Here is a 115343-nt window from a genome sequence, read left to right on the forward strand (position 1 = left end):
TATCATCATTCGAGCAGGCATGCATCAGGACCAAAGTTGTTAGCAGCAGTGAGTTGCGCATTGCTAGAGCACCTAACATTTGTATCGTGCGCACGCACGATTACCCAATTTTGCTGCACGCTAATTCACTACAGCTGTTTATTCCCGGCTTGCGCTAGTTCCTTTCTGACACCACAAAAATTTCTCAGCCTCAGCATTCGCAGTTCTGATTCACCGTGCGCACACATTACCTAGTTATCTGTGCTAGAACACTATTGCTGATAGTTGTTCCAATAACACTGAGGTTCCTATGCCAAGCCCGTTCATTGAAGAGATTCGTCGCGATATGCGTTTGCGCGGCTACGCGATTAAAACAGAAAAGACCTATTTACACTGGATTCGTCGCTACATTTACTTTACAGATCGACGCCATCCCGCAGAAACTGGCGCTAATGAGGTCAGAGAATTCCTGACTCACCTGGCTGCTGACAAAAAAGTTGCTATCAATACCCAGAAAATTGCCTTGAATGCGTTGGTATTTCTTTATACGAAATTTCTGAATATCGATCTTGGCGACCTCAACTTTACACTCGCAACCAAGCAGCGTCACCTTCCATCCGTATTGTCCCCAATTGAAGTCCAACGCGTGCTCTCACACTTGGAGGGGCGCAATAAACTTATCATTCAGCTCCTGTATGGCAGCGGGCTGCGCGTCAACGAGGCGCTCCGACTGCGTGTCAACGACATTGACTTCGAGTTGATGACCATAACAGTTCATGACGGCAAGGGGCGTAAGGATAGAACAACATTACTCAGCACCAGTCTCATAACGCCACTAAAAGCTCACATTGACCAGGCTTTGCTTACACTCAAGATCGACAACGAGAAAGGTCTTGGTCCGTCGCTGCCTACCGCGCTGGCTAAAAAATATCCGAATGCTTACCGAACCGCTGGGTGGGCCTATCTGTTTCCGGCCTCAGGCTACAGCGCCAACCCTTACGACGGTACACTGTGCCGCCACCACCTGCACGACTCCGTTGTCCGCAAATTCCTGGCCATCGCCGTACGACAGGCCGGCATGACACGCAAGAAGATCAGCTCCCATACCTTTCGCCATTCTTTTGCAACCCACCTCTTGCAGAATGGCGCTGACATCCGGACGGTCCAGGAGCTGCTGGGACACAACGACATCAGCACCACGCAGATCTATACACACATCCTGGGCAGTCATTACGCGGGAACCGCCAGTCCACTGGATCGGCTTGGGTCCCGGTAACCCGCTCAACTCACACCAAACTTCTCAAACACCTCTTTCTGCGTCAGCTTCGGCGTGTCATTGGCGAAGTCATAGTACGCGGGTTTCTTATCGATGAAGATCTGCTCTTTCATGCTGAAACCGCCGGTGTCTTTGAACAGGCCGGCCGGGATAGCGTAGTTGTTGTGTTCCTTCATGCGGTAGTAGAGATGGGTGCCGCAGGATTTGCAAAAAGCGCGCTCGGCCCACTCGGAGGAGCTGTAAGCACTGACATTGTCGGCACCGCTGACCTCTGGTTTGCCGGTTGGCATCAGCGCCAACAGCGGGCCGCCGCCCCATTGCCGGCACATGCCGCAGTGACAGGCTTCAATGTGCCCTTCAGTAGGCACGGTCAGGGTGACTGCACCGCACAGGCAGCTTCCGGAAACGGTTTTTGAGGTCATAGTTGATACTCCGCACAGGGTATTAATTAAGAGGTTTCTGCGAATCCAGGCACGCTACCGCCCTGCGGGTGTACCGCATACTTGGGCCCGTGCGTGATGACGGACAATATCAGCTCGGCATCTACGCGGCGTAACTACGCCCGATTTCAGCAATCTGCACGGAATAGGAGCTGTACCAGCGTTCGCGGCCCAGCTGCTGGGCGGTGCGATGTTCGGGGTGGGCCTTCCAGGCCAGAATATGCTCTTCGGAAGGCCAGTAGGAGAGTGCGATTTCGGTATCGCCTTCATTGACCGCGGTGAATTCCAGACACCCAAATTCGGTCAGGGCAAGTTCGCGCAGACGTGCTGCCGTGGCTGAGTACAGCTCGTCGGCCTGTTTGACCGTGGCGCGAAATATGACAACAAACACAACCCATTCTCCCTGTTTTCGCCAGACCGTGAAGCCGGGCGTGATTGTGTTTCCTGTTTAATAGAATCCCTGTGACTTTGCAATAACCCAAAGGGCTGATACGTGACGAATGAGCGCCATTTCACGTTTATTGCCGGGTTAATCAAAATGTCGAAGACCACACACCTTGGTGTGGCCTCCAAACTGGGGCTGATTTGCGTTTACAGCTCGCTCGCCGCCTGCAGCACGTAGTCAAAGTCTGGTCGGTCGCGGTAGTCCGCCTCCGCGAACTTGGCCAGCACAGTGCCGTCCGGGCTAAGCACAAAAATGCCAGGATATGGGATACCGTAAGCACGACTGCCGGGCTCGTATTCGGTATTCAGGATGCCGAGTGCGCTGACGTGGGTGGCATCTTCATCGCGCAGCAGCGGGAAGTCGGTTTCGTAGTCGATTTCGGCGCCCTGCAGCGTCTCAAGTGAATCGTAGGTCATTGTCGCCACATTGAATCCCAGGGCTTCAAACTCGTCGGCCACATCCACCAGCTGCTGCAGCTGGGCGATACAGTAGGGGCACCAGTCGAAGGAACGGCTGAGCACCAGCACCAGGCCTTTCTCGCCACTCAGCTCAGCCAGCGTCTGAACGTCGCCATTCTGATCTGGCGCACTGATCGACGGGATCTCGCTGCCCACCGGAAAGTCCGGCGCCCAGACAAAGTCCTGTGCCATGGCGGATATGGAGAAAAGTGCGAGTAGGGCAAGGGTCAGTGAGTGATACAGCCGTTTCATGTCGCCTCCAGAGGGCAGAGTTATTGTTAAGTGTTATGTCTGGACGGCCATCGGCTGGCCAGCCTGTAAACTAAGACCTGATTGAGCTCGATTTATTGCTTGCGATCCGAAGGATGATTGACGCCATCCATGGTGGGCACCTCACCCAGATCTTTGGGATTCACACCCTCCAGGCAGCCGACATTGAATCCATACTCATTGGGGTCGGAGCGGCGCTGGTGATGTGTATAAATGCCGCACCGGGAGCAGAAGTAGTGGCGCGCAACCTGGGTGTTGAACTGATACAGGCTCAGCGCGTCTTCACCTTTGACGATGCGGATGGCCGGCAGGCTGGTGGTGCCCATGATCGCACCGCGGCGGCGACAGAATGAACAGTCGCAGCGGCGCGGAGAAACGACGCCGTCGGGCAGGTGCAGCTCTATCTGCACGGCGCCACAATGGCAATTAAGCGTGTGATATTCCTGAATCGGGGTCGGCCCAATCTGCTTGATACTCATCGGTATCGGCTCCTTCCTTAAGGGCCTCCGCCTGGCTGTCGTAGCTGCGGATGACCTGTTCTGCGGCATCGATGTCATCGTCCTGCACATAGACCTCGGCAAAACCCTGAACGGCCAGGTCGCCCACAGCACCCTGCAGGTAGTGACCACCCACATGGGGCTCAATACCGTGCGAACGCAGCAGGCCGGCAACTATGTGGGCTTCCATGATGTCAGCGGCGTGGTAGATGATCTTCATGGCCCTAGTATCGCAGAATGACCAGCCCGGCTGCCACCACCAATAGCAGCGCGGCCAGGCGGTTCAGCCACGCGGACCAGAAGGCAAATCGTGGATCGCCTGCCAGCAGTTGCCCTGCCCTGGCCACCAGTGCCGCATAGACGAGTTTGACGCCACCAACACAGATGATGGTAATCAACATGATGAGCAGCACATCCCAGAACGTGATAGCGGCAACATCCACAAAGGCAGGGAAAAAACCAAGGTAAAACAGCACGGCTTTCTGATCGCCCAGCGTCAGCAGCAGTCCACTGACAAAGCTGCCACGCAGTGAACCGGACAACTTTACAGGATGAGAAGGTATTGAGGATTCAGGGGAAGGAGTGGTGGCCATATGCGAGTCAGCAGCGCTGCGCCACAGCCCGAGGGCCATCCATAGCAGATAGGCGGCTGCCAGAAATTTAAGCCAGCTGGCCCAGCCATTGGCAGCATTGAGCAACAGGGTGACACCAAACAGGGCAATCAGGATGAACAGCAAATCGCCGGCAACCACGCCAGCACTTACGGCGGCGCCGTGACGAAAGCCACCGGCCAGCGCTCTGGAGGTTACGGCGAGCACGCTGATGCTTGGCAGGGCTGCCAGCACCAGCATCGCGCTTATCAGGGCCAGCGCCCCGGCAAGGTCCAGCGTCAACACATCAGGCCCCGGAAAAAATGCTCAGGGGCCCAGTCTAGCAGACTGCGATGAGTTATTTACTGCCTCGGGCAGGCGAGCGTCGCTTGCCCTTGTCTTTGTCGACACGCTTTTTGGGCGCGCCACGCTTTTTCTCTTTGGGCTTGTCAGCGTTGAACTTGTCGCCGCCAAACTTGCTGCCCTTGCTTTCGGATTTGAACTTGTCGCCCTTGAAGCCGCCCGTTTTGAAGCGATCGCCACGCGGTTTGTCCGAATCCGGTTTGTCCGCTGAGCGGTCGAAGCGTGGACGGTCAGTGCCCGGCTTGCTGTCGGCGAAGCGGTCCTGGCGCGCCGCACGAGGCGGACGCGTGGGTTCTGTGAATGCTTCACGACGGGGGCCTGCCGAACGTGGCTTGCGGGCACCCTCAGGACGCGAGCGACGACCACGATCAGGCGCCGGGCCAGATGCCACACGCTCCAGATTCAGAGCCTGGTTGCACACGCGGGTGCGCTGCAGGGTCTGGAATACTTCATCAGGCATGCCAGTCGGCAGATCGATGGTGGTGTGATCATCAAATATCTGGATGCGTCCGATATAACGACCTTCGATGCCGCCTTCGTTAGCGATGGCACCAACAATCTCGCGCGGCGTGACACCATGGTCGTGCCCCACTGCCAGACGGAAGTGTTCCATGGGCACATCATCACCATCACTGAAGTCACGCTGCTCGCGGCGCTTGCGTGGCGCACGTTCACCAGCGTCGTCGCCTTCCAGCAGGCTGCCAATGTACTCATCACCTGTCGGGACTTTGCTGCGTGGCTTGCGGGCAGGCCGCTCGCCAGCGAAATCGTCACCAGCAGATTGTGTGCCTCTTGACGCTTTTTCTTTGAAACCCTTGCTCGTGCCGTAGCTGGTTTCTTTAACTTCTTTAAAAGATGGCTCCAGCGGTCGGTCTTTCTGCAGCAGGAAGGCCATCGCGGCTGCGGCATCTTCCAGCGAACACTCATGTTCCTGACAAAGATCGGCGATCAGACTGCGGAAGAAATCCAGGTTGTCCTGTGCCAGTGCATCAGCAATGGTCTGCTTGAACTGCTGGCTGCGCTTCAGGATCAGATCGCCTCTTGTCGGCAGCTCCATCCGCGTGATCTTTTTACGCGTGGTGCGCTCGATTGACTGCAGCATACGCTGTTCGCGTGGTGCTACAAACAGAACCGCCTTGCCGCTGCGGCCGGCGCGACCGGTACGACCAATACGGTGGACGTAGGCTTCGTTGTCGTAGGGAATATCGTAGTTCATCACGTGGCTGATGCGCTCCACATCCAGGCCGCGTGCTGCCACGTCGGTGGCTACCACGATATCCAACTGGCCGTTCTTTAACTGCTCAACGGTGCGCGTGCGCAGCTGCTGGTTCATGTCGCCGTTCAGGGCCGCGGCAGAGAAGCCACGTGCGTTGAGTTTCTCGGCCAGCTCCACGGTGCTGTTTTTGGTACGTACGAATACGATCATGCCGTCGAAGTCTTCGACTTCCAGCATACGGGTCAATGCGTCCAGCTTGTTGGTGCCCTGCACCAGCCAGTAGTACTGATCGATATCAGAGTTGGTGCTGGTTGCGCTTTTGATGCGCACTTCCTGCGGGTCGTGCAGGTATTTTTCGGCCACGTTACGGATGGGCGGCGGCATGGTCGCGGAGAACAGCGCTACCTGGCGGGTGGACGGTGTCTGCTGAAGGATGGTCTCGACATCGTCGATGAACCCCATACGCAACATTTCGTCAGCTTCATCAAGCACCAGCGTGTTGATTTTTTTCAGATCCAGTGAGCGTCGGTTCAGGTGATCGAGCAGACGGCCGGGGGTTGCTACCACCACGTGCACACCACGACGCAGAGCCTGCAATTGTCGGCTCATGTCCTGGCCACCATAAACTGGCAGCACATGAAAGCCTTTCAGGCCTTCGGCGTAAGTCTGGAACGCTTCGGCCACCTGGATGGCCAGCTCACGCGTTGGACACAGCACCAGTGCCTGGGTTGACGGATTAGTTACGTCAATCTTGGCCAGAATCGGCAGTGCAAATGCGGCTGTTTTGCCGGTGCCGGTCTGGGCCATGCCCACAATATCCTTTCCTTCGAGCAAGGCAGGAATTGTAGCCTGTTGAATAGGCGAGGGTTTTTCATACCCGACGCGCTCCAGTGTTTTTAACAGGAATGCGGGCAGATTGAGCTCGGCAAAGCCGAGATCGGGCGCGGTGGTGCTGGACATAATAGGTGCCTGCTGGCGTGACGTGCGGTAAACGAGGATATTCTACAAAAAGGGCGCGCAGTGTACAGCAATAAGTAAGCAGGCGAAAGCGATTTCCTAAAAGGGGGCGGAGGGATTTAGGTCGCTAAATCCCTCCGTCCCCTTTAACGGGCCTTATCTCTCGTTCAGATAGTCCACCGCTTTGTCCGGAAAATCGGTGAACAGCCCGTCAACATTGGCCTCGAACAGGAATATCTCCAGCAGGTGTTCAAAATTGTCGGCGTAACCGGGCACCTGACCGTCATCAGCCCGGAAGGTATAGGGGTGTACTTTGAGCCCAGCCTGATGGGCATCACGTACCAGCGAGCTGATCTGAAGATTGTTGGGCGTCGACTCATAGCTGATGATCATGCCTTTTTCCGGGCCGATGCCATCAGCGTACTGCGCCAGCTCACGCATGCCGCCGGGTGCCAGCATCCAGGCATAGGCCTCATCATCGCCCATCAGCTGCACCAGCTTCAGTTCGATATCCAATGCCGGCAGCACTTCTTCTTTAACACGCTTGAGTTCATCAAACTCGAAGGTCTGCACGTATACATTACTGTCCTTGCTGGTGTAACCAAAGCGCTTCAGCTCGCTGAGCACGGCCATGCCAATATCCTTGCCGTGTTCATGGTGAAAGGCAGGTGACTTCAGCTCGGGGTAGATACCGACATCGCGGCCAGTTGAGCGGTTCAGCCCCTGAATCATCTGCAGCTGTTCGGCAAAGGTGTGGATGGTGAAGGTGGACTGCCACAGCGGGAAGCGCTGCGGGTAGATCATCTCTTCTTCGCCGGCATCATTCAGGCGGTAACCCTCGGTGACACGCAGCTGACGCAGCTCTTCCAGCGTGAAATCAATAACATAGTGACGTCCATCGTCGCGGGCGCGGCCCGGAAACTGATGCCGCACATCGGTGTTACGGTCCAGCGTCAGGTCGTGCCAGACGATCAATTGATCGTCGCGCGTCATGACCACATCCTGTTCCTGGAAGTCGGCGCCCATGGCGTAGGCCATGGCAGCCGCCGGCAGGGTATGCTCGGGCAGGTAGCCACTGGCCCCGCGGTGCGCCACAACGACCTTGTCGGCAGCATCGCTTTGCGCCATGGCCGGTGCTAACGGCAGCACATTGCCAGTAATGACAGACATGAGCACAACCCCTTGCAACAATCGTGACATCGACCGAGTGACCATCAGTGTATCCTTTTTTCTATCTGAAAGTGGACTTTACGGAGCTGGCAGTCTACGACATTTTTTTGATGATTGGGTGACAGCGGCCGGCAGACGACCTGCCGCTGTCAGCCTCAGATGAGGCGGGCCTCTAGATCATCAACCATTACCCAGGCGATAACGCAGCTTCACCACCCAGGTGTCGGTAATGCGCTCGCTCCAGGAGTCGAACAGCAGGTCCTGGAATTCGGAACCCAGATCGCTAGGCAGGTTGCTGCCGCGCGTGTACACAATAAACAGGTCCGATAGCGGTGCAATCTCCCAACGATAACGCGCCTGGAAACTCATGCGGCTGACCGTAAAGTCATCGGGAGTCGCATCCGGCTTGGGCGTGCGGATCAGGTGCCGGACATCGGTCTGATCGATGCGATAGAACTTGTCTTCCTTGGCCTTGATACCGGTCCACTGCACCGCCAGGCGAAACTGCTGCTTGGAGTTGATGAAGTAGTTGGCGTTCCACTGTGGCGCCCACTCGGTGGCCCGGAAAGCCGTCAGCCGCGGACCACCCTGATGCACAAGCCAGGACTCACGATCGCGGTACTCCAGTTCCAGCTCGGTATTAAAGCGGTCATTGGGCTGCCATTGCACACCCACTTCGTAGCTCAGGTTACTGCGCTGCAGATCTTCCTGAGCATTGCCAAATCGTGCGCTGTAGCTTAACGGACGTGAGCGGTCGCTGCTCCACTCAAGATCGTAGGCCAGCCGGTGCGGGATCTTGAAGGTGCCGTTGCCACGGCTCAGACGATCGTCCACACGTGGCGGGAAATAGCGGAAGTTCATGTTCAGACTGGTATTGTCCAGAAAGGTCATGTTCTGGCCGAAGAACAGCCCAAGCCGCACTGGCCGGTCGTCGGTGTTCCACTGGTTAACGATCATCATGTAACGCGAGCGCGAACGAAGATTCTCAAGGCCCGACTCCGTGATGTTAAAACGGTAATCGAGCATCACATGGTCATTACGCTGCAAATAACCCACATCATTGATGTTGAGTGTGTCATCAAAGTAATTGCCAGTGAACGAGTGCTGAATACCCCGCGAGGGGCGGTAGTTAAGATCGAACAGCGCACCTGAACCTGTGGTGCCATTCACATCACTGTGCAGCACCTGGCCATCAAACACCCAGCGCGTGTCGGCGGAGAACCAGGAGACGTCGACGCCGTTTACAGTGGCGTCATGGTCCGGATGGCTCAATCGCGTGCCAATCCAGCCAAAGCCGCGACGACCACCGCCGCTGGTGTCCTCGTAGAGCAGACGACCGACAGCAAAGTCGCGACCGGTGGACTCCAGATTGACCTGATTGCCTGCGGCATCGCGGCCGCGCAGCGTCATATCGTCTTCGGCGGCCAGCAGGGTGCCATAACGCCAGTTACCCTGCGAGCCCGTCACTTTGGCAGCACCCAGCAGCTCGGTTGGTGCATTGCGCTCGGTCGGGCTCACTGAAACTCCGGCGGGGGTATCGATCCAGGGTGCCGCACCTATGCGGCGGGTATTCAGCACGGTGATCGGACCGAAGGGGCCACCACTGGCGCGCGGGCCTGCACGAAAAATATCCTGACCCTCGAGGAAAAATGTCCGCTTCTCCGAGAAAAATGTCTCGAATGCGCTTAAATTCACAACAATATCGTCTGACTCAACGGTACCGAAGTCTGGATTCAGCGTTGCCGATACCTGAGTATTGGAGGTCGGTCGCCAGTAAATATCGGCGCCCACACGCGTCTCGGACTCGTCGGTAATATTGTTGTAGGTCGCGGAAGCATAGGGGTAAAAGGTGAACTGCGTGCTGGGATCAATACCGGCCACCGAGAACTTCTGGAATGCCGACAGGTATTCCGGATTGGTCTGCGGCAGCGCCGGCCAGGACCAGGTTTCGTTCAGGTGGGTCACCATGCGCTCGGTGTAGATGCCAATCTCGCGCACCTCACCGGTCTGCGGCAACTGCATCATGCCCCAGGGAATGAATATCTCGGTGGACCAGCCATTCTCCAGCTCTTGAGTCACAGCATTCCAGGGACCATCCCAGTCACGGCTGATCTGCTTCTCGGGCAGAATCGTGCCATCAGAGAAAGTGCCACCCAGGTTTATGCGCAGGAAATAGCCGTACAGGCCCTGACCTGAGGTGTCGATGGAAATCACATAACCATCACGCTGCACGCCTTCGTCCCGCGAACTCATGCGCGCTACCAGGGTGTCTGGATCCTGATAGTTCATGGCGCCGACGTAAATACCGCGGTCGTTGTAGAAGATCCGTGTTTCGGTGCGCATCGACGCGGGCGCCAGCGTATCCGGGTTGATCACGCGCATGCCATCGTAGGCAGGGAGCGTATTCCAGACAGCTTCATCCAGGGCGCCATCCAGCTCGATATTGGCGGTATCGCTGTCGACCTGGGTCAATGGCAATACACCTTCTGCCGTCGGATTCTGGGCGTAGGAGTGGGTGGAATAAGCCGCTGCGCAGATCGTCAGCACGGTGATGCTGGCAAATGTGGCAGGCAGGCGCAAAGAAGTGATGGATATGGGTGATATCACTGCGGGTTCCCCGATTATTTTCATTATGGTTTTTGAAAGCAGGGCGAGTATATCAGCAAGTTTTGACGAGGCTGACCGCCTGATTATCAATTAATGCCCGCGGTTTCACTTTGTTACAGATGCGCCCCGGATTGCCACAAAGTCCAGCAAATTATGCCGGGCATTTGTTGTCACAATTGTTGAACCCGCTAAAACCCAAGGTAGTAGAGGTCCTGAAATGCGATTATTTAAACGTCAGATCAATCCGATTTTTGTGGAGGAAGAAGATTACAACTGGGGCAACAAACGCGGGGGCGCCGGCAAGTGGCTGTTATTGTTGCTGACTGTGGGTATCGCGGTGGGCGTGTTATACGTGCAGGTAGGACAGATTTGACAACAGCCAGCCACTGACACCGACCGAAGTCGATGTCAGTGGCTGATTAGCTGTTTTATCAGATCAGGAGTCGGATTTCGGCGCGGCAGCGTTAACTGCCAGAGATGCGTCGAATGCCGGCTTGGCTGGCTCCGAGCCCGCAGACTCGGATACTGGTCGGAACACTTCGCTGTAGAGGAAGAAATCGGTCAATACGGCGCGCAGATGGATTGACGCGTTCAGATTATCGATCAGCTCTGAACTCATCTTTGGCTGCGCCAGCACAAAGCTCAGAGCCGCGCTTGCCTTGCGGATATCATCCGCAATCACCTGCTCGTACTCATGCTGTGAACTGCCGTCGTTGATTGCCGCCGCAACATTCTGCATGGCCTTCAACATGTCTTTCAATGTTGGCCGTGCGTGGGGCGGCGGATAACTGTCTTCATCATGTGGCGGTCTTCCCTGCGCGGCGTAGGCCAGCAGGAACTCGTAGCCGCTCTCAACGACTTCTATTTCTTTCTCAAGATCTTTCACGTCTATCACTCAGCCTCTGGCTTCCACTTGCTTGCGTCATGGTTCTGCTTCATTTCGTCCTCAGAGATCCAGCCCTTCACCATGGAGCGGGTGTAGAAGATCTTCTCAGGACGCAGTGCGAAGTAGATATGGATGGCGGTAAAGGCAACCAGGGCCAGCGTCGCCAGGCCGTGCAGCAGGAACATCAGACCCAGCTGGGCTTCATCCTGCACCGAGGGACGTGCCCAGAACGGTGAGTTGATGTTGGTGAACAGAATCACACCCGTTACGATGACCAGCAGTACCAGCACTGTCATGGCCCAGTGCATGCCCTTCTGCTCGAAGGAGTACTTGCCCGGCTTGCGGCTTTCATCAAATGGTTCGGCAAAATCGGACGGCGTCAGCAGCATGGACTTGAAGTCCTGCCAGAAGGTGGCGCGGATAATGTGGAAGATGACCACAAATGTCAGTATCAGGCCGGCAATCCAGTGAATGTTCAGCCAGGCGAAGCGCACGCCGAGAATTGGCATGACACCGGTGGCGATCAGAACCAGCACTGATGCGGCCATAATCCAGTGAAAGGCGCGATCGATGGCATCGTGACGGCGTACTTTGGGGCCTTCGGCTGAGGGCTTGGCTTTACGCTTGGCCAGTGCCGCCATAACGATGGCGTGACCAGCCAACAGCAGCAGGGCCGCGACTGCGACAACCCACAACAGATCCCAGGCTACACCCAGAATGACCTCGTCACCCCAAACGTCCCGCTTGTTTCTTATAATTTCCACGTGATATCCCCTCAGCTGTTAACTTGTGCTTATTGTTGATGTGGGCAGATTCTCTTTATTTCCTGTCACGTTGATTGTCGGAAAACAGAGGCGCTATATAGAAGGCGAAGAGTAATCCAGCTGCCCCGTTTTATCAAGACAAAACCTGCGACACTACGTCACCCTGACACCCACAAACCCAAGCACGGTGCGGCCCGCTAACTTGACATATTCTGTTTGAGTGGTATTGTGTCCAGCCCCCGTAAAACAGCGTAACGTGTTTTAGGACCGTCTGGAACTTGCCGGACACGCAGTCCGGGGTGCAGGCAATACACCGAGCCGTGCAAATCAATAATGTCTAATTCACGCATCTCCCTGTCAGCAGTGCTACATGATGCAGCGTATGTGGGGGAGGGTTCAACGGTGGCCGGAAGAGAAACACTAAAAACGAATTAAAGAGACGTAGCGAACACTATGACTGATCAAGCCCAATACCCCCACATGTTTGGCTTTCCGGAGAAGACCGGACTGTATGACCCGGCCAACGAGAAAGATTCCTGCGGCGTAGGCTTTGTTGCAGACATCAAAGGTCGCCCAAGTCACCAGATCATGCTGGACGCCTACCACCTCAACTCCCGCATGGATCACCGAGGTGGTTGCGGCTTTGAAGCCAACACCGGCGACGGCGCCGGCATCCTGATGGCGCTGCCACACACATTCTTTGCCGAAGTTGCTCAGAACGAGCTCAACGTTACTCTGCCAGAAGCAGGCAAGTACGCCACCGGCAATATTTTCCTGCCCCAGAACGAGAAAGAGCGTGAGTTCTGCCGGGAGACGATCAACAAGATCATCGCCGAAGAAGGCCAGACGCTGCTGGGATGGCGCGAAGTGCCCACCGATGCTGAAGGTGCCGATGTCGGCCCGGCCGCCCGTATGGCGCAGCCCTACATCGCTCAGCTGTTCATTGGCGCTGCAGATGGTCTCGATAAAGAGGCGTTTGAGCGCAAGCTGTACATCATCCGTAAGCGCTTTACGCACAAGCTGCGCGGCGACGCGTCGCTGAGCCAGGCAAAAATGCTGTATGCCTGCAGCCTGTCGACCAAAGTTATTGTATATAAAGGTATGTTGACGCCCGGTCAGCTGTTCCCGTTCTACAAGGATCTGACCAACCCCGGCTTTGAAACACACCTGGCCATGGTGCATTCACGTTTCAGCACCAACACCTTCCCGTCCTGGGACCGTGCCCAGCCGAATCGCTTCATGAGCCACAACGGTGAAATCAACACCCTGCGCGGCAACGTCAATCAGATGGTGGCACGTGAAGGCACGCTGCACACTGACTTGTTTGGCGACAAGCTGAAAGATCTGTTCCCCATCATCGACTCTGATGTCTCTGACTCCGGCTCCTTTGACTCGGTACTTGAGTTCATGCTGCTGTCCGGCCGTTCGCTGCAGGAAGCGGTGATGATGATGATTCCGGAAGCCTGGCAATCGGACGTCAACATGTCGCAGGACAAAAAGGACTTCTACGAATTCCACAGCGCACTGATGGAGCCGTGGGACGGTCCAGCTTCTATTGTATTCTCCGACGGTCACTACATTGGCGCCGTACTGGATCGTAACGGTCTGCGCCCCAGCCGTTACTACGTGACCCACGACGACAAGGTCATCATGGCCTCTGAAGTAGGCGTGGTACAGGTCGATCCGGCCAACGTTAAGGAAAAAGGCCGTCTGCAGCCAGGCCGTATGTTCCTGCTGGACTTTGAACAGGGCCGTCTGATTCCGGACGAAGAGCTCAAGCACAGTATTGCTGCCAAACGCCCCTATGGCGAATGGCTTGCCAATCAGAAGATCACGCTGGACATGCTGGCCGACGGCAATGAGGCGCACTCGCTGGATTCAGATAACGTGCTGCCGCGCATGCAGGCCTTCGGTTACACCACCGAAACCATGCAGTTCATGCTGCTGCCAATGATCACCGAAGCCCGTGACCCGCTGGGTTCCATGGGCAACGACTCGGCGCTGGCCTGTCTGTCTGACAAGCCACGCATGATATACGACTACTTTAAACAACTGTTTGCACAGGTCACCAACCCGGCGATCGACTCGATCCGCGAAGAAGTGGTGATGTCCCTGGAATGCTTTATCGGTCCGGAAGGCAACCTGCTGGAAACCACCGAGCAGCACGCCCACCGCCTGAGCCTGCAGCACCCGATTCTGTCAAACAAACAGTTGCAGACCATCCGCCGCATGGACCATAACGGTCTGCGCAGCAAAGTGGTTGATATCACATACGACATCAATGCCGAAAATGGATATCAGGCCGGTCTGGATCGCGTCTGCCAGGAAGCCAGTCAGGCCATCGCCGATGGTTTTGCCTTTGTTATCCTGTCTGACCGCAAGATCGGCAAAAACCGCGCTGCGATCAGCGCCCTGGTGGCCACCGGTGCTGTGCATCACCACCTGATTCGCACCCACGAGCGCACCAAGATCGGCCTGATCGTCGAGACTGGCGAAGCGCGTGAAGTCCATCACCACTGTCTGCTGGTGGGTTATGGCGCTGACGCCATCAACCCCTACATGGCCTTTGAGGCGATCTGGCAGGCACAGCTGGACGGCCTGCTGGGTAAAGATTATCCCAACGAAAGCGACGTGGTTTACGCCTACAAAAAAGCAGTTGCCAAAGGCATGTTGAAAGTCATGGCCAAGATGGGCATCTCCACACTGCAGTCATACCGTGGCGCCCAGATCTTCGAAGCTGTAGGTCTGGCGTCTGACGTGATTGATCGCTGCTTTGTGGGTACCGCCAGCCGTGTGCAGGGCGTGAACTTTGACACCCTGGTAGAAGAGACCGAGCGTCGTCATCGCCTGGGTTACCCGGAAAAAGACGAGAACCGTATTCCGGTCCTCAACAACCCGGGCGACTTCCACTGGCGCAGCGGCGGCGAGAGCCATATGTGGGATCCGAGTGCCATCTTCAATCTGCAGAATGCGGCGCGCACCAACAGCCCGGACGCCTACAAGGTATTTGCCAAGTACACCAATGAGCAAACCACGCGCGCCTGTACACTGCGTGGTCTGCTGAAGTTCCGTGCCGATCAGAAAGCCATTCCGCTGAATGAAGTGGAACCGGCCAAGGAGATCGTCAAGCGCTTTGCCACTGGTGCGATGAGCTTTGGCTCCATCTCACAGGAAAGTCACGAGTCACTGGCAGTCGCCATGAACCGACTGGGCGGCAAGTCCAATACCGGTGAAGGCGGTGAAGATCCGATCCGTTTCAGCCCGATGGCCAACGGTGACTCCAAGCGCTCGGCGATCAAGCAGGTCGCATCCGGCCGCTTTGGCGTGACCATCTGGTATCTGAGCAACTCCGACGAGATTCAGATCAAGATTTCCCAGGGCGCCAAGCCCGGTGAGGGCGGCGAGCTGCCCGGCGGCAAAGTGGATGAACAGATCGCCCGTATTCGTCACTCGACGCCGGGTGTAGGGCTGATTTCTCCGCCCCCGCATCACGACATTTACTCCATTGAGGACATGGCTCAGCTGATCCATGACCTTAAAAACGCTAACCGCCAGGCCCGTATCAGCGTCAAGCTGGTATCGGAAATCGGCGTCGGCACCATTGCTGCTGGTGTTACCAAGGCCAAGACTGACCACCTGGTCATCGCCGGCCATGATGGCGGCACCGGTGCCTCACCGCTGACCTCCATCAAGCATGCGGGTCTGCCCTGGGAGCTCGGTCTGGCAGAAACACACCAGACACTGGTTATGAACAATCTGCGTTCACGCGTTGCGCTGCAGACCGACGGCCAGCTGAAGACCGGCCGTGACGTCGCCATCGCTGCGCTGCTGGGTGCCGAAGAGTACGGTTTTGCAACCGCGCCGCTGGTCACGCTGGGCTGTATCATGATGCGTAAGTGTCACCTGAACACCTGCCCGGTGGGCATCGCGACTCAGGATCCTGAGCTGCGCAAGAAGTTCAAAGGCAAGCCTGAGCATGTAGTTAACTACCTGTTCATGGTGGCTGAAGAAATGCGCGAGATCATGGCCAGCCTGGGTATTCGCACCGTCAACGAAATGATCGGTCGCGTCGACCTGCTGGAAAGCGATGTGGCTGTAGACCACTGGAAAGCTCGCGGCCTGGATCTGAGCAACATCCTGACGCCCGCCAAGGCAGTGTTCCCGAATACTGGTACTTTCTGTTCCATGGAGCAGGATCACGGCCTGGACAAGGCACTGGATAACCAGCTGATCGAACTGGCCGCACCTGCGCTGGAGAAAGGCGAGAAGGTCAACATTGAGCTGCCGGTCATCAACATCAATCGTGTGGTTGGCACCATGCTGTCCAACGAAGTGGCCAAGCGTTTCGGCGAAGAGCAGCTGCCGGAAGACACCATCAACATCAAACTGAATGGTTCTGCCGGTCAGAGCCTGGGCGCCTGGCTGGCCAAAGGCATCACCATTACGGTTGAAGGTGACGCCAACGACTTCGTCGGCAAGGGCCTGTCGGGTGGCAAGATCGTGATCTATCCACCCAAAGAGAGCACTTTCAAGCCGGAAGAGAACATTATTGCCGGTAACGTCAATCTGTATGGCGCCACCGGCGGTGAAGCCTACTTCCGCGGCATCGTGGCCGAGCGTTTTGCGGTGCGTAACTCTGGCGCCAGCGCCGTCGTCGAAGGTATCGGCGATCATGGCTGTGAATACATGACCGGTGGTCGTGTGGTCATTCTTGGCAAAACCGGCCGTAACTTTGGCGCCGGCATGAGTGGCGGTATCGCCTATGTCTGGGATCAGGACAAAGACTTTGAGCGTCAGTGCAACATGGAGTCGTTTGAACTGGAACCAGTCCAGGACGCCACCGACATTGAAGAATTAAAAACACTGATCAGCAATCACCTGCGTTACACCGGCTCGACGGTGGCGCAGCAGATTCTGGATAACTGGGACGCATCGCTGCAGCACTTTGTGAAAGTGATGCCGACCGACTATAAGCGTGTGCTGGCGGAAATGGCTGCCAAGTCACAGACCCAGGCAGTGGCTGTCTGATACGTACAAAATTGCAAAGATAAGGTTTTAACATGGGTAAACCAACCGGTTTTAAAGAGTTCGAGCGCAGCACGGTTCCCTACCGTGCGCCGGCAGAGCGACTGCTGGACTACAAGGAAATTTACACCGACCCGGCGGAAGAGCACCTGCAAACGCAGGGCGCACGCTGCATGGACTGTGGTGTTCCATTCTGTCAGTCTGACAACGGCTGCCCGGTATACAACCTGATCCCCGAGTGGAACGATCTGGTCTACAAGGGTCAGTGGCGCGATGCGCTGGATCGGCTGCACAAGACCAACAACTTCCCGGAGTTCACTGGACGAGTATGTCCAGCGCCGTGCGAAGGTTCCTGTGTACTGGGTATCAACAACCCGCCGGTCACCATCAAGAACATTGAAAACGCCATCATCGACAAAGGCTTTGAAAACGGCTGGGTACGGGCGAATCCACCTAAATTCCGCACCGGCAAAAAAGTCGCCGTGGTCGGCAGTGGTCCCGCCGGACTGGCTGCTGCAGCGCAGCTGAACCAGCACGGTCACGAAGTGACTGTCTATGAGCGTGAAGACCGCATCGGCGGCCTGCTCATGTACGGCATCCCCAACATGAAGCTGGAAAAAGATGTTGTTGATCGTCGCGTCAACCTGCTGAAGGAAGAAGGCATCAAGTTTGTCACCGGCGTAAATGTTGGCGGCAAGGGCGTTAATGGTCTGGACGTCAGTGAACTGCTGGATAAAGTCGACGCCCTGTTGCTGGCTACTGGCGCAACTACTGCACGTGACCTGAAGATCCCGGGCCGTGAAGGTGATGGCGTGCATTTTGCGATGGAGTTCCTGACTGCCAACACGCGCAGCCTGCTCGACTCTGAGCTGAAAGACGGCAACTACATCAGCGCCAAAGGTAAGAACGTGATCGTCATCGGTGGCGGTGACACCGGTACCGACTGTATCGCAACATCTCTGCGTCACGGCTGCAAGTCGCTGGTCAATTTCGAGATCATGCCCAAGCCGCCGCGTGAGCGTCCGTCGGATAACCCCTGGCCGCTGTGGCCAAAGATCTATCGCGTTGACTACGGTCATGAAGAGGCCGCCGAGCGCGATGGCAACGACCCACGTGTTTACTCCATCAGCGGCAAAGAGTTTGTCCGTGATGAAAACGGCAAGCTGCTGGGCATCAACACTGTCGAAGTGGACTCCAGCTTCAAGGAAGTGCCGGGCACAACCAAGTTCTGGGAAGCCGATCTGATTCTGCTGTCCATGGGTTTCCTGGGGCCAGAGCACTACATCAGCGAGCCGCTGGGACTGGAACTGGATCAGCGCTCCAACTACAAGGCTGAATACAAGAGCTTCCGCACCAGCCACCCCAAGGTGTTTGCTGCTGGTGATTGCCGCCGTGGCCAGTCCCTGGTGGTGCGCGCCATCGACGAAGGTCGTCTGGTAGCAGAAGTCATCGATCAGCAGCTCACAGCCAGCCAGCAGGAAGCCAAAGCCAGCTGAGTTGTCTGACTGAAGACGCCTTATCCGGCAGCTGCGGCTGCCTCAGCAAAGGCTGTCATCCTCGCGGATGATGGCCTTTTTTGTGAGTGACATTTTTGCCACAAGCGTGTGCTAAACTCGACGAATGAGCACACCGGTTCTGACGCTTGAAAACGTCACTAAACGCTATGGCGACTTTACCGCAGTCGACCAGATAAACCTGAGCATACCGCAGGGCTCTGTCTATGGTTTTCTGGGACCCAATGGGGCCGGCAAAACCACCACTATCCGCATGATTCTCGACATCATCCGTCCGGATACTGGCCATATCGATGTGCTGGGCCACCGTTCGGCCATGGATGTGCGTCACCGCATCGGTTATCTGCCCGAAGAAAAGGGCCTGTACAAAAAAATGAAGGTCTGGGCCATCATCAGCTACTTTGCCACGCTGAAGGGTATGTCGCGCAGTGCTGCCCGCCACAAGGCATTTGAGTTGCTGGAGCGCTACGGTCTGAAGGACTTTGCCGAATCCAGCATCGAGTCATTGTCCAAGGGTATGGGCCAGAAGGTGCAGGTATTGGCCTCCATTGCCCACGAACCCGAGCTGGTCATTCTGGATGAGCCATTCTCCGGACTGGACCCGGTCAATCAGGAAGTGCTGGAGCAGCTGATCAAGGACCTGTCGGCTAATGGTCAGACCGTGATTTTCTCCACGCACATCATGCAGCATGCCGAACGTCTGTGTCAGCGCCTGCTGCTGATTACTCAGGGCCGCAAGGTGTTTGATGGCACCGTCAGTGAGGCACACGCCATCATTCCGCGCCGCGTTGTACTGGAAACGCGAGGTGATATCCATTCGGTACGCCAGCTGGACGGCGTATTGTCGGTTCAGGAGCAGCCTCCAGAGGACGGCAGCACCAGAGCCAACGGGATTCGGCAATGGGAGCTGTACGTAAAAGAACAGGCCGACCCGCAACAGATACTGCAGCACTGCTTTGAGAACGGAGTCTCACTCAGTCGCTTCGATTTCACTCAGGCCAGTCTGCATGATGTATTTGTGCATCTGGTTGGCAAGGAAGCCCGGGAGCATAATTTTAGATGAGAGTGACGCTGCTGATCGCCTGGCGCGAGTTCATGGAAAACGTCAAAACCAAGGGCTTCTGGATTGGCGTCCTTCTGGTGCCAATTGTCTTTTTTCTGATCTTCCATATCTCAAGCCGCCTGGCCACCGCCACACCGACGCGCTATTTCATGCTGATTGACCAGTCTGGTGAGTACGGCGGCGCGGTCGCCACGGCCATCAGCCGCGAACACCAGCGCCAGGTCATGCAGGAGTTCATGCGCTATCTGCAGGCAAACCGCGTTGATATGGGCGGCGCACCGCCGCCACAGGCGCCAGCAAACCAGCTCGATCAGCTGCTGGATGATTTTGGCAATGACGAAGTGTCTGCGCTTGATGACTGGCTGAGCAACGGCGGCCTGGACATGGCGCTGCAGATGGCCCGGCCCTACCTGCGCGAAGATGCACCGCCCTTCACGCCGCCACGACGACAGTTCATTGCCATTGATCCCCCAGCCGATCTGGACACCAGTGCGCCACCGCAGACCATTGTGGAATACATGCGCCCCTATCTGAATGGCGAGCGACGCCTGCAGCACGACGGGACCGCCGTACCCCTGTTTGCCCTGATTCTGGTACCTGCCAATGTGGCCGGTGATGTGGTGCGACCTGACTCGCTGGAGCGCCTGATGTTGTCTGACGGTACGCCCAGTGGCGTTCAGTACTGGGCTGCCAACCTGACTGATACCCGCTTGCCGAATGCCATTCAGGCCAGTCTCAACAACACCATCCGCCAGCAGGAGTTTACCGCACAGGGCATAGACATTCAGGCCGTGCGCGACATTCAGAGGACCCGGCTGCCATTGAGCCGTCTGGATCCCGGCAAACAGCTGGGTGAGGCCGAGGTCAGCATGGCTGACACTTTCCGGCAGTGGGCGCCGATGGGTTTTGTGTATCTGATATTCATCTCCCTGATGCAGAGCGTGCAGTACCTGCTCAGCAATACCATTGAAGAAAAATCCAATCGCATTATCGAAGTGCTGTTGGCCTCGGTGACACCTGGCGAGTTGATGATGGGCAAACTGCTCGGCATTGGCGCCACTGGCATTACGACCATCCTGGCCTGGATTACTTCGTTTTTTGTGTTTTTGCAGCTGTACCAGACGGTTGAAACGGCCGCCATTGTGCAGATTCTTGACGTGCTGCTCAGCTCTGACCTGATCCCCTACTTTGTGTTCTATTATCTGTGTTGTTACGCGCTGTATGCGGGCATCTTCCTCGCCATAGGCAGTCTCTGTAATACGCTGAAGGAGGCCCAGAGCCTGATCATGCCGCTGATCATGATTCTGATCGTGCCGGTGCTGACGATGAGCTTTGTCGCTCAGGACCCCAACGGCACCATGGCCCGCGTCATGTCCTGGATTCCGCTGTTCACGCCATTTACGATGATGAACCGTGCCGCCGCTCAGCCACCCATGGTGGATGTGGTGGGAACAACCATTGTGCTGGTACTGACCACGATTGCTGTGTTGTGGCTGTCCGGTCGTATCTTCCGGCAGGGCATTCTGCGTACTGGACAACCGCCGCGTATCGTTGAAGTGTGGCGCATGTTGCGACGACGCCGTGTATAAAAGGCCTACAGGCCAAGTGAGGACTCACCATTATGCGTGAAACCATGGAGAACCGCGGTTTTCTGGTGGTGCTGGCGGGCATCTCAGCGGCGTTTCTGTTGATCTTGCTGCCGTTCTGGAGCGCCATCTTCTGGGCCTGTGTCATGAGTCTGCTGTTTAATCCGCTGCAGCGTCGCATGGTCCGCATCTTTAAGGGACGGGAGTCACTGGCAGCCCTGGTTACGCTGCTGCTGGGCATGGTGCTGGTCGTCATCCCGGTAATCGCCATTGTGTTTGCCTTCATCAATGAGGGCGCCCAGCTATACGAGTCTATCGAGAGCCGGGAAATCAATCCGTCGGAATTCATTAACCAGATCGGCACCGCCGTGCCCATCCTGCCCGAACTATTACAACGTCTGGGCATCGACACCTCCAACCTGCGCAGCTATCTGTCCGAATCGGCCGTGGGTCTGAGTCGCATCATTTCTCAGGAAGCGCTGGTGGTGGGTCGCAACACGGTTGCCTTCACACTCAATCTTGCCCTGATGCTGTATCTCACCTTCTTCCTGCTTCGCGATGGCGAGACCATCGTCAACTGGATGCGCAAAGCCCTGCCTCTTAACGAAGATCGACGGCAGGTCTTGTTCAGCAAGTTTGCGGAAGTTTCCCGCGCCACCGTTAAGGGCAATCTGGTGGTCGCCATCGTGCAGGGTGGCCTGGGCGGTTTTATATTCTGGATGCTGGACCTGCAGGCGCCGGTGCTGTGGGCGGTGGTCATGGCCTTCCTGTCACTGGTGCCCGCAGTGGGTGCCTCGCTGGTGTGGATACCGGTGGCGATATACATGTACGCCACCGGCGACTGGATGAAGGCCTCGATACTGGTTGCCTACGGCGCCGTTGTCATCGGGCTGGCAGACAATGTGCTGCGCCCCATACTGGTTGGTCGCGATACCAAGTTGCCCGACTATATGGTGCTGTTTTCCACACTGGGTGGCATCGCACTGCTGGGCATTAACGGCTTTGTCATCGGCCCGCTGATTGCGGCGCTGTTTCTGAGCTTCTGGAGCATTTTCAGCAAGGAATTTAACGGCTGAATGCACTTGCCGCCCTGCTGCGCTAGAATAGCCGCTTGATTGACTTACAACCCCGGGGAACAGCCGCTTTGAACCAACGCCAGATCAGTTTTATTGGCGCCGGCAACATGGCAAACAGCCTGATTCGAGGTCTGCTTGCCAAAGATGTGCCCGCGCAGAATATCGCCGCTACCGACATCGACAGTGACAAGCTGGCCCAACTCGCCAGCGAGTGCGGCATTCGCACCGGTGATACTTCCTCTGTCGCCTCCGAAGCCGATGTCATTGTGCTGGCCGTCAAACCACAGGTGATGGCCAGTGTCTGCGCAGCGCTGCGTCCGCTGATTGGTAAAAAAGACTGCCTGATTATTTCCATTGCTGCCGGCATTCCGGTCAGCTCGCTCGCCAGTTGGCTGGGTGACGACAGGGCCATTGTCCGCTGCATGCCCAATACACCTTCGCTGGTGGGCGAGGGCGCCACAGGCCTGTTTGCCAATGCCCGCTGCAGCGAACAGCACCAGCAACTGGCTGGCGACATCATGGCGGCCGTTGGTATTGCCTGCTGGCTGGATCAGGAACAGGACATCGACGCTGTCACGGCGCTGTCCGGCAGCGGCCCGGCCTACTTCTTTCTGATGATGGAAGCCATGGAAAAAGCCGGTACGGCCATGGGCCTGACTGCCGAAACGGCACGGCAGCTCGCCATTCAGACCGCCCTGGGTGCTGGTAAACTGGCTGCAAACAGCGATGTCCCGCCGGATGAACTGCGCCGGCGCGTGACCTCGCCAGGTGGAACAACCGAACAGGCTGTGCTGTCATTCCAGCGCGACGGCTTTGAATCCATCGTTGAAACCGCCATGAAAGCCGCGCAACAACGCGCTGCCGAACTGGCCAAATAAGTTCAAATTCAACAGACACGAAATAGCGGGACAGGATAAACATGAACACTATCGGCGACATCGGAACCTTGCTTGTCAGTACGCTGGGCTCACTTTATCTGATGGCTATCCTGCTGCGATTCCTGCTGCAATTGTCGCGCGCTGACTTTTATAACCCGATTACACAAATGATCGTGCGCTTCACCGATCCGGGCGTGCAGATTTTCCGCCGTATCATCCCGGGTATCCGCGGCATTGATCTGTCATCGCTGGTGCTGGCCATCGTGTTTCAGTGCGCAGCCATGTACGCACTGATCTTTCTGGCCGGGCTGCAGTTCCCGAATTTTGGCCTGATTCTGACCTGGGGTCTGGCGGGAATACTCAGCTTCATTCTGAATATCTATTTCTGGGGCATGCTGATATCCATCATCGCCAGCTTCATCGCGCCCTTCAGCGGACACCCGGCACTGGTGCTGGTCCGACAGCTGACTGAACCGGTCATGGCACCGTTCCGGCGCCTGCTGCCGTCCATGGGTGGCCTGGATCTGTCACCCATCTTTGTGTTCCTGGCCATCCAGATCATCCGCATTGTGCTGATCATTCCGGTCCAGGCCAATCCACGCTTCGTGCTCGGACTCTAAACACAATGCCCGACGTGTTACCCGAAAATTCTGTGGGTCTGGTGACGCCACAGCTTTATCATTTTGATGAACCGTTGCCGCTGCGCAGCGGCAAAGAGTTGAAGGCCTACGACCTGATGGTCGAAACCTATGGCGAACTCAATGCCGAGCGCAGCAATGCCATTCTGATCTGCCACGCCCTGAGCGGCGACCATCATGCGGCCGGTTATCACAGTATGGATGACCGCAAACCAGGCTGGTGGGATGTAGCGATCGGACCTGGCAAACCCATCGACACCAATCACTTTTTTGTGGTGTGCCTGAACAATCTGGGTGGCTGCGCCGGCAGCACGGGGCCGGCCTCCATGAATCCGGATACCGGTACCTGGTACGGCCCCGATTTCCCGGTAGTCACTGTGCGCGACTGGGTTAACAGTCAGGCACGCCTGGCCGACCGTCTGGGCATCGACAAATGGGCTGCAGTCATTGGAGGCAGCCTGGGTGGTATGCAGGTAATGCGCTGGTCCATCAGTTATCCCGAACGCGTCCGTCACGCCATCATGATGGCTGTGGCACCAAAACTGTCGGCACAGAACATCGCGTTTAATGAAGTCGCTCGGCAGTCGATCACCGCCGACCCTGATTTCCATGCCGGGCGCTATCGTGAACACAACACGCTGCCCAAGCGTGGTGTGATGCTGGCACGCATGGTCGGTCACATTACCTATCTGTCGGACAGTGCCATGCGGGAAAAATTCGGCAAGGCGTCCGAGCAGCTGAAACAGGCGTCGCTGAACCTGGGCCGTGATCTGCGTGCGGGCAAGCTGAGCTTTGGCTTTGATGTCGATTTCCAGGTGGAAAGTTACCTGCACTACCAGGGCGAACGCTTTTCTGAGACATTTGACGCCAATACCTATCTGCTGATGACCAAGGCACTCGACTATTTTGACCCCAGCGTCGACTACGACGGCGATCTGAGCAAGGCATTCGCCAACAGCGATTGTCGCTTTATGCTGGTGTCGTTCAGCACTGACTGGCGCTTTCCACCGGAACGTACCCGGGAGATTGTCACCGCATTGCTGAAGGCCGGCAAACAGGTCAGCTACCTGGATATCGAAGCCGATCAGGGTCATGACGCATTTTTATTGCCAGTGCCACGCTACATGCAGGCACTGACCACCTATCTTGATCGCGTCAAGCTGGAGATCAGTTCTCATGCGGCCTGATCTCGACATTATTCAAAAGTGGATTGAACCTGGCAGCCGGGTGCTGGACCTGGGTTGCGGCGACGGCGCCCTGCTGGCCTACCTGCGTGATAGAAAGCAGATCCACGGCATCGGCCTGGAGATCGACAACCAGAAGATCAACGGCTGTCTGGACAAGGGAATCAGTGTCATTCAGCAGGACCTGAACAAGGGACTGCAGAATTTTGAGTCGCAAAGCTTTGATACTGTGCTACTGACCCAGACACTGCAGGCCGTGCATTTCCCCGACAAACTGGTCGACGAGATGCTGCGCATCGGCAAGAACTGCATTGTCACCTTCCCCAATTTTGGCAACTGGAAGAGCCGCGCCTACCTGGCGTTCAAGGGGCGCATGCCGGTTTCTGACTTTATGCCTTATGAGTGGTTCGACACACCCAACATCCATTTTTGTACGGTAAAGGATTTTGACGAATTCTGCCGCAGCCGCGATATCGATGTGATCACCCGAACAGTGGTGGACATCAAACATCGTGACAGCTGGATTATTCGCGCCTTTCCCAACCTGCTCAGCGAAATTGCCATCTATCATTTCAGTCGCAAACCTGCCAAGTCCGAGGCTGCCTGACAATGAGCACCACAACATCCACAGCAACGTTTCTTAACAACCAGAAGATCGTGCTGGCCAGCAGCAACGCCGGCAAACTGGCCGAGCTTCAGGCACTGCTGAGTCCGCTGGGTGCCACCCTGATCAGCCAGGGTGACATGTCTGTGGATGATGCAGAAGAAACAGGTCTCACTTTTATAGAGAACGCCATTCTAAAAGCACGTCATGCCAGCGCCAAAACTGGCCTGCCAGCACTGGCAGACGACTCCGGTCTGGCCGTGGACGCACTGGGCGGCGCGCCTGGTATTTACTCCGCACGTTATGCTGCCGGTGATGTCGGGCCCAGCTGGGGCACCATGGAGCGTTCGGCACGCGATGCCGCCAACAACTACAAGCTGTTGACCGAATTGCGGGATGTGGCTGAGGCCGAACGTACCGCCGCATTTCACTGCGTACTGGTTTTTGTGCGCCATGCTGAAGATCCTGTACCGGTGGTCTGCCACGGCCAGTGGCACGGTCGCATTCTTCATGAGCAGGCAGGCGAGGGTGGTTTTGGTTACGACCCGCTGTTTTACGTCCCCGCCACTGACTGCAGTTCCGCAGAGCTGCCCGCAGGTCGCAAAAACCAGATCAGCCACCGCGCCCTTGCCATGCAGCTGCTGTTGCAGCAATTGACCGGGACACCGCCCGCCGCGTTAGCCTGATGCTGACCCTGCCGCCTCTCAGTCTTTACATTCACGTACCCTGGTGTGTGCGTAAGTGCCCCTACTGTGACTTCAATTCACACGAGAATGAGTCTGACGAGCTGCCGGAAGACGACTACATCACGGCACTGCTGGATGACCTTAAGCACGATCTGAAGTATGTTCAGCGCCGAGAGATTCAGAGCATTTTTATTGGCGGCGGTACGCCCAGTCTGCTGTCGGCCAAAGCCTACGAAAGGCTGTTCGAGGGATTGCAGCAGCATCTGACCTTTGCCAGCGACATTGAAATCACGCTGGAGGCCAATCCTGGGACAGCAGAACGCGAGAAATTTGCAGATTATTTCCTGGCTGGCATCAATCGTCTGTCGCTTGGGGTGCAGAGTTTTTCGCCCGAGCAGCTGCAGAATCTCGGCCGAATCCACGACAGCCACGATGCCGAACGTGCCATCGAGTATGCGCGCAATGCCGGATTCAAACGGCTGAATATCGACATAATGTACGGCCTGCAGCAACAGGCTCCGGAACAGGCACTGGCCGATCTGGAGCGGGCGATTGGCTTTGATCCGGAACACATTTCCTGGTACCAGCTGACCATCGAGCCGAATACCGCATTCTACAAGCAGCCACCGCCGCTGCCGGCAGAGGACACGCTGATCGACATGCAGGATGCCGGCCTGGCGCTATTGGAAGGCGCTGGCTACCAGCGCTATGAAATATCAGCCTTTGCAAAGCAGGGCGAACAGGCACGTCACAATATCAATTACTGGCAGTTCGGTGACTACCTGGGTATTGGCGCTGGCGCTCACGCTAAGCTGAGCCAGCCGCACCGGCAGCGCGTATTGCGGCTGCGCAAACGCAAGCAGCCGGGGCATTACCTGGCAGCGGCCAAACACAGCCTGGTGCAGGAAAGTACGAATCTGGCCAACCGATATCCCTACCTGGCCGATGCCTCGCCGATTGAAGCGGAAGAGTTGCCTCTGGAGTATTTGCTGAATGCCCTGAGGCTGCGCGAGGGGTTCACAAAAACCCAGTTTGAGCAGCGCACCGGGCTGCCCTACACAGTAATAGCCGATAAGGTATCAGTGCTGCAAAAGCAGGGCTTGATGGACACCACAGACGAGCAGGTCACGACCACGATCAGAGGCTACCACTTCCTTAACAGTGTGCTGGGTTATTTTGTTTGATGCCTGTCGACCGTCGACCCGTAGCACGGGCTCTGAAGCCAGCGTCTGAGCTGCTCGCGCTGGCGAACACAAGCTTCTGACCCTATTTATCCCTCACTGAACGGACGGATTGTCTGTAGAATTATCGAGGCTATTGGCGATGCGTCTCTACAGTTTCCCGGCTAAACCATCTGGCACTCTCTTTTAATATAATTATCAATAGTTTATATTTTCTCAAATGACCAGAAAAAGGCTGCCCCCTATCATCCACTGCAACTGGTTAAAATCAGCTAAACCATTCTATTTATTGGTTTTTATTCTGCTATTGGCGTCCCCGGCGCAATCACAGGAATCGCCTGCGTCAATTGTCTTCTATTACGGACCGGTAGACTCTGTGCGTGAGCTGCTGAGTTTTGACCGGGTCGTGGTCACACCAACACAAATCTCTGACCGGCAGATTGCCCAGTTGCACAAGGCCAATATCAAGGTTTATGGCTACCTAAGCGTTGGCGAGTGGGACAACAGTCTTGGTCAGGTTCCGGGCGGCAGCAACGTAATGACACAGAATACAGCCTGGAACGCTTCGGTCATGGATTTGCGGGACAATGGCTGGCGCGACTACCTGCTGTCGGAGGCCGAGGCGCTGGGCAACCGCGGTTTTGACGGCCTCTTCCTGGACACACTTGACAGCTACATGCTTGCTCCCTTGTCCGCCGATGAACTGGATGCGCAGCAAGTTGCACTGATTGATATGCTGGACGAACTTTCTCGAAATGCCAGCGATGACTCGGAGGTCGAGCTGATCCTCAACCGGGGCTTTGAACTGATCAGCCGGTTGTCATTTCAGCCAGCAGCAGTGGTTGCCGAAAGCATGATCAATGGCTACGACGCAGCCTTTGACTCCTATTCTGTAAGAACTGCCGCTGATACACAGTGGGTCACCGACCGCTTGCGGGAAGTGCAGCAGGCTGGTATCGAAGCGATTGTAATCGACTACCTGCCATCTGATCGTCAGCAGGAAAGGATTGCCGCTGCACGTCGGCTGGTCGAACTGGGTTTCACGCCCTACCTGTCCAACGGGCTTCTCACCGATGTCGGTGTCTCGACCGTGTATCCAGTACCACGGCGAATACTGGCTTTTTACAACGGCAATCAGTTCTTGAAAAAGCTGTCGCCATGCCACCGCTTTCTCTCCGTGCTGATCGAATATGCGGGTTATGTACCGGAGTGCTTCGACGTCAATGCCATCGACAGCCTGCATTTTGATCCTGCCAAGTACGCCGGGGTCGTGTATTGGCTGGCACAAAGCAATTACACAAGCAGCGCCCTGGCCAGATTCATTGAGCAGGTGCTGCAAAACCAGAGTGTACAATCGCTATTTATTGGTGAATTGCCGGAAAGCAGAACGCTGCTGGAAAGCTTGCATCTGCAAGCCGCAGGAAACTTCCAGGGCAATCTGTCAACCAACGTCAATCAGTTACGTTACCGGATGCCGACATCAACACTCAATGTCACGCCTCGTTATATTCTTGCTCCCGGCGTGGACAGTACTGATGTATCGGTAAAGGTCGAGATTACCGATGCCCAGGGTGCCAAAGGCATTGGTCTGATGGAAACCTCATGGGGTGGTATTGTCACGCAGTCACTGACTGTGCAGGAAATGATGGGTGATCGTATACGTTGGAGCCTTGATCCCTTTGAAAACATACTCTCATTGTTGCGGCTGCCTTCCATTCCGGTGCCTGACGTTACAACGGAATCAGGGCAGCGGATCCTGACCGCGCATATTGACGGTGATGGCTTCCCTTCAATTACCTATACGGGCAACCGAGGATTCGCCGCAGAAGAAATTCGTCGGCAAATACTGGAAAGGTACCCTTTACCCCATACGGTCTCGGTCATCGAGGCAGAGGTTGCCCCGCACGGGATCTACCCTCAATTCTCCGCAGAGCTGGAGAACATTGCCCGGGGTATATTCAGCCTGGATCATGTTGAAATTGCTTCTCACACCTTCAGCCATCCATTCTTTTGGGACGAGAGAATAGCCAGCGGTGAGCGTGTCTACGGTGATTCGCTGGAGATCCCTGGTTATGAACTGGATTATGACCGCGAGGTATTTGGCAGCGTTGAATATATAGAACGTGAACTGATCCCTGCCGGCAGCGACAAAAAAGTTGAAGTGTTTTTGTGGTCAGGCAGCGCCAATCCGACACCGGATGTCATACAAAAAACTCACGAGCTGGGCATCTATAACGTCAATGGTGGCAACACCTATGTCGTCAACAGCAACTTTTCCATTGCACAGATTTACCCGCACCTGAACTGGTATCCAAACGCAGTGCAGGTATACGCCCCCCTGATGAATGAAAATCTGTACACCGATCTATGGACGGACAATTACAACGGTTATTCTCGCGCTGTGGAGAGCTTTCAGCTGCTGGGCGAGCCCCGCAGGCTTAAACCCATCAGCATCTACTACCACATGTACTCAGGTATTTATCCTGCATCAATTCGCGCGCTTCAACAGGTCTATGACTGGGCTATCAGCCAGCCCGTGACGCCAATGTATCTGAGCGAATTTGCCGCGAGAGCCAGTTCGCTGTACGAGACAGGGTTGGCAAGAAGCATTCTCAACGATTCGGACGCACCCGTCTGGCTGGTAGCCAGCACCGGCGTTCGCAGCCTGCGGATCGACGCTGGAGCTGTGCCTGATGCCGATAGTGTTGGACTGACCGGATTGAACAAGGGGCCAGATGGCACCTATATTTCACTGGCACAGCCCAGAGCGACACTGAGCCTTGCGGGTGACGAGCGACTTTCGCCTTTCGGTGGTGATCCTTACTTACAGACTGCCAACGGACAGATTGAGCAGTGGCAATGGCAAGGCCAGGAGCTTCTCATTGAAGTGGAAAGCCACGTACCGCTTGAGATGACCATTGCACAGGCAACGAACTGTCAGCTTAAGCAATCTGACACTCAGATCGACGCACAACAATCAGGCGCAACCCTGAACCTGGCGAGCTCTTCGCCTGGTCGATTCAGGCTTAGCCTGCTGTGCATATGATCAGGATCTGGCGATGAGCACGAATGGCAAAAAACCTCAGCTCAAGCACCGGTCACTAAGTGGCCGCGAGGTTTTTCTTAATCGACGTGCGATCATTGCCCTGACAGCGTCAACAGTGACACTGTTGACTTTGCTTCAGCCCAACCGTGAACTCCTGTTAAACATGCTGGATGACGCCAACGACCCGACCGTTGCACTGGCGTTTCTCAATGTATTGCGCGAGGATGATGAACCGACCGCGCAACTTCAGTATCTGATTGCCAAACAGCGCGTTCAGCTAAACGAGTTTGAAGAGGCGATAGCGCTGATAGAGCCTGCTGAACGCTTTGGGCAAACGCCGTTCCAGGAAGAAATTTATGACCTGTTTACTCGTAGCCTCTGGCAGCTGGCAACGCTGAGGCAGGACGAAACCGCCGCCGCAGCGACTGCCCGGCTGCATGAGTTTCTGTCTGAAAACATGGGAAGCTTCAGTGAGGATCAACTAAACCAGTTCTCCCTCTATGCCATTCAGACTGGCTCTCCCGCGTTGTCATACGAACTGCAGACACTGAGACCAGACGCAAGCCAAAGTGAATTGTTGACGCTCGCGCAACAGGCCGGACTCACCGACCAGGCCTACCAGCATGCACTTCAACTCTATAGGGACGACCCGATATTCGCGAACTTACAGCGTGTCCTCGGGTTCGTTCAACAACTGGCAGACTGGCAGACCGGTATCGAACTGGCACAGCAGCACGCCACCGGGACTTGCGACAACAACTGCCTGCAGGCGCTGATCACTTTCCTGTTGTCCGCCAACAGCGCCAACAGTGCTGTGGGGCTGGCCTATGCCAAGGCGGAACAAAGCAGCTCTCCAGACGACTGGTTACAGGCCACTCAGCTGGCGCTGGCCGTTGGTGATCTTGAAACTGCCGCTGCCTGGCTGGAGCGCGTGGTGGCGGAGAATGCGGCACTTCGCAGTGCGCATCAGCGACAACTGGTTGACCTCTATGTTGGTCTGCAGCGGTTTGACGAGGCCCTGGCTTTGATGCAGGAGTTCATCAACCCAGATGATTCTCCAGAGCTGATCCGGTACGTCATCCGCGTGGCGTATGCAGCGATCAATATCGAAGTGCTTGAGTCCTACCTTTACGGTCTCGCAGCACAGGGGCGCCGCGTCGCTGGTTGAGATCCGGGAATGGATTGCCGTCGCTGACAGAATAGACGGCGCAGATTACGTGGCTGAAGCGCTAAATTCCATACTCACTGGTGAAACAGCCAGCGGCCAGTTGAGCGAGGCCGAGCTTCGCTTGATCGAAGTGGAACTCGGTCGCTTCTACAATTTTGTGGGAGACCAGGAAGGCACCGTTGCTCTGTGGCGGTCTCGACACCCGGGAAATATCCCCAATGTCGAGGAACCCTATGCTTACGAAAACCTGAATCAGTTTATTCAGGCATTTGTGGATCTTAATGAGCCAGAAGAGGCTTTGGCAACTGCCGTCAACTTTCTTGATCTCACCAAACTGAACCTTGATCAGCTGGACAATATCAGGAGCCTGGCTTATTTCGTTGGCGAGCGCGATATATTGCGCAATATTCAGGAGATAATGCTGGCGCAGGAAGCCAATACCATCGACCCGTTCCTGCTGATCGCCACACACGAAGTGTCAGACGACTCAGAGCGTCAGCGGCTGTGGGAATACTACCGACTATTCAGACAGAATCAGTCTGGAACCGCCAACCAGCTGCCTGATTCCGCCCGCATCATACTCGACTCGATGCTGCAGGGTGCGATACTGGATCAGAACAGCGCTGATGTAGCGCGAATAAAAGAACAACTGAACAATTATCGCGATCACCAGTCTGTCGAGATGCAGGAACTCAGGCTGCGAATTGCGACCTACGAAGCAGATAACGAAACGGCCAGACAGTTGCTGCAGCAGCTGATTGCATTGCGCCCTGCCGTTCAGCGCTACAAGGAAGAGTCTGTCTGGATTGCGATAGCTCTTGACGATACGCGCTGGCTGGAGGAACTTTACCGACAATTATTCGCCAGTGCGCTCAACAACGCTGAGCTGATCCAGTTGATGGCTTACGCGGCCCAGAATCTGGACAACACCCTGCATGCACAGTTCTGGTATCAACAACTTTATGAGCAGGATCTGGCTGCCCCCTCTGACATACTTGCTTACGCCATCATGTTGCAGGAGCACGGTAATGACGCCCTGGCACAGGCACTGCGCTGGCAGGTGATCAGCACAATGGCAGATGAATTGCGAGAAGAGCTGAATGGCGAAATCAGTTATCGCTCGCTGTTATCCATTTTTGTAGGACCTGCACATTCGAACGCGCAGCTGACGCAGGCTCTGGCGGAAGGCGTAGAAGCTGAAGAGATCAACAGCATTCTGTTTACACAGTCACAGAACGGACTGCAACGTATTGCCTATTGGCAGGCCATCGGCATGCTGGAGGAAGAACAGCTGAGTGAAACTGTGCAACTGGCACTTGCTCTGGCACGGCGGGACGAGAATGCCATCCGCAATCTTGCCATTCAGGGTCAGAACCTGACGGGCCTGGAACGGGCCTCCTCGCTGGCACAGATCGATGAGCGAAGGCTGGCCTGGCAGTACGGCGAAGAAGCGCTTAATCCAAGCCTGACCAACAACGAACTGTCACCCATGCAAAGACTGCTGGCAAACGAACACTGGCATCGCAGTCACGGCTGGTCTTACGCCTTCGCCGGGACGCCCAGCTATGGTCTGGGTGGTTCAGAGCTGGAGTATTACCGGCCGGTTCGCAACGGCCAGATGCATGTGACCCTGGCAGACGCACAAGCTGATCAGCCGTCGTTTTATAACGAAGACTACTCCTCGCAGTCATTGAATATTGGCTGGCAGACACCTGAAGAACATTATCAGTTGGGCGTCCAGCATCGTTATGGCCAAAGCCACGCAAACCTGCAGATTGATACCCAGTGGCAGCTAGGTCCGTGGTTAACACCTTCGGCCTCTCTGTTCTGGAATACTCCGGCGACTCAGAGTGAAAATCTTGCACTGGCCGGGCGACAATCCGGGGTTCAGCTTGGCACGGCCTTGCAGCTCACCAGTCGAACAAGCATCAGCGCCAATATCCAGGCTCGTGAGTTTGAAACTGACTTCTCTGAACATATTGGCGACAGCAGACAGATTTCCTTGCGTGTCAGTGACATCTGGCAGCGAGTCCCGGTATGGCAGATATACATGCAGTACGACCTGCAGGAGAACGATATAGCTGACGGCGAACTGACACGCCTGATGTCGCGTACCAATACATCAACAACGGTGACTCCGGGCGCGTTTCTGACAGATAAGTACCACCGATTTGCGATTGGGCAAAGCGTCTCTCACGGCAACATTGGGCGGCAGGGGCCTGACGTGAAAGGCGCCAGATACCTTTTTGATACCAGTCTGGGCTACAACTTCGAGTTGGAAGAGGTCGACTTCAACATCAGTTTTGGCCTGGGAGTAAGAGTATTCGGTGGCGATGAGTTGTCTGTCACCGGCAGCTGGCAGAATGCCGACATCAATGGTCAAACCAGTACACAAATTAACGTTAAATACTTTATGGACTTTTAAACAGGCTGGCTTGGTCAGGCCAGAAAACGCTGTGGAGAGCAACTATGACAAGCAAACTGAATGCAATGATGGTACCCAGGACAGTTCTTCGTCTTATGTCGGGACTTTTAATGGTCGGACTTGCCGCGTGTGGCACAACGGTCAGCGAGGACTCCCCTGAGCTTGACCCGTCGAGAACGCTGTATGTCATGCCGTTCTCGAACCAGTCCAATATGCCGATGGCGCAGTCACAGGTCGAGGAACTGGTGGCGTCCGTACTGTCGTCACAGGGGCTGACTGTGCGCGTGTATCCCAAGTCCCGCATCAGCGATGTACGGGCAAGTCTGGAACCAGAACTTCGCCAGGAAGAAGCCAGGGCGTGGCTGGCACAGCAGTCATCGGGCTACATTGTGCAGGGGGCCGTTCATGAGTGGCAGTACAAGTTCGGCATTGACGGGGAGCCAGCCGTCGGACTGACACTGGTGATTAGTGAACTGAACCAGAATGAACTATGGCGCGGGTCGGCTTCACGCAGTGGCTGGGGACGTGAATCGATCACACGGATCGGCATTAAAGCCATTGAGGATATCACGGAAGAAATAAACTGGCGGTAACGCCAGCCCCATTACTCTGGACCAGGCTTCAAATGATGCCCATATGAAACTTAAGACAATTGTTACAAAAATCGTTATCGGTACGCGAAACGAGGTGATTCGCTGGGTTGAGCTCGTTGTCATCTCAGCAATTTCGGTGCTGATCTGGCGATATCAGAACACCATAAGCTACGACGCGGCGACAGACTACTTTTTCTGGCCAGCCTTGGGGCCGGTGCTGGTTTCTCTGCGCTACGGTTTCGGCAAGGGATTGATCAGCCTGCTTCTGACGGTTGCTCTGGTTGAAGGGCTCAATACGATGACTGGTGAGTCAATACCGCTGAGCATTTCAGTTATCCTGGGCACGGCGCTACTAACCATGATTACCGGGGAGTTCCGTGACAGCTGGCACCTTGTTAATCAGCGCCTGACCTTGAACCAGGAGTTTTCCAATAGCCGACTGGAGATGTTCACTCAGGGTTATCACCTGTTGAAAGTGTCACACGACCAGCTTGAGCAACGGCTTGCCGGACAACAGATGAGTCTGCGAACAGCTGTTCAGGAGATTAAACAGTTTACCTCTGCTGATGGCAAGTTGACGCCTGCTGTAGCGGACCGGACCCTGGATGTACTGGACAAGGTCATCTCCATCTACGAGGCGGGCTTCTATGAAGTCATTGATGGCGAGATTTCCACTCGCCCTCTGGCCCAGCTCGGCACAGTTGAAGAACTGGTGATGGATGACCTCATGGTGCGTGATGCAATGGAGCAACGTATAACGGTTGGCGCACGTGACCTGTCTGAATCAGGGGACCAAACCAATCTCAGAGGTGTCAGCAAACTGCAGTATCAGCTCGTGGTGCCTCTGGTCGACGTGATGGGCAACATCAAAGCGATCATTGTCGCCTCGCAGGTTCGCTTTATTCAATTGACCCAGGGCAACATCGCTCTGGTTCACCTGCTGGCAAGCTTTATTGCCAACCTGATCTCCACGGATGTGCATACACCGAAGCTACAACCTGAGCAGCGTAAACTTTTTCTACATTATCTTTCCAACCAGGATAACTACTATACCCACTATCAGGTGGACAGTTCGCTCGTCGTTTTTACTGACCAGAGCAAAGACCAGAGCGTTGATATCGAGCAAATTACTGACTTTCGTCGGGGCGCAGATATCTACTGGGTAACGCGCGACAAAAACAGGAATCAGGCTGTATTTGTGTTGATGCCAATTACGAACCTGATTGAAGCTGAACGTTATGTGACCCGTATCAGAAAAATCCTCATGAGCAGACCAGGCGTTACAGAAAACAATTTCGAAATTATTGGCCCGTTGTACGTAAACAGACAGGCGGAGCAGGTTCAGGACCTGCTCATCAGATTTGGAGCGTTCAGTGACGATCTTGCTGATTCTGATTACACTGATCACTGAGACCCTCAGTATTTATGGTCAGGCGACGGGTCTCTGGACCAGCTGGGTCTGGTTCTGGCTGTTTCACGGTGTTGCTGCAGCCGCGTATACACTCGCCTGTTTCAGACTGCTACCGGAGGAGTACAAGCGACCGACATTGCAGTCTGTTCTGTTTATTTCCGTGATCTCGCTGGCAATGCCGGTCGCCGGCATGATTGGCCTGACAATGCTTTACGTTGTGCTCGCCAACTGGCCAAGAAAACCGACGAACATCCTGTGGCGCCGGGCGGATCACATCGAGTTGCCATCCGAGGCGCAGACAATCACAACCTCCATGTTTGGTGTGGCAGGCCTGAAAGACATTCTGCTTTATCACCCCGACCCGGAGCGCCGGCTGGCAGCCGTCAAGGCCTGTCGATACATTCCAAACCGTGAAGCCCTTCCGCTATTTCGGCTGGCAGTTACCGACAAGGAGGACGACATTCGATTGCTGGCGTTTTCCTTTATCGACAGAATGGAGAACACCCTTACCCAAAAAATTAATACCCTGAAAGTAAAACTGGAAAAGTCGGAGACGGCGTCGACACTGGTACAACTCGGCGAATTGTACTGGGAGTTTTACTACCTCGGGCTGAGCGATGGAGCAATCACCAGAAACTACCTTGAATCTGCCCATATTTATTTTGACAAAGCCGCCGCTCTGGACCCGCGAGGTCAGATATACATCAAACTGGGACGCGTTCACCTGGCACTGGGGAATCTGGATGAGGCGGAAATGTGTTTTGAGAATGCGATAGCCGCGGGCTCGGATCGCGATTCGATTGCCCTGTACCGTGCCGAAATCGCCTTCAAGCGACGCGAGTACGGCAAGATAGACGATCTGTTATGCAAGTGCAGCGGCGGCCCCGATGGTGAGCACAGCGAAGAACTACAGGAGTACTGGTGTGTCTCAGCAAAGTGATGTCTGCCTGATGCTGGAAGGCACCTATCCCTACGTACGCGGCGGTGTGTCGAGCTGGGTACACCAGCTTATTCAGGGCATGCCGCATCTCAGCTTCTATCTGGTATTTATTGGCGGCACGCGGGAGTCATTTGGCGAGGCGCACTACGAGCTTCCTGCAAATGTCGTTGGTATAGAAACCCACTACATCATGGAGCCGGAAGCCTCTGTTGAGCCGCGTGCACGCAAAGTAAGCGAGAAGTTCATGCAGCAGTGGTACAGTGTGCTGGGACATTTTTTTGATTCCGGCGAAGCATTGTCACGGGACGATCTGGATTTTATGCTGGGCCAGCTAGCCAAAGATAAGGGGTTCAGCCGCAAGGATTTTCTCTTTAGTGAACAATCCTGGCAGGTGCTGCTTCTGCTTTACGATGAGTACGCCACCAACCAGTCTTTCATTGATTTCTTCTGGACTTTTCGAAACATATACAGCCCTCTGTTCAGGCTTGTCGAGATTGCCCGGGAGATCCCGCCAACACGGGTGATACACAGTATCTCAACGGGCTTCGCCGGTTTCCTGGGTTCTCTGACAAAACATCATCAGAAGATTCCCTATCTGTTAAGCGAGCATGGCATCTACACAAAGGAGCGAAAAATCGATCTGAGCCAGGCGGAATGGATCAAGGAACGACACAATGTGCTGGATAACAGCATGCATCGCTCCAATGAACAGACCCGTCTGATGTGGATCAAGTTCTTTGAGCAGCTTGGGCGAACCAGTTACGCATTTGCCGACAAGATCACCGCGCTTTACGAAGGCAACAGGCTCAGGCAGGTTGCGGACGGTGCGCCAGCGGAACGGACGCAGGTGATAGTAAATGGCATCAAACTCAGCCGCTTTGAAAAGGCCTATCAGGCAAGACCTGCGACGCCTCCGAAAATCGCTGCACTGGTGGGACGCGTGGTACCGATTAAGGACATCAAGACCTTCATTCGTGCCATTGCTGTGACATGCAGCTCGGATCCAGACATCCAGGGCTGGATTGCCGGACCGACGGAAGAAGACGAAGACTATTTCCACGAATGCGAGATGCTGGTGACCAGTCTCAATATGGAGAGCAACATCCACTTCCTCGGTATGAAGAATGTGGCAGAGTTATTTCCTCAGATTGGGGTTTGTGTACTGTCGTCAATCAGTGAGGCTCAACCATTGGTTCTGCTTGAAGCCATGGCATGCGGTATTCCGTGCATTGCAACCAATGTTGGCGCCAGTGCAGAGATCATTCACGGCATGACCGAAGAAGACCGCCAGATCGGCTCATGCGGCTGGATTACCAATATTGCATCACCTGACCGGATCGCCGATGCCATCAAACAATGTTTTCACCCCAATACAAAATGGGCGGAACTGGGTGACAATGGACGCAACCGGGTCATCAAGTATTATCAGGAAGAGATGATGTTTGATCGCTTCAGACAGCGCTATGAGGAGTTGATCTGATGGCAGGGATAGGATTTGAGTTACGGAAAATTCTGAAGAAGAACACGCTGTTTTCCTATCTGGAAGCCTACGGCCTGGCGGCCATTATCGGCTCCGGGCCATGGGCATTGTCCATCCTTGCCCTGCTGTTGATTGGCATCATCAGTATCGGACGCATTTTCCCTACGGATCTGATTATTCAGTTTCTTGTCATGGTGACCTATCTGATGTCGGCCTCGCTGATTCTCAGCGGGTTCTTCCAGTTGATGCTGACACGTTTTATTTCCGACCTTATCTTCCAGCAGGCGTCTGAGGACATCGTCCCGAATCTTGTTGGCTGTATGCTGGTGATCTCCTCCATCTCGTATGCATTCGGGCTGGGCGTCAGTTATGTGACCGATCTGCCGAACAGTATTGAGATCACTATGATAAGTGGCCTCGTCATTCTGAATAATCTGTGGATCATTATTGTTTTTCTCAGTGGCATGAAGGCCTATTACAAAATCCTCCTGACGCTGGCTGCCGGCTACGCCATCATGGTGGGCGCATCTTTGTTAATGCCGACGAATGGTCTTCTGGGACTGCTGCAGATATTTGTGGGATCGCAGGCACTGATCACCTTTCTGTTGTTGATATTCGTGTTCCGGGAGTTCAGGTTCCGACGCCTGGTCAGGTTCGACTTTTTGGATCACAAGAGAGCTTTCTATTCGCTGGCGTTTTGTGGACTCTTTTATAACCTGGGTGTGTGGGTCGACAAGTTTGTGTTCTGGTTTCACCCAGACGTTTCGTTTAATGTGATTTCCATATTCCGAGCCTCCTACATTTACGACCTGCCAATTTTTATCGCCTATCTGGCCATCATTCCAGGCATGGCGGTGTTTCTGCTGCATATGGAAACGGATTTTGCCGAGTCGAACGGCAAGTTCTACGATGCCGTCCGGACGGGTGCATCGCTGGACGAGATTTTTATGTACAAAGACAAAATGGTGATGGATGCCAGGAACAGTCTTTATCAGATTTTCAAGGTACAGGGCATCACGCTCGCTCTGCTGCTGCTTTGGAGCGATCAGATACTTGCCTTCCTGGGTATCGACCAGGCCTATCTGCATCTGCTATACGTGGATCTGGTGGGGGTCTCGCTGCAGGTTTTGCTGATGGCACTGCTCAATGTGTTGTTCTATCTCGACAAGCGCTACATTTCATTGTTTCTGATTTCGCTAATGATGGTTTTGAACTTTGGTCTCAGCTGGTTATCAATACAATTGGGGCCGCAGTTCTATGGCTACGGGTTTGCCATCGCAATGCTGGTCTCGACGCTGGTTGGCATTGCCTTCCTGAATCGAAAGTTCGCGAAACTGGAATACGAAACATTCATGCTACAGCGCTCATAACGGAGGCACTATGATTTTGGTTACAGGCGGCGCCGGCTACATTGGATCACACACCGTTGTTGAGCTGCTGAACGCGGGCGAATCACTGCTTGTGTATGACAATCTTTCGAACAGTTCTGAAGAAAGCCTGAAGCGCGTGGCAAAAATCACCGGCAAGGAAGTGCCGTTTGTAAAAGGCGACATTCTAGATGAGGCAGCGCTTTCTGCTGTCTTTGATAAGTATGACATTACCGCTGTTATTCACTTCGCTGGGCTGAAGGCGGTCGCTGAAAGTGTCAGTTATCCGCTTCGCTACTATGAGAACAACGTATACGGTTCGCAGGTTCTGGTAAGGGTAATGGCTGCTCATGATGTCAAAAAGCTGATCTTCTCATCTTCCGCAACCGTTTATGGCGATCCTGCCGAAACCCCGATTCGCGAGGACTTCCCTACTGGCGCAACAACCAATGCCTACGGCACCAGCAAATACATGGTTGAGCGCATTCTGTCAGATGTCTGTCGGGCTGATCCATCATGGTCTATCACCTCGCTGCGGTACTTTAACCCGGTAGGCGCGCATGCCTCTGGCCTGATCGGAGAAAACCCGACCACGGTGCCTGCCAATCTGCTGCCCTACATCACGCAGGTTGCGGTCGGCCGTCTCAAAGAATTGAAAGTTTTTGGCGATGACTATCCGACACACGATGGCACTGGGGTCCGCGACTACATTCATGTGGTAGACCTGGCTCTTGGGCACCTTGCCGCACTAAAGAAGATGGAGAGCGCATCTGGTTATCAAGTTTTTAACCTGGGCACCGGTGAAAAGTATTCTGTGCTGGACATGATCAAGGCATTCGAAAAAGCCTCAGGCATAAGCATTCCCTATCGGATCGAGGCAAGAAGGCCGGGTGACATTGCAGAATGTTATGCGGACCCATCCTTTGCCGCTGAAGGCCTGGGATGGCGGGCCAAACTTGGTATCGAAGACATGATGAGGGATGCGTGGCGCTGGCAAAGCACCAACCCACAGGGTTTTTGATCAGTCTGGCACAATCGCCGGGCTTATTTGGCAGTAACTGATAGTCGGCAGGCCAGGCGGCTGTGACAACAACAAAAAAGAGCTGCCGCCCGGCTCAAGGCGACAGCTCTTTTTTCAGGGCCAGTCTTTCTTACTGCTCAACCGGGTCAATCGGCGCTACGATATCAGAATCAGACCCTTCTACCGTTTCCGCTTCTTCGTTCTCTTCCTCTTCGCGCGAAGCTTCCAGTTCTTCGGTACGACGCAGGAACTCGGCCTGGTCGCCGTAATAGTTGTCGATGGCGTGCTCGGAAGCAATCGGACTCAGGTAATGAGGACTGGTCAAGCCTTCTTCACGCAGAGCCAGACCGGTCAGACAGGCTTTCACGACATGGGCGCTGTTCATGGTTGTGGCATACGTTGGGTCAAGTGCCGGGTGCAATTCGACCAGATCAAAACTGATGACATTGGACTCTGCACACAGGCGACGAACCATTGTGATCGCTTCGCGCATGTTGATACCACCCGATACTGGTGTACCGGTTGCAACAGCAAATGCCGGGTCAATGATGTCGATATCAAAAGAGATATGGATCTTGCGACCTTCTTCACTGGCTTCAGCAACGACACGATCAATCACGTTATCCCAGCCGCGCTGCTCGACTTCCGCCATGGTGTGGAAACGCATGCCGATCTCGCGCATCCATTTGAACGCTTCCTCATCGGGGCCGCTGGAACGCAGACCTACCTGGATGTAGTCAGCACCACGCACATGACCTTCATTAAGCAGGCGGTAGACAGGCGCACCGTGGCTGATCAGGTGAGTGCTGCCCCACCAGGCGTCGTAGTGTGAATCGAAGTGAATCACTGACACCCGCTCTTTACCGTGTACATCGGCCAGCGCAGCCACGTTTGGATATTCCAGTGAGTGGTCACCACCTATAATGATAGGCACCGCGCCTGTCTCAGCGATTTCCCGAACAATCTCCCGGACATGTTGCATGGACCGTTCTGTGCTGTTGTTGTCCATGGCAACATCGCCGTAGTCAACAATATTCAGCACGCTGCCTGGATTGATCTGTGTGTACTGGTCCATTCCCCCCAATGCACGTCCGAGGACACGCATATCCGTTGTTGCCTGAGCGCCAGAGTCCCGCCATCCGGAACCCATGTTCAATGGCGCACCCACAATGGCGACGTCCACTTCGCCGGCTTCCAGATCTTCCTGCGTCAAAGCCAGCGGGAATCCACCGAACGTGGGCGGACCGCCGCGGCCATTGTAGCGGCCAAGATCAATCGGGCCGGGCTCACGCTCTGGATCCATGGAGCGTGGGCGCTGAATGCGCCAGGCGTTAAATTCAGGTGATGCCGTGTTGAGCGGAATATTAGGCAGGTCACGGCCTTCTTCATATCGTGTGCTGGACACCACAGTCTGCATGGCGCTGACCCACTCGACGATTTCTTCCGGGGTGTGTTCGTCGAAGTATTCGGTCATCTTTTCTTCGTCACCACGGAACCGCCGCGCATCGGGGCCGCGGAGAAACTCGAGCTGTTCCTCGCTCAGCAACGCCAGCTTGTCGTCATAGCCTTCCGGCAAATCGATCAGTTCGGGTTCCTCTTCCTCTTCGTCACGGAAATCCCGTGTTTCAAAGGGATAGGGATTGGTGCCGGTTACATGCTCCGGCGTCGCCGGTTGCGAATGAGCGCTCGGGGATACCGCTGCAGCCAGGAGCAGCACGGACGCTGCCAGCGACAGCGATGGAATTCGGTACAGGTTCTTCATTGTCAAACTTCCGGAATTTTTGGCGAATGGTCGTGTTTGCATGTCGTCGTCCTCCCGTTTAGCCCTGACCGTGATCAAGCGCCAGTGGATGAACTTCGTCTGGTTCGAAACCAGCTTCACGCGCGGCCATACCGACCAGACATGCATTCAGCACTGCATTGGCATTGAGTGCTGACAGACGCGAGAAATCCAGCACAGGTGCCAGGTCAGTAATTTCAAAACCGACGATCTCCCGCGCTGCACACAGATGGCGAATGGTAGAGGTCACTTCCTGCATGGCCAGGCCATTGGTGGCCACTCGACCCGCGGCGACCATGTCATTCGGCTCAATAACGCTGACGTCGATGGAGACAAACAGCTGGTCTGGCAGCTCGTCGATCTCATCAATGACGCGATCCATGACTTCGCTGTAACCATTGCGATTGATGGAGGCCATGGTGTGATAACGGACATTCTGATCACGCAGCCACTGTAGGGTATCTGCATTCACTGATTCGCCCCGCAGCCCGACGGTGATGACATCGTCACCGTTAACGATGCCTTCATTGATCAGCAGAAACACCGCCTGATCGTCTGACACCGTATGCACACCGTTGCGATTGGCATCCGGGTGGGCACTGAAGTGCACCAGACCAAAGCTGCCGTTGCCGTGGACCTGCGCAACACCTTTCACCCCGGGGTAAAGCATTGATGTATCGCCACCCACCATCATCGGTACTGTGCCGGTGGCGGCTGTCTCGGTCACCATGGCCGTGACGTGGGCGACGGTCCGCTCCACGCTCAGGTTGTCTACTGAAAAGTCACCGTAGTCGACGACTGAAAGCACATCCAGCGGATTGATCAGCGTCTGTACGTCCGGCACACCAATGGTGTTCAGCGCGCGCATGACACGTGGGCCGTTTCCGGCATCGCGGCGGCCACTGCTCATATCACTGGGAATTCCAACAATCGCCACGTCAACGTTACCCGCCTCCAGGTCTTCGGGAAAAATCGCAACCGGGGCCCCCGCAAATGTAGGCACACCTGATTCAGGAAACAGGTAGCGATGCACACTGAAGGGGCCCGGGCTGCGTGTGTCATCCCGCAGAATAGGCGGCGGGATGATACCCATGTTGAAGCCGTTGGCAGTCAGGTTCAGGGGTATGGCTCCCATGTCCCGCTGGGGGTCATACCCCATCTCCGCTGCCACAGCCATCAAATCTGCCACCAGGGCCTGCATGTCTGCCGTATCCCGGTTGGCCAGTTCCAGCTCCATCTGCCGCGCAGGCATGTAGGTCAGGAAGTCACCACTGCTGATAAACGACTGTTGACTCGGGCTCATTCCCTCCAGTTTGTCAGTGAGTTCGTCAGGCAGCTGCCAATCCTGGGCGGACAAACTACTACAGACCAGTAATCCGGCCGCCAATGTGGCCAGTCTGGGGAATCTTGCGGACGTCATACAGCATCACTCCGGGTCGAAAATGTTTGCGAATCAAATTTTTACGACCATCTTTATACCGCAGGGGTACAACCCTTGCACTGCGTTAAATAACGGTGTTTTCGCGCAGAGTCATGAATGGCGCGGCCTGCAGGACGACGGTATCTGCGGCGGTGCAAATCAGTTAGAATCGGGACAATTGACCGGGAGGCAGTGCTAATGACCATCAAATCGTCCCAAACGCGACCGCTGCTGGCACACTTTTCCAGCTTGATGAGTCTGCCCAGCATCAGCTCGACCAATGCGTCGCTGGACATGAGCAATATGCCGGTTATCAACTACCTGGCGGAGCAGTTCACAGCGCTTGGGTTCCAGTGCGAGATCATGCCCTGTGAGAGCAGCAGCGGCGAGGCCAAAGCAAATCTGATTGCCACGCTCGGAAGCGGCCCAGGTGGGCTGGTACTGGCCGGACACACCGATACTGTGCCCATGGACCCGGAACTGTGGTCTGTTGACCCACTGAAAATGACCGAGCAGGACAACCGGCTTTACGGTCTTGGCAGCACCGACATGAAAGGCTTTTTTGCGCTGATTCTGGAAGCTGTGCGCGATATCGCCGACAAGCCCCTGCAACAGCCTTTGATTGTGCTGGCTACTTCGGATGAAGAAACGTCCATGTTCGGGGCCCGCAAAATTGCCGAATTGGGTCGTCCCAAGGCACGCTACGCCATCATTGGTGAACCTACCGGCATGAAACCCATCCATGCCCATAAGGGTGTCATGATGGAATCGATTCGGCTGCAGGGTCGCAGCGGCCACTCCTCGGATCCGAGCCTGGGCATCAATGCAATGGAAGCCATGCATGATGTCATCGGTGATCTGCTTAAATTCCGGGCCGAGCTGCAGGAGAAGTATCACAACCCGCTGTTTGCCATCGATAAACCGACGATGAACCTCGGCTGTATTCATGGTGGCGACAACCCAAATCGCATCTGTGGCCACTGCGAACTGGAGTTCGATATTCGTCTGATGCCGGGCATGGAAGTGGAGAACATGCGCGAGCTGATCCGCAAGCGTCTCCAGCCGCTGGCACAGCGCTGGCAGGTCGGTTTTGAGCTGACTCCGCTGTTCCCGGGCGCACCGGCCTTTCACTGCCCGGTAGAAAGCGATCTGGTAAAAACCGCCGAAAGGCTGACTGGACACACAGCGGGAACAGTGGCCTTCGGTACCGAAGCACCCTGGCTGCAGCAGATTGGCATCGATACCATCGTGCTGGGCCCGGGTGACATCGACCAGGCGCACCAGCCGGACGAGTATCTGTCACTGGATCGCGTCAAACCCTGCGTCGATCTGCTGCAGCAGTTTATTACGCATTACTGCCTGGAAAAGCACTAGGACAAAGAAAAAGAACACAGGAACACGACATGGAAAATCTGTCTCAATACATTGACTGGTTTCGACACTCGTCCAGCTACATCAATGCCCATCGCAAAAAGGTATTCGTGGTACTTCTGACTGGCGAAGCCATTGCGCATGACAATTTCAGCAATATTGTTCATGACATTACGCTGCTGCACAGCCTGGGCGTCAAATTGGTGCTGGTGCATGGCGCGCGACCGCAGATCAGCTCCTCACTGCAACAGGCCGGCCACGAACTGCGATATCACAAGGGTTTGCGCATTACTGATGTCGACAGCCTGCAGATCATCAAACAGACCGTAGGCGCCATGTCGATCGATCTGGAAGCGCAGTTTTCCATGGGGCTGGCAAATTCGCCAATGCACGGCGCTGACATCAAGGTCAGTCGCGGCAACTTCATCACCGGACGACCACTGGGCGTGATCGACGGTTTTGACTACGCGCTGACAGGCGTTGTGCGCAAAGTGAATGCCACGGCCATCATGCAGCACCTGGACAAGAACAATATCGTGCTGGTCTCCAACCTGGGGTACTCTCCTACGGGCGAAGTGTTCAATCTGTCTGCCGAAGAAGTGGCCACCGAGATTGCCATAGCCATGGCGGCGGAAAAACTGATTCTGTTTGTGCCACAGCGCGGCATCATGGACGCCGCCGACAATCTGGTCAGCACCCTGAGCCCAGTCGCTGCAGAACAGTTGCTGCTCAATATCAGTGACGACCACCCGCAGGCAAGGAATGGTGTGCGCGAATCACTTGCCGCCGCCGCCAAGGCCAGCAGCAAGACCGTGCATCGCTGCCATCTGATCAACTTTGAGGACAATGGTGCGCTGATCGAAGAGCTGTTCACACGTGACGGTAACGGCACCCTGGTTTCGCGAGATAATTTTGAGCTGCTGCGTCAGGCCGTGATTGACGACGTCGGTGGTATTCTGGAATTGATCGCACCTCTGGAGGCCGCCGGCATACTGGTGCATCGCTCGCGCGAACTGCTCGAAGCCGAGATCGAGTATTTCAAGGTCATCGAAATGGAAGGCATGATTATCGCCTGCGCCGCGATCTACCCGCTGGACGAAAATACCGGAGAGATCGCCTGCATCGCCATTCACAAGGAATATCAGGAAAGCGGTCGCGGTGATCACCTGCTGCGCGCCCTGGAAAAAGAAGCAAGGCGGATGGGGCTGAGCAATGCCATCGTGCTGACCACACAAACCGCACACTGGTTTCTGGAGCGGGGATTTAAACCTATCGCTGTTTCAGACCTTCCGATTAAAAAGCAGGAGCTCTACAACTACCAGCGAAACTCCAAGGCGTTTCGCAAAGCATTGACGTGACAATCAGCGCTCCAGAATCACAAAGCTGTAATCGTAGGGATTCGGGTCGGCGGCCGCATGGTCTTCCCGGCCCAGCTCGTGCCACTCGCTGAGTTCGAATTCAGGGAACCAGGCATCACCGTCGACATGGGCATGGACCTGCGTCATGTAGAGACGGTCAGCGTAGGGCAGCGCCATTTCATAGATCTGCGCACCACCCATGATAATGACTTCATCGCCGCCATTGATCAGACACACCTTCTCGGCCAGTGCCAGCGCGTCTTCAAAAGTCGGAACTACCTTGACGCCTTCTGCCTGAAATTCAGGATTACGTGAGATGACGATGTTAGTGCGGCCGGGCAGCGGCCGACCGATGGATTCCCATGTCTTGCGACCCATCACGATGGGCTTGCCCATGGTGACACGCTTGAAGTATTTCAGATCTTCCGGGAGATACCACGGCAGTGCATTGTTGCGGCCTATCACACGATTCTGCGACTGCGCCCAGATCAGTGCCACTTTCATTTCGGGTAATTCGTCTGTCTCGTCCATCGTCAAACGGCCACCGGTGCGGAGATGTGCGGGTGCGACTGGTAATTCTGTATTTCGAAATCATCAAACTGATAATCGAAGATACTGCCCGGGCGCCGCTTGATATGCAGCGTCGGCAGCGGCAAAGGCTCGCGTGTTAACTGCAGTCGAGCCTGCTCCAGATGATTGCTGTACAAATGCGTATCGCCACCGGTCCAGATAAATTCACCAACCTCAAGATCACACTGCTGAGCCATCATGTGGGTGAGCAGTGCATACGAGGCAATATTGAACGGCACACCCAGAAATGTGTCTGCCGAACGCTGATACAACTGGCAGGACAATTTGCCATTGGCGACGTAGAACTGAAACAGTGAATGACAGGGCGGGAGCGCCATCTCATCGACATAGGCGGGGTTGTAGGCAACCACCATGTGGCGACGGGAATCGGGGTTGTTGCGGATCTGTTCGACCACCTTGCTGATCTGATCGACGGTCTGACCGTCCTTGCCAGGCCAGCTGCGCCACTGGAACCCGTAGACCGGGCCAAGGTCGCCGTTTTCATCGGCCCATTCGTCCCAGATGGAGACGCCGTTTTCTTTCAGATAACGGATATTGGTGTCACCGCTGAGAAACCACAGCAATTCATGAATGATCGAGCGCAGATGCAGCTTTTTGGTGGTGACCAGCGGAAAGCCATGCTGCAGATCAAAGCGCATCTGGTGGCCGAACACTGACAGTGTCCCGGTGCCGGTGCGATCCGATTTCTCGGCGCCTTCATCCAGTATTCGCTGCAGTAAGTCCTGATATTGTTTCACGCCGGCTGTTTCCTGTAGGCAATGACAAGTAGTGCGATTCCCGCAAAGATCATGGGCAGGGACAGTACCTGCCCCATTGTCATCCAGTCAAGCGCCACGAAACCGATCCATGAGTCGGGCTCGCGATAAAATTCCACAAAAAAGCGCTGCAGGCCGTAGCCCAGCCCGAACAGTCCGGATACGGCGTAACGTGGCCGGGGCTTAGAGGAGAACCACCAGACCACCGCAAACAGCACGACGCCCTCAAGAAATGCCTGGTAGAGCTGCGAGGCGTGTCGGGGTAACTCGTCCACGTGCGGAAATACCATGCCCCACGATACCGTCGTCGGCCGCCCCCACAGCTCACCGCCGATAAAATTGCCAATGCGGCCAATGCCCAGCGCCAGCGGCGCGAACGGTGCGATGAAATCCAGCACCTCAAACCAGCGCTTGTTGATGCGGCGACCATACCAGTAGAACGCCAGCATCACGCCAATGAATCCGCCATGGAAGGACATGCCGCCTTCCCAGACGCGCAGCAGCCAGAGCGGATCAGCCACGAAGCGATCAAAGTTGTAGAACAGCACTGATCCCAGACGGCCACCCAGCACGGCACCCAGGGCGCCGTAGAAAACCAGGTCGGAAATATGATCGTCGGTAAACTCGCCTTTCCAAGGGCCGGTGCGGATACGGTATCGCGCCAGCAGCCAGCAGGCAGTAAACGCAACGATATACATGATGCCGTACCAGTGCACGGTCAGTGGGCCTATCGAGAAAGCAACCGGGTCAATATCGGGGTAGGTCAGCATCGGGTCTTTTCAAATTCCTGAAGGTCGTAAATATCTATTCCGTGTTAATTGCTGCGTGACGAGCGCAATAGTCGATCCACGCCGGCGTTGTAAAGCGCCAGGTCAACACAGCTTCGGATACTCTGCGCGTCGGTCAGTTTCATGACATCCTGCAGCAGCTCTTTGGCAGTGCTGAGCGTGACGGCACGAATCACTGCCTTTACCTTGAGCAGCGTCGAGGCGTTCATCGACAGCACATCAAATCCCATCGCCATCAGCAACAGCGCTGCACCGGGGTCACCAGCCATCTCACCACAGATGCTGACCGGTTTGTTTTCGGCATGGGCTTCATTGACGACATGCTGCAGCGCGTTAAGCACCGCAGGGTGGAATGCTGAGTACAGGTCAGCCACCCGGGGGTTGTTTCGGTCAACAGCCAGCAGATACTGCGTCAGGTCATTGCTGCCGACTGACACAAAATCCACCATTTGGCACAGTGCGCGTGTCAGGTAAACGGCCGCCGGCAATTCGATCATGACACCAATCGGTGGCATGCGAACATCCAGCCCTTCTTCCTGCAGCTCGCGCAGAGCACGCTTGATAATCTGGGTAGCGCCGGTGACCTCCTGCAGATTGGAAACCATTGGCAACATGATCTGCAGATTATTCAGGCCCTCACTGGCGCGGATCATTGCCCGTGCCTGCGCGATAAAAATCTCGGGGTGGTCAAGTGTCACCCTAATGCCGCGCCAGCCAAGAAAGGGGTTCGCCTCTTCAATCGGGAAGTAGGGCAGGGCCTTGTCGCCGCCGACGTCCAGTGTCCGCATGGTGACCAGCTTGGGAGCAAAAGCCTCAAGCTGCTGCCGGTAGATGGCCGCCTGTTCCTGTTCACTGGGGAAACGCTCACTCAACAGGAAAGGCACTTCTGTGCGGAACAGACCAATGCCTTCGGCACCGTGATCCAGCGAACGCACAACGTCTGTCATCAGACCGGTATTGACCCACAGACTGACACGATGATCGTCGGGTGTGACACAAGGCAGATTTATCAGCCCTTCCAGACCACGGACCAGTTGTTCTTCTTCCTTGATGACTTCCTGGTAACGCGCCAGCAGTTGATCCGACGGACTGGTATAGACGGTACCATTGTAGCCATCAACAATGACCTGGCGGCCGTCGAGGCGTCTATAGGGCAGATCCAGGGCGCCCATGACGGTCGGGATGCCCATCGTCCGCGCAAGAATCGCTACGTGTGAGTTACCTGACCCTTTAACTGAGATCATGCCAACCAGTTTTTCGCGCGGCACTTCCATCAGCATCGAAGGCGCCAGCTCCTCTCCAACAAGGATGGTGTTATCCGGGTATTCCTTGGGTTTGTCGCGCTCGGTTTCCTGCAGGTAAAACAGCACACGACTGCAAAGATCCTTGATATCCGCCGCGCGCTCGCGCAGGTAAGGATCTTTCATCTGTTCAAATGCCTTTACGTGGTCGGTGGCTACCTCGGCCAGAGCACCCTGCGACCACTGACCACCCGAGATCAGGTCATTAACCTCGCGACCCAGGGCATCGTCGTCCAGCATACGCAGATAAACATCAAACAGGTCGCGCTCTTCAGGTCGCAGCTGCTGACCCACTGAGTCACTGAGCGCCTTGATGTCAGTACGTACACGATTCAGGGCGTCTGCAAAGGCTGCCAGTTCGGCATCGATGTCCTCAGCAACCCGGCTGGGAATCAGGCTCAGATCTGCATGCGGGAACACCACCACTGCCTGGCCTATCGCTACACCGGATGCGCCAGAGATACCCGCAAAACTGGTGTCGGCGCGGCGCTGACCGGAGGGGCTCATACCCTGAATGGCGCCGCTGGCTTCGGCCGCAGCGATCACCCCTGCCAGTTGCGCAGACAGCGTGATCAGAAAGGCTTCTTCACCGTTGTCAAAAGACCGTTTGTCCCGGTGCTGTACTACCAGCACGCCCAGCACATTTCGGTGGTGGATAATAGGCACGCCAAGGAAGGAGCGGAACTCTTCCTCGCCGGTTTCCGACAGGTAGTGATAGTTGGGATGAGCGCGAGCGTCTTCCAGATTAACCGGCTCAGCGTTGCGCGCCACCAGGCCAACAAGACCCTCATCCAGTTGCAGGCTTACGTGGCCAACAGACTCTTTGCGAAGACCCTCGGAGGCCATCAGGACATGGCAATTGATGTCGCTGTCCAGCAGGTAAACCGAGCAGACCTGCGTGTTCATAGCATCCCGTACGCGCGACACAATAATGTCGAGCGCAGTCTGCAGGTCCCTGGCGGTGTTCACCTCCTGGACTATTTCACGCAATCTATCGAGCATAGGATGGTTCGCCTGGCTGGCGACTCGTTTACGAATTCACGTATCGGTTGAGAGGCTTGACCAATTGTCGCAACGCCTGACGGTATACCTCGCGTTTAAAGTCGATAACCTGGCTGAGCGGATACCAGAAACTCACCCACTGCCAGTCATCAAACTCCGGCGCATCGTCCTGATTGGACAGACAGATACGTGACTCTTCTCCGCGCAGACTCAACAAAAACCATTTCTGTTTCTGCCCGATACAGACCGGGTTGGAGTTCTGCCGGATATAATGACGCGGCAACTGGTAGTACAACCAGTCCCGCGTACTTGAGAGTATTTCCACGTCCCTGGCCTCAAGCCCGACTTCTTCTTTTAATTCCCTGTACATTGCCTGCTGCAGCCGCTCACCCTTGCGGATGCCACCCTGGGGAAATTGCCAGGCATCCTGACCAATACGCTTGGCCCACAGCACCTGCCCTCGAGGGTTGCAGATGATGATACCGACATTCGGTCTGAAGCCTTCAGCATCAATCATTTACGTTTGCATTCCGATCAAATTCCGATCCGTTCCAGATCGATTAACACTCTATAGGGGCGTTGCTGTCACAGACATGCCAGCACCGCATTGTTTCACAAAAACGTCCCACAAAAAAGCGCCAGCCTCGGGTTATAATCCGCGCCGTGGCAATTACCCCTCAACCCAAGCAACAGGAACCATTGCATGAAAACCCTGGCTATTTTCGATCTGGATAACACTTTGCTGGCCGGCGACAGCGACCATGCCTGGGGCGAGTTCCTGATCAGTGAAGGCCTGGCCGATGCCGAGTCACACCGTCAGCAGAACGATGCTTTTTATGCTCAGTACCAGCAGGGCACGCTGGATATGACCGAGTATCTGGAGTTTGCGGTGTCACCGGTGGTGGGTTATACGCAAACCCGGCTGGCGGAGCTGCACATCAAATTCATGCAGCAGTTCATTGACCCGATTATGCTGCCAAGTGCCCAGGCGCTGGTCGACTCTCACAAGAACAAGGGCGATATCTGCCTTATTGTGACCGCTACCAACCGTTTTGTGACTGAGCCTATCGCCAAGCGACTGGGGGTCCACGACCTGATTGCTACAGATCTGGAGTATCTGGAAGGGGTGCTGACTGGCAAGATTAGCGGGGCGCCTTGCTTTCAGGCTGGCAAAATCACCAAGCTGAAGTCATGGCTGGAAACCAATAGCAAGCAGCCTGAGTACCAGGGCCTGACGCTGGAGAACAGCGTGTTCTACAGCGACTCGTTTAATGATATCCCATTGCTGGAAGCTGCTGGCAAAGCGGTGGCTGTTGACCCTGATGATAAACTGCGGGCCCACGCGAGCAAAATGGGCTGGCCGGTTATCAGTCTTCGGCAGGCGTGATATCGACGATCAAATCGTCGGCGAGCTTTTCGATTTCGGCTCTCAGAGAATCTATATCCATCCCGGCTGGCACGTGCAGCAGGGCATTGGCCTTGAACAGCATGTCGGAGGCCATCGGAGCCGGGCTGCATTCTGTCTCCAGATCGTCGACATTGACCTGATTGCGCGCCAGGGCGCCAGAAATATCCCGGATAATACCTGGACGGTCATTACCCACCAGCGACAGCCTGACGGCCTGACGAGGTGCACTGGACTCACTGCCATCTTCGCCAGGGGCAGGGCGCTGGACTACCAGTCTGAGTTTGGGTGAAAGCGCATCCAGCGCCGTGACCAGCTCGTCTGCCTTGTCCTGATCAACACTGACTCGCAGGATGCCGGCGAATTGCCCGGCCAGGCGCGACATATTGCTTTCCAGCCAGTTGCCGTGATGCTGGGCAACAATCTGCGCCAGCGACTCCACCAGCCCCGGCTGGTCTTTGCCAATCAGTGTCAGCACCAGATAACTTTTCATATGACTCTCACCCAGCTTATGATCCGTGTCCTTGCCGCCGCATCCGCCAGTCTGGCGTCAGCGGCACTTGCAAGGCTGCTACTTCAGGCCTCAATCATGACGCGACGCGGGAACTGACCAAACTCTTCCCAGTAACTGACCCGCTCCGGCAACTGATCGGCTGGCGACTGGACCTGTCCATTGACATCGGTCACGCGTGAGACAAGGGTATGTTCTCCCGGGCTGGCACCCTGCCAGTCCAGATAAAACGGCTTCCAGCTATACTGGCTCGCCTGCGGATCGATAGTCGCCTGCTGCCAGGGGCCGTCGTCGATTTTGACTTCAATGCTGCGCAGCGGGGTGCCATCATTCAAAGCAAACCCACTGATGCGATGGCTGCCGCCACGGTCGGTAACGCGGACAATAACTGACTTGAGATTCATTCGCGCTACAGAATTTTCAACCCAGCGCTCTTCACCGCCAACCATTTCTCGTTTCAGCGTGACGTAGTCACGGCCCATGAAACGACCCATGTAGCGGGTATCCTGCACATGAATCTGGGTCAGCCATTTAACATTGGCGACCCCATAGAAGCCTGGCACTAACAGGCGGACCGGACGCCCATGATGAACCGGCAGTGGCTCGCCATTCATTTCGTAGACGATCAGGTTGTCGTCCCGCATGGCGTCTTCCAGCGACAGACTGCGCGCGAAAGCCTTCTCGACTTCGCGACCGCGGATTTCCTCGCGGCCCATATCACCACCAAAAAACACCACCTCTCGACCTGCTGACTGCACACCGGCACGCTCCAGCAGATCCTTAAGACTCACACCACGCCAGCGCGCATTGCCAACCAGTCCGTGAAACATACGGCCGCCATTGCCACCGCACTCGAAGCCACAGTCTATTTCGCGGCTGGGCAGCGCACGCAAATCATCCAGTGTAAAGCGCAAGGGTTGATCAACCAGACCCGTAAGCGACAACTCATACTGAGCGACATCGAGTTCGGGCTGGCCGTAGTGTTGAACCACATAAAAATCGTGACTATAGAAATCCGTCAGTTGTCGGGTGTCAATAATATGCGTGGCACCAGGCTGACGCGGCCCGGGGCCCCAGCCCTCAGGCACATCCAGGAAACGCATGACTCGCTCGCCCTGTGCCAGCGCAAACCATGGAACACCTGCTGTGGCGGCGACCAGTCCTGCCCCTACACCCGCCTTCAATAACTGTCTGCGGCTTTCATTTTCTATTGTCATCTTGTGCCTCTGCCTGGTGGCTTATTGTTATGGTTTTTTTGTCACTGACTGAGTCAGCACTGGGCGATGTCCGCCTTCATGCGAAGACGGGAGCCAAGCCCGGATTAATGGCGGTGACCGCCCGGTCCGTGCACATGACGGTGTGCAATTTCTTCCGGAGCTGCCGCGCGCACCCCCAGCACTTCGATCTGATAGTGCAGTGTGCGACCGGCATACGGGTGATTTGAATCGACATCCACATTGAATTTGCCAACTTTGACAACCAACGCATTGCGAACACCCTGGTTTGTTTTCACCCCAACAATGACACCTGGCACCAGATTCTTGCCAGTGGGTGGATTATGCAACTGCTTGATGGGAAGACGGATCAGCTCATTGGACTTTCTCGGGCCGTAGGCCTGATCTGGTGTCAGGGTAATATTGAGCACGTCGCCCGCTCGCTTGCCGGCCATTGCCTGCTCCAGCCCCGGCACCACATTACCGTGTCCGTGAAGGTACAACAGCGGCTGACGTCCGAATGAGCTTTCAATCCAGGCTGAGTAACTTCCGTCCTGGCGGACTTCGCACAAGCGATAGTGAAACGCCACAACGCGATTCGGCTCGACTCGCATAGTCAAATGAGCAGGCGGCTCCTGCACCGAGCTGAAGCTGACCGATGCACCCTTGACGCTCTCTTTAACAGGCTCTGCCGGAGCTGCTGTGATATCTGGCACCGGGCTGGCGGCTGCTTTGGACTTACTGGCTGCTTTTGGTTTGGACGCCGCTTTGGGTTTAGCCGCCGCTTTGGGCCTGGCCTCAGCTTTAGGCTTGGTCGCGGCCCTGGATTTTGCTGCTGTCTCAGGTTTTGCCTCTGTCTTCGGCTTGCTGGCTGCCTTGGGACTGGCGGCAGCTTTGGGCTTGGCTGCGGCCTTGGCTTTTGCTGCAGTTCCAGACTTGGCAGCAGCCTTGGGCTTGGCTGCTGTTGCAGATTTTGCTTTGGAATCGGCTTTGGGCTTGGCAGCTGTCGCAGCCTTGGCTTTTGTAGTCGCCTTGGTAGCGGTCGTCCTGGTCGTTGACGCAGGGGCTTTCTTGGTCGCCGGAGCTTTCTTGGTTGCAGGCGCTGCCTTGGCTGAGGGTGCCTTCTTGGCTACCGGCGCTTTTTTAGCGGCTGGCGCTTTTTTGGCTACAGGCTCTTTTTTGGCCACGCCTGCTTTCTTGGCGGCGGTCGCAGACTTGGCTGCAGGCGCTTTTTTCACCGCAGCCTTTTTGGTATCCGCCTTGGGCGACGTGGCAGTCGACTTGGCGGAACTGGTCTTGGTGGTCGCCGCAGATTTGGCTTTCGACGTGGTTTTGGATGTTGTTTTTTTCGCTGCAGTTTTATCGGTCATACTGATCTCTCTCCAACAGATTGACCGATTCTAGCAGATTGCCGGCGGTATAAAAGGCTGCAGGCACAAATTGACGAGCTGACAGGAAAGGGGGGATTGGTGTATACTGATCGACTTTTTACGGTAGATATCAAGGTTTAGTGTCATGTCCAGCAAATCCAAGAAAGACCTGCCTGTTTGTGATCGCGAAGATCTGGCCCGCCAGGTGGCAGCGTTTCTCAAATCCGGCGGCAAGGTCCAGCAGATTCCAACGGGCACCAGCGGTCAAACCAACACCCGCGGCCCTCGCCAGATCATCCTGAGTCACAAAACTGCCAACTGATCCAAGTCTTTAATACCGGGCACGGCACAGCAGGCATCACGGCTGTGCCATCACCTGAGTCACCTCGTAACCACGACTCTCCAGCATTGCCAACAGCCCATCTTCTCCTACCATGTGCGCGACGCCAGCCAGAACGAACTCTGTACCCTCCTGTTCGAACATGGCCTCGATAAGCGGTAGCCAGTCCTGATTGCGGTCAACAAGCAGGCCCTGATAAAGCTCGTCCGAGAATTCGCCCATTGAACCGACGAATTGCTCTTCCAGCACACTCAGGTCACCTGCGCGCCAGCTGCTCACCATGGTTTCAAGCTGCGACTCCATGTCCTTGAAATCTTCCAGCGAATACATCACGTAATCGCTTTCATAGCCCTCGCCCAGACTGGCAAGCAGCGCGAGCTGCTGATCAAGCGTCTCCAGCTGTCCACGATCCTTGCCATCTCCCATGGCCCGGGTATGGAAAAACATATCAACTCCCTGGGGTGAAAACCCGAGCTTTTGCAGCTCCAGCACGCTGAGGGTGCTGATAAGCAGACCCGGCTTGAAAGTCTGCATCATGGCCAGCGGGATGGGCAGGCCGGCCGATGCCACATAATCTGACAGCGCCTGATACGCTTCCTCATTCAGCACTGTTCGCAGGGTGCGACCGTCCTGGTAGGTCATCTGGGCCATCATGCGCTGTTGAAGCGAAGGGTCATTCATGGCCCCGATATCAGTCTCGAAAAACAGGCGGTCTGACTCCTGATATGCCAGCTCATACTCAGGTGGCAGTGGATAATCACTGGCGCGCAACAGGTGAATGGTGCCGCCCAGGTAAATGTGATTGCCGTCATCTTTGCTGACCTGCCAGACCGCTGTCTGCGCGCTCGCCAGCGTTGCTATGCTCGCGAGAACCAGCGCAACGATCGCCTGTGCAGCCGTGAAACCTGCCTTCTCCAACATAATGCTTTCCCTCTTCTTCCCTTTGTTGCGGTTGGCTATGTTTTCCTGCGGCCGATGCCAGTAACATGACCACTCCAGTCCATTCTCTATTACAACTATGTCACGCCTGATATTCAAACTGCGCCATGTACCTGACGATGAAGCCGAAGACGTGCGCCAGCTGTTGCACGACCATGATATAGACTTCTATGAGACCAGTGCTGGCAACTGGGGCATTTCAATGCCTGGCATCTGGTTGCGCAACGATGACGACTACGGCCTGGCCTCCAGTCTGCTGGCCGAGTACCAGTCACAGCGCCAGCGAGAGTCCCGTGCACAGTACGAAGCGGACAAGGCCGCCGGGCGAGCCGAAACGCAGTTGGACAGACTGCGTCAGGAACCTGTCAAAGTAATCCTGTATTTTTGTCTCTGTGCCGCGCTGTTCTACGTTCTGGTGACTGCCTTCTATTGACTGTAGACGCCGACAGCGAGCGACATCATTTATTATTTCTATCGTTTGTTAATATATATTTCATTTTACCTAAGCTGAAAATAGGGCTATTCTTGCGGCTGTTAAGTGAACCGCCGATCAAACTGGATTCGGCACAGGGAAATTAAGGAGTCTTTACGTGTCTTTGATCAATACCGAAGTTAAACCCTTTAAAGCGACCGCATTCCACAATGGCGAGTTCGTCGAAGTGACCGAAGCTGATCTGACCGGCAAGTGGTCAGTTGTGTTCTTCTACCCAGCCGATTTCACCTTTGTTTGCCCCACTGAGCTGGGCGACCTGGCTGACAACTACGAAGAATTCAAAGCACGCGGCGTTGAAATCTACAGCGTTTCTACTGATACGCACTTCACACACAAAGCCTGGCATGACAGCTCAGATACCATTCGCAAGATCACCTACCCGATGATCGGCGATCCCACTGGCACCATCAGCCGCAACTTCGAAGTCATGATCGAAGAAGCCGGTCTGGCTGAGCGCGGAACCTTTGTGATCGATCCTGATGGCAAGATCCAGGTAGTCGAAATTACTGCTGGCGGTATCGGCCGCGATGCCTCAGAGCTGCTGCGCAAAGTTAAAGCTGCTCAGTACGTCGCTGCGCACCCCGGCGAAGTTTGCCCGGCGAAGTGGCAGGAAGGCGAAGAAACACTGGCGCCGTCACTGGACCTGGTAGGTAAAATCTAAAACGCTTTACTGCAGTAAGCCCGAGAGCCCGGGCGGCTATCGTCCGGGCTTTCTTTTGCCCGAAATTTGTGTAAACACTGCCCTTGTGCATTGATTTATCGAGGAAAAACGTGATGTTAGACGCCAACATGAAAGCCCAACTGAAAGCGTATCTGGAGAAAGTCTCCCGGCCTTTCGAGCTGGTCGCGTCGCTTGATGACGGCGCGAAATCAAAGGAGCTGCGCGCACTGCTGCAGGACATCGCATCGCTGAGTCCGCACATCACTGTTCGTGAGGACGGTCAGGATAGCCGACGCCCGTCTTTCAGCCTGCAGCGGCCCGATGCCGATATGCATCTGACGTTCGCCGGCATCCCGATGGGACACGAGTTTACTTCGCTGATTCTGGCGCTGCTGCAGACGGGTGGACATCCACCCAAGCTGAGTGAGGAAAAAATCGCCCAGATTAAAGCCATTGACGGTGAATTCGCCTTTGAAACTTATTTCTCGCTGTCCTGTCAGAATTGCCCGGATGTGGTGCAGGCCCTGAATGTGATGGCGGTCTTGAACCCCAATATCAAACATGTGGCCATTGATGGTGCTCTGTTCCAGAAAGAAGTCGAAGAGCGCGAGGTCATGTCTGTCCCCAGCATCTATCTGAACGGTGAGCTGTTCGGACAGGGCCGCATGGGAGTTGATGAGATTCTCGCCAAGATTGATACCGGCGCGGCCAAGCGCGAAGCCGAGAAGCTGGCAAGCAAGGATCCATTTGATGTGTTGATCGTGGGCGGCGGCCCAGCCGGTGCGGCAGCGGCGATTTACGCAGCGCGCAAGGGTATTCGAACCGGTGTCGCGGCTGAGCGCTTTGGCGGTCAGGTGCTCGACACCATGGCAATCGAAAACTTCATCTCTGTGCAGGAAACCGAAGGCCCGAAACTGGCGCGACAGCTCGAAGAGCACGTCAAACAGTACCAGGTGGATATCATGAATCTGCAACGCGCGTCGGCTCTGGTGCCTGCCGTTGAACCTGGCGGTTTCCACGAGATCAAATTTGATAATGGTGCATCACTGAAGGCCAAGTCGATCATTATCAGCACTGGCGCACGCTGGCGTGAACTGAATGTACCGGGGGAGACGGAGTACAAGAACAAGGGTGTGGCGTACTGCCCGCATTGTGACGGCCCCCTGTTCAAGGGCAAGCGTGTCGCTGTTGTCGGCGGCGGCAACTCAGGTATTGAGGCTGCCATCGACCTGGCAGGTCTGGTCGCTCACGTGACGGTGCTGGAATTTGCCGACACGCTCAAGGCAGACGAAGTACTGCAGCGCAAATTGCGCAGCCTGCCCAACGTCAAGGTGATCACCTCGGCGCAGACCACAGAGGTATTGGGCGATGGCAAGAAAGTGACTGGCCTGGTTTACAAGGACCGACAAAGCGAGCAGTCGCACACTGTGGAGCTGGAAGGTGTTTTTGTGCAGATCGGTTTGCTGCCAAACAGCGAATGGGTCAAGGGCACTTTGAAAACCAGCAAATTTGGAGAGATTGAGATAGACAACCGCGGTGAGACCAATATTCCCGGCGTATTTGCCGCCGGTGATGTGACCACGATACCCTATAAGCAGATTGTTATCGCTATGGGAGAAGGGTCACGGTCAGCACTGAGTGCTTTTGACTACTTGATTCGCCACTGAAGAAATGACCGACAAAAACAGACTGCTGCGACTGCAAGGCGATATTGACGAGATTCGTAACCGGCGGATCCAGCAGTTTGTATTTGTCTGTATTTTATTGCTTGTCACGCTGTCGATCGCCAACGTCTTTAGCGGTCAGATTTCGATCATGGTCTCCATGATGGCCTGCGTCGTGCTGCTGTGCGGCACGCTGCTGCTGTTGCGGCATGGCTACACAACGCTGGCAAGTCATATCATCCTGGCGGTCACCTTCTTTTGTATCTGTCAGAGTATGTGGGACGGCTCAGGTCTGCGCTCTGCTGCCGTGATCGCTTACCCCGCGGTACTTTTGCTGGCTATGGTCATGGTCGGAACGCGGTCTTTTTATGTCATCTCCGCCAGCATGTTTCTGTTCATTGTCATTCTCAGTGTGGCCACCATGAATGGCTGGCGCCCCGGCACCGAGGTCACCCGTGGTTATCTCACTATGATTGACCACCTGGTTGTTCTGGCCGGATCAACTTTCCTGATTCGCGTGCTGGCGTCCGATCTGCTGCTATTGCTGGAGCGATTACGCCAGGAGCTGGTCGTTGTAGAACAGTCCAAGCTGGCCGCAGAGCATCTTGCTAATCATGACAATCTGACCGGCTTACCAAACCGGCGCATGGCTGAGCAGCTTTTTAATGATGTGCTGGAACAAAGTTTGGCTGATGAATCCACGCTTGCGTTCGTTTTCCTGGATATCGATAACTTCAAACAGATTAATGATTCCCTGGGGCATGCGCGCGGCGATGCGCTGCTGCAACACCTCACGAAGACCATCAGCGAACAGCTACGACGATCTGACAAACTCATCAGGATTGCAGGAGATGAGTTTTTGATACTCATCGGCGGATTGCATGAAGGTGCCAATGTCGAACCCGTGCTCAACAAAATTGTGAATGCCGTTGCGACACCGGTTGGCCTGGATGGAGTGTCTATCACCCCAAGCATTTCAATGGGCGTGACGCTGGCGCCTGAGCACGGAACCGATTTCGCCAGCCTGCTGCATCACGCCGACGTCGCGATGTACCAGGCCAAAGCAGCTGGTCGCGGGCGGTATGAATTTTACCGCCCGGCTTTGGCCGTAGTGGATTTAGCCAGAGGCTGGCGATCCCACTGGCTCAGTGCTCGGCATTCTGGCAACTATCGGATGGATAACTGCCCGTTCAATACATGCCCCGGACATTCATCGGCAAGGCGAACAGGCTTCTGCGGGCAGTCACAAACAGCACATTGCGCTCCGGTCCACCGAAGGTCATGTTCGCCGGTGCCAGGGGAAACTCCAAAACCTGCAGCACTTCACCTTCCGGACTGTACACCGTGATATTGTTACCACCAGTCAAATACAGATTGCCGTGCTCATCCAGCGTAACGCCGTCGGAACCCTGCGGGGCAATCAGCCTTTTTCCGCTGATCTGACCGGGGGCATCGATGTTGTAGGCAAAGGTCTGGTTACCCTGATGATCGGCCACGTACAGGGTCTCTCCATCAGCGGTGCCAATAATGCCGTTCGGACGCTGCATGTCGGTAATGATGACTTCCGCTTCTGAAGCTCCAGGCGCCAGGTAATACACGTAGTAACCCGGCTGTGGCAGGTTTGCTTCGCTGCCGTAGCGTGGATCAGTAAAGTAGATGCCACCCTGCGGGTCAATCCACAGATCATTCGGGCTGTTGAAAGGAGCGCCATTGTGCTGATCGATCACTGCCGTGGCATTGCCCTCACTGTCCATTCGGCTGATGCGGCCCGCACCACCCTCGGCGCCGTAGAGCACCCAGTCGGCATCAAAAAACAGACCGTTGTTGCCATTGGTCTGTTCACGAAAGGTCTGCAGCTCGCCATCAACCGTCCACAGATGAATACGGTTGGCAGGGATATCCGAAAAATAAACGTTCCCGGCCTCATCGGCTATCGGACCTTCCGTGAAGGTGAACGTATCGCTCAGTAATTGGATCTGTGCATCTTCGGCGACCAGGCTATCGCTCTGTGCGAAAGCCTGGGCACCCGCAACGCCAATTGCCAGTACCACTAATGATTGGATAACGCGTGACTTCATAACTGCTTCTCCTTGAATTGGATGGTTCAACCACGGCCCAGAAATGGCTGTCTGGGATCAAGCACTGTGGCATCAATGATGGTGGAGTTCGGCGGCATGCTCAGCATCAGCACTGCCACACGGGCAATATCTGCCACCTGCATTTTGGGCTCATCAACAACAGACTTTGGCGCTTTGTCCCAGATGTCAGTATGTACGTTGCCAGGGTGCAAACAGCTTACCATGATGCCAAGGTCGCGTCCCTCGACCTGCAGCGCACGGGTCATGCCCTGCAGGCCGAACTTGCTGGTGGTGTAAGGGACTGAACCGAATCGCGGGGTCTGACTGGAGATACTGCCGATATTGAGAATACGCCCACCGCCGGCATCTTTCATGACACGGAAGGCTTCGCGACTGTAAAGAAAGGCACCCGTGAGGTTGGTATCCATAACCATCTGGAAATCCTTGGCGCGCAGGTTCTGAACGGCGCCGGCACGGGCAATACCTGCATTGTTGACCACAGCATCGACTTTACCGAACTGTTGCATGGCGAGTTCGAAGACACGCACCGTGTCTTCCTCGCTGGCCACATCAGCGACGCTGCCAGTCAGGGCATCGTGACCGATAGCCTCCAGCGCTTTGTTAACGCTCTCTTCAGAACGGCCGGTGATCAACACTCTGGCACCTTCTGCCAGACAGGCCTCGGCGATGGCTTTACCGATGCCGCGTGTTCCTCCGGTAATGATGATGCCCTGATTGGCCAATAGCTGTGACATTCTCTGTTCCTCCGTAAGCAGACTGACCGTGCCCAGTTGCGGCACGGTCAAGCGTGTTCAGTTTTGACGGAGGACAATACCACGCTGGCACGCCCGGCACTACCAGTGCCAGGGCACCAGCGTGGCCAGTCGTCAGTTGATACTGCTGACGGCAGCCACACCTGGCTGCAGCGGCGCGCCGTCGGCCAGTGCCGATTCGGTCACCGGATTTACCAGCAAGCCGGTCATGGCAGTGGGCAGTTGAGAAACCATAATCTGGTCGCCCGCGGTCAGGGACTGTGAACGGACCAGTACATGGTAGTTACCCTGCTGGTCGATATGTTCACCAACGCGCTCGATCTGCACCGCTTCCAGACGGCTGTGATCAATCCGATAGATGCGGTCGTTGTCATAAATGGCATGCATCGGCACAGCGACAACATCTCGCTCAACCGGCAGACGCACATTCAGGTTTACTACCTCACCCAGTGCCAGTGTGGCATCAGCAGGCACCTTGAAAAAGCCGTCAATGCCGCTCTGTCCGGATTTGACGTTGCCAGCCAGTCCCTTTAATTCCAGTACCTGAGTAGATTGCCCGGTCGCTGATGTGACATCGTTAATTGTCGCAGTCACTACCTGGCCGTTTTGCAGACTGCCACGCAGTTGCGCTGCCATTTCGATTGGCAGTGACGCGCGCACCTGCAGGCGGTCGTAGTCCGCTACCTGCAGCAGCTCACTTCCGACACTGATGCGGTCACCGACCGCAACCCCCAGACTGAGTATGCGGCCATTAAACGGTGCCGCCACCTGAGTATGGCGCAGGTCCAGCTCAGCTCTTGCCAGACTGGCGCGACTTTCTTCCAGTACTGCTTCGGCCTGGGCAATCTGATTGGGGTAGTCAGCCAGTGTTGCCTGATGGCTGGCGTGAACCATGGCGCGCTCGGTTGCCTCATGACGCACTTCATCCAGTTGCGCGTCTGCGATCATGCGCTGCGTGTGCAGTGATTCAAAGCGCTGCAGCTTTTCTCTGGCGATGCGTAATTGATCCTCATGATGCGTAGCCAGTGTCTGTGCCAACTCGTAGTCGCTAACGACCGATTTCAGGCTGGCCTCGGCTCGTCGCTCCGCGGCCTGGGCGGCACGCAGCGCCAGTTCAGCCTCGCGCGGATCCAGCTCCAGCAGAACGTCACCTGAATTAACCCAGTCCCCCTCCCGAAAGTGCACTGCAGAGACATCGGCGGTCAGACCGGCACGCAATGTTGCCTGCTGATCGGATTCCAGTCTGCCATACGCCTGTAATGTGGGTGACATGGCTGCTGGCTGTACGACGCTGGCTGCTACCGGCCACTCGCGTTCCGCCCGCTCAACAGGAGCCGCCTCCGGCCCTGTTGCTACCACCAGTGCGCTGGTCAGCACAAACATGCCCAGTATTAATACACCGGCCGCTTTGGTGCCAATGTATCTGAATCTGTTGAGCTGACGCCCCCAGAAAATCTGTTGCCCGAAGTTGTTATCGCCTTGCATATCAAAGTCCCTCTTTACTTGGCTCGAACACCTGAGCCTGGGTGGCAGTCTTGAGTCTGCCGAGTCTGTTTTTAATGCGTTCAATCATCACAATCAGCGCCGGAACAACCAGCAGCACCAACAAGGTGGCAAATGCCAGGCCGAACACCAGTGTTATGGCAATCGGTACCATGTAGATGGCCAGGCTGAACTGTTCGAACATCAGCGGCGACAGGCCTGCCACTGTCGTCAGCGAGGTCAGGCAGACGGCACGGAAGCGTGACAGCGCAGCGCTGCTCACTGCGTCGACCAGTGCTTTGCCGGCTTCCAGTTCCCGGCGCAGGAAACTGACCAGCACGATAGAGTCGTTGACCACCACCCCGGTCAGGGCAAAGAATGCCAGCATCGACATCATGCCCAGGTCCACACCCATGACCCAGTGGCCTGCAATTGCACCCGTCAGGCCCAACGGAATCGCGGTGAGCACTGCCAGCGGCCATACGTATGAAGAGAACGACCAGGCAAGAATCAGGTAGATGAAGATCAGCGTCAGCATGCCACCCATCTGCATGGTCTCCAGCAGTTGCTGATTGCGCAGGTTATTACCGCCGACATCAGAACTCAGACCGTAACGCTGATTGATCTGTGGTAATACTGTCTCGCGCACGGAGGCCAGTACACGCTCGGCGTTGTTCACCTGACTGTCCACGGAGGCACTGACCATCACTGACATCGACCCGTTGTTATGATTGATGACATCGATACCACGACGGGTGGAAAGATGGGCGACCTGGCGTAATGGAACAATTTCTCCCTGCGGCGTTCGCACCGGGAATTGTCCTAGTGAAGCGATATGGTCACGTTCCTCGTCAGGCAGCATGACCATGACTTCCAGCTCGCTGTTATTCTGGTTGAATATCTGCACGCGGTTGCCATAGTAGGCCGCACGCAGCTGCTGGCCGAGTGAGGCAGTGGTGACGCCAAGTGCCTGACCCTGGGCAGTCAGATCAAAGATCATCTGATCGCGCCCGTAAGGCAGGTTATCAAAGACGTTGCTCACTCCCTCGTAGTTGCTCAGGGCCGCCTGCAGTTCTTCGGAAGCCTGCTTGAGTGTGTTGATGTCGTCCCCTCTAAGAACCAGGGAAATATCCGGCGCACCACCGTTGGCTCCCCCACGCACCTCAAGCATTACCTGCTCGACATACGGTGGACGTACGACGCGCTGTTGCCATGCATTGACGAACTCCTGTGGTGCGACCTGGTAGACATCTTCCCATGCGTACTCGACACGCATGGAACCGAACTGGGCGCCTGACTTGTTCTCCTGGTTGATACGGGCAACATTCTCACGCACGTAGTAACCATTGATGTTGACATTGCCATTCTCACTGTCAGTCTGCTGCATTGACTGTTCCAGGTGTCGCATGAACTCACGTCGCTGCTCCTCGGTGGCGTCCATGGTGAAACTGACATTTGCTTCCAGCATCTGCAGACTCATACCCAGCACAAAATTAACGCCCACCCGACCGCCGATCACCAGACTGAAGGCAAGAACCACACAGCCGATCGCGGTCAGCAGCGTAGTGCCAGGTCGCGCCAGCGCCAGGGTGAGCACCGGTTTGTAGTAGCGGTCACGGAATCCAAAGAAAGCAGCATCGAACTTCTGACGGAATTTCGACTTCGGTTTACGACCCATCTGTTTGAAGCTGTGCTTGAGGTGTGCCGGCAGCACGATAAAGCATTCAACCAGAGACGCCACGATGACGCAGAACAGAACCATCGGCATGGTCTGAATGACTGCCCCCATTTCGCCACCAGTGATAAGCAGCGGAACAAAAGCGGCCAGTGTGGTCAGCGACGAAGTCATCACCGGCATGAACATGCGTTTTGCTGCACCAGACGCTGCCTCATCGGGGCTCAGGCCCTGCTCGTGCAGACTGACAGCGTCCTCGCCAACAACAATCGCGTCGTCGACCACAATACCTAGTGCCATGATGAATGTGATCAGGGCGAGAATGTTGATGCTGCCGCCGAACACGTAATAGTAGAGCATGGTTGCGAACAGAAAGCTGACGGGAATACCCACCGTGACCCAGGCCGCAGTACGTGTATTCAGGAACACAAACAGTGTCAGCACAACCAGCACAAGGCCAGACCATGCATTACTGGCGATAACTTCCAGCTGCTCTTTCAGCAGTACCCAGACTTCCTGGTAGGTTTCCACGGTAACGCCATCAGGCAATTGCGGTTGAGTCTGGTCCATCCACTGCTGCAGGATGCGAGCGGACAACAAAGCATCCGAGTTGGTTACACGATACAGGTTCATTTCGATGGCAGGGCTGCCATCCTTGCTGAGCAAGGGCTGTCCGGCTTTGGCGCGCTTCTCTACCTGGGCGACATCGCCGAGCCGGATCAGCTCACCGGTCTGGGGATTCTGAATCTCCATACGCTCGAATTCATTAATCCCACGGCGCTGATCCAGCCCTCGCAACTGCATTTCACCCTGGCTGCGCGCAACAACACCCGCAGGTACATCCATGCTGCGATAACGTACTTCACCCGCCAGCGCATCCAGCGTGGTATTCATGGCCAGCAGATCGCGACTGCCTACCTGTATGGCCATTTCTTCTTCCGGCAATCCACTGAACTCAATGCGGTCGACACCGGCAGTGTAGAGTTCGCGTTCGAATCGACGCACCAGGGGTACCAGTTCTGACACACTGGAGGCTCCGGCAACAATCAGGGAGGCAATAGGCTCATAGGACATACCACGGCGCACCACCATCGGCTCCATGTCGCCTGGCAGATTGCGAATCTGCGCGACGCGATCACTTACGGTCTCGAGCGCCTTGCTCAGGTCTGTGTCAAACATGAACTCGAGTCGAATGTTTGCGCTACCCTGGGTACTGGTGGAGTACATCTGCTGCAGGCCGATCACGGTGCGGACCTGCTGTTCAACCGGCACCACAATCAGTTGTTCAACGTCCTCGGCCGAGGCGCCGGGCCAGTTGGCATTGATAATGACAACCGGCCATTCCACAGATGGGTCAAGCTGGGTATTGATGCGTGTCGATGCCCAGAGCCCGGAGAGGATCATCATGATCATCACCAGGTTGGCTGCCACTTTATGTCGGGTAAAAAGATCGATAATGCCTGTGTTGTTCATTGCTCACTGCCTGTGATTTGTCCAGAACCCGCTGCAAATGAGTGGGTAATGGCATGAGCAATTCACATATCGTGCCAGAATTATAAGCTATTGATATATATAAACTATGCTTATCTAATGAGATATGAAGAGGTGAGTCTGGCTAAGGATTTTGGAAAAGCTTGGTGAAATTCGCTAACTTGGCTGAACTGATTCGCTACTTCCAAGCAACCAGTCGACAGCCTGAAAGGCGGCATCAGCAAAGGGGCGCAGTACCAGATCAGCACCCGCCCGCTGTAATATCTCGGCATCCCGGGCATTGGCTGCGGTGAGCGCGACTTTACCGACATAAGCCTCGCGACGCAGGCTGTTGAGCAGCGCCATATTGATATCTCTTTCGCGGGCAGTGTTGATTACCCAGCGCGTTCGCGCCAGAGGCAGGGAGCCCAGAAATTCCGGGTCTTCCGCATCGCCGAAGCGTACCTTCATGTTCTCGCTGCCCTGAGTACGGACAACCTCCGGATCAATATCAATACCCAGCACTTTGTGTCCACGTGCCATCAGTTGATCCGCAATACCACAACCATAACGACCCAGCCCGAACACTACAAACTCCGGACGCAGCGCTTCATCAGTATCATATTCCGTTTCCCGGTAGGCATTGTGCCGCTCAAACACCGACATTGCAGGTGACAGCCACTCGTACAGGCGGTGGGAATACAGAATCATGTAAGTGGAGCCACTGATGGTGATCAAACCTACCAGCGTGATGAGGCCAACGGTCTCGCGGTCGATATGGCCCAGCGACAATCCCAGAGCCGCCAGGATAAGGGAAAATTCGCTGATCTGGGCGACCGTCAAGCCGGCGAGGAATCCAGTACGTTTGCGGTACCCCATATATCCCATCACGGCCATGACAATGATCGGATTGCCGATCAGCACGAACGCCGACAGGATAAGCGCTGGTGCCACCTGCCCACCCAGCGTCCCCAGCTCAAGACCGCTGCCCAACTCTATGAAAAAGAACAGCAGCAGAAAGTCACGCAGGCTGACCAGCCGCGCTCCGATAACCTCGCGGAATGGCGTCGATGCCAGCGACACACCCGCCAGGAAGGCACCCACTTCTTTGCTGAAGCCAAGTGCATCACCAACCGCTGCCATTGTCACGGCCCAGGAAATGGCAAACAGAATCAGCAGCTCAGCGGATCGCGCCATCAGGCCAGTCAGTGTCGGGAGAACATACTTCATCAGCGCGGCGATGAACAGCAGCATGCCGGTACCTTTCAGAACCACCCAAAGCATCTCGGTCGCCAGCGCGCCGGGCTCGGCCGAGGTGCCCGCACCCAGCGCCGTCAGGCCGATCATAACCAGGACCACCACAATGTCCTGCACAATCAGAAAACCAACAGCGATGCGCCCATGCAGGGCATCAATCTCTTTTTTATCGGAGAGCAGTTTGACGATGATGATGGTGCTGGAAAAGGTCAGCGCAACGCCCACATACAGCGCGCCAACCGGCGACATCCCCAGTGCCAGGGCAATCAGAAATCCAAAGATCGAAGTAAACAGCACCTGGCCCAGACCGGTGGCCAGCGCAACGGTCCCCATGGTGCGAATGATGTGAAGGTCCAGCTTGAGGCCGACAACAAACAACAGCAGGGCAATGCCCATCTGCGCCAGCAGCTCGATGGGCTCGGTGGCTGCCACAAGCCCGAGTACTGAGGGGCCCAGAATGATGCCCGCAGCGATAAATGAAACGATCAGTGGCTGACGCAACATCAGGCCCACCGAGCCGATAATGGTCACCACTGCCAGCATGGCAGCTACTTCGACAAAGACGTTTTCAAATCCCATTCGCGGACTGCTCCGTGACGGCGTTTACTGGTAGCCTTTGGCCTGCAGTTCGAACAGTGTGGCGTACTGACCGCCCAGCGCCAGCAGGCTTTCGTGATCACCACGCTCAAGGATGCGGCCATGCTCCATGACCACGATCTGATCGGCGATACGTACCGTCGAAAATCTGTGGGAAATGATGATCGAGATACGATTGGCGGTCAATTCGCGAAAGTGCGCAAAAATGTCGGCTTCGGCACGCGCGTCGATAGCAGCTGTTGGTTCATCCAGAATCAGCACCTCGGCGCGGCTGCGCATAAAGGCACGGCCCAGCGCGATCTTCTGCCACTGCCCGCCTGACAGGTCCTGCCCATCGCGAAACCAGGTACCCAGCTGGGTATCGTACTGGGCGGGCATATGTTTGATGAATTCGGCTGCCAGGCCCTTTTCAGCTGCCTCTTCGATCAACGGCCGATCATTTATAAACTCTTTGTCACCTACACCAATGTTTTCACCAACCTTTAACTGATAGCGGGCGAAATCCTGAAAAATGACGCCCAGCTTTTCACGCAGTGCGTTGATATCCCACTCCTGCAGATCCAGCCCCTGATACAGAATGCGACCACCTGTTGGTGTGTAGAGCCGCGTCAGCAGTTTGATCAGCGTCGTCTTGCCAGACCCATTCTCACCAACGATGGCCAGACTTTCGCCAGGACGAATATGCAGATCGATGGCATCCAGAGCTGGTCGCTCAGCCCCCGGGTAATGGAAACTGACCTGCTCAAAACGGATTCCATCTTCGGGTTGTGGCCCCTCGGTCCTGTCGCCAGTCGGCTCGGGCACGTTGTGACCCAGGTATTCAGTCAGGTTGGAAAGGTAGAGGTTGTCTTCATACATCCTGTTGATCGACGCCAGGCAACTGGTGACCGCGCCCTGACCCTGACGGAACACCGCAATATACATGGTCATCTGGCCCAGGGTGATGGCACCGGCAACCGCTGCGAACGCGACCCAGCCGTAAGCAAAATAGAAAGCCGCGCTGGCAATCAGGCCCAGCATATAACCCCAGAACCCGCGGCGCAGGACCAGATTGCGATCTTCCTTGTAGATATTCTTGAATATATCCACGTAGCGCTGCAGGAACAGGCGGCCCAGCTGCATCAGCTTGACCTCTTTCACGCCGTCCTCGCGTGTCAGCACCATTTCAAGATAGACCTGCATACGGCGCTCTGAGGATCGACGACGCTGGTTGCGGAATGCTTCACCCGAGTATTTGGCCTCAGCCATAAAGGCGGGCACACCGGCAAAGCTGAGCAGCAGAACCGCCCAGATGGAGAACTGCAGCAGCAGGAAGCCATAACTGATCAGCGAGATTCCATCACGAATCAGATCGAAGGTCGCAATGACCAGGCTCAGTGGGCGGCTTGAGGCCTCTCGTCGTGCGCGCACCAGCTTGTCGTAGTATTCAGAGTCTTCAAAATTGGCCAGCTCCAGCGTCAATGCCTTTTCCAGAATCATCACATTGACTTCGTTGCTCAGCAGGGCGCGCAGGATGGACTGGCACACCGTGTTGATTTTCTGGGCGCCGGTCATCAGCACCACCAGTCCTGCCTCGATCAGCACATATTGCAGGAGCTGGGTCTGCAGCGCATCGCGGGCTGCGCCATCCGCCTCAATGGCGGCGACAACGGCGTCAACAATCAGCTGGCCGACCCAGGCAATGGCAGCCGGCAATAGCCCTGCCGCCAGCGTCGCCAGCGCCATGACGATGGTCAGGGCCGGGCTGGCACGCCAGACGATTTCTATTGCGACGCCGCTATAGCGAAACACGGATGCGAAGCGTGTCAGCCACTGCAACGGGCTCAATTTGGGAAGAGTTGCTTTCAAATCTAGTTTCGTTATTCGTTAAACCAGTCCAAAAAACCGGCGGGGCCACAACCAGCCTGCAGACAGGCTGGCGGTGACCCCGCGATTAAACGCTGCTGGCAGCGTACTTGCTGCCAGTGCCTTCAAGGCATCAGGGCTTCATGGCGCGTACCACGATACGGTCGGTATTGCGCCCCAGACTCTGATCAAAAGGTCCGGTTGTCCTTGGATCGTCATCGGCATGCAGCACGTCACTGACACCCGTGATGACAAACCCGGCTTCGGTCACTGCCTGGGCCACTTCATCCAGTGTGATGCGGTGCAGCGATGCATTGTCGGCGCCCACATTGCCGCGGTGATCGATGATACCCAGGATGCCGCCCGACTTGAGCACATCCTTGACGGCAGCCAGCATGGCCTGCGCGGCGGCGGGGTTGCCATTGTACAGATCGTGGAAATTAAGCGCCGTCAGCGCAAAATCCACCGAGCCGGACTCGATACCCAGGCTGTCAAAGCCCTGATTCACGCGCTGCACATTTGGAAGACGATTTCCGGCCAGGCGCTCCTGCACGCCGGCTTCAGTATTACGCATACCCAGGGAGGCCGGGCTGTTTTGCATCAGTACTGTGCCATTGGGCCCCACGGCGTACGACAGGACTTCGGTATACCAGCCTGTTGAGGCCATGATATCGAGCGCGGTCATGCCCTCTTCCAGGCCCAGAAAACTCAGCACAGCCACTGGTTGGCGCGAGGCATCGCGCTCTTTGTCGGCTGCCGGGCGATCGGCACTGTTCAGAGCCTGAGTGAGGCGCGCCTCATCGACGGCATGCACCTGGCCAACAGCCAGCAATGCCACGGTAAACAAACTGACCAGCTTCTTCACAGAAAACCCTCCACAGTCATTATTATTGATGTTGTGCCGACAATTGACGCTGTCTTCGTGGTATCTGCATACGTACTCTCGTCGCCAAATGTCAGAGCAGCGGACAGCATAGGGCAATTTAAGCCAGGAATACAGGAGAACGCGCTTCAGCGGTGGTGAGCGGGAGACGCGGCAGATCCAGAATGAAGGGGTTGTTCAGCTAACGCGGGAGTGGCGGGCTCGCAAGGGCGCACAAATCAGTGCAGTCTGCGCGCCTCCATCAATTCTTCTTCAAAGAGCTTTTTGACGCGCAGCAATTCCTGCATGTCGTTTTCAGAGGTCAGCAGCGGCAGATGGTTCTCAATATCCAGAATGATATTGGTAATACTGCCAGTGTCGAGAGCGCTCAGGTCGACATCAAACGGCCAGGGCGATTCTTGGCTCATGAGAAAATCCTCGGGGGCAATTTAGGCTTACCTAAGGTCATCGTCCGCCGTAGGGGATTCTTTAGAAAATATTGCAATCGATTGGCCGCAATCAGCCCAACGCCTGCCGAATCAGGAACTGTTTGAGGACCGGCAGACGGTCGACGGCGTCCATGCCGGTATTCCGGAGCCAGCGCACTGGCAGGGGCTGTTCGGCATACAGGCGCTTGAATGCCTCCATGGTCACCATCATGCTCAGGTTGTTGGGCTGGCGACGGCGCTGATAGCGCGACAGAACAATCGGATCTGCCGGCGAACGGCCACTGCGCCGGGCCCGGACCAGCTCTTCTGCCAGGACATGGACGTCTGCCAGACCCAGGTTGGCGCCCTGGCCGGCCAGTGGATGAATGCTGTGCGCCGCGTCGCCAATCAGGACCAGCGAGCCTTGATGATAGCGGCGCGCATGCCGCTGGCGCAGCGGAAAACTAAAGCGTTTATCCGTGTGTTGCACAGATCCCAGCCAGTGCTGACTGGCATTGGACAGTGCCTGACAGAAGGCAGCGTCATCCATGGACATCAATGACTCCGCCACAGACGGGATCACCGACCAGACTATGGAGCAATAGCGTTGCGGCAATTGCGGTGCAGCCTGGTCGGCCAGCGGCAAAAATGCCAGCACCCCTTCATCCATGAATATCTGGCGCGCAGTATTGTGGTGTGCCTGCTCGGTGCAAATGGTCGTGACGATTGCCTGATGTTCGTAGTCCCATTCCCGTGTGGCGATGCCGGCCATGCTTCGCAGCGGTGAGCCGGCACCGTCGGCGGCTATGACCAGCCCTGTCCGTACGGTATCACCACTGCTCAGCGTCAGCTCCGCCGTCTGAGCATGCCCGGAATGGGCCACCTGTTGATAGGCAGTCACTTTGACTGGCGCCAGTATCTGCAGATTCTTGTACTCTGCGATACGCTGCTGCAGCGCCGACAGCATAATCCTGTTCTCGACGATGTGGCCAAGGGATTCGGTGTGCACATCACGGGCATCAAAATCGATCTGTCCGGTGCCATCCGCTTCGCGCACATGCATATGGGTATAGGCGCAGTTGCGCTGGGCCTCGATGGCCGGCCAGACCTGTAACTGCCGGAACAAGCGTTGCGAGGCATGCGTGATGGCACTTACTCGCGGGTCGTAAGACTCTGGCTGTGCCCCCAGCTCACCTGCCGTTACCGGCGAGGCATCCAGCAGTAGCACATTGATACCCGCGTCGGCCAGCGCCAGCGCCATGGTGGCGCCCACCAGCCCTGCCCCAACGACGGCTATGTCGGTTTCATGCTGTACGTGACTGTGTGTTTGCTGACTCATTTACAGGCTGCCAAAGATCGGTTGATGCGGGCTGCATTCTGTTGAATACTGCCGATACTTTACCATCATATGGCAACGCAGGCAGGAGAGAATAATATGTCCGGACAAATGAGCCCGGCAGCAGCCAGGGAGCTGATAGGCACAGAAACTGGTGTCAGTCAGTGGCATACCATCAGCCAGGAACAGGTCAACCAGTTTGCAGACACCACCGGCGATCATCAGTTCATCCATCTGGATGAGGCCCGTGCTGCAGCGGAAACGCCCTTTGGCGGCACCATCGCCCACGGCTATCTGACATTATCCATGCTCAGTATGCTGGGTGCAGAAGCTAACAATGTACGACTTCAGAACACCCGCATCACCATAAACTACGGCCTGGACAAAGTTCGATTCCTGAATCCGGTTCGGGTTGGTTCGCGTATACGTGCACGGTTTGTATTGATGAGCATTGAGGAAAAAAACCCTGGTCAATGGTTGTTAAAGAACCAGGCAACCGTCGAGATAGACGGCCAGCAGAAACCAGCGATGATTGCAGAATCACTGGCGCTGGTCATCACCGGCTGAGCAAGGGGCGCTGTTGCAGGTCAGTTTTCTGATCAGTCGTACCCACTTCACATACAGGAGTATTCGCCATGAGCAGGAATCAGACCAATCACTTTGCGCGAGGCATGCTTGTTATGGGACTCTTGACGCTTATTGGCTGTGCCGGCGATCGACCAGCCGATCTTGGGCCGTTGGATGGTCAGTTGCGGGCCTGTCCGGACTCACCTAATTGCGTGAGCAGTTTTGATACCCGGGACAGTCATGCGATCGAACCCATCAGAGGCACGCCGGAAGCAGTCAAACAGGCATTGAACCAGATGGAGCGCGTGGAGATCATCACAGACTCTGGTGGTTATATACACGCCGAGTTTACCAGCCGCCTGATGGGTTATGTCGATGACGTGGAGTTTCTGGCCAACCCACACGAAGGAGTGGTTCACGTAAGGTCGGCTTCACGCCTTGGCTACAGCGACATGGGTGTCAATCGCGAACGCATTGAGCAGATCCGCTCGCTTATCGCAAACCCATAGCCTGCCGCGCAAACCACTGTTTGGCTGGCGGCATGACGTCCATGAACAGCAGTCCCAGATTGCGGCCCGCCGCCATAGCCGGATTGCGATTGGCAAACAGCCGTGTGGTCAGGTCGCTGAACATGACCGTCAGATTCTGATCGGACTGTTGCGCCTGCAGGTATTGCTCAAGCATCAGGTAGTCGCCAACGGCAGCTGCCCCATTTGTTTCCGCCTGTTCTGCCAGTGCCTGCGCCAGCGCATCAGCATCTCGCAGCGCCAGATTCAGGCCTTGGCCGGCAACCGGGTGCAGTGTATGGGCTACATTGCCAAGCAGTACCAGCCCCGGGCGAATCTGTTCTCTGGCAAGCATCAGTGTCAATGGGTAAAGAGACCTGGCACCAGCACGGGTAAACCGTCCCAGCCTTGTGCCGAACCTCTCCTGCAGTGCATGTAAAAAACCCGCTTCTGGCAATTGAGTGATCGCTGCAGCCTCCTGTTCAGCCACAGTCCACACCAGCGCTCCGCGATGCTCTTGCTCTGTGTCACTTAATGGCAGAACCGCCAGCGGTCCTGTATCTGTAAATCGCTCAAAAGCCAGCCCCTGATGCGGATGTTCGAAGGCGACGTTGCAGATTAAGGCATGCTGTTGATACGGCTTTCGCTCCAGCTGTATACCCAGTTGCGAGCAGATGTCCGAACGGCCACCGTCGGCCAGCACCATTAGCGAGGCATCAATTGTACTGGCAACCTGATCCTGGCCCTGCACCTCGATCTGCATGCCAGTGGCAGTGTGACGAACGCGTTGCACCGAGGCGGGCGAGCATACTTCTATGTCCGGATGTTCAAGCAGGCGTTTGTTGAGCGTCGCTGCCAGGTGCCGGTTCTCGATCACGAATCCCAACGCCGACACATCGACATCCGTGTTGTGTAATCGTGCGGCCCCAAAATGGCCACGGTCAGAGACGTGAATATCTTTGATAGCACATGCATGAGATGCCAGGTCGTCCCACAATCCGGCCTGTCGATATATGAGATGACTGCCCCAGGACAGGGCCGTGCTGCGCGCATCAAAGTCCGGCTCCCCGGCAGCGGTCGCCAGCGGCATTGCATCGACCAGCAGAATTCGCAGGCTTTGCTGCCGATTCTGGCCAGCCAGCAAAAGCGCAAAACTGCCACCCACCAGACCACCACCGATGACCACGACGTCGTAATGTTGAGTTTTGTCTGTCACTGCAATTCTTTTCTCCGAACCTGCCGCACGCTGGCGGTATCTGCCTGACAGGCACTGTATCGCCGCTGCAGCACTATGGCAGAGGCCTACTGGCGCCCGGCCATCAGCGCTTCGATTTCTTTTGTGGTTTTGGGTACCGCATGAGTCAATACACGGTTGCCGTTGCGGGTCACCAGCACATCATCTTCTATACGTATACCAATGCCACGCCACTTTTTGGCGACTTTTTTGTTGTCTGGTGACACATAAATGCCAGGCTCTATGGTAGTAACCATGCCCGCTTCGTAAGGGCGCCACTTATCACCTTTCAGGTAGCTGCCAGCATCATGTACATCAATGCCCAGCCAGTGGCCGGCTCGATGCATATAGAAGTCACGATAGGCGCCGTCCGCAATCAGTTTCTTGATATTGCCCTTCAGCAGACCCAGCTCTACCAGCCCTTCGGTAATCACGCGAACTGTAATATTGTGGGGCTCATCCCAGGCGACACCCGGCTTGATGGCGTCGATCGCCTTAAGTTGCGCCTTCAGCACAATGTCATATAGCGCCTTCTGCTCTTTGCTGAACTTGCCGCTGACCGGGAAGGTGCGCGTTATGTCCGCCGCGTAGTATTCATATTCACATCCGGCATCAATCAGCACCAGATCGCCATCGCGCAGGGGCTTGTTGTTTTCGATGTAGTGCAGAATGCAGGCATTCGCGCCGGCAGCAACAATGCTGTTGTAGGCCGGAAAACGCGCCCCGGAACTGATAAATTCGTGCTGCAGCTCAGCTTCCAGATGATATTCGTACAGACCATCGCGGGCTGCGAGCATGGCTCGGCAGTGCGCTCGAGCCGAAATATCAGCGGCTTTCTGCATCAGTTTGACTTCTGCGGCGTCCTTGAACAGGCGCATTTCATGAACCAGCGGATCCAGCATCTCGAACTGGACCGGCGCGCGCGCACCCTGACGCGTCCGGGCTCGGAGATCATTGACCCACATGGATACCCGGGTATCCAGCGCCGCGTCCTGACCGATGCTGTAATAGACCCGTTCGCTGCCGTCTATCAGTGCCGGCATGCGCTGGTCCAGCTCGCCGATCGGCCAGGCCTCGTCAATATGCAATTGACCGACGGCGGCATCAGGGCCGGTCAGGATACCGCTCCAGATTTCCTTGGTCTTGTCTTTAGGCTGACAGAACAATACGACTTTGTTGCCGGCTGGCCTTTTGATCAGCGCCAGCATGGCCTGATCCTCAACAAAACCACTCAGGTAATAAAAGTCGCTGTGCTGCCGGTAGCTGTACTCGGTGTCATGGCTGCGCGTTTTAAGCGTCGCGGCCGACAGCAGGGCAACACTGTTGTTTTTTAGTTTCTTGAACAAAGCCTGGCGGTGTTTTTTCGCCTGGGCAAATCGCAATTCAGTATCTGCTTTCATGCTGTTTAACTGACTCTGTTGGTGGATGAGGCGAACGAGTTGACCGGCCTGTGCCAGCTCTCTATAGTACAGGCTGTTGTATAAAAAGGCTGCGGCTGCTTGCAGGCACGATCATGAATGACGATCAACTGAACACCCTCGAAGAAAAAATCGATGCTCTGATTGCCTTGTGCGCTGCCATGAAACAGGAGAATCAACTGTTGCGTGCCAGTCAGCATAACTGGCAAACTGAGCGCCAGCAACTCCTCGAGAATAACCGTCAGGCGAAGGCGAGACTGGAGTCAGTCCTCAGCCGTCTGCGGTCCATGGAACAATCCCAGAGCGCCTGATATGTCCAGCAGCCCCGAAGCCTCTAGCACGGTTGTCGTCAAAATCCTCGACCGTGAATACCAGATCAGTTGCCCGCCCTCAGAGCAGGATGCGCTGCTCAAGTCGGCGCGCTATCTGGATGAAAACATGCGCAAAATCAAAGCGCGAGGTACGATTCACGGGCTCGAAAAAATCTCTGTGATGGCAGCCCTGAATATCACTCACGAGCTGATACAAAAAAACCATCAGATCAACACATCCCGCCACGGCAGCGCCCAGAAAATCAAATATCTTGAAGATAAAATCGAGCGCGCACTGCACAATGCCCGGCAGATGGAGCTGTAACAAAAAATCCGCGCTTAACCCTCGATAGGCCTTCCCAACTGCTATATACTGATTCCATAGTCACCTGGGGTATCCGCTAGCTGAAAGTGTTCTTGAGCCGATATTCAATACCCCGGAGGCGCCGACAAGATGTGGTTGTGCATGTCCGCTTGACGGAAAGCCTGAAAGCATCGTTGGCGCCACCACCTGAACCAAAGGGTTCAGGACTATTTCGGCGGCGGTATCTTGGGTGGCTTCCGCATACATCGTAGTCAAGCTTATGCCTGCTGCTTACCAGCCTACCGGTCAATCCGGCACGAAGAATCCTTCCCTGCGAAAGCAACTGCGCCAAAGGCGCCGACAGCTGGACCATTTCACACAACGTCACAATGCCATCCGCCTGACCCATCGCATCAATCGCTCATTGACCTGGCGAGGCAGTCGTCGCATCGCGTTTTACCAGGCCATTGATGGCGAGATTGATCCGGCTGGTCTACTGAAGAAGGCCTGGGCGCAGGGCAAGATCTGTTATCTGCCGGTGCTGCACCCGTTTCACCCGCATCGCCTGGTATTTGTCCGTGTTAGCCGGCACAGCCGTCTGCACCGCAATCGCTGGGGCATTGCTGAGCCGGTTCCGGCAGTTGGCAGAGTTGCCAGTATCAAAAGCCTGGATCTGATTCTGGTCCCTCTGGTGGGCTTTGACAGGCAGGGACATCGCCTGGGCATGGGCAAGGGATTTTACGATCGGGCTCTGTCTTTCAGAGCAGGCAGACGTTTCCCCAGACTGATAGGACTGGGACATATGTGTCAGGAATCAGGAGAGACGCTCAGGCCAGCGCCATGGGATGTCCGCATGGATCAGATTGCAACGCCGCGCTGGTCTTTTGGCCGCTTGTGGCCCTTGTAGTCTGCCACCACCAATTCGCTTGCAGCGGGAGACGCGTATTGCGCTAGAGCAATCCGCTCTGGGCGACACCGCTGACCAGCACGCTCAGTGCAAACAGAAGTACAACAACCATCAACATGTCAGGTTTGCGTTTCATGAGATGTCGTTCTCTAATTATTCTATTTTCCAGTTAATTAAGTTTTATATTTCACAAGCCCAAGTAGAAAATAGGGCTAACGTGCTGAAGGCTAATACAATAATTGGATTGTGACAATCAGCGGCGCGAAATATTTTACATTTCTTTACAAGTGTGACGCCCTCTGTGTGAAATATTTGCTTGCCATACCGCAAACCACTGTATATATTCACAGCAACCACTGTTTATCCATACAGCAGCTGGCTGCAAATCAGACGCAAAGGGTGATATCGGGTTCATAAAACAGAAAACACCTTGGAGCTTATCTGCCGGTCGCAGTCAGACTTTAATCAAGCAGGGCAAGCATATGAGTGACAGCCTGAATAAATTGAGAAGCCAGCAATTTCAGGATCGCGACACGGCTCACAAGCTGGCGTGTGACAAGCTGGTATGTGATGAACTGCCTCATCAACAGCGCGAAGCCATGATTGCCTCTTTATTGAATCAGACACCGGATCTGTGGCGTGCAGGCAGCAAACCAGCCAACCGTCCTGCCAGCTCCCATCACCAGTCTGTCAGCCGACCCGGTACCGGCGATCTGTTTGCTGACAGCGACATGATCCAGGAAGGTCCAGGCACGCACCGTCTGACCAGCCAGGTGCAGGCAGGCAATCAGGCCCGCCCCAATGTACAAACCCTGTCATCCGCGCAGACACGTCTGGAGGGCAAGGCCCAGTCCACCGGTTTTGATGCGCTCGACCGGCTGCTGCCCCAGGGAGGCTGGCCTGAGCGGGGGCTGGTCGAGATGATCTGCCCCCATCAGGGTATTGGTGAGCTGCAGCTGTTGATGCCATTGCTGCGCGAACGCAGTCAGCGCAAGCAGTCCATTCTGTGGATTGCCCCGCCTTATCCGCTGCATGCCCCGGCTCTCAAACAGGCCGGCATCAACCTCAGTAACAGCTTTGTGATTCCACCCCAGACTCAGTGCAACCAGGCTTTGTGGAGTATCGAAAAAGCCCTGCAATCCAGCGAGTGCGGCCTGGTACTGGCATGGCAGAACTGGTTGAGCGCCCGCGTGATCCGGCGTCTGCAGCTGGCCGCCAGTGAAGGCAACACGCTGGGCATACTTTTCCATCAGCGCGCTACATTACATTCTCCTGCCACGCTGCAGCTGCAACTTGGCAGTGCCGTAAGCGATCTGCATGCCAGTCCTGAGTCCAGGGCTCAGCGCAATCTGAATGTCAGCCTGCTCAAGGCGCGCGGCAGTTATCATAAGGGCCAGGCCTCGTTACGTTTGCCATGTTGAAATTACGCCGCGCGGGTGCCGGCGCCCGGCACCTGCGCGGCGGCTCCTCTCTCACCTCTGCACCACCACGCAACCGCCCGGTACTACGCAGCCGCACACTTTGGTATGCCATCCACCACCCTGGCCTTTCGGTACATCAGACGCTGCCCGCAGGATTGCGCATAAGTGATTATGTCTGTGCCGCAGGTGCCGAGACACTGCTGATTGAGATAGGCGGAAGCCTGCGTTATTTTGGTGGTTGGCGACGCCTCCACGAAACGCTTGAGCAGCATCTGGATGAACTGTATCAGCACCAGCCAGAAGTCTATCGAGGCAGCGTTACACCCAGCCCAGCTGCCAGCACCCTGTTGGCCCGTTGCGCTCGGCAGAAAGTCGTGGCGCACAGCAGCGAACTGCGATCAGCGCTCGCTGGAATCACTATCGCAGAGTTACCTTTAGCTGCCAGGTTAAAGGCATCTCTGCAGCGTTGCGGCCTTTTTTATTTGAGGGATATTTGGCGCCTTCCTGCCGCACAGCTTCGCCTGCGTTTCGGACGGGAGCTGAGTGAATACCTGGACCGCCTGCTGGCCCTGCGGCCCGAGCGGCCTCCACGCTGGCAGCCCCCGCCGCAGTTTTCACGCGAGCTATATCCAGAGTATCCGCTGCATAATACTGCGGCGATTGTGCATCACGTTGTGTCACTGTTTGCAGAATACCGGGAGTTCCTGCTGCGCCGGCATCTGTTGTCTGCGCAATTCGACCTCATGCTGCATCTATCGGATGGACAGCAGCTTGCCCTGCCGGTGATAACGCGTTATGCCAGCCGTGACACCAGTCTGTTTCTGGCTTTATTTGAGCTGGCTCTGGAGAAGCATACACTTACTGCTGATGTCATCGGCCTGACCTTGAGCTCAATCAGCCTGCAGCCTTATTCTCCCGATCAACAGGTCAATGGATTGACAGATATGCTCAGTGCTCGCCTTGGCGCTGACAATGTTCTGCGCCTGCAACTTGCCGAAGAGCATGCTCCCGAGTTCAGCAGCGCAACTCAACATTGGCACAGCCCGCCCAGCCTGCTGGCCGACACCTGTGCGTTGTCATACCGGGCACCAGCCTGGTTGCTGCGCCCGGCACAGCGACTGCGACAACTGCACAACCGCCCGATCTATAAAAGCCAACTGACGCTATTGAGCGGTCCACAGCGTATCGAAACCCGCTGGTGGGCAGGCAACAGCATACGTCGTGACTACTATGTCGCGCGTAACCGGCAAGGTTCACAGTTGTGGATCTATCAGGAGCTTGGCAGCACCGGCGACTGGTTTCTGCATGGATTTTTCTGCTGAGCCAGAGCATCCGGTCAAAGAAGCCAAGTGTAAAAACGTAATCGAGGCAGTCAGTGCGAGGCAAAAACAGGCGAAAAAGCGCAGTTTACACACAGTAAATGAGCATTTTGAGCCTGTTTTTAACGAAGCAATGGCAACGCAGATAGTTTTTAACCGGCTTCCTGCCAAAGATCATTCAGATAGGGAAAATTCCAGTTCTCCAATGGCTCCCGACATTCGATGGCATCATCCACACTGCTTTTGGAAAGATCCAGTATCTGCTGGGGCAGTGGCAGCTGGGTACGAGTCGAGAAAAACACCTTCACTACAGGTTTCAACAGACTGCCTTCACTTTGAGCGATCACTACCGCAAGGCGCTGGCTTTTCAGACGGACCAGTGAACCAACGGGATAGATACCAACCACTTTGATGAATGCCTGCAGAATTTTGGGATCAAAATGACCTGACCAGGACACCATACGCTGAATGGATTCCGATGGCGGCCAGCCCTTCTTGTAGGGCCGGTCTGACGTAATCGCATCATACACGTCACAAACCGCCGCCATACGCGCAATCACGCTGATCTGGTTGGCTGCCTGACCGTTTGGATAGCCACTTCCGTCAAATTTTTCGTGGTGATGCAGGCACACCTCAATAACTTTGTCATCAACACCACTGGAGCGCTCGAGGATCTCGGCGCCTTTCACCGGGTGTGATTTGACCAGAGCGAACTCCTCGTCGGTAAGTTTCCCCGGCTTATTAAGAATTGCATCCGGCACGGCCATTTTGCCGACATCGTGCAGCAGGCCGGCCATACCCGCAACGCGCACCTTGCCATCATCCAGATTCAATTCTCGCGCCAGCGCAATCATCAGCGCAGACACCGCCACCGAGTGCATATAGGTGTAATTATCTGAGGTTTTTAATCTGGCCAGTGTGATCAACGCTTGTGGCTGACGCGTCACTGAGCTGTTGATCTCTTCTACCACCTGCGCGGCACGAGTCAGCGGCACAGCCTGCCCCATTCTCGCTTCGGAGAACATGGACAAGACTTCGTTTTGTGATTGCTCACACAGGCGCCGGGCATGACGCAGCTCTGACTCAAAGGAAGTTCGTTTTTCCGCCGGCGCCGGCCGCAGTTCCGTGATAGCTGGTTTTTCGCGACTTTCCGGACGTGGGCGAGGTTTGCTATCCGACAGTTTGCTGCGCGAAAGGTCAACAGAAACAGACGGAACGCCAGACGATTTGAGTTTGCTCAAATCCTCCGGATCTTCCAGCAGAAAGTTGGACTTCCAGAATGGATGATGCAGCCAGGACCCGTGGATCTCCACAAGATACATTCCCAGCACGACATCAGTGACGGCAATTTTTTTAATCATACTTTCGGTAACGCTCTCCCATCAGAATGTCATCTTACGATAGTTTTACCCAACTTAGCAGGTGCTAGAATGTTTGCTTACGTAACAAAGAGCTGAAGCCCCATGATTGAGACGCGAGTTGCCTGGCTGCAGATCCACCTGTGTGTGGTCCTATGGGGATTTACGGCCATACTGGGCAAGCTGATCACGCTGCAGGCACTGCCGCTGGTGATCTGGCGCATGGGGCTGGTAGCGGGGGCACTGCTTTTGCTACCCCGGATCTGGCGCGTGTTGAAGACACTGCCGCGGGGTCTGCTGGGTGCCTATACGGGCATTGGTGTGCTGGTAGCACTGCATTGGCTGACCTTCTACGGCGCCATCAAGCTTGCCAACGCCTCCGTTGCTGTTACCTGCATTGCCACCGTCCCGGTTTTTCTGTCTGTCATCGAGCCTATACTGGCTGGGCGGCGCTTCCAGCTACGCGAGTTGCTGCTGGGGCTGGTGGTGTTGCCCGGCATCCTGCTGGTCGTCGGTGGTACACCAGAAGCAATGAACCTAGGCATAGCGGTGGGCATTCTGTCGGCCCTGTTTGTGGCTTTATTTGCGTCTCTCAATAAACGTTATGTACTCAAAGCTGACGCGCTCACCGTTACGGCCATTGAAATGGCCAGTGGCTGCCTGTTTCTGGTGATCCTCAGCGTAGCCCTGGGTGCCGCCGATATCAGCGCAATTCAAGGAATCGTGGATGAACCTTCCGCGGTATTCCAGCTGCCTCAGGGCATGGATCTGCTATGGATGCTGGTGCTGGCTATCGGTTGTACCTTGTTGCCGTTTGCACTGTCGCTTATGGCACTGCGACACCTGTCCGCTTACGCCAGCGCTCTGGCCGTGAATCTCGAGCCAATCTATGCCATTGCCCTGGCAGCGCTATTACTGGGCGAACAGCAGGAGGTCAGTGGCGGGTTTTATCTGGGCGCGTTGATCATTATTGCGGCTGTGCTGGCTTATCCTCTGCTGATGCGCCCAAAGCCGCGCTATTGAGCCGCTGGCTGACTGCATTCAGGCAAAATCCCGCGAGCGTACCGGCATACCCTGCAACCAGTGGGACAGATCTACCAGCTGTACCGCGATCACATGCGTCACGCCCTCGCTTTGCTGCAGGTAGCCACTGACACCAATCAGACTGGCTTCATGTACCAGGCGATAGTGGCTTTTCAGCAGCGAAGGCCAAACAACAGTATTAATAAACCCGGTTTCGTCTTCGAGAGTCATGAAGGTGACACCTGATGCGGTCTGTGGCCGTTGACGGCAGGTGACCAGGCCAGCGATCTTGACTGGCTGATGGTCGGTCAGTGTTGCCAGATCCGTGGCCGTCGTCACGTGAAAATGCTGCAGATGTTCACGCCACAGGCTCATCGGATGGCGGCGCAGACTGAGCCCCAGAAACTGGTAGTCGGCATAGATATTCTGTGCTTCGCTGCTACGTGGCAACATCAGCAGCTGTCCGGCGTCGGCGCTCTCCGGCAGAGCCTGTGAATGTTCGGCAAACAGGGGGGGCAGGCTAAGCTCGACTCGCGAATCCCAGAACGCACGATGGCGATCACTGACCAGGCTGCTGAGCGCATCGGCAGCCGCCAGCGCGTCGCGATCGGAGGCGGACAAGGCAGCGCGGCGCAATGCATCTGTCACACTGGTGAAGACCTGCTGCTCGCGCGCCTGTAGCAGTCGTTGTATCGCATTGGCGGAAAGCCCCTTGACCAGGTGCAGCCCCAGCCGGACCGCAAGCTGTCCGGGTTTGTCGCCAACAGGCTGCAGACTGGAGTCATGCTCACTGAACAGCACATCGACCGGCAATACCGTCACCCCGTGGCGCCGGGCATCCTGCACCAGTTGTGAGGCGCCATAAAACCCCATGGGCTGGCTGTTGAGCAGTGCACATAAAAAAGCGGCTGGATGATGACATTTAAGCCAGGCCGAGACATATGCCAGCAAGGCAAAACTGGCCGAATGGGACTCAGGGAAACCGTAATCACCAAAGCCTTTTATCTGCTGATAGATCTGCTCCGCGAAGGTGGTCGCGTAGCCGCGCGCCTGCATGCCCTCAATAAGCCGTTCCCGGAAGGGTTCCAGTCCGCCCTTGCGTTTCCAGGCCGCCATCGCACGCCGCAGCTGGTCTGCCTCACCACCGCTGAAGCCGGCAGCCACCATGGCAATCTGCATGACCTGCTCCTGAAAGATGGGCACGCCCAGCGTGCGCTGCAGGACCTGTTGCACCTCAGCACTAGGGTAAGTAACTGCTTCCACACCTTGTCGGCGCCGCAAATAGGGATGCACCATATCACCCTGAATAGGACCGGGCCTGACAATGGCAATCTGCACAACAAGATCGTAATAGTTGCGAGGCCTCAGCCGCGGCAGCATGCTCATCTGTGCGCGTGATTCAATCTGGAATACACCGACCGTATCTGCCTCGCTGATCATGTCGTAGACCTGGGGATCTTCGGCGGGGACATCGGCCAGAGTCAGCGGCCGGGCGCCCGGCTTGCCGGCCTGCTCATGATTCTGATCAGTGACCTGTTCATTGATCAGCGCCAGGGCTTTGCGTATGGCCGTCAACATGCCCAGCGCCAGCACATCCACCTTGAGCAGACCCAGCGCCTCCAGGTCATCTTTCTCCCACTGGATCACGGTGCGATCAGACATGGCCGCATTCTCGATCGGCACCAGTTCAGCCAGCCGACCCTCACTGATCACAAAGCCACCCACGTGCTGGGACAAATGCCGGGGGAAACCCGTCAACTGCTCTACCAGGTAAACCAGACGCTCCAGCTGAAACGCCGGTAACTGCGGGTCTTCCAGCGCCACCAGCTCGCCCTGGGAGTTGCTGCGCAGGCAGTTCAGCGCCCAGTCCAGTTCCGTCTCAGTCAGCCCCAGCGCCTTGCCAACGTCCCGGATGGCACTGCGGCGCCGGTAACAGATGACGGTTGCGGCCAGTGCCGCGCGGTGCCGGCCGTATTTCTGGTAGATATACTGGATGACCTCTTCTCGCCGCTCGTGCTCGAAGTCGACATCGATATCCGGCGGCTCATCACGTTCTTTGGACAGAAAGCGCTCAAACAGCAGCTGCATGCGGGCCGGGTCAACCGCAGTAATGCCCAGACAATAACAAACCGCAGAGTTGGCAGCTGACCCGCGACCCTGGCAGAGAATGCCGCGACTTCGAGCAAAGGTCACCAGGTCATGCACCGTCAGAAAAAAGTGCTCGTAACCGAGCTCTGCAATCAGGCCCAGTTCTTTGTCCACCAGTGTCCGGACTGTCTCCGGCACCCCGTCCGGCCAGCGTTCCTGCATGCCTGCCAGTGTCAGCCGCCGCAACCATGCCGCCGGACTGAATCCTTCCGGTACCAGCTCACGTGGGTATTCATAACGCAACTCACCCAGGTCAAACTGGCAGCGGGCAGCAATATGCGTGGTTTCAGCCAACCATTGCGCCGGGTATAGTCGGCCCAGCGTGCCGCGGCTGCGCATGAACTGCTGGGCATTGGGGGGTAGTTTGTAACCCAGATCGGCCAATGGTGTGCGCAGGCGAATGGCCGTCAAGGTATCGCGCAAGGCCCGGCGTATCGGATGATGCATGATCACACCTCCAGCGGCACACACGGGTACCTGACTTTGCTCGGACAGTTGCCGCAGTGCCTCTCGTTTATCGAAATCATCCGCATCCAGATAGAACTGTGCCGCTATCCACAAGCGGCCCGGAAACAGGCCGCGCAGCCACTTCAGAGTCTGATGCGCCGCCACCGGGTCATAGCGATTGAGAAAGGGCTGGGCCGGGGGTACCCATAGCGCCAGGCACCGCGCCGGCAAATGAGTCTCCAGCAACTCACGGGTAAAACTATAGCGTCCCTTGTCTGCCCGACGCCGTGCTTCGCTGATCATCGCAGACAGCTGACCATAGGCGTGGCGATCGGGCGCCAGCAGCACCAGATGCAGGCCGTCATCAGAATGAAACTCACTGCCGACAATCAGCTTGACTGGCGCGGGTTGACCCTGCGGCGTGGCGGAACGTACTGCCGTCCAGGCCCTGACCACACCGGCCACTGAACATTCGTCAGTTAGCGCCAGTGCCTGATAACCCAGCTCAATAGCACGCTCCACAAGCTCTTCCGGAAAAGAGGCAGCGCGCAGAAAACTGTAGTTGCTCAGGCAATGGAGCTCGGCATAGGCCGGTGCTGGGGGCGCAGCCGGCGAGGCCGCGCTCAGTGAGAACGTAGCAGACATAAAAACACCCGATGATTACTGTTTATTTATACAGTATTCACCGGGTGTTATAAATAGCTGATTCAGCTTACCGAATCAGTAAATCGGTGTAACACCATCTCCAATCGGATCGCCCGGGGCACGCAGATGGCCGTAGATCAGCTCTTCCACGAATTCCACGCACTTGAACTCCAGCAGCATGGCATTGTCGTCCTGGTGACGATACAGCTTCATGTTGATGGTCCAGGGCTCTTCGAAGGTGTTCGGATCCGTGATGGTAGCGGAATAGTCAATGGTGTTGGCATCAACCATGGTGTAACGCTCCTGCACATGCATGTCCCAGCCACTGTGATAATGGCCTGAGCGGTCAAACCAGGTGTCAGCGATCTGGCCAGTGACGTCGATCACCAGCGTGTCGCCATCCCATGAACCATTGTTGTGACCCATCCAGCTGTCTACCTGTGCTTCCAGGTCCGGACGGTCCATGTGCACAATGCGGTCAGCGCCAGCGAACTGGTAGCTGATCAGCGTTGCATCAGGTGCCTGGAAAATCTGGAAAGGATAGGGCAGGTAGGTTGCGCGCGGCACACCTGGCAGTTTGCACTGCGTGGTTGGATCGCGTTGCAGCCAGTTGCGCATATTTTCCTGCTGCTGCTCACGCATGCCATCTTTGTAAGGGATAGTGCCACCCTCGACATAACCCACGCTTGGCGGGAATGCCAGGTGTGCACCAGCTTCCAGAGCCGCCAGGGGACCGTGACGGGCCTCTGCGGGCTCCAGGCTCCAGTTGGCCGCATTCATGGTTTGCCAGATACCATTAAGGTTTGGCTTGCCGTCTGGCGTACGCGGAATCTGCGCACTGCTCATGCCATTTTGTGCCTGTACTTCAGTTGCATCCTGCGCCAGCCAGAAAGCGCTGACTGCGGCGGCAGTGGCTGCCACCGCAAACATCGTCTTGAATTGTGTCTTCATGAAAAACCTTCGTCCAAATTAGCTCACAAACACCAGATCACTGGCGAATCGCACGGTTGTTGTCGTAGTCCCAGGTGCCGTCTTCAACACGCTGACCCTGAAGAATGTTGACCATGCCGTAGTTACCTTCGTGACAGGCATACTCGTACAGCACTTCTTCGCTGCGGAACATCGGGACAACACCGGTAAACTTGTCCTCAAATGCCAGAGGATCGATGACGGTGAACTCGTACTCAACAATGTCATCCGCCGTGCGGGTGAACTTCTCAATCAGTGTCTTGTTGGTAGCAACGCCGGTACCAAAGAAGGTCTGTGACTTGTAGTTGAAGTTTCTGGTCTCAACCACCAGTGAGTCGCCTTCGTAGTAGCCAACTGAGTCGCCAGTCCACTGCGTGATGCTCTCCGGAATGTGCTCATCCTGCAGGCGAACGATACGTGCCTCATGGATCATCTCGTTGAAAATCACCGCGTGATCTTCAGTCTGGAACAGCTGCACGTTGTTGTTGTACATGCTGGGCGTGAACGGCGGGACTGAGTTGAAGCCCAGCAGACAGCGCTCGGAGATACCACGATCTTCGGGGCCATCTTTGCCGATACCGCCGACCGCAACGCGAACGGGACGCTCACCGTCGTAATCCGGGCCAAGGCCACCAAATGCCATTGGCGCGCCCGGTACACGGGCCGGCAGGCGGCCATTCTCCGGGTAAACAATAATCGAAGTCCGCAGATTCACATCCTGGGGCAGATCCTCGATCCAGCCACGGTTGTAACCACCGACGCCACCCTGGTTGGACTGACCATCACTGGCTGCTGCTTCTTCGGCAACGCGGCGGTCGCGCTCCAGTACTTCCTCTTCAGTGTAGAACAGGCGATTGCCGTACTCCGGATTACGCTGCATGGGTGTATTTGAGCTGAAGTTAAATACACCACGCAGATCTGGTTGTCCCCATTCATTGCGCGGTGCTGTGTAGTCATCGGCTGCCATTGTCGATTGCACGGCAGTCAGGGCAAGTCCCCCGGTGACCACCGCTGCAACCGCAGCAGAAAGAATAGTTTGTTTTTTCACATCAATCTCCTCAGAGAAATTTTCGTCAATTGATTCTCAGCGCCTGATTTTTCAACCTAACCGCGATCTAAGGTAAGCTTGTCCTTGCCGTACTGATTCTCGTGCTGCTTTACGTGTCAAATAAGCCAGAGTTATATAGAGATGCTCACGGATCAAGCAGAGTAATCCAGCACCTGGCAATATTCAAGCCTGATGCCGTCAGCCGCGATAACCAGGCAGATTTCAGCGTTGGGCAACGCCCAGATATGAGCCCCAGAATCGCACCACCCCTCTGCCACGACAAATGCCTTTCGTGACTATGTTATCGTGCGCGCCTTATCATGACACATGCATGATGATTGAGGACGAATTTCCAACGCACATCCGTACCAGAGGAGACCGGAATGACTGCATACTCATTGCTTGATCTTGCGCCCATCGTACAGGGCAGCAGCGCACGCCAGGCTCTGCTCAATGCGAGGTCACTGGCTCAGGAGGCAGAGAGTTGTGGCTATCGCCGTTTCTGGATGGCAGAGCATCACAATATGACCGGCATTGCCAGCGCGGCTACCGCGGTGGCGCTTGGCTATGTTGCGGAAGGAACGAGCAGAATCAGGGTTGGCTCAGGCGGTATCATGCTGCCCAATCACGCACCACTGATGGTCGCTGAACAGTTTGGTACGCTGGCCAGTCTGTACCCTGGCCGCATCGACCTGGGACTGGGACGCGCGCCCGGCACGGATTCGCTGACGATGCAGGCCCTGCGCCGCTATCACGACAGTGTTGATCAGTTTCCCAGGGACGTGCAGGAGCTGCAGCATTACTTCAGAGCCGCCCAACCGGATCAGGCAGTCAGGGCGATCCCGGGTGAGGGGCTGGAGGTTCCTTTATGGCTGTTGGGCTCAAGCCTGTTCAGTGCGCAACTGGCCGCCGCTCTGGGGCTGCCGTTTGCGTTTGCATCACATTTTGCACCGGATCACCTGATGCAGGCTCTAGAGCTGTACCGAAGCCGCTTCAGACCTTCAGAACAGCTGGCTGAACCTTACTGTATGGCAGCGGTTCCGCTATACGCGGCAGCCACCGAAGAGCAGGCCCGCCACTTGATGAGTTCTGTACAGCAACAGTTCATTGCCCTGCGACGCGGTACGCCAGGCCCTCTGAAACCGCCAGTCGAGAATATCGACAGACATTTCAGCGAGGCTGAGCTGGCGGCAGCCGGTCACGCGCTGCGCGAGGCCGTCGTCGGCGACCCCGAGCAGGTGCGTGAAGGCATCGCTGCCTTCATCAAACGCACGGGCGTTAACGAGATCATGTTCAGCGCCCATATCTTCGATTTTCAGAAGCGCCTTGAATGCATCAGGATCGGTGCCCGGGCCTGCGCCGCCATATAGACACCTGACTGACGACATACTCGTACTTGCGTCGGTGTTCGCGAATCATGAAGGGCAGATCCTGCTGGTGGAGCAGCTCATATTCGGAAAGCAGGCCACCGAGCTTCTCGAGCGCTGATTCACTGTCCGGTGCATCAAGGAAGTCCTCCGGATGCGTGTACTGCTCCAGCCATGAATTTGGCGACGCCAACACCAGAATGCCATTCTCGGCCACCAGTGAGTGATCACCAACAAACTGTTCAAGGCACGCCGCCGGGTCGGGCAGGCGGCAGAGCAGATTGCTCAGCAACACGGCATCAAACTGTCCTGGCTGGCCCAGACCGGCAGCATCCAGATCACTGGCATCACCCTGCACAAACTGAATCCGTGATCGATCCACGTCGTCCGGGACAGTCGCCAGCAGCTCGGTCCAATGGCGACCGCTCTCGTGCCGTTGATAACGTAGTGACCCCTGCTCTAGCAGATCTTTGGCGGTTCTGATGAACGCCTCACTGTAATCAAGCCCGACGACACGCTGGAAATGACGGGACAATTCCACACTGGCGCGGCCGACTGCACAGCCCAGATCCAGCACGCTGCCGTGGCTGGATGCGTATTCAGCAACCAGTTTTGCCATGGTAGTCATGAACGGCGGTACAGATGGATGACCAATGTTCTGACTTATGCCGGTGTCTCGTTGCTCTGCTTCCGAACCCCAGTGGAACAGGAGATATTGATTGACCAGCGCATCTGTCTCGTAGCGCTGCCCCCCGCCAAGCCCGGCCTGCTCACCCTGCACCATCCGGAATCCAGCATGCTGGAAGAAGTGTGGACGGAAATGAAAACGGGCCCAGACACTGGCTTCATCGCCCGTACTGATGAATGAGCCGCCGAGAATCATCTGATGTTCATCATCAAAACAGGGCGTGCTGAAATCCACGTAGTACGGATGAATCTTGAAGCCCTGTAGCGGGTGGAAGGTATCCTCACACCACTGCCAGACATTGCCAAACACATCGTGAAAGCCCGACGCATTGGCGGCAAAGCTCTCAACGGAAGCCTCGCTGCCCTGCGTCAGATTGAGGTTGAGGCGGGCAACCCCTTTTGCTGACATGACCGGGTCGACCTGCAGGCGATTTTCTTCGCCAGCCTTCCAGTTGCTCAGACCTCGCTGCGATGCGTCGCGCATTGCCACGTGCTCTTTCTCGTGAAGGAGCCGGTAAGGCGATGTAGCGCCGTCCTGTTCAGTGCGCCAGTTGCAGTAAGCTTTGGCTTCATAGAAATTAACGATGGCGGGCCAGTCCCACTGCATCGGGATTTCGTTGAATATCGTTCGCAAACGGTATTGATGAGAACCTACCGGGCCGTCCTGAACCCAGAATGTGGGCCAGCGGGTATTGCGGAATCGGCGCCATTGCCAACCGGCCTCACTCCAGTAGCGCTGCTCCAGGTAGGCGCCCGAGGCCACAAATTCATAGAACTCGCCGTTACTGATCAGGCGTTTACTGGCTCTGAAGGCATCAACTTTGTGTTGCTCGGCACCGTATTCATTGTCCCAGCCAAAGGTAGGCCAATCTGCGGGCTTGCCCAGAGCGACCGTTTTTGCCTCCACTTCCAGCATCGGGTTATCCATCGGATAGTGCAGGCCGGCAACCGGTCTGACAAATCGCTGTGACTGGTCAGCACTGGTCGGCAGGGGTGGCCACTGATCTGGCTGGCGCAAAAATTTCAGCGGCAATTCACGCATCAGCACTGATGAGGTCTCCAGGTGGATTCGCTCGTGCTCAAAACACATGACCAGAGCCCAGCCCGGGCTGTCCTGCGTACATGGCTTGTCAAACGCCGGATGCGTCTCTATCAGATGACTGACAACGGCATAAACCTGTTGCCGGTATTCACGCGCCTCGGCGACAGTCGGCCAGACATCCTGCTCTCCGTCATGCAGGTCATCCCAGCTCATCTCATCGACGCCGGTTTCAAACAGGGCCTCAAAATGCTTGTTGACGGGTTCATCAATCAATCCTGCTACCAGCAGTTTATTGATGTAGAAGCTCACCGGATGAACGTAATAAAAGATCAGTGGATGGCGCGTCTTGTGATACGGGCGCTCAAAGTAGGCCTCATCGCTGACCAGCGCAGAGAACAGGGTCTCGGTCAGGCGCCAGGTGTTCTCAAAGTAGGCCCGAAGCGCCTGACGACCGCCAGACACATTGACCAAGGGCAGGCTGAACGCCCGGCCGTCAGCCCATGCGGGTTCCTGTTGCGGCGCCGCAGACTGTTCATTCATTTCACTATCGGCAAGCTGAGGAGTTCTTTTTGCAGACTTGGTCTGGGCAAAGGCCTGAGTCATCCGTTGTATCCTTATGGCAATTTCTTGAAAGGCGAATTCGTGTAGACTTCGAGCTTCAGTGACATGAGGGCGATCCATTGCGCAGCAAACTTCCCGACGTAGGCACCACCATCTTTACCGTAATGACGAGGATGGCACAGCAGTATCAGGCCATCAACCTGTCACAGGGCTTCCCGGACTTTGACTGCCCGGAGGCCTTGCGTGAGCGCGTTGCATATTATCTCAATCATCGCTGCAACCAGTATGCGCCCATGACCGGTGTCGCCCAGCTGCGCGAGCAGATAGCACTGAAAGTCAACGATCTATACGGCTATCCGGCCGATGCAGATCATGAGATCACGGTTACCTCTGGCGCCACAGAGGCCCTGTTTGATGCCATTCAGGCGACGGTTCAGCGCGATGATGAAGTCATCATGTTTGACCCGGCCTATGATTCCTATGACCCGGCGGTGCGCCTGGCTGGCGGCGTTCCAGTGCACATTCCCCTGACTCAGCCAGACTGGCGGATCGACTGGCAGAGACTGCGCGAATCAATCAACCCGCGCACCCGGCTGATCATTATCAATTCACCACACAATCCCAGTGGCTCGATTCTGACGCGTGCTGACCTCGACGAGCTTGCCGACGTCATTCGCGGGCACGGCATTCTGGTTCTGTCCGACGAAGTCTATGAGCACATGGTGTTCGACGGCCAGCAGCATGAAAGCGTGCTGCGTCACACTGAACTGCGCGAAAAAAGTTTTGCGGTGTTCTCCTTTGGCAAGACCTATCACGCCACTGGCTGGAAGGCTGCCTACTGCGTTGCACCTGCAGCTTTGAGCGCGGAGTTCCGTAAAGTACACCAGTTCGTGACCTTTACATCCACCAGCTTCATACAGTTTGCGATTGCGGATTTCATGCGTGATCACGCTGAACATCACCTGGAGCTGCCGGCATTCTACCAGGGCAAACGTGACACTTTCAGTAAGCTGATTGAGTCATCGAGATTCCGCTTTACGCCATCGGCGGGCACCTATTTTCAGTGTGTGGATTACAGCGCCATCAGCGATGTGCCCGACATGGAATTTGTCCGCTGGCTGTGTCAGGAGAAAGGCGTCGCGACAATTCCGCTTTCGCCGTTCTACGCGCAGGCACCCGACTCTCGCATCATCCGGTTTTGCTTCTGCAAAGACGACGCGACCTTGCAGCAGGCAGCCGAGATTCTCAATCAGCTATAAACCGATGATATCGTCAGAACAATCCCGCCTGCTCCTGTCCCAGATCCGGCAGTGGGCGGCCGAGCTGGGGTTTCAGCAACTGGCGGTCTCAGACATCGACCTGGCTGCCTACCGGCCCCACCTGGAGTCCTGGCTGGCACGCAACTTCCATGGCGAAATGGACTACATGGAACGTCACAAGGACCTGCGCCTGGCCCCCGACCAGCTCCATCCGAACACCATACGTGTTTTGTCAGTGCGCATGGATTATAGCTTTGACAAAGAGCAAACACTCACTCCGATGCGTGATGGGCGCATGGCTTACATCTCGCGTTATGCGCGCGGACGGGACTACCACAAACTGTTGCGCAAACGACTGCAGCAGCTGGCCGAGAAAATCAGCGGTGAGGTCGGCGAGTTTGGATACAGAGCTTTTGTGGATAGCGCACCCGTGCTGGAGCGGGCGCTGGCCGAAAAAGGTGGCCTGGGCTGGATCGGCAAAAACACCATGTTGCTGAACAGGCAGGCGGGCTCGTTTTTTTTCCTGGGCGAGCTCTTCACCGATCTGCCACTGCCCATAGACGAGCCAGTCAGTGCCCACTGTGGCAGCTGTACCGCATGCCTTGACCTGTGTCCGACCAGGGCCTTCGTCGGACCCTATCAGCTTGATGCACGTCGCTGCATTTCCTATTTGACCATTGAGCTGAAGGGCGCGATTCCTGAAGAACTGCGGCCACTGATGGGTAATCGGGTGTTTGGCTGCGACGACTGCCAGATTGTGTGTCCCTGGAACAAGTTTAGCCGCTTGAGTGAGGAGTCCGACTTCAGGCCACGTCATGGACTGGACAGCAGTGAGCTTAGCGAGCTGTTCCGTTGGACCGAAGCTGAGTTCCTGGAACGTACCACCGGATCCGCGATCCGGCGCACTGGTTACGAGGGCTGGCTGCGCAATCTGGCCGTGGGCCTGGGTAACGCACCGACCAGCCAGAAGATTATTGATGCCCTGCAGTCGCGCGCCCAGCATCCATCGGCGCTGGTGCGCGAGCATGTTGAGTGGGCTTTACGCCAGCACGGCGTTACAGCTTGAAGAAATGTTCGCGGTAGTAACGCAATTCATCGACTGACTCGCGGATATCATCCAGCGCCTGGTGCGTTGTCGCCTTGCTGAAGCCGCCAGGGAGCTCGGGGCGCCAGCGCCGCGCCAGCTCTTTTACTGTGCTGACATCCAGATTCCGGTAGTGAAAGAAGGCCTCCAGCGCTGGCATGTAACGCACCATGAAACGCCGATCCTGATGCACACTGTTGCCGCACATCGGCGAGCTGCGCGGATCAGCGTACTGACTCAGAAACTCTATTGTCTGCCTTTCGGCCTCGGCATCATCAATCGTGCTTTTGCGCACACGTTCCACCAACCCGGAGCCACCATGCGTCCGCTGATTCCACTCATCCATGGCGGCCAGTGCTTCCTCGCTCTGATGGACGGCAATTACCGGCCCTTCAGCCAGCACGTTGAGATCACTGTCGGTAACCAGCGTCGCCACTTCAATGATCCGGTCTGTATCTGGCTCCAGACCTGTCATCTCCATGTCGATCCAGATCAGTGTCTTGGTTTTGTCTATCGATGTCTTGCTTGGTGTGTCAGGCATGAGAGTATTCCATGTATTTTGGAGAGGACAGGTTTCACCGCGCAGCCATTGTAATAGAATGCCAGTCCATGACCAAACGACGCCTTAATCATCAGCAACGCCGCCGTATCGACGCTCAACAATCGCGCCGCGGCAAAACAGCCAGCCGTGACGCCGAGCCAAGTATGACAGGCGAAGAATGCCACGGACTGGTGGTCTGCCACTATGGACAGCAGCTTGATGTAGAAGCGAGCGATGGAGACCAGCAAGGTCAAGTAGTGCGCTGCTTCCAGCGGGCGAATCTGCCACCGCTGGTGACGGGTGACCAGGTGGTCTGGCAGTCGGACGGGGAGGGTGGTGGCGTCATACTGGCCCAGCTTCCGCGTCACAGCGCCATGAGCCGCCCCAACAATCGGGGCGAACTGCGGGCCATCGCCGCCAACGTCGACTGCGTCGTTGTTGTCATTGCACCGGTCCCGGAACCCTTCGGCAATCTGATCGATCGATACCTGGTGGCCATTGAACACCTGGACCTGCAGCCGCTGATACTGCTGAATAAATCGGATCTGCTGGAGTCATCCGGTACCTCAGCAAATGTCTCGGCCCTGCTGGCACACTATCAGCAGATTGGCTATCCAACCCAGCTGGTGTCCTCACGTCGCGAATCGGATATGGAAGCTCTGCGGCAACGACTGTCCGAGCACACTGTTGTGTTCGTCGGGCAGTCCGGCGTGGGCAAATCATCCTTGATTAATGCCCTGCGAGGCGAAGAATCTGACAATCTGGCCGAGGTCGGCGAATTGTCTGTCGGGCACGAGAAAGGCACACACACCACCACCGCAACGCGACTCTACCATCTTCCAGGCAGCGGTGATCTCATCGATTCACCAGGCATTCGGGAATTCGGGCTCTGGCATATTGAGCCTCATTCTCTGGCTTATGGATATGTTGAGTTCCGTCCACACATTGAGCTGTGTCGATTCCGGGACTGCCTGCATGTTCACGAGCCAGGCTGTGCGCTACTGGCAGCTGTCGATGCCGGGCAGGTCAGCGAAGCGCGACTGGCCAGCTATCATCAGGTGCTGGAAAGTTTGCGGGAAGAGCGTTGAGCCCCTCCCGGCGTGGGGTTATCAGACAGATCTATCAGAAAATTTCCGGCGCATCGCCATCAGGCAGCACCTCATCCGGCGGCGCGACACCGTTAAGCTCTGAGTCACGCGTGCCGTCCTGAATGCGCTGTTCGGCCAGCTCATTCAATACCATGATCACGATACGGCGGTTGGCGGGATCCTCGGGAGCATCATCGTATAAAGGCAGTGACGACCCCATACCAATGATCTGGGCAAAGCGCTCGTATTCGAGTCCACCCTCAACCAGCGCCCGGCGCGCCGAATTGGCTCTATCAGACGACAGCTCCCAGTTGGTGTATTGACCACCATTATCACCAAAGGGCACGCTGTCTGTGTGCCCATAGATACTGATCTTGTTGGGAACTTCATCGAGAATACCTGCCATCGACCACAGCACCTGCCTGGCGTAGGGCATCATCTCACTCGAGCCCAGCGCAAACAGGGGCCGGTTCTCACGATCAACGATCTGAATACTCAAGCCATCTTCGGTCACTTCCACTGTCGCCGATTCATCGAACCATTCAAACGCCTGATTACCGGCCACCAGATTTTCAACCTGACCTTTTAGGCTTTCCAGCATTTCGACCTGGCGCAGACGCGCCATCTCGATCATCTCCAGATTTTCCAGCTCATTGGAAGCCTCGACGTAGGGTTCTTCGTCGTCGCGGACAACGGCTGGATTCGTGCCCTGGTTTGGCAACATTAGCGGTGTGCCACCCATATCCAGCACGTAGGGCGTACCGCCGTCACCAGTGCTTGCCAGACTGCGTGGGTCGGAGAAGTAGCCGGCAATGACCATCTTCTCAAGGTCAGTGGTACTTTCGATCAGCCACAACACCAGGAAAAAGGCCATCAGTGCCAGTGCGAAGTCAGCAAACGCGATCTTCCAGGAGCCACCGTGATGACCTCCGCCGCCTTTCTTGACACGCTTGATGACTATTGTCTGTTCGGACTTTTCCAAAATTCTTACCTGATATCCAAATGATCAACGGCTGCGGATATGCTCTTCCAGTTCGAAGAAGCTGGGGCGATCACCCGAGTACAGCGTTTTACGTGCAAATTCGACGGCAAGTTGCGGCGGCAGGCCATTGGAGGTGGCCACAATTGCAGCTTTTATGCACTCAAACATCTTGATCTCGGCATCCGCCACTTCCTGCAGGCGGTTACTCATCGGCCCAATAAACCCATAGGCCACGAAGATACCGACGAAGGTTCCCACCAGAGCCGCCGCTACACTGGCGCCCAGCGCCTCTGGCGGGCCGCCCAGTTTCTGCATGGTGATCACGATACCGAGAATCGCGGCCACGATGCCAAAGCCTGGCAGGCCATCCGCAATCCGGTGCATTGCATGTGCGGGCTCACTGAGCTCATGCATCTGGGTCTCGATTTCAGTATCAATCATGGCTTCGATTTCGTGCGGGGCCATGTTACTGGTGGTCATGATGCGCAGGTTGTCAGCAAGAAACTCGATGACGCGCTTGTCTTTGAGGATGCTGGGGTATTGCGTAAAAATGCCGCTTTCAGCCGGCGACTCGATGTCGCCCTCGATAGACATCATGCCTTCGCGTCTTGCTTTGTTGAATACATCGAAAAGCAGGCTTAACAGATCCAGATAGACCTTGTCGTTGACTGCCTGCCCGAGAATCGCACGTGGCAGGCGTTTGCCGGTCTCTTTCACCAGGTGCATACTGTTGGCGATCAGGAAGGCACCGAACGCGGCCCCCAGAATAATGATGAACTCCGATGGCTGCCACAGCACACCCAGTACGCCACCATGCATGATATAACCGCCGGCAACACTGGCGCAGACAACCACCACTCCAATTATAAACAACATGACCTGTACGGACTCCTCACGGGATCAAAGCAATCGGCTCGCTTCTATTACATCGGACGCTGGCGCGAAATCATTAATTTCTACAGCCAATGATGCAAACTCGATCACATTCCATTAAGCTTTACCGCCCTTTGGATGCGACCGACGATCTGGCAGTATGGACGCTATGAAAGACACTTTGTTTATATGGTTGCAGCACCTCGTGCCTCAGCATCTGATTTCGCGCCTGGTTGGCAAACTGGCCGCATGTCGCTGGGCACCCGTCAAAAACACCTTTATTCGCTGGTTCTCTCATCGCTATCAGATTGATATGAGCGAGGCCGAGCAATCCGATCCCCTGGCTTTTGATTGCTTCAATGCTTTTTTTACCAGAGCGCTCAAGGCTGACGCCCGGCCTTTGCCTGCGGACGAGCGTCTCATCGTCAGTCCAGCCGACGGGCAGCTGAGTCAATTCGGTGCCATCGAGCACGACCAGCTCCTGCAGGCAAAAGGGCGCCATTTCTCGCTACAGGCCTTACTGGGTGGTGACGCTGCCCTGGCAGAGCAATTCCAGGACGGATCGTTTGCAACAATCTACCTGGCACCACGCGACTATCACCGTTTTCATATGCCCCTGGCGGGCGTATTGCGTGAAACTGTTTACGTGCCGGGGCGTCTTTTCTCAGTCAACAAAGTCACCGCGGAAGGCGTCGATCGGCTGTTCGCCCGCAATGAACGTCTGGTGTGTGTATTTGACACTGACCATGGACCGATGGCGCTGGTGCTGGTCGGTGCAATGATTGTTGCAGGCATCGATACCGTCTGGGCCGGGCAGGCAGCGCCGGCCCGACATGGCCTGCTGCGTACCTCGTACACCGAACACAGCCCGCCTGTCATGCTGGCTCGCGGCGCCGAGGTGGGTCGTTTCAAACTGGGTTCTACCGTGATCGCGGTTTTTGGACCTGGCATGGCGAGCTTCGCAAAGGATATGGATCCAGACCTGACTGTCCGAATGGGCCAGCCGCTGGGCACCGTATAGAACTGATCGATAAGCACTTTTACTGGCTTAACAGCCGTTTTCCCAACATCAATGGAACATTAATGATGAGCAAATTTGAGAATGTAACTGTGGTCAAGGCCGCCAATATCTACTTCGACGGCAATGTGACCAGCCGCATTGTTGAATTCGCCAATGGCGATATTAAGACTCTGGGCATTATGATGCCGGGCGACTACCGCTTCGGCACTGAGAAAAAAGAAATCATGGAGATTCAGGCGGGCGAAGTAGAAGTGCTGCTGCCAGGCGAAGATCTGTGGCGCAAAGTAGGGGCTGGCGACAGCTTTGAAGTACCTGCCAATTCAGCCTTTGACATCAAAGTATTGAGTGTGACCGACTACTGCTGCTCTTACCTGGGTTAACAGCCTTCAGCCGGCTGGCGCAGCATCTGCGTCAGCCGATCCAGGCAACGGCGCAATGCCTGCCGAACAGGTATAAATTCGGGGCACTCGGCTGTCAGGGGCTGCCCAGGAACATGCGATAGGCAATATTCTGCGTTTCGTCCTGCCAGGGGTAATTGATCTCCCGCAGAAATTGCAGAAAGGCTTTGTCATCGGAAGGCGGTACTTGAATTCCCGCCATCACCCGGCCGTAGGCAGCTCCGTGGTTCCTGTAGTGGAACATGGAGATGTTCCAGCGCCCGCCGAGCAAATCGAGGAACTTCATCAGCGCTCCGGGCCGCTCAGGAAATTCAAAGCGAATAACGCGCTCGTTGGCTACCTGATGGCTGCGCCCGCCGACCATATGGCGGATATGCACCTTGGCCGCTTCGTTGGTGGTCATGTCATGGGCCTTAAGTCCACGTTCTGACAACTCCTCAAGCAGTGCCTGGCGACCGGATTCGCCGTCGGCGACTTCAATACCGACAAAAATCTGTGCCGCATGAGAGTCGCCGTAACGATAGTTGAACTCGGTGATATTGCGTCGCCCCAGAATTTTCGAGAACTCTCTAAAACTGCCGGGCCGTTCATTGATGGTGACGGCCAGCACGGCTTCGCGCGACTCACCCAGCTCTGCGCGCTCAGCGATATGCCGCAGACGATCGAAATTAACATTAGCGCCCGTCACGACAGCCATCAGGGTCTGCCCGTTTACCTGATGCTGCTGCACGTACTTTTTGATGCCGGCGATACCCAAAGCCCCTGCAGGCTCAGTGACGGTGCGCGTATCATCAAAGATGTCCTTGATGGCCGCACAGATCTCGTCGGTATTGACGGTGATAACTTCATCAACACACTGGCGCAGAATGCCAAATGTGTTCTTGCCGACCTGATTCACGGCCACACCATCTGCAAACAGGCCAACCTGCGAGAGTTTGACACGACGGCCTGCGGCCATGGCGGCCTTCAGACAGGCAGAGTCCTCTGCTTCAACCGCTATCATGCGGATATCCGGCCGAATGTATTTGATATAGGCAGCCATGCCTGCCATCAGTCCGCCGCCACCGACAGGTACAAACACGGCGTCCAGCGGACCGCTGTGCTGCCGCAGGATTTCCACACCGACGGTACCCTGACCAGCAATGACGGCCTTGTCGTCAAAGGCGTGAACAAAGGTATAACCATGCTTCTGCACCAGTTTCATGGCGTAGTCGGCGGCATCGTTGTAGGTATCACCGTGCAGCAGAACGTCGCCACCGCGGCTGCGCACGGCGTTAATTTTGATGGCAGGTGTGGTCACTGGCATGACAATGATGGTTTTAATGCCCAGCGAAGCGCCAGCCAGTGCAATCCCCTGCGCGTGGTTACCGGCGCTGGCAGCGATTACACCGCGTGCCGCAGCCTCCTCGCTCAATTGTGACATCCGGTTGAAGGCACCGCGCAACTTGAAGCTGAATACGGGTTGCATGTCCTCTCGTTTTAGCATGATGCGGTTCTGCAGTCGTTTGGACAAAGACGCTGCTTCATGCACCGGGCTTTCTATGGCGACGTCGTAAACGCGCGCGGAGAGGATGTCTTTAACGTATTTTTCCATGCTAGTGTCCTACCTGGGGAAGTTCGAATCATTGCCGCGCGACCTGCCCAGTCAGGTCACCCACTGCCGTCATGAATTTGGAAAATGGGAGTGCGAGCGCTATGATTGCCCGCAATCATATCCTTCATCACACAAAACTCCAAAAGAGCGCCGCCCTATGGATCAAAACGAATTAAAGAAAGCGGTGGCCAAGGCGGCCGCCGATTACGTGAATCAGCGACTGGACGACCACACTGTAATTGGTGTTGGAACCGGTTCTACAGCCAATTACTTTATCGATTACCTGGCGGAATTCGGCGACGACATTCGCGCCACGGTTGCCAGCTCTGAAGAAACAGCGCGCCGATTAAAGGCCCATAACATTGAAGTGATGGACCTGAACGCCGCGCCAGAGGTCACTATCTATGTTGATGGTGCCGACGAGGCTAACAAATATCTTCACCTGATCAAGGGCGGCGGCGGCGCTTTGACTCGAGAGAAAATTATCGCCGCTGTCGCCAAAGAGTTTGTCTGTATTGCTGACGGCAGCAAACTGGTGGATGTGCTTGGTACGTTTCCATTGCCGGTAGAAGTCATCCCCATGGCGCGCAGTCATGTCGGTCGCCAGATCGTCAAACTGGGCGGGGATCCGGTCTATCGGGAAGGTTTCGTGACAGACAACGGCAATATCATCATCGATATCCATCATATGGATATCATGGAACCGAGGAAACTTGAGGAACAGCTCAACCAGATCACCGGTGTGGTAACCAATGGTCTGTTTGCTGTGCGACCCGCAGACAAGCTGATTCTGGGCACAAAAGAGGGCATCAGAACCTTAACCGCCAATTAAAAGCCTTGGTAGTTGTCCTGGTAGGGCCGCCCCGACGCGATGCCGGGAATAAAAAAACGCAGGGTTTTGACGCCCTGCGTTCTTTGTATTACAGAGGAGTGACGTTCTCCGCCTGGGGGCCTTTCTGACCTTGAGTCACTTCCATAGTGACTTTCTGGCCTTCATGCAGCGTTCTTCTTCCAGTACCGTTAATGGCACTAAAATGGACGAATACGTCCTTCCCACCTTCCTGTTCAATGAAGCCGAAGCCTTTTTCATCATTGAACCACTTAACGGTACCTTCTACTTGCTGTGACATATTGCTCTCTTGCTATTTCCAAGGGACTCGGCTGAAGCGGATTCAGACACTTCCCATTATTTATTAACACAGTTGACAACTGTGGCAACTGCTGGAGTCAACACCGACTCCTCAAAGCAGTGTACCGCCTAATTTTGTCGCTGGGAATACAGTTTCGAGCGAAAAAGGGCGAAAACTGTGAAATTGCTCTCAATACTCGTCTCTAGTCGAATATCTTGCCCGGATTCATGATGTTAGCCGGGTCAAACAGTTTCTTGATGCCTTTCATGAATGCCACCTCGCCCTCACTGCGGCTGTACTGCAGATAAGGCTTCTTGAGCAGGCCCACGCCGTGTTCGGCCGACACACTGCCACCATACTTTTTTACCGTCTCAAAAATACTGTGACTGACATCGCCACACTGCTGGAAAAAAGCCGTCTTATCCAGATCCTCAGGCTTGAGAATGTTCAGGTGAACATTACCGTCACCAATGTGACCGAACCAGATAATCTCAAAATCAGGGTATCGTGAGTTTACAATTGCATCGACATCCTTGAGAAATGACGGCACTTTGGACACCTGCACGGAGATGTCGTTTTTATATGGCGTAAATCGCGATATTGTTTCTGAGATGTCCTCGCGCAGACGCCACAGATTGGCGGCCTGGCCGGTATTCTGACTCATCGTGCCATCGAGCACCCAGCCCTGCTCCATGCAGTGTTCAAATACACTCATGGCGGTATCCATGACAGCCTCGCTGGTGTTCTCAAACTCAATCAGCGCATAGAAGTTACCTTCGGTTTCGAACGGACGCGGCAGACCTTTCTCGGCCATGACATGCTTCAACGCCTTTTCGGAGAAAAACTCGAACGCCGTAATGTCAACTTTGGCACGGAATGCCTGCAGCACGTGCATGGCATCTTCCATTTCTTCTACCGCGAGCACCAGTACGGTCGGATCACAGGGCGGGGTGGCCAGCGCCATCGTCAATTCAACGATCAGACCCAGGGTGCCTTCCGAGCCGATAAACAGATGACGCAGATCGTAGCCGGTCGCATTTTTGACCAGCCCGTGATTAAGCTCCAGCAATTCACCTGTTCCGGTGACCACTTTCATGCCCATCACCCAGTCGCGCGTCAGCCCATAGCGAATGACCTTGATACCACCGGCGTTGGTACCGACATTGCCACCAATCTGACTGGAACCGGATGACGCAAAGTCCACTGGATAAAACAGGCCATTCTCTTCAGCAAACTGTTGCAACTGTTCTGTGATCACGCCGGGCTGACAGACGACCTGTCTGTCGACCGGACTGAAATCCAGGATCTTGTTCATACGATCGAAAGCAACCACGACTTCACCATTGGTGGCGACTGCGCCGCCACTCAGTCCGGTGCGTCCGCCGGAGGGAACGATGGCAAACTTCTGCTTGTTGGCGAGTCGGACCAGCGCCTGTACTTCATCTATGGAACCAGGAAAAACGATGGCTGCTGGCGCGGGTTCATAAGCCTTGGTCCAGTCTCTGCCGTAAAGCTGAAGCGATTCATTATCAATCTTTACCCGGTCCGGGCCCACGATTTCTGCCAGTGAGGCGGCGAGAGTCTGCTGCATCAAGCTCATTGCTAAAGTTACCTTGTCAGGAAGTTTCGATCTGAAGAGAGCGTTTATGTTACCGAGGGCGTTTATGGTAACATAGCGCGCCTGAAACTGGCGCCTCCCACAGACGAGAAACCGCATTGTTATGAAACCAACCTCACTGGACAAAAGTAAAATCCGCTTCCTGCTGCTGGAAGGGGTCCACCAAAGTGCTGTCAAAACCCTGCACGAGGCCGGCTACACCAACATTGAGTATCTGAAAACCTCATTGTCGGAAGATGATCTGGTCGAGAAAGTTAAAGACGTGCACTTTATTGGTATTCGCTCGCGCACCCAGCTCACCGCTCGTGTGTTCGAAGCGGCATCCAAGCTTCAGGCGGTTGGCTGTTTCTGCATCGGCACCAACCAGGTCGACCTGACAGCAGCACTGATCAAGGGCGTACCAGTATTCAATGCACCTTATTCCAATACCCGAAGTGTTGCCGAACTCGTCATTGGCCAAACTATTCTTCTGCTGCGTGGCATTCCTGAGAAGAACGCATTGGCCCACCGTGGCGACTGGCAGAAAGTGGCGACCGGCTCTTATGAAACTCGCGGTAAAAAACTTGGGTTGATTGGTTATGGCAACATCGGCTCACAACTAAGCGTGCTTGCCGAATCAATGGGCATGAAAGTCTACCTGTATGACATCATCACCAAGCTCCCGCTGGGCAATGCCGTTCAGGTAAGCAGCCTCAAAGAGCTGATGGAAACCTGCGACGTCATCAGCCTTCACGTTCCTGAAACCGCACAGACAGCCAACATGATTGGTGCCGAGCAGCTCAGCTGGATGAAAAAGGGCAGCATCCTGATCAACGCCTCACGTGGCACCGTTGTAGATATCGACGCACTGCATGACGCTCTGGAATCTGGCCATCTGGCTGGCGCCGCCATTGATGTATTCCCGGTAGAGCCTCGCTCAAACGAAGAAGAGTTTGTATCGCCGCTGCGCAAGTTCGACAACTGCATTCTGACCCCGCATATTGGCGGCAGCACCATGGAAGCGCAGGAGAACATCGGCCTGGAAGTTTCTGAGAAACTGATTCGCTACAGCGACAACGGTTCGACCCAGACCTCAGTCAACTTCCCGGAAGTGGCCCTGCCGTCGCATCCGGACATGCACAGACTGTTGCACATTCATGAAAACGTGCCAGGTGTTCTTTCCCAGATCAACTCAGTGTTTTCCGCTGCGGGAATCAACATCCGTTCGCAGTATCTGCAGACTAATGACAAGATTGGTTATGTGGTGATGGATATCGATCGCGAACACAGCGAGATCGCCATGGACAAACTCGTAGGCATCACCGGCACGATTCGCTGCCGCGTACTGTGGTAATCCATCCGGCATAAATCAGAACCGCCAGTCTGGTACTCGCGATCAGACTAGCCGTTCAACCCAGGAAATTCGACGCTATCCACACAGGAGCACAGGCGTTGAGCATCGAACTGATTGTCGTGTTGGCAGGACTGGCGCTGATCGACAGCACCAGCATCGGTACCCTGTTAATTCCAATCTGGCTGCTACTGGACCATCGTCAGATTGATGGCTCACGATTGCTCATTTATCTGCTGACGATTGGGGGCTTTTACCTGGTTGTCGGACTGACGCTGGCACTGGGTGCCGACTGGCTGCTCGCCGCAGAACCGTCACAGACCGGCTCAGACGCGCAAACGCAACCCGGCATTCTCGATGCCGCCCTGTCTGGTTTGCAGCTGCTGGTAGGCGCTGGGCTGTTCTGGATCAGTTTCCGCTTTGACAGCAGCAAACCCGGTGCTGCAGAACGGGTTGAACGCTGGAAACAGCGAACACACCAGGCCTCCACATCTACCCGGGTATTAATTAGCCTGGCATTGCTGGCGGCACTGGCAGAGGTCGCAACAATGCTTCCCTACCTGGGCGCCATCGCCATGATGACAGCCGCCGACCTGAGCCGTTTCCAGCTTTTGATACTGATGCCCATCTACTGCCTGATCATGATACTGCCGGCGATTGTCCTGCTGTTACTGCGTCAGGCCCTCCACGATCAGATCCAGAGCACGCTGATCAAGGTCGATCAGTGGATCAGCCGCAACGCCGAATCCGCCCTCGGCTGGACACTCGGCATAGCCGGCTTCCTGATCGCCCAGGACGCCATAGGCCGCCTCTACGCCCTTTATACCCAGCTGGCATGATGGCGCGGGAGCCGCGTGACACCATCCATTAGAGGCGTCGCGTGACACAGCTCAATCGAGGCATCGGAGTAGCGGGAAAAGGAGCGAGGAAAACTTGACGAGGACTTTCCCGCTGATCCGGTGCCGGAAGCGGTTAGGCCAAAATCCGACGCCGCGTGACACAGCTCAATCGAGGCGCCGGGGACAGGGTGGCAAGCAGCGCCTCAGCTAAATCGAGGCGCCGGGAGTAGCGGGAAAGGGAGCGACGAAAACTTGAGGAGGACCTTCCCGCTGATCCCGGCGCCGGAAGCGCTAAGGCTCAGAGCCCGTACTTACCAGCCATCTCCTCCAGACTGTACACCTTCCCAATCCGATCAATCTGCCCCGCCGTCCCGAACGCCTCCAGACGCGCCTTTACGATCCCCTTCATCGCTTTCACAGTCGGTGTCAGGAATTTACGTGGATCGAACTCAGATTTGTTCTCAGCCAGGAACTTGCGCACCGCACCAGTAGATGCCAGACGCAGGTCCGTGTCGATATTGACCTTGCGTACACCGTGCTTGATGCCTTCCTGAATTTCTTCGACCGGCACACCGTAAGTTTCCGGGATCTCACCGCCAAATTCGTTGATCACGGCCAGCCACTCTTGTGGAACCGATGACGAGCCGTGCATGACCAGGTGTGTGTTGGGAATACGGGCGTGAATTTGTTTGATACGCTCAATGGCCAGGATGTCGCCAGTCGGTGGACGTGTGAATTTGTAAGCACCATGACTGGTGCCAACAGCAATCGCCAGAGCATCCACGCCTGTATCGCTGACGAATTGCGCAGCCTCTTCAGGGTCAGTCAGCATCTGATCGTGGGTCAGCTTGCCTTCCGCACCGATGCCGTCTTCTTCACCTGCCATACCCGTTTCCAGCGAACCCAGGCAGCCAATTTCGCCTTCTACGGACACGCCACAGGCATGTGCCATTTCAACTACGGTACGTGTCACTTTTACGTTGTAGTCATAGTCAGTTGGCGTCTTGCCATCGGTTCCCAGGGAGCCGTCCATCATGACTGAGGAGAACCCAAGCTGGATGGAGCGCTGACACACCGCGGGTGACACACCATGGTCCTGGTGCATGACAATCGGGATATGAGGGAACTCTTCGATGGCAGCCAGAATAAGGTGACGCAGGAAGTTGGAACCGGCATATTTTCGCGCACCGGCCGAAGCCTGCAGAATGACCGGGCTGTGGACTTCGTTCGCTGCCTCCATAATGGCGCGAACCTGTTCCAGATTATTGACGTTGAATGCGGGCACGCCGTAACCATGTTCGGCAGCGTGATCCAGCAACTGCCGCAAACTGATAAGTGCCATAGTAACTTCCTCTTGAAAAGTTTTTAGTAAATTAGTGTTCCAGAACAGCAACCGCCGGCAGCACATCACCCTGAACGAACTCAAGGAATGCACCACCACCGGTGGAAATGTAAGATACCTGATCCGTAATGCCGAACTTGTCGATGGCCTGAATGGTCTCGCCACCACCAGCAATAGAGAATCCCTTGCTGGACGCCACGGCCTCGGCAATTGCCTTGGTGCCATTGGCAAATGTGTCGAACTCAAACACACCAACCGGACCATTCCATATAATGGTTTTCATCTCACCAATGATAGATGCCAATTTCTGTGCAGTCTGCGGACCGATGTCCAGAATCATGTCGTCATCAGCAACATCGCTGACGGACTTGATGGTTCCCTCGGCATCCGCAGAGAATGATTTTGCTACTACCACGTCGACCGGCAGAGGGATCGATGTTTTTTGCATCAGGGCTTTAGCGGTATCTACCAGATCGGTTTCCACCAGTGATTTGCCTACTGGATAGCCTGCTGCCAACAGGAAGGTATTGGCGATACCGCCACCTACGATCAGCTGATCTGTTTTTTCCGCCAGGCTCTCGAGAACCTGCAATTTGCTGGACACTTTGGCGCCACCAACAATGGCCAGCATGGGACGTTCCGGACTCTTCAGGGCCTTGTCGAGCGCGTCCAACTCGGCCGAGAGCAATGGGCCCGCACAGGCCTTGCCGGCAAAACGTGCCACGCCGTGAGTACTTGCCTGCGCGCGGTGCGCTGTGCCAAACGCATCCATGACAAAAATATCGCACAGGCCAGCATAGGCCTGGGCCAGATCGTCGCTATTTTTACCTTCGCCAACATTGATCCGAACATTTTCCAGAAGAACAACTTCACCCTGATCTGGTGTCGCACTAGAAGGACTTTGCAGGTAATCCTGTACCAGCCGCACTGGCACACCCAGCAGCTTCTGCATGTGCTCTGCTACTGGCGCCATAGAAGACTCAGTTTGTTCTGAAATGGGCTTTCCTTCTTCCGGGCGGCCCAGGTGGGACATCACCATCACCCTGGCGCCAGCATCCAGCGCCTGGCGAATAGTTGGCAGTGCCGCGACGATACGCGTGTCATTGCCCACAACACCATTTTTGACTGGAACATTCAGATCTTCACGGATCAGTATGCGTTTACCGGCAAGGTCCAGCTCGTGCATCCGTGTAATGGTTTTTGCTGATGATGTCATTTAAATCCTGCTCCTTTGTTCAATTGGATCCAATCGCTTTTTTCACTGCGACTGCAGCCTGATCAGGTTGGCAACATCAAGCATGCGATTGGCATAGGCCCACTCGTTGTCAAACCAGGCAAGCACTTTTATCAGATGTTCGCCGCTCACCCGTGTCTGACTCAGATCCACAATAGCCGATCTTGGGTCATGATTAAAATCACAGGATGCCAGTGGCTCGTCCGTGCAGGCCAACACATTGGGCAATGAACGGCCCGACGCGCTGCGAATGGCATCATTGACCTGTTGCATGCTGGCATGACGCGAAACGGTAACGGTCAGATCAATGGCTGATACATTAACGGTTGGCACACGCATGGCCTGCGCCGAGAAGCGACCATCCAGATGCGGCAGAATTCGGCCGATACCCTTGGCGATCTCTGTATCAACCGGAATGATTGACTGCACCGCGCTGCGTGTTTTGCGCAGGTCCTGGTGATGGTAGGCATCGATGACCGGCTGATCATTCATTGCAGAATGGATGGTTGTTATTACACCGTATTCAACACCGAAAGCCTCGTCGAGACACTGAATCACCGGTACCACACAGTTGGTCGTACAGGAAGCCGCCGATATGATCCGGTGCTCGGACGTCAGCTGCTCGTGATTGATCCCGTAAATGACAGTAGCATCAACATCACTTTGCGCTGGCTGTGAAAACAGCAGCCTGCCGGCACCCTGCTGCAGGTGCTGGGCGGCAGTCGCTCTGTCACTGAAACAGCCACTGCACTCCAGCACCAGATCAACGTCAAGCTCGCGCCAGGGCAGTGTGCCGATCTCGGGATGCGAGAGGACCTTGATGCTCTGACCATTTACATTCATGGTGTCGTTCGCTACAAGTTCCACGTCACCCACAAATCGGCCGTGAGTACTGTCGTAGCGTGTCAGGTGCGTCAGCGTCCGTGCATCTGTCAGGTCATTTACCGCAACGATCTGCATTTCGGGCAGATCGTTACGTTCATACATGGCACGCAGCACACAACGGCCTATGCGGCCATAACCATTAATTGCCAGTCGATACGGCTTGGTCATAGTGCGCCCGGATCCTTCATGCCAACAGTTTTTGTGCGCGGCTGACGATATTCTCTGCTGTAAATCCAAATTCCTTCATTAGTACACCGCCCGGCGCCGATTCACCAAACGTGGTCATGCCTATCACCTCGCCATCAAGGCCGACGTATCTGGACCAGTACTCTACAGCGCCGGCTTCGACGGCCAGGCGTTTGCGAACTGCGTTCGGCAGCACCTGTTCACGGTAAGCCGCATCCTGCTGGTCGAATACGTCTGCCGAAGGCATCGATACCAGGCGTGCCTTCACGCCAGATCCCTGCAGCTCTTTTACAGCATCGCGTGCTACCGATACTTCCGAGCCGGTGGCGATCACGATCAGTTCCGGACTACCGTCACAGTCTTCCAGCACATAGGCGCCACGAGAGATCAGATCAACCTGCTCAGCGCTGCGTTCCTGATGAGGCAGACCCTGACGGGACAACACCAGAGATGTCGGGCCATCATTTCGCTGCAGCGCACGGGTCCAGGCAACCGCCGTCTCTACTGCGTCACTGGGGCGCCATACCGACATGTTCGGTGTTGTACGCAGGTTGGTCAGCTGTTCGATGGGCTGGTGAGTCGGACCGTCTTCGCCCTGACCGATTGAGTCATGTGTATAGACGTTGATGACGTGCTGCTTCATCAGGGCGCCCATGCGCACGGCATTGCGCGCATATTCCATGAAGATCAGGAAGGTGCCACCGAAGGGAATGAACCCGCCATGTAATGCAATACCGTTCATGATGGCGCTCATGCCGAATTCACGCACACCGTAATAGATGTAGTTGCCATCGTTTTGTTCGCTGATCGGTACACTGCCTTTCCACATGGTCAGGTTGGAGCCTGCCAGGTCTGCGGAACCGCCAAGCAGTTCGGGCAGTATTTCGCTGAACGCAGCGATCATGTTTTGGGATGCCTTGCGTGTCGCCAGGCCTTCACCTTTTTGCTGGCACTGCTGAACCAATTCGCGCGCCTGCTCCTCGAAGTGCCCGGGCAGTTGTCCTTTAAGGCGACGCACCAGCTCCATTGCCAGATCAGGGTAGGCCTCCTCATAACGAACCAGTTTTTCTTTCCAGCGCGTCTCAGCCTGGAAGCCCTTTTCACGGCAGTCCCAATCCTGAAGGATGGCCTGAGGCACCTCAAAGGGCGGGTACTCCCAACCCAGTGCATTGCGCGTGGCAGCGACCTCGTCAGGGCCCAGCGGGGCTCCGTGCACACCGGCAGTGCCAGCTTTTGCCGGTGAACCAAAGCCGATGACTGTCTTGCAACGAATCAGTGTCGGTCGCTGTGTATCGGCGCGTGCCTCTTCAATCGCCTTGATGATCTGTTCGGCGTCATGTCCGTCAATCGCCAGCACCTGCCAGCCGTAGGATTCGAAGCGTTTGGTGGTGTCGTCGGTGAACCAGCCGTCAACGTCACCGTCGATAGAAATGCCATTGTCATCATAGAAAGCAATCAGCTTGCCCAGACCCAGCGTGCCGGCCAGCGAGCACACTTCGTGAGAGATACCCTCCATCAGACAGCCATCGCCAGCAAAAACATAGGTGTAGTGGTCGATGATGTCGTGCTCAGGGCGGTTGAATTGGGCAGCCAGTGTTTTCTCGGCAATCGCCATGCCTACGGCATTGGCCAGCCCCTGGCCCAGCGGGCCGGTCGTTGTTTCGACACCGGGTGTATAGCCGTATTCAGGGTGGCCCGGCGTCTTGGAATGCAACTGACGGAAGTTCTGCAACTCCGACATTGGCAGATCAAAACCACTCAGGTGCAGCAGTGAGTAGATCAGCATCGAGCCGTGACCGTTGGACAATACAAATCGGTCGCGATTTAGCCATTGCGGATTGCGCGGGTTAAATGACAAATAGTCGTTCCAGAGGACTTCCGCGATATCTGCCATACCCATCGGGGCTCCGGGATGCCCGGAATTGGCTTTCTGGACGGCATCCATACTGAGGGCGCGGATGGCATTGGCGCGATCTCTGCGTGAGGTCTGTCGGTTCGACATACGAGCGGGACTCCTGTTGAGGGGCGTATCAAAGCGCGTATTTTCCCGCAGATTGGCTATATTTTCCAGACAAATACGGGGGTGCTGCGGATTCACGCCGGTTTTCAGCAGCAACTCTCTATCAAAATATTTTGATATAGGTCTAAAAGCTGGTATAGTCCGCCGCCTATGAGTGCCAAACTTCAACCAGTACATGCAGATAGCACCAATGCCGAGATCGGAGACGCCGAGGCACTCGCGCGCCTGTTCAAAGCACTGGCAGATCCGTTGCGTCTGGATATTCTGCGCCTGCTGCGCACTGAATCATTCGGCGTTCTGGAACTGAGCCGTATCCTCGACGTGCGGCAGTCGGCACTGAGCCATCATCTGAAAATCCTGGCCCAGGCCGCGCTGGTTTCAACGCGCCGCGAGGGCAACAGCATCTTTTACCGGCGAGCTCTGCTGCTGGTGGATGACCCCGCGTACGATGCCAAAAGAGCGGCATTCGCGGCTCTGGATCAGCTAAGCCTGCGACAGACCCTGAAGGACGGCATCAGCCAGATTCATCACGAGCGATCCGAACAGTCCCTCCTGTTTTTCGAACGCCATGCAGAGCGGTTTCTGGAAAAGCAGGAGCTGGTCGCCGAATACGCGCATTACCGTGAGACACTTGGTGACCTGCTTGACGGCCTTAAATTGTCGAAGAACGCAGCTGTAATGGAAGTGGGGCCTGGCGAAAGCCCGCTGCTCAGCGAGCTGGCCGCTCGATTTGCGAACCTTACAGCGCTCGACAACTCTCTGGAAATGCTCAACAGGGCACGCAACATGCTGTCGCAGCGCAGTGGGCGCAGTGATGTCACTTTCATCCACGGCGACACACAGATTGCACTGACACGCCCTCAGCGTTTCGACCTGATTATTTACAACATGGTACTCCACCACATTCCGTCGCCCCAGGAGACCTTTAAAGACTGCGCCAGTCTTTTGAACAGAGGCGGCACGTTGTTATTGATTGACCTCAGCCATCATGATCAGGATTGGGTCCGCGACTCTTGCGGTGATCTGTGGCTGGGATTTACTGAAGAAGACCTCGACGCCTGGGCCAACGAGGCTGATCTACATTTCGGACAACGCGTATACCTGGGGCTGCGTAATGGTTTTCAGGTGCAGATGCGCACATTTACTAAAAATTAATTTTTTGATCGCTGGACACTGACTGTTTTAAAGGAACTGATTATGACAACACACCTGTTTACTTCCGAATCCGTCTCTGAAGGGCATCCGGACAAAATCGCTGACCAGATATCCGACGCGGTTCTCGACGCACTGCTCAAGCAGGATCCATCGGCTCGCGTGGCCTGTGAAACACTGGTCAAGACTGGCATGGTGATTGTGGCTGGCGAAGTCACAACTGAAGCATATGTGGACCTGGAAGATATCGCCCGCAGAGTGGTCGTTGATATTGGTTACGATCATTCTGACAAGGGCTTTGATGGTCACTCCTGTGCGGTTCTGAACGCCATCGGCAAACAGTCACCGGACATTGCCATGGGTGTCGACGAAACCGACGATCACGAACAGGGTGCTGGCGACCAGGGCCTGATGTTTGGCTACGCCAGCAACGAAACCGATGTACTGATGCCAGCTCCCATCACTTACTCTCACCGACTGGTGAAGCGCCAGGCTGAAGTTCGCAAGAACGGCACGCTGCCCTGGCTGCGACCTGATGCCAAGAGCCAGATCACCTTCCGCTACCAGGATGGCAAGCCGGTTGGTATCGACGCAGTGGTTCTGTCCACACAGCACGCCCCTGAAATTGAGCAGAAGGCGCTGCAGGAAGCGGTGATGGAAGAAATCATCAAACCGGTTCTGCCTGCTGAGTGGCTGGATAAAGACACCAAGTATTTCATCAACCCGACCGGTCGTTTTGTAATTGGCGGTCCATTTGGTGACTGCGGCCTGACCGGCCGCAAGATCATTGTTGACACCTACGGCGGCATGGCTCGTCATGGTGGCGGCGCGTTCTCGGGCAAGGATCCGTCCAAAGTTGACCGCTCAGCTGCATACGCCGCGCGTTATGTTGCCAAAAACATTGTCGCTGCCGGCATCGCCGACCGTTGTGAAGTTCAGGTCTCCTACGCCATTGGTGTCGCCGAGCCGACATCCATCAGCGTAGAAACTTTTGGCACAGGACAGATCAGCAACCAGCGTATCGTTGAGCTGATTCGCGAACACTTTGAGCTTCGCCCGAAAGGCCTGATCAAGATGCTGGACCTGATTCGTCCGATTTATTTCCCGACAGCTGCCTACGGTCACTTTGGCCGCGAAGATGCTGAGATCACCTGGGAGAAAACGGACAAAGCTGAGGCGTTGCGCGCCGCCGCCGGACTGTAAGTTAACGAATTCACTCAATGGTTTTTATTAAAGGTTTTTTATGAGCACTAACGACTACAAAGTAGCCGATATTTCACTGGCCGAGTACGGCCGCAAGGAAGTAATTCTGGCCCAGGCGGAAATGCCCGCCCTGATGGCACTGCGTGAAAAGTATCGCGCCGAGCAGCCACTGGCCAATGCCAAGATCATTGGCTGTATCCACATGACCATCCAGACAGCCGTGCTGATCGAAACACTGGTCGAGCTGGGTGCCGAGGTGCGCTGGTCCTCCTGTAATATTTTCTCCACGCAGGATCATGCGGCAGCGTACATTGCTTCCAAAGGCATCGCGGTTTATGCATGGAAAGGTCAGACAGTTGAAGAAGGTGACTGGTGTATCGAACAGACCATCCTCAAAGACGGTCAGCCCTGGGATGCCAATATGCTGCTCGACGATGGCGGCGACCTGACAGCCATGGTGCACAACAAGTACCCGCAAATGCTGGATAGGATTCACGGTATCACTGAAGAGACAACAACAGGCGTTCACCGTCTGGTCGAGATGCTGGCTGAAGGTTCGCTGAAGGTACCGGCCATCAATGTCAACGACTCAGTTACCAAGTCCAAGAACGACAACAAGTACGGCTGCCGTCACAGTCTGAATGACGCGATCAAGCGTGGCACGGACATGTTGCTGTCAGGTCGACACGCGCTGGTCGTCGGCTATGGCGAC

General features: G+C 55.7%; 98 protein-coding genes, 1 other RNA gene and 1 pseudogene (1 of these 100 running past the window's edge). 52 read left to right on the forward strand and 48 right to left on the reverse strand.

The window, feature by feature from the left end; all coding sequences use genetic code 11:
* Window positions 1-289 precede the first annotated feature (289 nt).
* Entirely contained in the window at window positions 290-1255 is a 966-nt protein-coding gene (locus tag QGM61_RS09660) for an integron integrase (RefSeq protein ID WP_281132824.1), read from the forward strand.
* A gap of 5 nt (window positions 1256-1260) precedes the next feature.
* Here the strand turns inward: QGM61_RS09660 and QGM61_RS09665 are convergent, their stop codons facing one another.
* The 9 genes from QGM61_RS09665 to QGM61_RS09705 form a co-directional block, all read right to left on the reverse strand.
* Complete coding sequence (locus QGM61_RS09665; RefSeq protein ID WP_281132825.1) at window positions 1261-1677, reverse strand: GFA family protein; 417 nt, start codon at window positions 1675-1677, stop codon at window positions 1261-1263.
* A gap of 121 nt (window positions 1678-1798) precedes the next feature.
* Window positions 1799-2086 carry an antibiotic biosynthesis monooxygenase family protein gene (locus QGM61_RS09670; RefSeq protein ID WP_237132380.1) on the reverse strand — a complete coding sequence of 96 codons (288 nt, stop codon included), beginning with the start codon at window positions 2084-2086 and terminating at the stop codon, window positions 1799-1801.
* Between the two features lie 200 nt (window positions 2087-2286).
* Window positions 2287-2850, reverse strand: a complete 564-nt coding sequence (locus tag QGM61_RS09675) for a peroxiredoxin family protein (protein ID WP_237132381.1) — start codon at window positions 2848-2850, stop codon at window positions 2287-2289.
* A gap of 92 nt (window positions 2851-2942) precedes the next feature.
* Window positions 2943-3347, reverse strand: coding sequence for a GFA family protein (locus QGM61_RS09680; RefSeq protein ID WP_281132826.1), 405 nt, complete (start codon window positions 3345-3347; stop codon window positions 2943-2945).
* Window positions 3295-3585, reverse strand: coding sequence for a DUF2007 domain-containing protein (locus QGM61_RS09685; protein WP_237132383.1), 291 nt, complete (start codon window positions 3583-3585; stop codon window positions 3295-3297). Before QGM61_RS09685 ends, QGM61_RS09680 begins: the two co-directional genes overlap by 53 nt.
* Window positions 3586-3589: 4 nt before the next feature.
* Window positions 3590-4261: a LysE family translocator gene (locus QGM61_RS09690; protein WP_281132827.1), complete on the reverse strand. Its 672-nt coding sequence runs from the start codon at window positions 4259-4261 to the stop codon at window positions 3590-3592.
* A 52-nt stretch (window positions 4262-4313) separates the two neighbouring features.
* Entirely contained in the window at window positions 4314-6494 is a 2181-nt protein-coding gene (locus QGM61_RS09695; RefSeq protein WP_281132828.1) for a DEAD/DEAH box helicase, read from the reverse strand.
* Between the two features lie 153 nt (window positions 6495-6647).
* Window positions 6648-7661 (reverse strand): glycerophosphodiester phosphodiesterase, encoded by a 1014-nt coding sequence (gene glpQ / locus QGM61_RS09700; RefSeq protein WP_237132386.1) that lies wholly within the window; start codon window positions 7659-7661, stop codon window positions 6648-6650.
* Window positions 7662-7841: 180 nt separating this feature from the next.
* On the reverse strand, window positions 7842-10268 hold the full coding sequence (locus QGM61_RS09705; RefSeq protein WP_281132829.1) for a DUF5916 domain-containing protein: 2427 nt from the start codon (window positions 10266-10268) through the stop codon (window positions 7842-7844).
* Between the two features lie 217 nt (window positions 10269-10485).
* Here QGM61_RS09705 and QGM61_RS09710 point away from each other — a divergent pair, with 217 nt between their 5' ends.
* The gene (locus QGM61_RS09710; RefSeq protein WP_237132388.1) at window positions 10486-10641 is read left to right on the forward strand and encodes a hypothetical protein; all 156 of its coding nucleotides are present in this window, start codon (window positions 10486-10488) and stop codon (window positions 10639-10641) included.
* A gap of 63 nt (window positions 10642-10704) precedes the next feature.
* On the opposite strand, the gene QGM61_RS09715 is transcribed toward QGM61_RS09710, so the two are convergent.
* Together QGM61_RS09715 and QGM61_RS09720 are read right to left on the reverse strand one after the other, a co-directional pair.
* A complete protein-coding gene (locus QGM61_RS09715; protein WP_237132389.1) occupies window positions 10705-11163 on the reverse strand; it encodes a hypothetical protein in 459 nt (152 codons plus the stop codon).
* The gene (locus tag QGM61_RS09720) at window positions 11160-11918 is read right to left on the reverse strand and encodes a cytochrome b/b6 domain-containing protein (protein WP_237132390.1); all 759 of its coding nucleotides are present in this window, start codon (window positions 11916-11918) and stop codon (window positions 11160-11162) included. The genes QGM61_RS09715 and QGM61_RS09720 overlap by 4 nt, the downstream gene beginning before the upstream one ends.
* A 453-nt stretch (window positions 11919-12371) precedes the next feature.
* Here QGM61_RS09720 and gltB point away from each other — a divergent pair, with 453 nt between their 5' ends.
* The 20 genes from gltB to galE all read left to right on the forward strand — a co-directional run bounded on the left by gltB (window position 12372) and on the right by galE (window position 40804).
* Window positions 12372-16946 carry a glutamate synthase large subunit gene (gene gltB, locus QGM61_RS09725; protein ID WP_281132830.1) on the forward strand — a complete coding sequence of 1525 codons (4575 nt, stop codon included), beginning with the start codon at window positions 12372-12374 and terminating at the stop codon, window positions 16944-16946.
* Between the two features lie 32 nt (window positions 16947-16978).
* Window positions 16979-18439 (forward strand): glutamate synthase subunit beta, encoded by a 1461-nt coding sequence (locus QGM61_RS09730; RefSeq protein ID WP_237132392.1) that lies wholly within the window; start codon window positions 16979-16981, stop codon window positions 18437-18439.
* 124 nt (window positions 18440-18563) lie between these two features.
* Window positions 18564-19520 (forward strand): ABC transporter ATP-binding protein, encoded by a 957-nt coding sequence (locus QGM61_RS09735; RefSeq protein WP_281132831.1) that lies wholly within the window; start codon window positions 18564-18566, stop codon window positions 19518-19520.
* Window positions 19517-21109, forward strand: coding sequence for an ABC transporter permease (locus tag QGM61_RS09740; RefSeq protein ID WP_237132394.1), 1593 nt, complete (start codon window positions 19517-19519; stop codon window positions 21107-21109). The genes QGM61_RS09735 and QGM61_RS09740 overlap by 4 nt, the downstream gene beginning before the upstream one ends.
* Window positions 21110-21141: 32 nt before the next feature.
* On the forward strand, window positions 21142-22182 hold the full coding sequence (locus QGM61_RS09745; RefSeq protein ID WP_281132832.1) for an AI-2E family transporter: 1041 nt from the start codon (window positions 21142-21144) through the stop codon (window positions 22180-22182).
* A 68-nt stretch (window positions 22183-22250) separates the two neighbouring features.
* Entirely contained in the window at window positions 22251-23060 is an 810-nt protein-coding gene (gene proC, locus QGM61_RS09750; protein ID WP_281132833.1) for a pyrroline-5-carboxylate reductase, read from the forward strand.
* 41 nt (window positions 23061-23101) lie between these two features.
* Window positions 23102-23680, forward strand: coding sequence for a YggT family protein (locus tag QGM61_RS09755; protein ID WP_237132397.1), 579 nt, complete (start codon window positions 23102-23104; stop codon window positions 23678-23680).
* 5 nt (window positions 23681-23685) lie between these two features.
* On the forward strand, window positions 23686-24885 hold the full coding sequence (locus QGM61_RS09760) for a homoserine O-succinyltransferase MetX (RefSeq protein WP_237132398.1): 1200 nt from the start codon (window positions 23686-23688) through the stop codon (window positions 24883-24885).
* Entirely contained in the window at window positions 24875-25489 is a 615-nt protein-coding gene (metW, locus tag QGM61_RS09765; RefSeq protein ID WP_237132399.1) for a methionine biosynthesis protein MetW, read from the forward strand. The genes QGM61_RS09760 and metW overlap by 11 nt, the downstream gene beginning before the upstream one ends.
* 2 nt (window positions 25490-25491) lie before the next feature.
* Window positions 25492-26172: an RdgB/HAM1 family non-canonical purine NTP pyrophosphatase gene (gene rdgB, locus QGM61_RS09770; protein WP_237132400.1), complete on the forward strand. Its 681-nt coding sequence runs from the start codon at window positions 25492-25494 to the stop codon at window positions 26170-26172.
* On the forward strand, window positions 26172-27356 hold the full coding sequence (hemW, locus tag QGM61_RS09775) for a radical SAM family heme chaperone HemW (RefSeq protein WP_281132834.1): 1185 nt from the start codon (window positions 26172-26174) through the stop codon (window positions 27354-27356). The genes rdgB and hemW overlap by 1 nt, the downstream gene beginning before the upstream one ends.
* Before the next feature lie 373 nt (window positions 27357-27729).
* On the forward strand, window positions 27730-30399 hold the full coding sequence (locus tag QGM61_RS09780; RefSeq protein ID WP_281132835.1) for an endo alpha-1,4 polygalactosaminidase: 2670 nt from the start codon (window positions 27730-27732) through the stop codon (window positions 30397-30399).
* A 13-nt stretch (window positions 30400-30412) separates the two neighbouring features.
* Entirely contained in the window at window positions 30413-31567 is a 1155-nt protein-coding gene (locus QGM61_RS09785) for a tetratricopeptide repeat protein (RefSeq protein ID WP_281132836.1), read from the forward strand.
* Complete coding sequence (locus tag QGM61_RS09790; protein WP_281132837.1) at window positions 31515-33992, forward strand: hypothetical protein; 2478 nt, start codon at window positions 31515-31517, stop codon at window positions 33990-33992. The genes QGM61_RS09785 and QGM61_RS09790 overlap by 53 nt, the downstream gene beginning before the upstream one ends.
* A gap of 44 nt (window positions 33993-34036) precedes the next feature.
* Entirely contained in the window at window positions 34037-34585 is a 549-nt protein-coding gene (locus tag QGM61_RS09795; protein ID WP_281132838.1) for a hypothetical protein, read from the forward strand.
* Window positions 34586-34628: 43 nt separating this feature from the next.
* Window positions 34629-35996, forward strand: coding sequence for a PelD GGDEF domain-containing protein (locus QGM61_RS09800; RefSeq protein WP_281132839.1), 1368 nt, complete (start codon window positions 34629-34631; stop codon window positions 35994-35996).
* A complete protein-coding gene (locus QGM61_RS09805) occupies window positions 35959-36936 on the forward strand; it encodes a hypothetical protein (RefSeq protein WP_281132840.1) in 978 nt (325 codons plus the stop codon). The genes QGM61_RS09800 and QGM61_RS09805 overlap by 38 nt, the downstream gene beginning before the upstream one ends.
* The gene (gene pelF, locus QGM61_RS09810) at window positions 36920-38416 is read left to right on the forward strand and encodes a GT4 family glycosyltransferase PelF (protein ID WP_281132841.1); all 1497 of its coding nucleotides are present in this window, start codon (window positions 36920-36922) and stop codon (window positions 38414-38416) included. The genes QGM61_RS09805 and pelF overlap by 17 nt, the downstream gene beginning before the upstream one ends.
* On the forward strand, window positions 38416-39786 hold the full coding sequence (gene pelG / locus QGM61_RS09815; protein ID WP_237132410.1) for an exopolysaccharide Pel transporter PelG: 1371 nt from the start codon (window positions 38416-38418) through the stop codon (window positions 39784-39786). The genes pelF and pelG overlap by 1 nt, the downstream gene beginning before the upstream one ends.
* Before the next feature lie 10 nt (window positions 39787-39796).
* Window positions 39797-40804: a UDP-glucose 4-epimerase GalE gene (galE, locus tag QGM61_RS09820; protein WP_237132411.1), complete on the forward strand. Its 1008-nt coding sequence runs from the start codon at window positions 39797-39799 to the stop codon at window positions 40802-40804.
* A gap of 130 nt (window positions 40805-40934) precedes the next feature.
* Here the strand turns inward: galE and QGM61_RS09825 are convergent, their stop codons facing one another.
* The gene (locus QGM61_RS09825) at window positions 40935-42566 is read right to left on the reverse strand and encodes an agmatinase family protein (protein ID WP_281132842.1); all 1632 of its coding nucleotides are present in this window, start codon (window positions 42564-42566) and stop codon (window positions 40935-40937) included.
* A 58-nt stretch (window positions 42567-42624) separates the two neighbouring features.
* Window positions 42625-44004 (reverse strand): arginase family protein, encoded by a 1380-nt coding sequence (locus tag QGM61_RS09830; RefSeq protein WP_237132413.1) that lies wholly within the window; start codon window positions 44002-44004, stop codon window positions 42625-42627.
* 198 nt (window positions 44005-44202) lie between these two features.
* On the opposite strand from QGM61_RS09830, the gene argE reads away from it, so the two are divergent.
* Window positions 44203-45378 carry an acetylornithine deacetylase gene (gene argE, locus QGM61_RS09835; RefSeq protein WP_237132414.1) on the forward strand — a complete coding sequence of 392 codons (1176 nt, stop codon included), beginning with the start codon at window positions 44203-44205 and terminating at the stop codon, window positions 45376-45378.
* A gap of 38 nt (window positions 45379-45416) precedes the next feature.
* Window positions 45417-46733 carry an amino-acid N-acetyltransferase gene (argA, locus tag QGM61_RS09840; protein WP_237133395.1) on the forward strand — a complete coding sequence of 439 codons (1317 nt, stop codon included), beginning with the start codon at window positions 45417-45419 and terminating at the stop codon, window positions 46731-46733.
* A gap of 3 nt (window positions 46734-46736) precedes the next feature.
* Here the strand turns inward: argA and folA are convergent, their stop codons facing one another.
* From folA to QGM61_RS09865, 5 genes are read right to left on the reverse strand one after another with little or no spacing between them, the layout of a single operon-like run.
* Complete coding sequence (folA, locus tag QGM61_RS09845) at window positions 46737-47237, reverse strand: type 3 dihydrofolate reductase (protein WP_237133396.1); 501 nt, start codon at window positions 47235-47237, stop codon at window positions 46737-46739.
* 29 nt (window positions 47238-47266) lie between these two features.
* Window positions 47267-48061 (reverse strand): thymidylate synthase, encoded by a 795-nt coding sequence (gene thyA / locus QGM61_RS09850; protein WP_281132843.1) that lies wholly within the window; start codon window positions 48059-48061, stop codon window positions 47267-47269.
* Window positions 48058-48849, reverse strand: a complete 792-nt coding sequence (lgt, locus tag QGM61_RS09855) for a prolipoprotein diacylglyceryl transferase (protein WP_281132844.1) — start codon at window positions 48847-48849, stop codon at window positions 48058-48060. The genes thyA and lgt overlap by 4 nt, the downstream gene beginning before the upstream one ends.
* 44 nt (window positions 48850-48893) lie before the next feature.
* Complete coding sequence (gene ptsP / locus QGM61_RS09860; RefSeq protein ID WP_237132418.1) at window positions 48894-51170, reverse strand: phosphoenolpyruvate--protein phosphotransferase; 2277 nt, start codon at window positions 51168-51170, stop codon at window positions 48894-48896.
* Window positions 51171-51198: 28 nt separating this feature from the next.
* A complete protein-coding gene (locus tag QGM61_RS09865; RefSeq protein WP_237132419.1) occupies window positions 51199-51687 on the reverse strand; it encodes an RNA pyrophosphohydrolase in 489 nt (162 codons plus the stop codon).
* 186 nt (window positions 51688-51873) lie between these two features.
* Here QGM61_RS09865 and QGM61_RS09870 point away from each other — a divergent pair, with 186 nt between their 5' ends.
* A complete protein-coding gene (locus tag QGM61_RS09870; protein WP_237132421.1) occupies window positions 51874-52557 on the forward strand; it encodes an HAD family hydrolase in 684 nt (227 codons plus the stop codon).
* Here the strand turns inward: QGM61_RS09870 and QGM61_RS09875 are convergent.
* The 3 genes from QGM61_RS09875 to QGM61_RS09885 all read right to left on the reverse strand — a co-directional run bounded on the left by QGM61_RS09875 (window position 52538) and on the right by QGM61_RS09885 (window position 55016).
* Complete coding sequence (locus QGM61_RS09875; protein ID WP_281132845.1) at window positions 52538-53068, reverse strand: glycine cleavage system protein R; 531 nt, start codon at window positions 53066-53068, stop codon at window positions 52538-52540. The genes QGM61_RS09870 and QGM61_RS09875 overlap by 20 nt on opposite strands.
* Window positions 53069-53151: 83 nt before the next feature.
* Window positions 53152-54303, reverse strand: a complete 1152-nt coding sequence (locus QGM61_RS09880; RefSeq protein ID WP_237132423.1) for a molybdopterin-dependent oxidoreductase — start codon at window positions 54301-54303, stop codon at window positions 53152-53154.
* A 104-nt stretch (window positions 54304-54407) separates the two neighbouring features.
* Window positions 54408-55016 carry a peptidylprolyl isomerase gene (locus QGM61_RS09885; RefSeq protein WP_317622177.1) on the reverse strand — a complete coding sequence of 203 codons (609 nt, stop codon included), beginning with the start codon at window positions 55014-55016 and terminating at the stop codon, window positions 54408-54410.
* On the opposite strand from QGM61_RS09885, the gene QGM61_RS09890 reads away from it, so the two are divergent.
* On the forward strand, window positions 55003-55704 hold the full coding sequence (locus tag QGM61_RS09890) for a hypothetical protein (protein WP_281132846.1): 702 nt from the start codon (window positions 55003-55005) through the stop codon (window positions 55702-55704). The genes QGM61_RS09885 and QGM61_RS09890 overlap by 14 nt on opposite strands.
* A gap of 111 nt (window positions 55705-55815) precedes the next feature.
* A complete protein-coding gene (locus QGM61_RS09895; RefSeq protein ID WP_237132425.1) occupies window positions 55816-55992 on the forward strand; it encodes a hypothetical protein in 177 nt (58 codons plus the stop codon).
* Between the two features lie 36 nt (window positions 55993-56028).
* On the opposite strand, the gene QGM61_RS09900 is transcribed toward QGM61_RS09895, so the two are convergent.
* Window positions 56029-56931 carry a TraB/GumN family protein gene (locus QGM61_RS09900; RefSeq protein WP_237132426.1) on the reverse strand — a complete coding sequence of 301 codons (903 nt, stop codon included), beginning with the start codon at window positions 56929-56931 and terminating at the stop codon, window positions 56029-56031.
* 97 nt (window positions 56932-57028) lie between these two features.
* Between QGM61_RS09900 and QGM61_RS09905 the strand changes: the two genes are divergently transcribed.
* From QGM61_RS09905 to QGM61_RS09920, 4 genes and pseudogenes are all read left to right on the forward strand, one after another.
* Window positions 57029-57382: a DUF6164 family protein gene (locus tag QGM61_RS09905; protein ID WP_281132847.1), complete on the forward strand. Its 354-nt coding sequence runs from the start codon at window positions 57029-57031 to the stop codon at window positions 57380-57382.
* Window positions 57383-57539: 157 nt separating this feature from the next.
* Window positions 57540-58103, forward strand: coding sequence for an alkyl hydroperoxide reductase subunit C (gene ahpC, locus QGM61_RS09910; RefSeq protein WP_237132429.1), 564 nt, complete (start codon window positions 57540-57542; stop codon window positions 58101-58103).
* Between the two features lie 113 nt (window positions 58104-58216).
* Window positions 58217-59770 carry an alkyl hydroperoxide reductase subunit F gene (gene ahpF, locus QGM61_RS09915; RefSeq protein WP_281132848.1) on the forward strand — a complete coding sequence of 518 codons (1554 nt, stop codon included), beginning with the start codon at window positions 58217-58219 and terminating at the stop codon, window positions 59768-59770.
* A 466-nt stretch (window positions 59771-60236) separates the two neighbouring features.
* A pseudogene (locus QGM61_RS09920) lies at window positions 60237-60842 on the forward strand (diguanylate cyclase domain-containing protein); the annotation flags it as partial.
* Window positions 60843-60957: 115 nt separating this feature from the next.
* On the opposite strand, the gene QGM61_RS09925 reads toward QGM61_RS09920, so the two are convergent.
* From QGM61_RS09925 to QGM61_RS09965, 9 genes are all read right to left on the reverse strand, one after another.
* Window positions 60958-61845 (reverse strand): SMP-30/gluconolactonase/LRE family protein, encoded by an 888-nt coding sequence (locus QGM61_RS09925; protein WP_281132849.1) that lies wholly within the window; start codon window positions 61843-61845, stop codon window positions 60958-60960.
* 26 nt (window positions 61846-61871) lie between these two features.
* Window positions 61872-62600: an SDR family oxidoreductase gene (locus tag QGM61_RS09930; RefSeq protein ID WP_281132850.1), complete on the reverse strand. Its 729-nt coding sequence runs from the start codon at window positions 62598-62600 to the stop codon at window positions 61872-61874.
* Between the two features lie 132 nt (window positions 62601-62732).
* Window positions 62733-64103 (reverse strand): efflux RND transporter periplasmic adaptor subunit, encoded by a 1371-nt coding sequence (locus QGM61_RS09935; protein WP_281132851.1) that lies wholly within the window; start codon window positions 64101-64103, stop codon window positions 62733-62735.
* A 1-nt stretch (window position 64104) separates the two neighbouring features.
* On the reverse strand, window positions 64105-67248 hold the full coding sequence (locus tag QGM61_RS09940) for an efflux RND transporter permease subunit (RefSeq protein ID WP_281132852.1): 3144 nt from the start codon (window positions 67246-67248) through the stop codon (window positions 64105-64107).
* Window positions 67249-67422: 174 nt separating this feature from the next.
* Window positions 67423-69081: a cation:proton antiporter gene (locus tag QGM61_RS09945; RefSeq protein ID WP_281132853.1), complete on the reverse strand. Its 1659-nt coding sequence runs from the start codon at window positions 69079-69081 to the stop codon at window positions 67423-67425.
* Window positions 69082-69105: 24 nt separating this feature from the next.
* Window positions 69106-70917 (reverse strand): ABC transporter ATP-binding protein, encoded by a 1812-nt coding sequence (locus QGM61_RS09950; RefSeq protein WP_317622181.1) that lies wholly within the window; start codon window positions 70915-70917, stop codon window positions 69106-69108.
* A gap of 160 nt (window positions 70918-71077) precedes the next feature.
* Window positions 71078-71809 carry a class I SAM-dependent methyltransferase gene (locus tag QGM61_RS09955; protein ID WP_237132437.1) on the reverse strand — a complete coding sequence of 244 codons (732 nt, stop codon included), beginning with the start codon at window positions 71807-71809 and terminating at the stop codon, window positions 71078-71080.
* Between the two features lie 236 nt (window positions 71810-72045).
* Window positions 72046-72234: a hypothetical protein gene (locus QGM61_RS09960; RefSeq protein WP_237132438.1), complete on the reverse strand. Its 189-nt coding sequence runs from the start codon at window positions 72232-72234 to the stop codon at window positions 72046-72048.
* A gap of 91 nt (window positions 72235-72325) precedes the next feature.
* Complete coding sequence (locus QGM61_RS09965) at window positions 72326-73573, reverse strand: FAD-dependent monooxygenase (protein WP_281132855.1); 1248 nt, start codon at window positions 73571-73573, stop codon at window positions 72326-72328.
* Window positions 73574-73669: 96 nt separating this feature from the next.
* On the opposite strand from QGM61_RS09965, the gene QGM61_RS09970 reads away from it, so the two are divergent.
* Both QGM61_RS09970 and QGM61_RS09975 read left to right on the forward strand, forming a co-directional pair.
* Entirely contained in the window at window positions 73670-74137 is a 468-nt protein-coding gene (locus tag QGM61_RS09970; protein ID WP_281132856.1) for a MaoC family dehydratase, read from the forward strand.
* Window positions 74138-74205: 68 nt separating this feature from the next.
* Complete coding sequence (locus tag QGM61_RS09975; protein ID WP_281132857.1) at window positions 74206-74646, forward strand: DUF1499 domain-containing protein; 441 nt, start codon at window positions 74206-74208, stop codon at window positions 74644-74646.
* Here QGM61_RS09975 and ubiH read toward each other — a convergent pair.
* Together ubiH and pepP are read right to left on the reverse strand one after the other, a co-directional pair.
* Complete coding sequence (gene ubiH / locus QGM61_RS09980; RefSeq protein ID WP_281132858.1) at window positions 74630-75859, reverse strand: 2-octaprenyl-6-methoxyphenyl hydroxylase; 1230 nt, start codon at window positions 75857-75859, stop codon at window positions 74630-74632. The genes QGM61_RS09975 and ubiH overlap by 17 nt on opposite strands.
* An 86-nt stretch (window positions 75860-75945) precedes the next feature.
* Window positions 75946-77277, reverse strand: coding sequence for a Xaa-Pro aminopeptidase (gene pepP, locus QGM61_RS09985; protein WP_281132859.1), 1332 nt, complete (start codon window positions 77275-77277; stop codon window positions 75946-75948).
* A 113-nt stretch (window positions 77278-77390) separates the two neighbouring features.
* Here pepP and QGM61_RS09990 point away from each other — a divergent pair, with 113 nt between their 5' ends.
* From QGM61_RS09990 to QGM61_RS10015, 6 genes are all read left to right on the forward strand, one after another.
* Window positions 77391-77606, forward strand: a complete 216-nt coding sequence (locus tag QGM61_RS09990; RefSeq protein ID WP_237132444.1) for a TIGR02449 family protein — start codon at window positions 77391-77393, stop codon at window positions 77604-77606.
* A gap of 1 nt (window position 77607) precedes the next feature.
* Window positions 77608-77931 (forward strand): cell division protein ZapA, encoded by a 324-nt coding sequence (locus QGM61_RS09995; RefSeq protein WP_237132445.1) that lies wholly within the window; start codon window positions 77608-77610, stop codon window positions 77929-77931.
* A gap of 58 nt (window positions 77932-77989) precedes the next feature.
* Window positions 77990-78167: non-coding RNA, 6S RNA (gene ssrS, locus QGM61_RS10000), on the forward strand.
* 23 nt (window positions 78168-78190) lie between these two features.
* Window positions 78191-78817 carry a 5-formyltetrahydrofolate cyclo-ligase gene (locus tag QGM61_RS10005; protein WP_237132446.1) on the forward strand — a complete coding sequence of 209 codons (627 nt, stop codon included), beginning with the start codon at window positions 78191-78193 and terminating at the stop codon, window positions 78815-78817.
* A 482-nt stretch (window positions 78818-79299) separates the two neighbouring features.
* Window positions 79300-80238 carry a translesion DNA synthesis-associated protein ImuA gene (gene imuA, locus QGM61_RS10010; RefSeq protein WP_281132860.1) on the forward strand — a complete coding sequence of 313 codons (939 nt, stop codon included), beginning with the start codon at window positions 79300-79302 and terminating at the stop codon, window positions 80236-80238.
* Window positions 80232-81560: a hypothetical protein gene (locus QGM61_RS10015; RefSeq protein WP_237132448.1), complete on the forward strand. Its 1329-nt coding sequence runs from the start codon at window positions 80232-80234 to the stop codon at window positions 81558-81560. The genes imuA and QGM61_RS10015 overlap by 7 nt, the downstream gene beginning before the upstream one ends.
* Before the next feature lie 149 nt (window positions 81561-81709).
* Here QGM61_RS10015 and QGM61_RS10020 read toward each other — a convergent pair whose 3' ends face one another.
* Complete coding sequence (locus tag QGM61_RS10020; RefSeq protein ID WP_281132861.1) at window positions 81710-82918, reverse strand: HD-GYP domain-containing protein; 1209 nt, start codon at window positions 82916-82918, stop codon at window positions 81710-81712.
* Window positions 82919-83020: 102 nt separating this feature from the next.
* Here QGM61_RS10020 and QGM61_RS10025 point away from each other — a divergent pair, with 102 nt between their 5' ends.
* Entirely contained in the window at window positions 83021-83938 is a 918-nt protein-coding gene (locus tag QGM61_RS10025; protein ID WP_237132450.1) for a DMT family transporter, read from the forward strand.
* An 18-nt stretch (window positions 83939-83956) separates the two neighbouring features.
* Here the strand turns inward: QGM61_RS10025 and QGM61_RS10030 are convergent, their stop codons facing one another.
* The 3 genes from QGM61_RS10030 to QGM61_RS10040 form a co-directional block, all read right to left on the reverse strand.
* Entirely contained in the window at window positions 83957-87178 is a 3222-nt protein-coding gene (locus QGM61_RS10030) for an error-prone DNA polymerase (protein WP_281132862.1), read from the reverse strand.
* 75 nt (window positions 87179-87253) lie between these two features.
* Window positions 87254-88129, reverse strand: coding sequence for a hypothetical protein (locus tag QGM61_RS10035; protein WP_237132452.1), 876 nt, complete (start codon window positions 88127-88129; stop codon window positions 87254-87256).
* A gap of 37 nt (window positions 88130-88166) precedes the next feature.
* Complete coding sequence (locus QGM61_RS10040; protein ID WP_281132863.1) at window positions 88167-89195, reverse strand: hypothetical protein; 1029 nt, start codon at window positions 89193-89195, stop codon at window positions 88167-88169.
* Between the two features lie 383 nt (window positions 89196-89578).
* Between QGM61_RS10040 and QGM61_RS10045 the strand changes: the two genes are divergently transcribed.
* Window positions 89579-90565, forward strand: a complete 987-nt coding sequence (locus QGM61_RS10045) for an LLM class flavin-dependent oxidoreductase (RefSeq protein WP_237132454.1) — start codon at window positions 89579-89581, stop codon at window positions 90563-90565.
* Here the strand turns inward: QGM61_RS10045 and ovoA are convergent.
* Window positions 90531-92894 (reverse strand): 5-histidylcysteine sulfoxide synthase, encoded by a 2364-nt coding sequence (gene ovoA / locus QGM61_RS10050; protein ID WP_281132864.1) that lies wholly within the window; start codon window positions 92892-92894, stop codon window positions 90531-90533. The two genes, QGM61_RS10045 and ovoA, sit on opposite strands and share 35 nt — an antisense overlap.
* Before the next feature lie 77 nt (window positions 92895-92971).
* Between ovoA and QGM61_RS10055 the strand changes: the two genes are divergently transcribed.
* Both QGM61_RS10055 and queG read left to right on the forward strand, forming a co-directional pair.
* Window positions 92972-94111 (forward strand): pyridoxal phosphate-dependent aminotransferase, encoded by a 1140-nt coding sequence (locus QGM61_RS10055; RefSeq protein WP_272907153.1) that lies wholly within the window; start codon window positions 92972-92974, stop codon window positions 94109-94111.
* A gap of 4 nt (window positions 94112-94115) precedes the next feature.
* The gene (queG, locus tag QGM61_RS10060) at window positions 94116-95177 is read left to right on the forward strand and encodes a tRNA epoxyqueuosine(34) reductase QueG (RefSeq protein WP_281132865.1); all 1062 of its coding nucleotides are present in this window, start codon (window positions 94116-94118) and stop codon (window positions 95175-95177) included.
* On the opposite strand, the gene orn is transcribed toward queG, so the two are convergent.
* Window positions 95167-95709, reverse strand: a complete 543-nt coding sequence (gene orn, locus QGM61_RS10065; protein ID WP_411268262.1) for an oligoribonuclease — start codon at window positions 95707-95709, stop codon at window positions 95167-95169. The two genes, queG and orn, sit on opposite strands and share 11 nt — an antisense overlap.
* A 95-nt stretch (window positions 95710-95804) precedes the next feature.
* On the opposite strand from orn, the gene rsgA reads away from it, so the two are divergent.
* Window positions 95805-96824: a small ribosomal subunit biogenesis GTPase RsgA gene (gene rsgA / locus QGM61_RS10070; protein WP_281132866.1), complete on the forward strand. Its 1020-nt coding sequence runs from the start codon at window positions 95805-95807 to the stop codon at window positions 96822-96824.
* A 34-nt stretch (window positions 96825-96858) separates the two neighbouring features.
* On the opposite strand, the gene motB is transcribed toward rsgA, so the two are convergent.
* Together motB and motA are read right to left on the reverse strand one after the other, a co-directional pair.
* Complete coding sequence (motB, locus tag QGM61_RS10075) at window positions 96859-97806, reverse strand: flagellar motor protein MotB (RefSeq protein ID WP_237132459.1); 948 nt, start codon at window positions 97804-97806, stop codon at window positions 96859-96861.
* 24 nt (window positions 97807-97830) lie between these two features.
* Entirely contained in the window at window positions 97831-98682 is an 852-nt protein-coding gene (gene motA / locus QGM61_RS10080; protein ID WP_237132460.1) for a flagellar motor stator protein MotA, read from the reverse strand.
* Window positions 98683-98848: 166 nt separating this feature from the next.
* On the opposite strand from motA, the gene asd reads away from it, so the two are divergent.
* Window positions 98849-99700: an archaetidylserine decarboxylase gene (gene asd, locus QGM61_RS10085; RefSeq protein ID WP_237132461.1), complete on the forward strand. Its 852-nt coding sequence runs from the start codon at window positions 98849-98851 to the stop codon at window positions 99698-99700.
* 62 nt (window positions 99701-99762) lie between these two features.
* A complete protein-coding gene (locus QGM61_RS10090) occupies window positions 99763-100080 on the forward strand; it encodes a pyrimidine/purine nucleoside phosphorylase (RefSeq protein ID WP_317622178.1) in 318 nt (105 codons plus the stop codon).
* A gap of 94 nt (window positions 100081-100174) precedes the next feature.
* On the opposite strand, the gene ilvA is transcribed toward QGM61_RS10090, so the two are convergent.
* Window positions 100175-101692, reverse strand: a complete 1518-nt coding sequence (ilvA, locus tag QGM61_RS10095; RefSeq protein WP_281132867.1) for a threonine ammonia-lyase, biosynthetic — start codon at window positions 101690-101692, stop codon at window positions 100175-100177.
* A gap of 157 nt (window positions 101693-101849) precedes the next feature.
* Between ilvA and rpiA the strand changes: the two genes are divergently transcribed.
* The gene (gene rpiA, locus QGM61_RS10100) at window positions 101850-102524 is read left to right on the forward strand and encodes a ribose-5-phosphate isomerase RpiA (RefSeq protein ID WP_281132868.1); all 675 of its coding nucleotides are present in this window, start codon (window positions 101850-101852) and stop codon (window positions 102522-102524) included.
* 88 nt (window positions 102525-102612) lie between these two features.
* Here the strand turns inward: rpiA and QGM61_RS10105 are convergent, their stop codons facing one another.
* Both QGM61_RS10105 and QGM61_RS10110 read right to left on the reverse strand, forming a co-directional pair.
* Window positions 102613-102822 (reverse strand): cold-shock protein, encoded by a 210-nt coding sequence (locus QGM61_RS10105; RefSeq protein ID WP_237132464.1) that lies wholly within the window; start codon window positions 102820-102822, stop codon window positions 102613-102615.
* Between the two features lie 202 nt (window positions 102823-103024).
* Window positions 103025-104416 (reverse strand): FAD-binding oxidoreductase, encoded by a 1392-nt coding sequence (locus QGM61_RS10110; RefSeq protein ID WP_411268764.1) that lies wholly within the window; start codon window positions 104414-104416, stop codon window positions 103025-103027.
* 127 nt (window positions 104417-104543) lie between these two features.
* Between QGM61_RS10110 and serA the strand changes: the two genes are divergently transcribed.
* Both serA and QGM61_RS10120 read left to right on the forward strand, forming a co-directional pair.
* Entirely contained in the window at window positions 104544-105773 is a 1230-nt protein-coding gene (serA, locus tag QGM61_RS10115) for a phosphoglycerate dehydrogenase (protein WP_237132465.1), read from the forward strand.
* A gap of 98 nt (window positions 105774-105871) precedes the next feature.
* Complete coding sequence (locus tag QGM61_RS10120) at window positions 105872-106609, forward strand: GAP family protein (protein ID WP_281132869.1); 738 nt, start codon at window positions 105872-105874, stop codon at window positions 106607-106609.
* Window positions 106610-106907: 298 nt separating this feature from the next.
* On the opposite strand, the gene fba is transcribed toward QGM61_RS10120, so the two are convergent.
* From fba to tkt, 4 genes are read right to left on the reverse strand one after another with little or no spacing between them, the layout of a single operon-like run.
* The gene (gene fba / locus QGM61_RS10125; protein WP_237132467.1) at window positions 106908-107951 is read right to left on the reverse strand and encodes a class II fructose-bisphosphate aldolase; all 1044 of its coding nucleotides are present in this window, start codon (window positions 107949-107951) and stop codon (window positions 106908-106910) included.
* A gap of 31 nt (window positions 107952-107982) precedes the next feature.
* Window positions 107983-109167 carry a phosphoglycerate kinase gene (locus QGM61_RS10130; RefSeq protein ID WP_281132870.1) on the reverse strand — a complete coding sequence of 395 codons (1185 nt, stop codon included), beginning with the start codon at window positions 109165-109167 and terminating at the stop codon, window positions 107983-107985.
* A 42-nt stretch (window positions 109168-109209) separates the two neighbouring features.
* Window positions 109210-110238 (reverse strand): type I glyceraldehyde-3-phosphate dehydrogenase, encoded by a 1029-nt coding sequence (gene gap, locus QGM61_RS10135; protein ID WP_281132871.1) that lies wholly within the window; start codon window positions 110236-110238, stop codon window positions 109210-109212.
* Window positions 110239-110254: 16 nt separating this feature from the next.
* Window positions 110255-112258 (reverse strand): transketolase, encoded by a 2004-nt coding sequence (tkt, locus tag QGM61_RS10140; protein WP_281132872.1) that lies wholly within the window; start codon window positions 112256-112258, stop codon window positions 110255-110257.
* A 168-nt stretch (window positions 112259-112426) separates the two neighbouring features.
* On the opposite strand from tkt, the gene QGM61_RS10145 reads away from it, so the two are divergent.
* The 3 genes in view from QGM61_RS10145 to ahcY are tightly spaced (at most 42 nt apart) and all read left to right on the forward strand, a layout consistent with a single transcriptional unit that may run on beyond the window.
* Window positions 112427-113431 (forward strand): ArsR/SmtB family transcription factor, encoded by a 1005-nt coding sequence (locus QGM61_RS10145; RefSeq protein WP_237132471.1) that lies wholly within the window; start codon window positions 112427-112429, stop codon window positions 113429-113431.
* A 42-nt stretch (window positions 113432-113473) separates the two neighbouring features.
* Complete coding sequence (metK, locus tag QGM61_RS10150; RefSeq protein WP_281132873.1) at window positions 113474-114631, forward strand: methionine adenosyltransferase; 1158 nt, start codon at window positions 113474-113476, stop codon at window positions 114629-114631.
* Window positions 114632-114671: 40 nt separating this feature from the next.
* Window positions 114672-115343 carry the start of an adenosylhomocysteinase gene (gene ahcY, locus QGM61_RS10155; RefSeq protein ID WP_237132473.1) on the forward strand. It continues 708 nt past the right edge of the window, so the window shows 672 of its 1380 coding nt (coding positions 1-672); it begins with the start codon at window positions 114672-114674; its stop codon lies beyond the right edge, outside the window.

This window comes from Pseudohongiella sp. SYSU M77423 (assembly GCF_029911965.1).
Classification (GTDB): domain Bacteria; phylum Pseudomonadota; class Gammaproteobacteria; order Pseudomonadales; family Pseudohongiellaceae; genus Pseudohongiella.

Coding starts and splice junctions, on each gene's coding strand:
- QGM61_RS09660 (WP_281132824.1), top strand. CDS start 290: ATGCCAAGCCCGTTCATTGAAGAGATTCGTCGCGATATGCGTTTGCGC.
- QGM61_RS09665 (WP_281132825.1), bottom strand. CDS start 1,677: ATGACCTCAAAAACCGTTTCCGGAAGCTGCCTGTGCGGTGCAGTCACC.
- QGM61_RS09675 (WP_237132381.1), bottom strand. CDS start 2,850: ATGAAACGGCTGTATCACTCACTGACCCTTGCCCTACTCGCACTTTTC.
- QGM61_RS09680 (WP_281132826.1), bottom strand. CDS start 3,347: ATGAGTATCAAGCAGATTGGGCCGACCCCGATTCAGGAATATCACACG.
- QGM61_RS09685 (WP_237132383.1), bottom strand. CDS start 3,585: ATGAAGATCATCTACCACGCCGCTGACATCATGGAAGCCCACATAGTT.
- QGM61_RS09695 (WP_281132828.1), bottom strand. CDS start 6,494: ATGTCCAGCACCACCGCGCCCGATCTCGGCTTTGCCGAGCTCAATCTG.
- glpQ (WP_237132386.1), bottom strand. CDS start 7,661: ATGTCTGTCATTACTGGCAATGTGCTGCCGTTAGCACCGGCCATGGCG.
- QGM61_RS09710 (WP_237132388.1), top strand. CDS start 10,486: ATGCGATTATTTAAACGTCAGATCAATCCGATTTTTGTGGAGGAAGAA.
- gltB (WP_281132830.1), top strand. CDS start 12,372: ATGACTGATCAAGCCCAATACCCCCACATGTTTGGCTTTCCGGAGAAG.
- QGM61_RS09730 (WP_237132392.1), top strand. CDS start 16,979: ATGGGTAAACCAACCGGTTTTAAAGAGTTCGAGCGCAGCACGGTTCCC.
- QGM61_RS09735 (WP_281132831.1), top strand. CDS start 18,564: ATGAGCACACCGGTTCTGACGCTTGAAAACGTCACTAAACGCTATGGC.
- QGM61_RS09740 (WP_237132394.1), top strand. CDS start 19,517: ATGAGAGTGACGCTGCTGATCGCCTGGCGCGAGTTCATGGAAAACGTC.
- QGM61_RS09745 (WP_281132832.1), top strand. CDS start 21,142: ATGCGTGAAACCATGGAGAACCGCGGTTTTCTGGTGGTGCTGGCGGGC.
- QGM61_RS09755 (WP_237132397.1), top strand. CDS start 23,102: ATGAACACTATCGGCGACATCGGAACCTTGCTTGTCAGTACGCTGGGC.
- QGM61_RS09760 (WP_237132398.1), top strand. CDS start 23,686: ATGCCCGACGTGTTACCCGAAAATTCTGTGGGTCTGGTGACGCCACAG.
- metW (WP_237132399.1), top strand. CDS start 24,875: ATGCGGCCTGATCTCGACATTATTCAAAAGTGGATTGAACCTGGCAGC.
- rdgB (WP_237132400.1), top strand. CDS start 25,492: ATGAGCACCACAACATCCACAGCAACGTTTCTTAACAACCAGAAGATC.
- hemW (WP_281132834.1), top strand. CDS start 26,172: ATGCTGACCCTGCCGCCTCTCAGTCTTTACATTCACGTACCCTGGTGT.
- QGM61_RS09785 (WP_281132836.1), top strand. CDS start 30,413: ATGAGCACGAATGGCAAAAAACCTCAGCTCAAGCACCGGTCACTAAGT.
- QGM61_RS09795 (WP_281132838.1), top strand. CDS start 34,037: ATGACAAGCAAACTGAATGCAATGATGGTACCCAGGACAGTTCTTCGT.
- QGM61_RS09800 (WP_281132839.1), top strand. CDS start 34,629: ATGAAACTTAAGACAATTGTTACAAAAATCGTTATCGGTACGCGAAAC.
- pelG (WP_237132410.1), top strand. CDS start 38,416: ATGGCAGGGATAGGATTTGAGTTACGGAAAATTCTGAAGAAGAACACG.
- galE (WP_237132411.1), top strand. CDS start 39,797: ATGATTTTGGTTACAGGCGGCGCCGGCTACATTGGATCACACACCGTT.
- QGM61_RS09825 (WP_281132842.1), bottom strand. CDS start 42,566: ATGAAGAACCTGTACCGAATTCCATCGCTGTCGCTGGCAGCGTCCGTG.
- QGM61_RS09830 (WP_237132413.1), bottom strand. CDS start 44,004: ATGACGTCCGCAAGATTCCCCAGACTGGCCACATTGGCGGCCGGATTA.
- argE (WP_237132414.1), top strand. CDS start 44,203: ATGACCATCAAATCGTCCCAAACGCGACCGCTGCTGGCACACTTTTCC.
- folA (WP_237133396.1), bottom strand. CDS start 47,237: ATGAAAGTGGCACTGATCTGGGCGCAGTCGCAGAATCGTGTGATAGGC.
- lgt (WP_281132844.1), bottom strand. CDS start 48,849: ATGCTGACCTACCCCGATATTGACCCGGTTGCTTTCTCGATAGGCCCA.
- ptsP (WP_237132418.1), bottom strand. CDS start 51,170: ATGCTCGATAGATTGCGTGAAATAGTCCAGGAGGTGAACACCGCCAGG.
- QGM61_RS09865 (WP_237132419.1), bottom strand. CDS start 51,687: ATGATTGATGCTGAAGGCTTCAGACCGAATGTCGGTATCATCATCTGC.
- QGM61_RS09870 (WP_237132421.1), top strand. CDS start 51,874: ATGAAAACCCTGGCTATTTTCGATCTGGATAACACTTTGCTGGCCGGC.
- QGM61_RS09875 (WP_281132845.1), bottom strand. CDS start 53,068: ATGAAAAGTTATCTGGTGCTGACACTGATTGGCAAAGACCAGCCGGGG.
- QGM61_RS09880 (WP_237132423.1), bottom strand. CDS start 54,303: ATGACAATAGAAAATGAAAGCCGCAGACAGTTATTGAAGGCGGGTGTA.
- QGM61_RS09895 (WP_237132425.1), top strand. CDS start 55,816: ATGTCCAGCAAATCCAAGAAAGACCTGCCTGTTTGTGATCGCGAAGAT.
- QGM61_RS09900 (WP_237132426.1), bottom strand. CDS start 56,931: ATGTTGGAGAAGGCAGGTTTCACGGCTGCACAGGCGATCGTTGCGCTG.
- QGM61_RS09905 (WP_281132847.1), top strand. CDS start 57,029: ATGTCACGCCTGATATTCAAACTGCGCCATGTACCTGACGATGAAGCC.
- ahpF (WP_281132848.1), top strand. CDS start 58,217: ATGTTAGACGCCAACATGAAAGCCCAACTGAAAGCGTATCTGGAGAAA.
- QGM61_RS09925 (WP_281132849.1), bottom strand. CDS start 61,845: ATGAAGTCACGCGTTATCCAATCATTAGTGGTACTGGCAATTGGCGTT.
- QGM61_RS09930 (WP_281132850.1), bottom strand. CDS start 62,600: ATGTCACAGCTATTGGCCAATCAGGGCATCATCATTACCGGAGGAACA.
- QGM61_RS09935 (WP_281132851.1), bottom strand. CDS start 64,103: ATGCAAGGCGATAACAACTTCGGGCAACAGATTTTCTGGGGGCGTCAG.
- QGM61_RS09940 (WP_281132852.1), bottom strand. CDS start 67,248: ATGAACAACACAGGCATTATCGATCTTTTTACCCGACATAAAGTGGCA.
- QGM61_RS09945 (WP_281132853.1), bottom strand. CDS start 69,081: ATGGGATTTGAAAACGTCTTTGTCGAAGTAGCTGCCATGCTGGCAGTG.
- QGM61_RS09960 (WP_237132438.1), bottom strand. CDS start 72,234: ATGAGCCAAGAATCGCCCTGGCCGTTTGATGTCGACCTGAGCGCTCTC.
- QGM61_RS09965 (WP_281132855.1), bottom strand. CDS start 73,573: ATGAGTCAGCAAACACACAGTCACGTACAGCATGAAACCGACATAGCC.
- QGM61_RS09970 (WP_281132856.1), top strand. CDS start 73,670: ATGTCCGGACAAATGAGCCCGGCAGCAGCCAGGGAGCTGATAGGCACA.
- QGM61_RS09975 (WP_281132857.1), top strand. CDS start 74,206: ATGAGCAGGAATCAGACCAATCACTTTGCGCGAGGCATGCTTGTTATG.
- pepP (WP_281132859.1), bottom strand. CDS start 77,277: ATGAAAGCAGATACTGAATTGCGATTTGCCCAGGCGAAAAAACACCGC.
- QGM61_RS09990 (WP_237132444.1), top strand. CDS start 77,391: ATGAATGACGATCAACTGAACACCCTCGAAGAAAAAATCGATGCTCTG.
- QGM61_RS09995 (WP_237132445.1), top strand. CDS start 77,608: ATGTCCAGCAGCCCCGAAGCCTCTAGCACGGTTGTCGTCAAAATCCTC.
- QGM61_RS10005 (WP_237132446.1), top strand. CDS start 78,191: ATGCCTGCTGCTTACCAGCCTACCGGTCAATCCGGCACGAAGAATCCT.
- imuA (WP_281132860.1), top strand. CDS start 79,300: ATGAGTGACAGCCTGAATAAATTGAGAAGCCAGCAATTTCAGGATCGC.
- QGM61_RS10015 (WP_237132448.1), top strand. CDS start 80,232: ATGTTGAAATTACGCCGCGCGGGTGCCGGCGCCCGGCACCTGCGCGGC.
- QGM61_RS10020 (WP_281132861.1), bottom strand. CDS start 82,918: ATGATTAAAAAAATTGCCGTCACTGATGTCGTGCTGGGAATGTATCTT.
- QGM61_RS10025 (WP_237132450.1), top strand. CDS start 83,021: ATGATTGAGACGCGAGTTGCCTGGCTGCAGATCCACCTGTGTGTGGTC.
- QGM61_RS10030 (WP_281132862.1), bottom strand. CDS start 87,178: ATGTCTGCTACGTTCTCACTGAGCGCGGCCTCGCCGGCTGCGCCCCCA.
- QGM61_RS10035 (WP_237132452.1), bottom strand. CDS start 88,129: ATGAAGACACAATTCAAGACGATGTTTGCGGTGGCAGCCACTGCCGCC.
- QGM61_RS10045 (WP_237132454.1), top strand. CDS start 89,579: ATGACTGCATACTCATTGCTTGATCTTGCGCCCATCGTACAGGGCAGC.
- ovoA (WP_281132864.1), bottom strand. CDS start 92,894: ATGACTCAGGCCTTTGCCCAGACCAAGTCTGCAAAAAGAACTCCTCAG.
- queG (WP_281132865.1), top strand. CDS start 94,116: ATGATATCGTCAGAACAATCCCGCCTGCTCCTGTCCCAGATCCGGCAG.
- rsgA (WP_281132866.1), top strand. CDS start 95,805: ATGACCAAACGACGCCTTAATCATCAGCAACGCCGCCGTATCGACGCT.
- motA (WP_237132460.1), bottom strand. CDS start 98,682: ATGTTGTTTATAATTGGAGTGGTGGTTGTCTGCGCCAGTGTTGCCGGC.
- asd (WP_237132461.1), top strand. CDS start 98,849: ATGAAAGACACTTTGTTTATATGGTTGCAGCACCTCGTGCCTCAGCAT.
- QGM61_RS10090 (WP_317622178.1), top strand. CDS start 99,763: ATGATGAGCAAATTTGAGAATGTAACTGTGGTCAAGGCCGCCAATATC.
- ilvA (WP_281132867.1), bottom strand. CDS start 101,692: ATGGAAAAATACGTTAAAGACATCCTCTCCGCGCGCGTTTACGACGTC.
- rpiA (WP_281132868.1), top strand. CDS start 101,850: ATGGATCAAAACGAATTAAAGAAAGCGGTGGCCAAGGCGGCCGCCGAT.
- QGM61_RS10105 (WP_237132464.1), bottom strand. CDS start 102,822: ATGTCACAGCAAGTAGAAGGTACCGTTAAGTGGTTCAATGATGAAAAA.
- serA (WP_237132465.1), top strand. CDS start 104,544: ATGAAACCAACCTCACTGGACAAAAGTAAAATCCGCTTCCTGCTGCTG.
- fba (WP_237132467.1), bottom strand. CDS start 107,951: ATGGCACTTATCAGTTTGCGGCAGTTGCTGGATCACGCTGCCGAACAT.
- QGM61_RS10130 (WP_281132870.1), bottom strand. CDS start 109,167: ATGACATCATCAGCAAAAACCATTACACGGATGCACGAGCTGGACCTT.
- gap (WP_281132871.1), bottom strand. CDS start 110,238: ATGACCAAGCCGTATCGACTGGCAATTAATGGTTATGGCCGCATAGGC.
- tkt (WP_281132872.1), bottom strand. CDS start 112,258: ATGTCGAACCGACAGACCTCACGCAGAGATCGCGCCAATGCCATCCGC.
- QGM61_RS10145 (WP_237132471.1), top strand. CDS start 112,427: ATGAGTGCCAAACTTCAACCAGTACATGCAGATAGCACCAATGCCGAG.
- metK (WP_281132873.1), top strand. CDS start 113,474: ATGACAACACACCTGTTTACTTCCGAATCCGTCTCTGAAGGGCATCCG.